This window comes from Photobacterium panuliri (assembly GCF_059920555.1).
In genome coordinates, this window is sequence record NZ_CP197192.1 from 3,108,480 (window position 1) to 3,223,822 (window position 115,343).

The window sequence follows — 115,343 nt, forward strand, 5'->3', positions numbered from 1 at the left end:
GGAACAGTAATCGTTGAGGTCGTTACCCCGCCGGAATCATAAGCCACACCAATAATCGACGGAGGGGCAAACCAGGTCATCGCCATCACCAGCAGGTAACCACAGATAATCATTTTGTGGATAGGCCAGCCTTTGAGGATCCGGATAACCCCTATCATGATTGCCAGCCCCACCGACACCGCAACCGTCAGGCGCAATCCCATGGCATATTCAGCCTTGACCTCAGGCAGAGCTGCAATCACCCCAGCCCCCGCGGCCACCTTGGCGGCCTCTGCCGCCACGGCCGTGAGCGCAGGCTCAGCAATGGTCGTACCGAAACCGAGGCAGAAAGAAAATGCCAATAACCAGGCTACGCTCCCTTTCGCGGCAAATGCCCGCGCCATCGCTTCCCCAAGCGGGAACAAACCAATCTCCAACCCAAGGACAAACAATGTGAGACCCACAACCACAAACAGCAGCCCGACTAAAATGGGAGCTAGCTGGGGCAGCGGCTGCTGCAACACCACCAGCTGAAAAAAAGCGATCACCGCCATGATTGGCAGCAAATCGCGTAGACTTGACAGCAACGCGCGCAACAATGAAATCAATGCCGACATCCACGACCTCCAGCCATATTCCCCATAAAAACTAGGCCTCGCCACTGGAAAACGGCAACTTTTGTTCGCCAAGGCGAGAATCCGACCACATTTTTGCTATCGGGAACGGAAATGCCCTCGCCCTTCAGCAGCAACTATTTGAACTTTTTCCTGATTTGGCCGATATAAGAAAGAGAAGAAAACGACGACGGGACTACCATATGAAGATACTGATCACGGGTGCAACCGGCTTTATCGGTGCCCATCTTGTCAAACAAATGGGCGAACACGACATCACCATACTTAGCCGGGATCCAGCGAGTGCCAGCCAACTGCTCGGCACAGCAGTTACAGCTATCGGCAGCCTCTCCCACTTCGACAATCTTGATGATTTCGATGCCGTGATCAATTTGGCAGGCGAGCCTATTATCAACAAACGTTGGAGCAAGGCTCAGAAAGGACGGATTTGCCGCAGCCGCTGGGACATCACCGCAACCTTGGTGGAAAAAATGGAAGCGGGCAGCCAGCCTCCGGCAACCTTCATCAGCGGCTCCGCAGTCGGCATCTATGGCAACCAGCATGATCTGGAAATTACCGAGGACTTCGATGTCTCCGGCTCTGTCGACCCCGATGATTTTGCCTATCAAGTTTGCCGTCGCTGGGAGCAACTGGCGGTATCGGCCTCATCACCCGCAACCCGGGTTTGCCTGATCCGAACCGGCATCGTACTCGGGCGCAATGGCGGGGCCCTGAAAAAAATGTTGCCACCCTATCAACTTGGAGCAGGCGGCCCTATCGGAAACGGTCGGCAATATTTCCCGTGGATTCACATTGACGACATGGTTGCTGCGATCCTCTTCCTGCTGAATACACCCGAGGCAAAAGGGCCATTCAACCTTACCGCCCCGGAGCCTGTGACCAACAGAACGTTCAGCCGCTCCCTTGCCGCTGCGCTGCATCGCCCACACATTCTGTTCACCCCGGCCTTCGTCCTCAAACTGGCCCTCGGCGAAGCCTCGTCGCTGCTTCTTGAAGGCCAGCGAGCCCTTCCCGAAAAACTCGAGTCCCTCGGATTCATGTTCCGCTTTCGCCAGATTGATGCCGCCCTCGCCGATCTTCTGGCCTAGCTCCTGACGCATACTCACACCATAACAATTCGGGCAGCCTTGTGCTGCCCGAGCTTCCCTACCCCTTCAACGGCTCGAGCAACGAGGCGATCATGGAGCGGACAATCACCACCACCAGCAACAGGGACAATACCGGAACGGCCAACCACAACCCGGGATGCCAGCGCAAAGGCAACTCGAAACCCCATGTAACCAACGCGGCCACCACCGCTTCGGCCACCAGCACAGCCATTCCTCCGGCGATCAGAGCCATCATGCCGTACTCCCCCCACACCGTGGCCGCAATTCGCTTTCGGCTGGCCCCCAATGTCCGGTAGAGCTTGATTTCCTGCCTGCGCTGGGCAAGGCTCAGACGAAGCAACGTCATCACCAACAGCAAGCCACTGGCTACCCCGACACCGGCCAACACCGACAGCGACAGCGAGATTTGCTGCATGATCCCCTGAATACGTGTCGCCATGATCCTCAGATCGAGCAAGCTCACCGTCGGGTAATCCCGCCCCAGTTGGTTAACCAATGCATCCTGCCCGGCATCAACCCGAAAGCTAACCAGCCATGTCGCTGGCAACGCCGCCATCACATCCGGCGTAAAGATAAAATAAAAATTCGGCCGCATATTGCGCCACTCAACCTTGCGGATACTGGTCACGGTTGCGCTAAACGGCTGACTGTTGACGCTAAACGACAGGCTATCGCCCAATCCGATCCCCAGCCGCTCAGCAATACCGGACTCAACCGAGACGCCTTGGCGTCCTCCCCATGTCCCCTCGAGCAGCTCATTATGGATTGGCATCGTATCCCGCCAGGTAAAATTGAGCTCTCGGCGCAGGGACTCATCTTGCTCCCCCGCCTGATCGTCACCCTCCGTGGCTAGCAGTCCCTTTTGGTTAATATGAGTTATCCGCCCGCGGATCACCGGATAACCATCCGACCGCTCAACCCCAGCCGAGTCCAACGCGGCTAGGTAGGCCCCTTGCTGGTCATCGGCGATATTAAGGGCAAACACATTCGGAGCATCTGCTGGCAGGGTCTGCTGCCAATCGGCGAGAAGATCCGTTCTTAACAGCCAAATCACAGCCAATAGCATCAGCGAACTGGTCAGTGCCGCAAGCTGTGCCCCTGTTGCCAGCGGACTCCGGCTTATCCGACTCACCGCCAGCTGCATTGCGGCCCCCCATTTAACTTGCCGGAGCATCGCAACCCACAGCAGGCCCATACCAGCCAGCATCACCAGCAAGCCGGAAATGCCAACCAACGTCAGCCATACCAAGCTATTGCCTCCGGCAAACCACAACGCCATCACGACGGGAAGTACCAACAACCCATAGCGGCGCCGATCAGAACGGGCTGGCAACTCCCGCTGCAACAGCGCCAATGCCGGCGCGTCAACCAACCGCCACAGGGGGATCCCCAGCCCCGGCAAGGCGACCAGTAACGCCACCAGCATACTGATCAGCAAAGGAGTCCAGCCAATGGCTGGCAATGGGGCGGGCAGCACATCCTTGAGCGGCAAGCGCAAAAGAAACTCCAACCCGTATCCCGCAGCCACCCCAACAACGACTGCGACGGTAAACAACATCACCAATTGGCGCGCCAGCCACTGCCAGAGCCATTTCCGCCCGGCACCGAGACTCTTCATCATCGCCACCGTATCGGTTCGGGTATTCACGTAATGGCTACAGGTCAGCACCAAGGTTGCCGAGGCCATCATAATCACCAGTACCAAGGTCAACGACAGGTACTGACGGGCCTTCTCGATAACATCACCGGTACGCCCCTGCGAAGTCTCACTCAGCCAACGTTGGCCTGGAGCCAGATCCGTCGCCGCCTGGAGTTGCTCGAGCTGAGAATCAGAACCGTTGAAATATGCCCGATATTGAACACGGCTTCCGGGCTGGATGGCACCAGTACGACCAAGATCATCGGCATGGATGATCACCCCCGGCATCTGGCTGAAAGGATTAAAAGACAGCTCCGGCTCCTGACGAATCACCCCACTGACGGCCAGCTCGGCATCGCCAATGGCAACCGTGTCACCGGGCTCGACAGACAGCAGCCCCAGCAAGCGCTCGGCAAGCCACAGCTCACCGGGGGCAACGCGAGAGCGCATCCCATCAGGGCCCTCCAGCTGCAACTCACCCCGAAGCGGAAACGCATCACCGACACTTTTCACGCTCACCAGTTGCATCGCCTCGTCGCTAAAAGCCATGGTGCCGAATCGAACCTGCTGCGACTCGGTCAGCCCCAATGCCGCCGCGCGTTCAAGCAATGCCGGCTCAATCGGGTTGGCGGAGCGGAAAACCAGATCGGCAGCGATCATTGACCGCCCCTGCTCGACCATAATCTTCTCGACCCTGACCACCAAAGCCGCAAGGGAGAAAACACAGGCGATAATGATCGTCAAGGCGGCGGCGACCGGCCAAAGCTGACCATGCCACAGTTCACGCCAACTCCAACGGTTGAGCAGGCCGCCTTTAACCTCACCCCGAACCTGCGATGTTTCGCTTAGATCTGTCATACGTCCACCACCATTCCCCCCTCGAGGGTAAATGTCCGATCACAACGGTTGGCCAGTTGGGGATCATGGGTCACCAAAACTAACGTTGTTCCATGGTCACGGTTCAGGGCAAACAGCAAATCGGCAATCGTTGCCGCTGTATGCTGGTCAAGGTTGCCTGTCGGCTCATCGGCGAACAGGATCTGCGGATGGGTCATAAAGGCCCTTGCCAGGGCAACCCGTTGCTGCTCCCCGCCCGATAGCTGGGAGGGAAGATGAGATTCACGCCCGCTCAGCCCCACCTTGCCAAGCAATTCCCGAGCACGGCATTCGTCTGCTGCCGTACCTTTGATGATGGCCGGCAGCATGACATTCTCCAATGCTGTCAAGGAGGGAATAAGCAAAAAACTCTGGAAGACGAAGCCGACGGCATCGCTGCGCAGGGCTGCCCTTGCCTCCTCATCCATCTCGGCAAGCGCCATACCAAGAAGATGGATTTCCCCTTCGCTCGGGACATCCAGACCGGCGAGCAGGGTCATCAGGGTTGATTTCCCGGCCCCCGATACGCCGACCAGTGCCACCGCCTCGCCCGACTCGACCTCAAGCGAAACATCCTGCAAAATGGTCAATGGCGAGGTTGCCGTTGCCACCTGTTTGGACACAGAAACAGCCCTAATCACGGATGTAGACATGATACGATTCCTTTCAGTTGTTCTTTTACTCGTACTTTCGCCCCTGAGTACAGCCGCTACATTGCTGATTCTGGGTGACAGCCTCAGTGCCGGCTACAGAATGCCGATAGAGCAAAGCTGGCCCAGCCTGCTCGACGAGGAGCTTGGAAAACACGGCCATCAGGTCACGGTGGTCAATGCCAGTATCTCCGGCGACACCACCGGCAACGGTATGGCCCGACTGCCTGCCCTGCTCACCAGCCACCAGCCCAATTTCGTGCTGATCGAGCTGGGAGCCAATGACGGCCTGCGCGGATTCCCTCCATCAACTATACGCAAAAACCTCAATAATATGATCACCCAGATCGAGGATGCCGGGGCATATCCGCTCCTGATGCAAATAGTTGTACCGCCTAACTACGGCAAGCGCTACAGCGACCAGTTCACAAAAGTGTTTCAAGATATCAGCAAGCAGCAAGCTATTCCGCTACTGCCTTTTTTCCTTGAGCATATCATCCTCAAGCCAAACTGGATGATGGAGGACGGCTTGCACCCCACCGCCAGCGCCCAGCCCTGGATCGCCGAGTTCATGGCCGACGCCATTGCACCTCACCTAGACAACTAATCATTACCAACAGGAACGCACCTATGCTTTCAATTCTTATCACAGGCTGTAGCAGTGGCATTGGCTACCATTGTGCGCGAGCACTCCATGACGCCGGGCACCTGGTTGTCGCGAGCTGCCGCAACGGCGATGACGTCACCCGCCTGCAACAAGAAGGTCTCCATTGCGTCCAGCTTGATATGAACAGCGAGTCCTCTATTGAATCAGGCCTGGCAGAAGCCCTTGCACTCACCAACGGCAAACTGGATCTCCTGTTTAACAATGCCGCCTACGGCCAGCCCGGCGCGCTAGAGGATCTGCCCACCGAGGCCCTGCGCCGGCAATTCGAGACCAACCTGTTTGGCTGGCACCACCTGACCAGAGCGGTGGTTCCGCTGATGCTCAAGCAAGGGAGCGGCAAGATTGTCCAAAATAGCTCGGTGCTGGGCCTTGTCGCGATGAAATACCGCGGCGCCTACAACGCCAGCAAGTTTGCCCTTGAAGGCTACACGGATACCTTGCGATTAGAATTGTCAGATACCCCGATCCATGTCAGCCTGATCGAACCGGGCCCCATCGAAAGTCAATTCCGAGCCAATGCCAAGGCACAATTCGAAGCCAATATTGATATGCCCGCATCCCGCCATGCACGCGGCTACCAACGCACCCTCGACAGACTTGGCAAACCAGGGCCGAGCAACCGCTTTACCCTCGGTCCAGAAGCTGTACTCAAGCCTCTTCAGGCAATCATCAGCAGCCCGGCACCAGCCCCGCGTTATTATGTCACCCAACCAACCTACATCATGGGGGTCCTACGGCGTATTTTACCCACTCAATGGCTGGATAAAATCGTGTCAAAAAGCGACTGACTTGACTGTAATTTCAACACAAATGGTTGTCTTGGGTGATCTGGAAATACATTAAGTTATTATTTACCAAGATAAATTCACGCTATGGCCGATCATTTATTGGCCATATCAGTAACTATAACTATCAAAAAAAACCATCTCATCCAATGTCATGCCAGTTTCATCAAAAATGACAAGAAACGTCATATTAGTGTCACAAAGAAGCATTATTCTGATTGTGTAAGCTGATGGAAAATCCAAAACCTCACCAGCAGCCTACATTGCATCGGCCCTATTAAAAAAAACAAAGGTGTGGTTATGACATTGCGCCAAATTAATATCCTCTGTGTCTGCGTGACACTGGCACTGCTGCTGACATTTCAATAAAAAAGGAGAGCGAGGCTCTCCTTTTTTCATCATACGCGATGTTCATTCGCGGCTCAGGGCCGAGTATCTACAGGCATCTATCAATTGGTTACTTTTTAACAGGTCGATTAAATATCGTAAGGGTTTTGATGGTAAAATATAGAATTTAAATGTGATAAAACACCATCTCAGCATATATGGCGGTGATACCGTTTATAAATACCACTTATGTCACGCTGACACCCTGCCCCCTGCATTAACAGGCATCAAACCCAAAATCCCTTTCACCGCACAGTTCCGCCAACCTCCTATGCCTAAGACTTGAATTTACGCTAATAGCCCTCACTATATCTTTATGACCACATGATTTGCGGGGCACTGTCCCCCAGCCCAGGGAGTAAAAACTGGCTATGTACGAGCACATCGCAATAGAACTGAACGAGCAAAACCTACAGCAGGTAATAGAGCAATCCATGCAAACACCCGTTGTAATCAGTTTCTGGGCCCCATCGATGCCGGAAACGGCTGAGATCAATCAGATGTTGGAGCAAATCACCCGCCAGTATCAGGGACAGCTCATCCTTGCCACCTTGAATTGTGAAGCCCAGCCGATGGTTGCGGGCCAGTTTGGCGTTCGCAGCCTGCCTACCGTTGCTCTGTTCAAAAACGGCCAGCCGGTTGACGGGGTTGGAGGGCCACAAAACGAGCACAGTCTGCGAGAAATGATTGGCCGACACATGCCAAGCCAAGAAGAGCTGGCTCTAAAAGACGCCCTAACCAAAGTCGACAACCAGCAGTACAATGAAGCACTGCCATTACTGCGCGATCTGGCGGCAAAGTTCAGCCAAAACGGCGTGATCAACCTTGCCATTGCCGAGTGCCTGATCGAGACCGCACAGTTCGACGAAGCCGAAACCCTGCTGGCTACCATTCCAATGCAGGATCAGGATGCCAAATTCAAAGGGCTAATGGCCAAGCTGGAGCTGCACAAGCAGGCCAGCGACTCGCCTGAAATCCGCTTGCTGGAAGAAAGACTGGCCGCTGATCCGGCTGACCGTGACATCGCCTTCGAGCTGGCGGTTCAATATAGCCAAGTTGAACGTGCTGAAGAGGCGCTGGAACTGTTGATTGGCCTATTGCGCAAAGATTTCAACTTCGCTGACGGCGCAGCAAAGAAAACCATGATGGACATCCTTTCCGCCCTCGGGCAAGGCAATGCCATCGCCAGCAAATACCGCCGCCAGCTATATGCCCTGATGTACTAACCGCGCGACGCTAGCGTGTACATTCCAAAAAACAACGGCGGCCTAATGGCCGCCGTTGTTTTTTCGTCATATCCACAATACTCATTTATGGGATTCGCAGCAGAGCCCTTCAATAATCGGGCACTCTGCACCGTCATCACCAGGACACAGGTTCACCAATGTCGCCAACGTCTGCTTCATCTCCACCAACTCGTTAATCTTGGCGTCTATCTCATACAGCTTCTGCTCGGCCTTGGCTTTGACATCGGCACTCCGACGTTGAGGATCGCGCGAAAAAGCCAATAACTCACGGCTTTCATCCAAGGTAAAGCCCACCAGCCGCGAGCGGCGAACCAACAGCAGTTCGTTGACATGGCGATCACCGTACAGGCGATAGCCGTTTGCCGCCCGCTGCGGCGGGGAGATAATTCCCTTGTCTTCGTAAAAACGGATCGTCTTGGCCGTCAGCCCAGTAAGCTGAGCCACTTCACTGATATTCATCATATCCTCCCGGACTATGCCTTATTATAAAATAGCTTGACCTTCCAGTTGATGGAAGCTCTATTATCTGCATACCATCTAAAATGAGCACGAAAAGGCACGCCAATGGCAGAGCTAACTCTTTCCCTCAACAAAGTACGGTGCATGAACTGCGCCGGAAAAATTCAAGCGGCGCTCTCGGCCTTGCCCGAGGTTCAATCAGCCGATGTTGATACGCACCGTGCTGTTATCCAAGGCGATATTTCCGCTGAACACGCCATTGCCACAATCAGCGCATTGGGATATGGCGCAAGTTTCAATTACCACCTGCAACTCTCCGGCCTGAATTGCGGGAAATGCATCGGCAAAGTCAGAGATGCTCTGGAAAAACATGACGGCATGGCGCTCGATATCACCACCACAGAGCTGACCGGACAAGGATCCCTTGCTCCGCAAGCCGTTATTGAAATCATCCGCTCTCTTGGCTATCAGGCCAGCGCTGTCACCCAACAGCCTGCAACCCGCTACCAGCTGAAACTCAGTGGGCTGAACTGCGGCAAATGTGTCGCCAAGGTCGAAGCCGCCCTTGCTGATTGCGACAGTGTCGAAGAATTTACCGTCAGTAAAACCGCAGCCACTGTCGCGACAACATCCAGCAGCGAGCAGCTTGTCGCACTCATCAAAACTGCAGGGTTCGAGGCCAGTTTGGATAGCGAGCAGGAGAATATCACCGCACCACAAACGGCTGAGTCCCTAGAGCCACAGCAACAAGATACGGTGAACGAAGCTACCACTGAGGCAACAGCTCCAATCACCGCCAATGCCCGCCAGTTCATGCTCAGCGGCATGACTTGTGCCAGCTGCGTCGCCTCGGTCGAAAAAGCCATCCGCTCTGTTCCGGGCGTTAGTCATGCATCGGTCAACCTCGCAGAGCGCACCGCTATGGTTGACGGTACGGCCACCCCCGACATGATTGCCAAAGCCGTTGCGGATAGTGGCTATGGTGCCGAGTTGGTTGAGGATGAGCAGTCTCGTCGCGCCCGCCAGCAAGCCCAGAACGAGCAGACCTACCGTACCCATATGCGCAATGCCTATCTGGCTCTAGGTGCAGGGATCCCGATGATGGCGTGGGGTGTGTTCGGTGGCAACATGATGATCAACTCAACTGCCAGCCAATGGGGTTGGGGGCTGGTCGGCCTCATCACCCTCGGCTTACTCGCAACCGTCGGGCGTCATTTCTACGTCAATGCATGGAAAGCCTTCAAGCACCACCGGGCCAGTATGGATACGCTTGTTGCGCTGGGAACTGGTGCAGCCTGGCTCTACTCAATGTTTGTCGTGCTGGCTCCTGAGCTGCTGCCTGATATGGCCCGCCATGTATACTTTGAGGCTTCGGCGATGATCCTTGGCCTGATCACCCTTGGGCACGCCCTTGAGGCTAGAGCCCGGAGCCGCACCTCCAAAGCTCTTGAGCAACTCATGGATCTCCAGCCTCCCACAGCAATTGTTGTCGACAATGGCCGCGAACGCGAAGTGCCGCTGGCAGAAGTAAAGGCGGGCATGTTGCTGCGGCTTCGACCTGGAGCCAAAGTCCCGGTCGACGGCACCATCACTCAAGGCGACAGCTATATCGATGAATCCATGCTGACCGGCGAACCCCTAGCTGCCCACAAGAAAGCGGGCGATACACTCCATGCGGGCACCATCAACCAAAACGGCAGCCTGCTGTTCACGGCCGAAAAAATCGGTCAGGACACCATGCTGGCCAGGATCATCGAGCTGGTTCGTCAAGCTCAGGGGAGCAAACCGGCCTTGGCTAGACTTGCGGATCGGATTTCGGCTGTTTTCGTTCCGGCCGTCATGATTATCGCAATCACAACGGCAATGATCTGGTACTACGTCGGCCCACAACCATCATCGATTTATATGCTGATCACTGCAACAACCGTACTGATCATCGCCTGCCCTTGTGCCCTTGGCTTGGCCACGCCAATGTCGGTCACCGTCGGTGTAGGCCGGGCAGCGGAATTCGGTGTCCTGATCCGTAACGCCGAGGCGATGCAAATCGCAGCCGATATCGATACCGTCGTGCTCGACAAAACAGGCACCCTGACCGAAGGCAAACCGCAGGTCATTGCCATCCACCCCCAACAAGGATTCAACGAAACGCAACTGCTGAGCTGGGCTGCCAGCCTAGAGCAAGGCTCCGAACACCCTCTGGCCAAAGCAGTAATCAGCGCAGCCACGGCTAAAGGGCTCGGGCTGATATCACCCGTCGGTTTCAGCGCCAAGCCAGGCTATGGGATCGAAGGGAAAATCGGCGGACACCAAGTTGCGTTGGGCAACCTGAAATACATGCAGGCCCTTCAAATCGCTGCCGTACACACAGAGAGCACAGCAGAGAAGATCAGCGAACAAGGGGCAACCGCGATCTTCATCGCCGTTGACAACCAACTGGGTGGGATCATTGGGATCAGCGATCCGCTAAGGCATGACTCGCTCGCAGCCGTATCGCGCCTCAAATCAATGGGGCTCAATATTGTCATGCTGACGGGGGATACAGAAACCACCGCCAGGGCTATCGCCAAGCAGGCAGGCATCGACCACGTGATTGCCGGGGTACTGCCCGATGGCAAAGCCGATGAAGTGATTGCCTTGCAACAACAAGGCAAGAAAGTCGCCATGGTTGGTGATGGTATTAACGATGCCCCTGCACTGGCCAAAGCCGAGGTCGGCATCGCAATGGGAAGCGGCAGCGATATTGCAATAGAAAGTGCGCAGTTCACCTTGGTCCGCCACTCGCTTCATGGTGTGGCCGATGCGATTGAGCTATCACGCGCAACCCTGCGCAACATGAAACAAAATCTATTCGGGGCCTTTGTTTACAACACTCTTGGTATCCCTGTCGCCGCGGGAATATTGTTCCCGTTCACCGGGGCACTATTGAGCCCGGTCGTTGCTGGTGCAGCAATGGCCCTATCGTCCATTACCGTGGTCAGCAATGCCAACAGACTCAGACTGTTTACCCCTAAGGGGGCACAGTTACCGACCTCAGATCGTAAGGGGAATTAAGATGGTTGCTTTAATTGGGATCATTTCCATTGCATTTATTATCTGGTGGTTCTGGCTCCACCCGAATAATAAATAACCCTTCATCTCAGCCCGGCTGTATGCCGGGCTCTTCCCCCACCGCAAGCCCCGTCAAAATGCTCGCCGAGGAACAAAATATAAGGTAGGTTGAGAGAATAAATATTTATACCGAGGCGCTATGTTTTTCTATCGATTTTCAAAAAAGCTCTTACGTAAGCTCTTACTGTTAATCCCTTTTTTGGGAACAACAGCCTATGCGGAGCCTGCTGTCTGGCTAGCCAAGTCACCGGATCGCCAATTCATCCTACTCGGCTCTATTCATGCCGGTAATGAGCAGCTCTTCCCTCTACCAAAGGCTTTTCTGCAGCAATGGCCAAATGCCGACGGGCTGGTGGTCGAGGCCAATATTCTTGCCCCAACCCGACCCCACCTCGATCCGACGATTCCGAGTGCTGGCACGATACTAACGGATGTGGAAAAGGCCACCCTTGCTGATATCGCCAACAAAGCTGGACTTTCTTATCCGGCACTTCTCCAAAGCCCACCTTGGCTAGCAGCCATCAGCCTCCAAATGAGCATGGCTCAACAAGCGGGACTCTCCCCTCAACAAGGTATTGATATCAAACTGCTAAAACGGGCATCGCATGACAATATGCCGATTCTTGAGCTGGAAAGTGTCCAGCAGCAGGTAGATCTGATGGAGGCAATGCCAGATCATGGCAAAGATTTGCTTCTTAGCACCCTTACTGAATGGCACTCCGTGAAATCTCAGCTCAACTGCCTAACACGCGCATGGCGCGCTGGCGATCAAGCACAACTCTCTGCATTGTTTGAGCAAAGCCAGTACTCAGATCAAACCAGCGATGCCTTGATTTTCGACCGTAACCATAACTGGGCAGAGTCGCTCAGCAGCAGCCCTGCCTATCACCAAGGCAAATACATGGTCGTCGTCGGCGCCATGCACCTCATCGGCCAGCAGGGACTCCCGACACTACTCAAGCAGAAGGGATTTATCGTCACTCAAATCACCCAGGGAAGCGACGCTAATTGCCCCACCGATTAATATCCTAGCTAAAGATAGTTATTGATAAGGGAGACCCAATAGATAACACCAATTTCAGGACAACAAATGGGGCTTCTACGAATAGTGGTCGGTGAAGAGGCCAGTTCAAGGTGTTGGGGAACCCCCGACCCTCTGATCCACCATTTACGAAGAGCCAGAGATGCGCGACCAAACTGCGCTAGTCTCAGCCAATATAGAAATACAGATATGAAAAAAGCCTCAGTCTTTCGTCGAGTATCTCATCGAAGGGGCTTCTAATCGTGGTCGGTGAAGAGGCCAGTTCAAGGTATTGGGGAACCCCCGACCCTCTGATCCACCATTTACGAAGAGCCAGAGATGCGCGACCAAACTGCGCTAGTCTCAGCCAATATAGAAATACAGAGATGAAAAAAGCCTCAGTCTTTCGTCGAGTATCTCATCGAAGGGGCTTCTAATAGTGGGCGGTGAAGAGGCCAGTTCAAGGTCTTGGGGAACCCCGACCCTCTGGTCCACCATTTACGAAGAGCCAGAGATGCGCGACCAAACTGCGCTAGTCTCAGCCAATATAGAAATACAGATATGAAAAAAGCCTCAGTCTTTCGTCGAGTATCTCATCGAAGGTGCTTCTAATAGTAGTCGGAGAAGAGGCCAGTTCAAGGTCTTGGGAACCCCCGACCCTCTGGTCAACCATTTACGAAGAGCCAGAGATGCGCGACCAAACTGCGCTAGTCCCCAGCCAATATAGAAATACAGATATGAAAAAAGCCTCAGTCTTTCGTCGAGTATCTCATCGAAGGGGCTTCTAATAGTGGACGGTGAAGAGGCCAGTTCAAGGTATTGGGGAACCCCCGACCCTCTGGTCCACCATTTCCGAAGAGCCAAAGATGCTCGACCAAATTGCGCTAGTCTCAGCCAATATAGAAATACAGATATGAAAAAAGCCTCAGTCTTTCGTCGAGTATCTCATCGAAGGTGCTTCTAATAGTAGTCGGAGAAGAGGCCAGTTCAAGGTCTTGGGAACCCCCGACCCTCTGGTCAACCATTTACGAAGAGCCAGAGATGCGCGACCAAACTGCGCTAGTCCCCAGCCAATATAGAAATACAGATATGAAAAAAGCCTCAGTCTTTCGTCGAGTATCTCATCGAAGGGGCTTCTAATAGTGGACGGTGAAGAGGCCAGTTCAAGGTATTGGGGAACCCCCGACCCTCTGGTCCACCATTTCCGAAGAGCCAAAGATGCTCGACCAAATTGCGCTAGTCTCAGCCAATATAGAAATACAGATATGAAAAAAGCCTCAGTCTTTCGACTGAGGCTTCTAATAGTGGTCGGTGAAGAGGCCAGTTCAAGGTATTGGGGAACCCCCGACCCTCTGGTCCACCATTTCTGAAGAGCCAGAGATGCGCGACCAAACTGCGCTAGTCCCCAGCCAATATAAAAATACAGATATGAAAAAAGCCTCAGTCTTTCGACTGAGGCTTCTAATGGTGGTCGGTGAAGAGGGATTCGAACCCCCGACCCTCTGGTCCCAAACCAGATGCGCTACCAAACTGCGCTATTCACCGACATCAACAGCGGTTCTCTACAAACCACCATTTTTAAATAGTGGTCGGTGAAGAGGGATTCGAACCCCCGACCCTCTGGTCCCAAACCAGATGCGCTACCAAACTGCGCTATTCACCGACATCAACAGCGGTTCTTTACAAACCACCATTTTTAATAGTGGTCGGTGAAGAGGGATTCGAACCCCCGACCCTCTGGTCCCAAACCAGATGCGCTACCAAACTGCGCTATTCACCGACATTAACAGCGGTTCTCTACAAACCACTATTTTTAATAGTGGTCGGTGAAGAGGGATTCGAACCCCCGACCCTCTGGTCCCAAACCAGATGCGCTACCAAACTGCGCTATTCACCGACATTAACAGCGGTTCTCTACAAACCACCATTTTTAATAGTGGTCGGTGAAGAGGGATTCGAACCCCCGACCCTCTGGTCCCAAACCAGATGCGCTACCAAACTGCGCTATTCACCGACATTAACAGCGGTTCTCTACAAACCACCATTTTTAATAGTGGTCGGTGAAGAGGCCAATTCAAGGTCTTAGGGAATCCCCCGACCTCTGGTCCGCTATATCTCAAAACCCTGAGATGCGCTACCAAACTACGCTATTCACCGACATCAACAGCGGTTCTTTACAAACCACCATTTTTAAATAGTGGTCGGTGAAGAGGGATTCGAACCCCCGACCCTCTGGTCCCAAACCAGATGCGCTACCAAACTGCGCTATTCACCGACAATTGTAAGGCTTTACCTTACCGCTCAACAGCAGTGTCGCTGCTGAGGTGGCTAATAATACTCCCCAGAACGAATTTCGCAAGGGGTGGAAAAGAATTTTTTTCGTTTCCATAAATAACTGCTCATTGTTGTAGCAACAACGAATAAAAAGTGATCAGGCGCGCACCGAAAGGCACATGTTAACAACAACTTTTACACCATTGATCTAGATCATCATAACAAAGTGCTTTCATTGCGTATCTTGATACCACCCCACTAGCGAAAGGATGCAACTATGGATTTCTGGTTAGACCTCTTATTCGGCAATGCCGTTGGCCTCTCCTCTATCCTTGTCATTTTTGCCGCTTTGGGGTTAATGCTTTTCTTTGGCGGTTACTTTGTCTACAAAGTTCTGTCATCCCCAGCTCCTCACTAAAATGCCATAAGCAAAGCAATTTGCTGTTTTCCAGGGCCATATATCGGTAATGGCCCTGATTTTCTTTGGCCTTAGCGACCAATTTTACGAGATCCCGAAAAAAGAAGGGGCTGACACACTCACCAAGGGCAAGTTGTCTTGAAATTGCTTGGGTATATAATCACACCATCACCTTCAAATTTTCTTGTAACACCATGTCTGAGAATGATGAACTCGACCTATTTCGAGCAATGATGTCCGATGTTGCGCCTATCAAACAGGACAAAATAGAGACCATTCAAAAACACCAAGTCAGCGATGCCCAGTTAGCCCGCCAGCAAGCCGCCCAAAGCTTATCTGACGGCGACCCAGAATATCTATCGCTGGACTATGCAAAAATGGTCAAACCCGACGATATGTTGGAATTCAAACGCAGCGGCGTACAAGACGGGGTCTTCCGTAAGCTCCGGCTGGGCAAATACGATATCCAAGCCCGCCTCGATCTACACAAAAAAAGCCTTCGAGATGCCCGAGATGAAGTGCTGGGCTTCCTTCGCCAATGCCAACGGATGGATCTCCGAGCCGTCATGATTGTCCATGGCAAAGGGGAGAAATCGAATCCGCCCGCATTGATGAAAAGCTATGTCTCCACATGGTTAGAACAAATCGACGATGTTATGTGCTACCACTCAGCCCTGCGCCAGCACGGCGGTAACGGCGCGCTTTATGTTATGTTGAAAAAAAGCCCGGAGAAAAAACTCGAGAACCGTGAGCGCCACAGCCAACGCCGGGGCTAAAACCACACCAAACAAAAAGGAGCCAACGGCTCCTTTTTCATATCGCAACCAAGCAGTAGGCTACACCTGAATAACCACCCGCAATGCCAGTAAAATCAGCACAACACCTGATAGACGGTCAATCATTTTTGCCCGCGAGCGCAATGTCTCCAAGACTTTGGGACTGGATAGAACAACGGCAATCAAGGTATACCACAAACCATCCACGGCCAAAGGGGTCGCCACAATGATCGCCCGGCTGCCGAACTCCGTCCCAACGGCAACATACTGGCTGAACAAGGCGAGAAAGAAGAGTGCCAGTTTGGGGTTCAATATCGATATCATGGCTCCGTCACGAGCCGCTTCCAGCAAGCTAGCCGGTTTGCCCGCCGCCAGTTTCGCTGCCACCCCGCCTTGAGAACGCAGCGCCCTGATCCCTAGATAAGCGAGATAGCCAGCACCGGCATACGTGATCCCCTGAAATAATAGTGGGGACTGTTTTAGCACAACCGCCAACCCCAGCAAGGTGATCAACGCATACACCCCAACCCCGGCAGCATGAGCCCACGACGTGACAATACCATGCAGCCGCCCTCCGGCCAGGCTATGCTTTGCCACTACGGCCAAACTCGGCCCTGGCGACATCGCCCCAAGCAAACAGACTGCCAACAATGACAACCAGATACTCACTGTCATGAAAACCCCTTATTTTTTATAATCCCGGCGAAACAACAACACAGAGACAACGTGAATGGGGAAACAGTAGCAATATGACGCTATGATGAGAAATCAAAAGAAATCATCAGGCTCATGAGCTCTTTTCATAAGCAAGTTTAGATGCAGGCAGGCTGAATAGAGTACATCGACTGGCGCATTACCGACAAAACCTGCTGGCGAAACCAACTATGGGCAGGGTCGATATCAAAACGCGGGTGCCACAATAGCCAGTAACGGTGCTCGGGAACCGGCAGAGGCAAGGAAGTATGGGTAATAGGGAAAAACGAGGCCATATTACGCGCGATGTGTTCTGGCAGTACCATGAGCATATCGGTCCGGCACAGCGACTGGAAAGCCGCATTGAAAAACGGTACCGAGACCTGAATCCGGCGGGCCATGCCCAGTGCCTGCAGTTCGCGGTCAACAAAGCTGTCCTTGTCTCCCCCCGCCGAAACTCTTATGTGGCCGTAAGCCACAAAATCCTCGAGCGACACCGTCCTGCCAGCCAACGGATGGTCCTGGCGCATGACACAAACCGGCGAATCACGGCCTATCGCCGCACCGCACACCCCATCAGGGATAGCAGGTAGCATCGTGGAAAAAAGCTGGATATCCGAGTCAGCCAGTTGCGGCAACAACTCCGGTGACCACAAGCGATATTGCAGCGCCAAGCACGGCGCTTCGCTTTCCATCAGGGCAACGATATCGGGGAAAATATACTGGGCGACATAATCCGACGAGGCCATCACCATCGGCCCCTTCCAATGGGACGGGGAAAACGCGTCCCCAACCAACAATGCCTCACAACCACAGAGCAACTCAGCAAGTCGCGGCATCATGGCCTCAGCCTTGGGGGTTGGCAAGAGGCGGTTACCGTCCCGGACCAGCAGGGGATCGCCAAAAAGCTCCCGCAACTGCATCAACTGCCGGCTGACTGCCGACTGGGTCAGGCACAGGCGCTCGGCCGTACGGCTGACATGGCATTCCTGTAACAAAACATGCAAGGTTGCCAACAGGTTGAGGTTGATTTGATGAAAGGCGACGGCCATCGTAGCAAGATTACAGCTTGGCGACCGCAGCCATCTGGCCACCGGTCAATAGCAACAAGTCAGCCGGGGCAAGCTCAATTTCCAACCCTCGGCGCCCGGCACTGACACAGATCGTATCAAATTGCTGGGCTGACTGATCCAAAAACGTTGGCAGGCGCTTCTTCTGACCTAACGGGCTGATCCCACCAACAATGTAACCCGTCGTCTTCTCGGCAATGGCCGGATCAGCCATATCTGCCTTTTTGCCCCCCGCCGCTTTCGCTGCCGCTTTGAGATCAAGCATTCCGACAACAGGCACAACCGCCACAGCAAGCTTTTTAGGGTCGCCATTCAAGGCGAACAATAGTGTTTTAAAAACCTGCTGTGGATCTTGCCCTAAAGCCTCTGCCGCTTCCAAACCAAAGTTCGTATTCGCAGGATCGTGCTCATATTGGTGAACTTGGTAATTGATCCCTTGTTTCTTCGCTAATTTTATCGCCGGAGTCATACTGATACTTCTCTTTTAACGGTTAATACCAATCTAACGAATCAGATTAGTATTAATCATACGCTTTTCACGCCATAAAAAAACGGCTCCTATAAAGGAGCCGTTCTACTGAAATTAAGCTAAGGCTTATTTGTAAAGAATTTCACCTTTTGGTGCAAATGCGTTTACGTCAATTGGACTGTTGCTTTCAAGAAACTCTTTCAGTACTTCAGCATCAACAAATCCCGTATTCACATAACCGGCATGGCCACTGATTTTAGGGTAACCGTCACCGCCTGCGGCATTGAAGCTAGGTACCGTGAAGCGGTAAGTCTCTGACGGGTTCAGCGCCTTGCCGCCAATCTTCACATTGCTCACCTTGCCGTCTTTAACGGTCATTGAAATACCGTAGAACTGGGCATAGGCCCCAGAATCAACCGGCTTGGTTGCCACCACATTCAAGTAGTCCAAAACCTCAGCGCCGGTCATATCGGTATAGGTCACAATATTGCCAAACGGCTGAACGGTCAGAACGTCCTTGTAGGTAATGTCGCCCCCCGCAATGGAGTCGCGCACGCCGCCAGAGTTCATCACGGCGAAGTCGGCTTTTGCACGCTGCATATGGGAAGCGGCAATTAAGCGCCCCAGGTTGGTCTGCTCGAAACGAACCACACTGCGATCACCCTCAAGCTTGCCGTTCGATTCAGCAATCTTGATATTTAACTGATCTTGGCCGCGTTCCTGATAAGGCTGCAAGAACGCCTTTACATCAGTATTTTCGGCAATTTCATCTTGAATGAACACGCGCTTGCTGCTGCCGTCATCAAGCTTGATTTTCTTCTTCAAGTTCACAGGGATTAGATTGTAGCTCACCATTTTCAGTTCGCCGTTTTTGAATTCAAAATCCGCACGGCCAACATATTTGCCCCACTCATGGGCCTGTACAATCCAAGTACCATTCTGCTGGTCTGGCTTACATTCATCACCAGGTTTGAAGTTCTTGTTGTACATGTTTGGTCCTTCCATGCACACAGGCTCCTGTGAGTGACCGCCCACAATCATATCCAGATCACCTTCGTCCAGATAACGGGCCAGAGCGACATCACCCGGGGCATTCACCCCACGGTTACCATTTTCGTAATGGCCCATGTGGGTTGCAGCAATGATCACATCCGGTTTTTCCGTTTCCTGAAGCTCGGCAATCAGCTTCTTCGCTTCCGCTTTCGGATCACGGAACTCAACCCCGCCGATATACTCCGGGTTGCCGATTTTGGCCGTGTCTTCGGTCGTCAAGCCGATAACGGCAATCTTAAGCCCTTGCTGCTCAAAGATTTCATAGGCTTGGAACATCCGCTTACCGGTTGCCTTGTCGTAAATATTGGCAGAAAGCATCGGGAACTCCGCCCACTCTTCCTGCTTGCGCAGAACCTCTATCGGGTTATCGAACTCGTGGTTACCCAACGCCATCGCATCGTAACCCAGCATGTTCATACCCTTGAAGTCAGGCTCTGCATCCTGCAGATCGGATTCAGGTACACCGGTATTGATATCCCCACCAGAAAGCAACAATGCCGTCCCGCCTTCTGCCGCCACATCAGCGCGCAACTGGTCAAGCAGCGTCTTGCGCGCCGCCATGCCGTATTCGCCATATTGGTTTTGCCAGAAACGACCGTGATGGTCATTAGTATGAAGGATGGTTAGCTTATATGTGGTATCCGCCTGCCAAGAAGGTTGTTGTGTGGTTTCGTTTTGGCTAGCGCAGCCAGAAAGCGTAGCCAGTACCGCAGCCGCCATGGCTGTGTGGGCAAAAAAGCGTTGCTTCATGGGGGTTCCCTTTTACCTGATTATATTAAGATTTTCCGACCAAATCGGTATTACAGGAGCCAGTTTAAATTATTTGCTGATCAGTGTTGTGTAGTTTTCACTAATATGTTGACCAGATCACCATACTGTTAGCAAAAAAATACAATCAACATCGTCAGCGCACAAAAAAGCCCCACCGAAGCGGGGCTTTGAATGCAAAAGCAACTACATGATGATTACGCGGTCACCGCTTGCCGTGATGGATGCTTAACAAAAACAGCGACAACAGCGGCAATCGCCAAGAAGAAGCAATAATAAGAGTGAGTCACCACTTCCAGAGGAGAAAGAGCAAATACCGACCCCAGCAACAGAGCCTGAGCCCCGTACGGCAACACGCCTTGGACCACACACGAAAAGATATCGAGCAAGCTCGCTGAACGACGCGGGGTGACACCATTCTCATCAGCCAGTTCGCGGGCAACACCGCCTGAAACAATAATCGCAACGGTATTGTTTGCCGTGCAGCAGTTAGTCATGCTCACCAAGCCAGCAATACCCAACTCACTGGCACGTAGATTCTGTCCCTGACTATGCCCTTTGCTGAACACACGGATCACTCGGCTGACAAGTTGGGTCAGGTAAGCCAAACCACCCTGCTGACGCATCAGCTCACCAATACCGCCAATCATCATCGACAGCAAGAAAATTTCCTGCATGTTACCAAAGCCCGCATAGATATCTTTGGCGTAACCTGCCAAGCTGTAATCCGCCACGGATACCAGGCCAATCCCCCCCGCCAGCAGAATACCGATACTCAACACAACAAAAACATTCAATCCTGATACCGCCAGCACCAAAATCGTAATATACGGCAGTACCTTCAGCCATTCGATCTCGCCAGTAGCAGGTACTTCACTTGCGGTACTGCTAAAGAGGAAAAGAAGAATGGCGGCTACAGCAGCAGGCAAGGCTATACGGATATTCTCTCGGAACTTGTCCTTCATCTGGCAGCCCTGAGAGCGGGTTGCCGCAATCGTGGTATCAGAAATAATCGACAGGTTGTCACCGAACATCGCACCGCTCAATACCACACCCGCCGTCAATGCCACGTCCATACCGGCTGTCTGGGCAATGCCAAGGGCCACCGGGGCTACTGCCGCAATGGTACCCATCGAGGTCCCCATCGCCGTCGCGATAAACGCCGAAATCACAAAGATACCCGGCAGGATCATGCTAGCTGGCAGTAATGATAGACCTAGGTTCACTGTGGCATCCACTCCGCCCGTTGCCTTGGCAACCGAGGCAAATGCGCCGGCCAGAAGATAAATCATGCACATGGCAACGATATCGCCATGACCAACCCCGCGTAGGAACTGCTCGATAGCCTTATTGAGTTTCTCTTTACTCAACAAGATAGCCACCACAATCGCAGGCAGTGCCGCGACTGGTGCTGGAAGTTGGTAAAACGCAAAGTCAACGCCTTGCAAAGTCAAATAGGTACCCACCCCGATAAACAGGAGAAGGAATATTCCCAGAGGGAGTAGCGCTAATGCGCTCGGTGCCGGCTCGCCAGCGGAAGATTGTGTTGTGTTTGGCATGATGACTACTGGACATCTTATAAAAAATTTTATTTAGACTAAGGGTTCATATTGAGCGAGTCAACATCTAGACGTCTAAACATCCAAAAAACATAACGAGACACAGATATACCATTTCAACAACCCTGTTTCTTTTGGCGTATTTTTATTGCAAAAGACGACGTCAGAAAGTTGGCGAGTCAATTTGGATACTCCGTCCCTATCGTTCCATAAAAAACGGTATAACTGGTTGTTTTCAAAATAGCCTTATCACACCTCCATTCTCACCGAGAAAACTGGCAATTTATTGACACTTTCCCATAGGGAATAATAAGCAAAAACCCTTATTTATCATAAATTTAAGACTAATGATAAATATGTCAATTTACCGTGCAAGCACCAAATTTTGACTATAGAATCCGCTCCTGCAACTTTTCTCCAGCTACCCATAAAGAGCAAGCAATGTCGTTATCACTCAAACAAAAGCTCATTGGTGCCAGCCTGTCTGCCGTCGTGCTCATGGCTGCGACATTAACCTGGATCGCCGCCGATCAGCTGTTCCAACAAAACCGTGCCGGGATCTACGCCCGTGCCGAAAGCCTTGCCAATGCCACCAGCGAAAGTATTGGCGATGGCCTTAATAGCCACAAACAAATTGCCCAGGCCGTTATTGACTACACCAATACACCCGACCCTATTACATACCTGCAACTGGCAAGAGAATCGGCTGGATTTGACGATATCTATTTCGGCACCGTCGACGGTAAGATGATCCGCTCTCATCTTGATCGTCATCGCGATGATTACGATCCACGTACCCGTCCTTGGTACCAAGATGCCAAGCAAGCAGGTAAGCAAATTGTCACTCCAGCCTACCGCGACGCCATCACCAATGCCCTACTGGTCACCGTCGCCGAGCCGGTTTTCCGTAATGGCGCTTTTGCCGGTGTCGCTGGTGCCGACGTGCTGATTGACAACCTTATCAGCAGTATCATCAATATGAATGTGGGCACCAATGCCTATGCCATGCTCATCAACCGGCAGGACAAGACCTTCCTCGCCCACCCCGATCAATCTCTGATCCTGCAGCCAATCACTCAGCTAAGTGATTACCTGGACATGGCACGTATCCAAGAGGCGCTTGATCTTGGGCTGATTAAAACCACCACAATCCACGGTGCCGACAAACTGGTTTACTACAAAAACGTGCCCAATACTGATTGGATCTTCGGTATTGTTATGGATAGAGAGACTGAACAGGCCGCACATAGTGAACTCCTCCGCCAGCTGATCATCACATCTATTGTTATTACCCTGCTGGTCATCGGTGCTGTGACCATGCTGGTCAACTACCTGTTCCGCGATCTTACCCGGGTATCGGATGCGCTGGCCGAAATCGCCACCGGTGAGGGTGATCTCACTCAACACCTAGAACCACGCAGCAATGACGAAGTCGGCATGCTAGCCCATAACTTCAACCGCTTTGTCGGCAATATGCATAGCATGGTCTCCACCCTCAACGAGGTCTCCCACGCATTAAGTCAACAGGCCATTGCCACCGCGTCGCAGGCTGAAGAGCGCAGCACCCGGATCCAACACCAGCAAAACGAAATCAACCTCGTTGCCACGGCCATCAACCAAATGGCCGCCGCAACATTGGAAATCGCCGATAACGCCGATAATACCGCACGTACTGCGGGCGATACCGTCACCGTATCCAATCACGGCGCGACTCAAGTCAGCCAAAGCCAACAATCCATCACTGGACTCGCCAGCGAAGTCGATTCCGCAACAGGCGTAATCGGTGAACTTAACACCCACGCTCAAAGCATCAATACCATCTTGTCGACGATCCAAGGCATTGCAGAGCAAACCAACCTGTTAGCCCTTAATGCCGCTATCGAAGCAGCCCGGGCGGGTGAACAAGGTCGTGGTTTCGCGGTCGTCGCCGATGAGGTTCGGGTACTTAGCCAGCGAACTCATGCTTCAACGCAGGAGATTCAGCAGATGATCGAAACGTTGCAGCAAACAACGGGCCGCGCAGTGGGGATAATGGAAGATAGCCGTCGTTTGGCCGAAACCAGCGTCGATGATGCTAATGCCGCCTCTGCGAGCCTGTCTCAAATCAGCAGTGCCGTCGGCAACATCAGTGACATGGCAACCCAAATCGCCTCTGCCGCTGAGGAGCAATCATCGGTGACAGCGGAGATCACCCGCAATACCGAAGGCATGCGTGATGTCTCCAACGAATTAGCCATCGAAGCGGACGAAGCCGCCAAACAAGCCGCCGAACTGTCGGAACTATCCCATCAGTTGCAGCATGAGATAAACCGCTTCAAATTGTAATAAGAGCATCGAATCAACAAACAGGCAGAATTCTCTTCTGCCTCAAGCCTTGGCCTGCCATGCAAGCCAAGGCTTATTTTTATGCCGCTCAGAACAGCGAGAACAACAAAGCCGACACCGACAACGCACCGGTTATCAAAACGAAGTAGGTACTGAACTTACCGCGATACTGCTTCAGCGCTTCCACCTTGTATACGGCCAGCATTGGCATGATGAACAGAATCATCGCAATCACCGGGCCTGAAAGCGCTTCCATCATCCCCAGAATGCTAGGGTTAATGATTGCCGCAATCCAAATTGCCACGAACAGAAAAGCAATACCCATTCGATCACGCTTCTTATCACAAGGCACTACCGATGATAGCTGCTTGTGCATCATCCCATTTAGGCTTTCGCGAGCCCCCATGAAGTGCCCAAGAAAAGATGACGAGATAGCAATAAACGCAATCAACGGGCCAAGCGCAACAATGAACGGGCTATCATGGATATTGGCCAGATATGACAATACCGAGACATTCTGTGCTTTCGCTTCCTGCAGCTGAGCCGGAGTTAAACTCAATACACATGAGAAAACAAAGAACAGTACAAACACAATCAACATGACCGAAGTGCGCTTGAGGATCTGCTCGCTCTTCACCCCGGCATTATCGCCATAGTGGCGACGCTGAACATGGACAAAGCTAGAGATTGCAGCCGCGTGGCTGAATGCGAAGACCATAACCGGTACCGCCAACCATAGCGACACGGCAAACGTGCCAGCATCCATGCCCAATTCCAAGCTAGGCATCTGCCATGTCGGCATCAAATACAGTGACAAACCAGCCAGAATCGCCGCCAGCGGATACACGATGATTTCAAAGGCGCGCAGCATCACTTTCTCGCCCGCCATCATGACGGCAATCATTGAAAAGACCAGAACCCCAGACAGCACAAAGCGGGGCGGGCTCGCCATCCCAAGCTGGTTGACGATAAAGCTATCTACCGTGTTGGTCAGACCAACGCCGTAGATCAACAAAATAGGGAAAATAGAAAGGAAATAAAGCAGTGAGATCATACGTCCGGCACGAACACCAAAGTGCTCTTCGACCACATCGGTGAAATCGGATTCCGGACGAGATGACGAAAGTACAAAACGAGCAAGTCCACGGTGCGCCAAAAACGTCATCGGCCCAGCAAGCAATGCCATAATCACCAGTGACCAGAAGCCTCCGATCCCCACGTTGATCGGCAAGAAAAGAATACCGGCACCGACCGCCGTACCGAACAGGCTCAGCATCCAACTTGTGTCATGCTTGTTCCAGCCTAGTTTGTGCTGGGTACCCACCATTTCGGTCGGCTGTTGAGATATAGCCACGTAAACTCCTCGTGCTACCAGATTAATGTCGCAAGGAGTATGCATAGGCAGAATTAAATTCTCAAAAATCAAACAAGGCAGTTATGACTTCTGAGAAAGTGTCATTTTAGGGATAAAAACCATGCAATATCACTAATGGCCGGATATCCTACGACATAGCAAAAGTCTGTTAGTGAGATGCACTAAATTTTCACATCGCCGTTTTTTTTGTGATCGGTAGCTTTTTTGCACAAAAAAACAGCGCCCCGGGGGAATATCTCCCCCCGAGGCGCTGCAATAGCAGTCATCGATAATGCCCTTACGGGCCGATGCCTTATTTAATCTCGATAGCCTCGAAGCCCTTGACCAAATCATCAAGCTGCTTCAGTTGTGCTAGGAATGGCTCTAGTTTGTCCAGCGGGAACGCCGATGGGCCGTCACAACGTGCCATGTCAGGATTCGGGTGAGCTTCCATGAACAAACCGGCAATGCGGGTTGCAAGACCTGCACGGGCAAGATCCACCGTTTGCTCACGGCGACCGCCAGACGCGGCACCCAACGGATCGCGACACTGCAGGGCATGGGTCACATCGAAAATGATCGGGCTGCCCTTAGAGGCTTTCTTCATCACATCAAAACCAAGCATATCGACAACCAGGTTATCGTAGCCATGCAGCACACCGCGCTCACATAGGATCACCTGCTCGTTGCCGCATTCAGCAAACTTCTCAACGATATTGCCAACTTGGCCAGGGCTCATGAACTGAGGTTTCTTGACGTTGATAACCGCACCGGTTTTCGCCATTGTCTCAACCAAATCAGTCTGGCGAGCCAAGAAGGCCGGAAGCTGAATCACGTCAACCACATCGGCAACAGGCTGTGCCTGATATTGCTCGTGGATATCGGTAATGATCTTAACGCCGAATGTATCTTTCAGTTCTTGAAAGATCTTCAGCCCTTCATCCATACCAGGACCACGGTAAGAGTGAACCGAAGAGCGGTTCGCCTTGTCGAAAGACGCCTTGAATACATATGGAATGCCAAGCTTGTCGGTCACTTCAACATACTTCTCACAGATCTGCATCGCCAAATCGCGAGATTCAAGCACATTCATACCACCAAACAGGACGAACGGCTTGTCGTTAGCCACTTCAATGTCGCCAACGCGAACAATTTTTTGTTCCATCATCATCTCTCTTATGTTGCCTTTTCAGTGTAAGGTCAAAGGCATCTTGCTTAATTCTTCAACTTGCAACTTAAGCAGTTCCGCCGCCGGATCCTGCGGGCACTGCTCGATAAAGTATTCGAAATCCATCGCGGCAGCATGATCGCATTCCAACTGCTGGTAAATAAAACCACGATCGCGGATCTCATGCGGATCCCCAGGGCGGAATGTATCTAACACCACATCGCTGCAACGCAATGCTTCTGCAAATAACCCTTCGCGCAAAAACGAGCTCTTCATCACCGTCAACCAACGGGCAAGCACGTCACTGTTACTGGCAAGGGTAAAATATTCACTACGCAATTCGCTAAATGGCCCACGATGGCCCTTCAGCCACGCACCCATCGTACGCTTGCTGACAAATTCGCCGTCAAATGGGTTAATGTACTGTGCCTCACGCTCAGGCCAGTCGACCTTGATAACGAATTGCGTGGGGAAGCAGATCCCGGCAACCGGTAATTCCAACCGATCAGCAACATAGAGGAACAGCGCCCCAAGACTAACCGGGATCCCGCGCTTGCGCTCAAGCACCTTGTCGAGATAGATATTCTCTGAAGAGTAGTACTGCTCGTGGTCACCGGCAAACCCCCATTCGCGGTAGAACAGGCGGATTAGGCCCTCAAGCCGCAGATAGGCATTCGGCTCATCGAGCAGGGCATGCTCGGCTTCCTGTGCCATTTTCTCAAGCTGGATCTTGACCCAGCCGGCAGGAAAACCGGGGGCAACCGCTGCTGTGATCTCAAGTGCACCTTCAACCAGCGGCACCAACTCCAATTCTTGCTCAGTAAAACGTAACATGATTAACCTAGGAACGACATTTTGGTCATCGCAATTTTAGCCGCGGCCATCAACCAGCCTAGTGCGCCAAAAAATGCGAAGGTTTTTAATACCTTGTTGCTACCCACTTTCAACGTGAAGTAACCCAGAGCAATATAGGCCAGCACACAACTCAGCTTCTGGGTCATCCAGCCGCCAGCAGGGGTGAAGGGCCAAAAACCCGTGATAAACATCAGCGCCACCCCGCTCAGCAGGAGCACGGTGTCAACAACATGCGGGGTAATTTTGAAAAACTTCTTATCGCTCCAGCTGGAGTTGACCATCATCAGCCCGTAGCGTACCACGAACAGCAGCACACTCAGCGCAATCGCCACAAGATGAAGGTGTTTAACTGCAAAATACATATTTGTGCCTCTCTATCCTTGCCAGCAACCCATGGTTACTCGGTCCAGTCCCGCGTAATCCTGTGCTGTAGCTACTTCTGCATAGCCCAACGAATGTAATATTTCCCTAACCGCCTCGCCTTGCTCGAATCCATGCTCCATCAACAACCAGCCTCCGGCAGACAGGTGCTTACGCCCCTGCTCGCTGATCACCCGAATATCAGCCAACCCATTGTCTTCGGCCACCAGCGCGCTTTTCGGTTCGAAACGCACATCACCTTGGGCAAGATGGGGATCGTGCTCATCGATATAAGGCGGGTTGCTGACAATAACCGCAAATTGTTCATCATCGGCAAGTGGGCTGTACCAACTGCCTGATAAAAAACGGGCATTGGGAATATGGAGGTTAGCCCGGTTCGCTTCGGCCAATGCCGCTGCTTCTGGACGCAGGTCGATTCCGCTAACCATGATATCACGGCGCTCGGAAGCCAGAGCCAATGCAATTGCACCGGTCCCCGTCCCCAAATCCAACACATCACACGCATTCGCGGGGATTTTGTCCAGTGCCAGCTCAACCAATCGCTCGGTATCAGGGCGTGGGATCAAGGTATGCGGCGCGACCTTCAGCGGCAATGACCAGAACTCGCGCTCGCCAATGATATAGGCCACTGGCTCGCCAGTCAGGCGGCGGGCCATCAAGGCATCGAACGCCGTATACTGGGCTGGCTCCAGCGTTTTCTCAGGCCATGTCAGCAAGTAGCTGCGCGGCTTGTCTATCGCATGGCACAGCAGCACGGCCGCGTCGATATGCGGGCTCTCAGAGCCCGCCTCCGCCAACTGCTCAATGGCTTGCTTGAGCAGCGCATCAATCGGCAGCCACATTAGTTCTGCTCGGCCATCGCTGCTAGCTGGTCAGCCTGATGCTCAACCAGTACCGGCTCGATCAGACCGTTCAGCTCACCTTCCATCACCTCGTTCAAACGATAGATAGTCAGGTTGATACGGTGGTCTGATACGCGACCCTGTGGGTAGTTGTAGGTACGAATACGGTCTGAGCGATCGCCCGAGCCCAACAGGTTGCGACGGGTGCTTGCCTCTTCAGCATGACGCTTTTCTTCTTCGGCCTGAATAATACGCGCCGCCAACACAGACATCGCCTTAGCCTTGTTCTTGTGCTGCGAACGTTCGTCCTGACACTCCACAACAATGCCGGTTGGCAAGTGGGTAATACGGATCGCCGAATCGGTGGTGTTAACGTGCTGACCACCCGCGCCCGATGCACGGAAGGTATCGATCTTCAGATCACCGGCATTGATCGCTGGAATTTCAGCCTCTGGAACTTCAGGCAGTACCGCAACGGTACAGGCTGAGGTATGCACTCGGCCCTGCGACTCCGTTGCAGGAACACGCTGAACACGGTGGCCGCCTGACTCAAATTTCAAAATACCGTAAGCGCCTTCGCCATTCACCTTGGCGATCATTTCTTTGTAGCCGCCCTGCTCCGAGTGGTTGGCATTCATAACCTCGATGCGCCAGCCGCGAGATTCAGCAAACTTGCTGTACATGCGGAACAAATCACCGGCGAAAATACCCGCCTCGTCACCACCGGCTCCGGCACGGATTTCCACGAAACAGTTACGCACGTCGTTAGGATCTTTCGGGATCAGCAGAACTTGAAGCTCGTCTTCAAGGCGCTCAATTTCCGCCTTGGCTTCCTTAACTTCCTCCTGCGCCATCTCGCGCATCTCAGGATCGTCTTCGTTGGCCATCTCCTCTGCGGTCGCCAAATCCTCTTTGGCTTGCTGGTAGGCCTGGAAGCACTTGGTCACTTCCTCGAGTTGTGAATACTCACGGGAAAGCGCACGGAACTTGTCCTGATCGCCAATGATGGCAGGATCACTCAACAAATGCTGGACTTCTTCATAACGCTCAACCAGCGTTTCCAATTTCACTAAAATCGAAGGTTTCATATCGGTTTCTATTGGGTTCCATAAGCGGCAGAGATGGCTTCTCTACCTGGTCAATTCTGAGCTATAAACCGACCTGAATAGGTCGGAACAGCATAATGATGGCCATTTTCGGCGGCCAAGATCAGACAGGACTAATCCAGTCCTAAAGTTTCACGGATCACGGCCAATTTATCTGGCTCGCCATTGTGCGCGGCCTGCTGCATAGCCCGTGTCGGGGCATGAATCAACTTGTTGGTCAGGCGATTGGCCAATTCGGTCAGAACCCGCTCAGGATCCGTTCCATTGGCAAGGCCCTGCAGGCTCCGCGCCAGTATTTCAGCTTTGATATCGTCAGCCTGACAACGGTATTCACGAATGCTATCGACCGCCTCAAGCGAACGCAACCAACTCATAAAAGCAGCGCTTTCTTCGCTGACAATTGCCTCAGCCTGGATAGCAGCCACTTTACGTTGCTCACGGTTTCTTTCAACAATACTCTGCAAGTCGTCGACTGAATACAGATAGGCATCATTCAAATCCCCGACTTCCTGCTCTATGTCACGAGGGACAGCAATGTCCACCAACAACATAGGCTGATAGCGGCGAGCCTTGATTGCCTTTTCGACCATCCCCTTACCAATAATAGGTAACGGGCTTGCCGTTGAGCTGATCACAATATCCGCGCGGTGCAAATGTTCGGGGATCTCAGGCAGCGAGATCACATCAGCCCCAAATTCCCGGGCAAGGTTCTCGGCCCGTTCCCGAGTTCGGTTGGCGACAATAAGGCGGTTGCACCCCTGCTCGACCAAATGCCGAGACACCAGTTCAATGGTTTCCCCAGCCCCGACCAGCAACACTGTTGCCTCGGAGAGGGATTCAAAAATTTGTTTGGCCAGGGTACAGGCGGCAAAAGCCACCGATACCGCGTTGCCGCCGATGTCGGTTTCGGTTCGTACCCGCTTGGCTACGGTAAATGTCTTGTGGAACAGCTTCTCAAGCGTTCCGTGGATCACATCGCTCTCGCGAGAATCTGAGTAAGACTGTTTTACCTGCCCCAGAATTTGCGGCTCACCCAATACCAGTGAATCCAGACCGCACGATACCCTCATCAGGTGACGAACCGCTGCCTGCTCCTCATGATAATAGAGGCTGGGCATCAGCTCTTCGGTGCTGATCTGGTGAAAGCGGGTCAACCAATCGATAAGAATACCGGGACCCGCATGAGACACATCGCAATAAAGTTCAGTCCTGTTGCAAGTCGAAACCACCACGGCGCTGTTAACGTCAGGGTGAGCTTTGAGTTGCTCCAGGGCCAGCTTCATTTTTTCAGGCGAAAACGCAACCCGTTCACGTAAGTCTACCGAGGCCGTTTTATGGTTTATTCCTAATGCAAGCAATGTCATGGAGACGCTGTACCACTTCGCCGATGAAAAAAGAATTAGGGCGGGATTTTACTTGATGCCCCAGCGTAATTAAAGAACACAGGTCTAATGAATAGGGTATATCTCAAGAAATCACAGCGCAAAATTCTCACGGCCTTCTGTAAGAATGAGAAAAAATCCCAGAAATTCAACACCAAGAAGTTGGCAAACTGATCGGTTTACCGCTATTGTTTTGCCACAATATTTCACAGGAAATGAATGCTGATGATGCTTTCTATCCGGCCGGCTGTTGTGAAAACCTGCCGTCTAGTCCGTAAAACAGCCCCGATAGCACTCTGTCTGTCACTGCTTGCAGGCTGTGTCAGCCAACCTGAACATACCCGCACAAACTGGGATACCCATCAACAAGCCCTAAGCCAGCTCTCCAGCTATCAGGCCAAGGGGAAAATGGGCTACAAGGGCGACCAACGCTTTGGTGCCAACCTGCTGTGGGAGACCACCTCAAGCCACGACCACCTCCTGCTTACCAACTTCCTCGGCAGTACCCTGCTCAGGCTTGATGCTCGGCCAGGTCAAGTGACCTTAGTTAACAACGAAGGCAAGACCTTCCGCGGCGCTGACGCCACTCAGCTCGTCGGCGAACTAACAGGATTACGTCTGCCAATTGACCAAATGCGGGATTGGCTGATAGGCCTGCCTACTGCCGCCGACACCTTTCAGCTCAACGCCGACGGCAGGCTGAGTTACCTCGCCAAAGATATCAACGGCAAGCTATGGCAGCTAGACTATAACGAATATGACTACACGACGACACCGGCACTACCAAAACGGATGGTGCTTAGCTCGGTGGGCGTGTCGATAACCCTTGTCATCCATAATTGGTCAATCAACTAGAGCGCAGTATGATCACCCGTACCACACAATGGCCGGCTCCGGCAAAACTGAACCTATTCCTTTATATCACCGGCCGACGCCCCGACGGCTACCATGAACTGCAGACCCTGTTTCAGTTCCTCGATTACGGCGACACCCTGACCATCACTGCCAACACCAGCAATGCCATCAACCTGACCCCGACAATCGAAGGCGTCGCCACAGAAGACAATCTGATCTACCGCGCGGCTGTTGCATTGCGTGAACGGGCCGGGATCACCGCCGGTGCCGATATCCATATCGACAAGATCCTGCCGATGGGCGGCGGCCTCGGTGGCGGCTCCTCCAACGCGGCGACGACTCTGGTCGCACTCAACGCACTATGGCAGGCAAACCTGAGCACCGATGAATTGGCTGAGATTGGCTTGGCTCTGGGAGCTGACGTGCCGGTATTCGTACGCGGATTTAGCGCCTTTGCCGAAGGCGTCGGGGAAAAACTCCAACCGGCGGAACCGGAAGAGAAGTGGTATCTGGTGGTAAAACCAGAGGTAAATATCGCAACTGTCGATATTTTCACCCATCCGGAACTGAAACGGGATAGCAAAAAACGGTCACTAGATGCCCTATTGGCGGGGATTTACGGAAACGATTGCGAAAAAATCGTCAGATCGCTTCACCGCGAGGTTGATAACGCTCTTTCGTGGCTGTTAGAATACGCGCCATCGAGATTGACCGGCACTGGCGCTTGTGTCTTCGCTGAATTTAGCACTCAGCAGGCGGCCGATGCAACTCTGAACAAATTACCCGACTGGCTCCACGGATTCGTCGCAAAAGGTGTCAACACATCACCCCTTATGACAGCCTTGACCGCCCTTTCCACGGAATGTCAGTAACTACAACTTGGACGCAACCTGAGGTTTCCACCGTGCCTGATATGAAGCTGTTTGCTGGTAACGCGACACCAGAACTAGCCCAACGCATTGCTGACCGTCTTTACATTTCTCTCGGAGACGCAACAGTTACCCGTTTCTCCGACGGTGAAGTCTGTGTTCAGATTAATGAGAACGTTCGCGGTAGCGACGTATTCATCATTCAATCTACCTGTGCGCCAACTAACGACAACCTAATGGAACTGGTTGTCATGATCGATGCACTTCGCCGTGCCTCTGCTGGCCGTATTACTGCTGTAATCCCTTACTTCGGTTATGCTCGCCAAGACCGCCGCGTCCGTTCTGCTCGTGTGCCAATTACGGCAAAAGTCGTTGCTGACTTCCTATCTAACGTGGGCGTTGACCGCGTTCTGACTGTTGACCTGCACGCTGAGCAGATCCAGGGCTTCTTCGACGTACCTGTTGACAACGTATTCGGTAGCCCAGTGCTGCTAGAAGACATGCTGGCGAAAAAACTGGAAGATCCAGTGGTTGTCTCTCCAGACATCGGTGGCGTTGTACGTGCCCGTGCTATCGCCAAGCTGCTTGACGACACAGATATCGCTATCATCGACAAGCGCCGTCCACGCGCCAACGTTTCTCAGGTTATGCACCTGATCGGCGACGTTGAAGGTCGTGACTGCATCATCGTCGACGACATGATCGACACCGGCGGCACGCTTTGCAAGGCAGCCGAAGCACTGAAAGACCGCGGTGCCAAGCGCGTATTCGCCTATGCGACACACCCTGTGTTCTCTGGCAACGCACCTCAGAACATCCGCGAATCAGTGATCGACGAAGTTATCGTAACTGACTCTATCCCTCTGACTGACGAAATTGTTGCCACTGGCCGTGTTTCTGTACTGACACTGTCTGGCATGCTGGCTGAAGCTATCCGCCGCATCAGCAACGAAGAGTCAATCTCAGCGATGTTCCAGCACTGATAAAAACGCTCGACCCGATTGCCAACGCCCCGCTACAGCGGGGCGTTTTTCGTCTGGTGATGTCAATTTCACCGCAATTGGTATAACATAGCGCGCGATTTAAGCCCCCGATGATTGAGAGAGACGAGCGTGAGCAATACTATTCGCCTTTTAGTCGGCCTGGCCAACCCTGGTGCCGAGTATGCGAAAACCCGCCACAATGCGGGTGCCTGGGTAGTAGAAGAACTTGCCCGAGTGCATAACATCACCTTGCGCGAAGAGTCCAAGTACTTTGGCCTAACCGGCAGGATCCAGGCCAACGGGCAGGATCTGCGCCTGTTGATCCCAACAACGTATATGAACCTCTCCGGCAAATCTGTTGCTGCTCTGGCAAACTTTTTCCAGATCAAGCCTGAAGAGATTCTGGTTGCCCACGATGAGCTGGATCTGCCCCCGGGCGTCGCCAAGTTCAAAAAAGGCGGCGGTCACGGCGGCCACAATGGCCTGCGTGACATCATCAGCAAGATGGGTAACAACAAAGACTTCTATCGTCTTCGGATTGGCATCGGCCACCCGGGCGATAAAAACAAAGTGGCCGGATTTGTATTAGGCAAAGCCCCGGCCAAAGAGCAAGAGAACATCGACGCAGCTGTCGATGAAGCAGTACGCTGCATGGATCTTTTGCTTAAAGACGGCCTGAACAAGGCACAAAATCGACTACATTCATTCAAAGCTGAATAATCTGTCGACAACATAACAATTGTGTCCCGGCAGCTTGCTGCCGGACTGATTTACCGAGTAATTACCAAAAGGGTTTCACACCATGGGTTTTAAATGCGGAATCGTCGGCTTGCCTAACGTCGGCAAGTCAACTCTATTCAATGCGCTAACTAAAGCTGGCATTGAAGCAGCAAACTTCCCGTTCTGTACTATCGAGCCAAACACTGGCGTTGTACCAGTGCCAGATCTACGTCTGGATGCGCTGGCTACAATTGTAAAACCAGAGCGCGTACTGCCTACTACCATGGAATTCGTTGACATTGCCGGTCTAGTAGCGGGTGCGTCAAAAGGTGAAGGCCTAGGCAACAAGTTCCTAGCAAACATCCGTGAAACCGATGCTATCGGCCACGTTGTTCGCTGCTTCGAAAACGACAACATCGTTCACGTTGCTGGTAAGATCAACCCGCTTGACGATATCGAAGTTATCAACCTTGAGCTTGCACTTGCTGACCTAGACACTTGCGAACGCGCTATCCAGCGTCAAGCCAAGCGTGCCAAAGGCGGCGATAACGATGCAAAATTTGAAATCAAAGTCCTAGAAAAGATGCTGCCTACCTTCACTGAAGGCGGTATGGCGCGTTCTATCGACCTAAGCAAAGAAGAGATTGCAGCGATCAGCTACCTGAACTTCCTGACGCTTAAGCCAACCATGTACATCGCTAACGTGAGCGAAGACGGTTTCGAGGACAATGAGTTCCTAGACGCTGTTCGTGAGTACGCAGCCAAAGAAAACGCGGTAGTTGTACCTGTATGTGCTGCTATCGAATCAGAAATCGCCGAGCTTGACGATGCAGACCGCGAAGAGTTCCTGTCTGATCTGGGTATCGAAGAGCCAGGCCTGAACCGTGTTATCCGTTCTGGCTACGAGCTGCTTAGCCTACAGACATACTTCACTGCCGGCGTTAAAGAAGTTCGTGCATGGACTATCCCTGTAGGTGCAACTGCGCCACAGGCAGCGGGTAAGATCCACACTGACTTTGAGAAAGGCTTCATCCGTGCAGAAGTTGTTGGCTACGATAACTTCATCGAGTTCAACGGTGAAAGCGGTGCGAAAGATGCCGGTAAATGGCGTCTAGAAGGTAAGGATTACATCGTCAACGACGGCGACGTAGTGCATTTCCGCTTCAACGTATAATCCCACGCGGGACGTTCAGTACAAAAAGCCAGCATTTACGCTGGCTTTTTTTCTATCTGACTTTCATTTTCCCCTGAAATTCATCGTTGCTTGGCAGCTAACGTCATCAACAGCAGACAATTTTCAACATCCTTTTTCTCCCAAAACACCTTGAATCAGCATGGCATTCGCCCACTTCGTCCAAATAAGCAACGAACAACCATGTTTTTCCAAATTATTCAAAAAAACTGTTGACGGTTTTCGCTGGTATGAGCATAATGCGCCCCGTTCCCAAGACGGCAGCCAACACGGTGAGACGGATGAGGGAATAAAGAAAAATGGCTACGTAGCTCAGTTGGTTAGAGCACATCACTCATAATGATGGGGTCACAGGTTCGAATCCCGTCGTAGCCACCATTCTCCTTTTACGGAAAATGGTTCATAGTGCGGAAGTGGCGAAATTGGTAGACGCACCAGATTTAGGTTCTGGCGCCGCAAGGTGTGAGAGTTCAAGTCTCTCCTTCCGCACCATCTCTCTTTCCTATAATGTGATAGAGAGCGCTTCGAAGAAGCAATCTGCAGGTCTATCGCCAAGCGGTAAGGCAACGGGTTTTGATCCCGTCATCCCCTGGTTCGAATCCAGGTAGACCTGCCACTTTACAAGGTTGTGGATTACGAGTATAGTCGGCAACCCAAGATGGCTACGTAGCTCAGTTGGTTAGAGCACATCACTCATAATGATGGGGTCACAGGTTCGAATCCCGTCGTAGCCACCATCTTCTTTTGAAGATGAAAACAATTTGAATGCGGAAGTGGCGAAATTGGTAGACGCACCAGATTTAGGTTCTGGCGCCGCAAGGTGTGAGAGTTCAAGTCTCTCCTTCCGCACCATTATTAAAGTCTCTGAAAAGAGCAACTGCAGGTCTATCGCCAAGCGGTAAGGCAGCGGGTTTTGATCCCGTCATCCCCTGGTTCGAATCCAGGTAGACCTGCCACTTTACAAGGTTGATGATTAGTAGTATAGTCGGCAACCCAAAATGGCTACGTAGCTCAGTTGGTTAGAGCACATCACTCATAATGATGGGGTCACAGGTTCGAATCCCGTCGTAGCCACCATCTTCTTTTTGAAGATGAAACAATTTGAATGCGGAAGTGGCGAAATTGGTAGACGCACCAGATTTAGGTTCTGGCGCCGCAAGGTGTGAGAGTTCAAGTCTCTCCTTCCGCACCATTATTAAAGTCTCTGAAAAGAGCAACTGCAGGTCTATCGCCAAGCGGTAAGGCAACGGGTTTTGATCCCGTCATTCCCTGGTTCGAATCCAGGTAGACCTGCCATCATTTAGCTTAACGCTTGATTTAATATCATGTCGGTAAGTATGCGGAAGTGGCGAAATTGGTAGACGCACCAGATTTAGGTTCTGGCGCCGCAAGGTGTGAGAGTTCAAGTCTCTCCTTCCGCACCATTATTCTTCGGTTTAGACTTGTCTAAATTGAAAATACAATCAGAAGCATCCGAATGCGGAAGTGGCGAAATTGGTAGACGCACCAGATTTAGGTTCTGGCGCCGCAAGGTGTGAGAGTTCAAGTCTCTCCTTCCGCACCATTCTGCTCTGATTACAAAGTCTCTGAAAAGAGCACCCTGCAGGTCTATCGCCAAGCGGTAAGGCAACGGGTTTTGATCCCGTCATTCCCTGGTTCGAATCCAGGTAGACCTGCCATCATTTAGCTTAACGCTTGATTTAATATCATGTCGGTAAGTATGCGGAAGTGGCGAAATTGGTAGACGCACCAGATTTAGGTTCTGGCGCCGCAAGGTGTGAGAGTTCAAGTCTCTCCTTCCGCACCATTATTCTTCGGTTTAGACTTGTCTAAATTGAAAATACAATCAGAAGCATCCGAATGCGGAAGTGGCGAAATTGGTAGACGCACCAGATTTAGGTTCTGGCGCCGCAAGGTGTGAGAGTTCAAGTCTCTCCTTCCGCACCATTCTGCTCTGATTACAAAGTCTCTGAAAAGAGCATCCTGCAGGTCTATCGCCAAGCGGTAAGGCAACGGGTTTTGATCCCGTCATTCCCTGGTTCGAATCCAGGTAGACCTGCCATCTTTAAGATTGTTGATTATGTCAACACTCTATTGGCTACGTAGCTCAGTTGGTTAGAGCACATCACTCATAATGATGGGGTCACAGGTTCGAATCCCGTCGTAGCCACCATTCTCTTCCTTTACAGGCTGAGAATACCACGTGCGGTGGTGGCGGAATTGGTAGACGCGCTAGCTTCAGGTGCTAGTGTCCGCAAGGACGTGAGGGTTCAAGTCCCTCCCTCCGCACCAACAACTTGATTTAAGCGGAAGTGGCGAAATTGGTAGACGCACCAGATTTAGGTTCTGGCGCCGCAAGGTGTGAGAGTTCAAGTCTCTCCTTCCGCACCATTATTCTTCGGTTTAGACTTATCTAAACTGGAAATACAATCAGAAGCATCCGAATGCGGAAGTGGCGAAATTGGTAGACGCACCAGATTTAGGTTCTGGCGCCGCAAGGTGTGAGAGTTCAAGTCTCTCCTTCCGCACCATTCTGCTCTGATTACAAAGTCTCTGAAAAGAGCACCCTGCAGGTCTATCGCCAAGCGGTAAGGCAACGGGTTTTGATCCCGTCATTCCCTGGTTCGAATCCAGGTAGACCTGCCATATTTAAGATTGTTGATTATGTCGACACTCTATTGGCTACGTAGCTCAGTTGGTTAGAGCACATCACTCATAATGATGGGGTCACAGGTTCGAATCCCGTCGTAGCCACCATCTTCTTTTTGAAGATGACAATTTGAATGCGGAAGTGGCGAAATTGGTAGACGCACCAGATTTAGGTTCTGGCGCCGCAAGGTGTGAGAGTTCAAGTCTCTCCTTCCGCACCATCATTCTTCGGTTTAGACTTGTCTAAATTGAAAATACAATCAGAAGCATCCGAATGCGGAAGTGGCGAAATTGGTAGACGCACCAGATTTAGGTTCTGGCGCCGCAAGGTGTGAGAGTTCAAGTCTCTCCTTCCGCACCATTCTGCTCTGATTACAAAGTCTCTGAAAAGAGCACCCTGCAGGTCTATCGCCAAGCGGTAAGGCAACGGGTTTTGATCCCGTCATTCCCTGGTTCGAATCCAGGTAGACCTGCCATCATTTAGCTTAACGCTTGATTTAATATCATGTCGGTAAGTATGCGGAAGTGGCGAAATTGGTAGACGCACCAGATTTAGGTTCTGGCGCCGCAAGGTGTGAGAGTTCAAGTCTCTCCTTCCGCACCATCATTTAGAAACCCACCTTTGGTGGGTTTTCTTTTGCCTGAATTTTGGCAAAACTCAGAATTCAATCTGTTTTACAACCTACTCAAATGATCGTATCTCTCTGGTTGTGGAGCCGGGTGTTTTAATTACATCCGGCTTTTTCTTTGCCCGCAAAAAAAGCGGGACTCCGCCCGCTTCCTTCCAAATCCATTACAAACGACAGTTACAAAAAACTAAAGTCCCATCGCATACTTCAGTACCTGGTGCTTGATCGGCCCTGCGTGTTCCGCCGCCTTTAGACCGATATTGCGCAATAATTTCACCGGCAGTAAATCGTTGCTAAATGCCGTGTAGAAAAAATCCATCCCGGCCTGCATCAACAAATTATCCGGCCGGCGGCGACGTTCATAATTGGCCAATACAGCCATACCATCCCAATCCTGCTTCGCCTTCTCAATTTCCTCCAGCAGCACGCTGACATCCTTGAAGCCAAGATTCACCCCCTGCCCGGCCAATGGATTGATGGTATGGGCGGCATCACCGACCAAAACCACACCCGGCTTAACATAATGTTGGGCATGACGCCGCGTAAGCGGGAAGCTACCGTGACCTAGGATCTCAAAACCTCCCAGCTCGGCAGGGAAATGATGGCGGATCTGCTCGGCCAGCTGAGCATTGGGCATAGCCGATAATTGTTTAATCCGCTGCGGGCTGTCATACCATACCAGCGATCCCTGATGGCCAGGCAGTGGCAGGAACGAACGCGGGCCATGCGGGGTAAACATCTGCCATGTAATATCTTGCTGGGGTAAATCTGTTCTGACATTGATCAACATGCAGTGCTGGCGGTAATCCCATGCGGTGATCCCAATCCCAGCCTGTTGGCGGATCTGGGAATTGGCACCGTCGGCCCCAACAACCAGCCGGGTCAATAATTGTCGCCCGTCATCAAGCGTAACCTCGGTGCCATTATCGTGGTTGGCCAAGAATCGGATTTTCGCCGGGCACAATAATGTAAGCGTCGGGTACAGCTCGAATTGCTGCCAGAGTGCCAGCTGAATCACCCGGTTTTCTACAATGAAGCCTAACTGGTCAAGCTGCATCTGATCGGCGCTGAAACGCGTCCGGCATTCTGGGTGCTCCCACGTCTCAAGCCGTTTGTAAGGGCACAGGCGCATCGCCAAAACGTCATCCCACGCTCCCAATTGCTGAAGCAAGGCGACAGAATGTGGGGAAATTGCCGATACGCGTAAGTCCATCGGCTGCTCTGAATCAAACGCCTTGGGTTCGATGCCTTCAACCACTGCCACCGCCAGCCCCTGCTGGGCCAAACCAATGGCCGTTGCAGCACCGACCATCCCGCCACCGGCTACAACCACGTCAAACTGTTCCATTTAGGCTCCACTGCTGTGTCTATATTATTAACGCCACTATACCGCAGCTGCTTCCTACCACCTTGGCTAAACTCGAAAAATTCAAGAAAACCCGCAGCGCGATATACCCATTTTACCGAAATTCCCTACACTAGGCAGTGTCAATCATCGGCGGATGATCTGACTCGCTCACCCCATCTACGGAGAATACGCTTGCTACGCCGTCTAAAACACATCCTGCTCGGTACTATCCTATTTATTCTGGCTTTTCCCGTCTTCCTTGTCGCGGCGGGTAAATTTATCGACCCGCCCATATGGGGTTGGCAGATCCACCGCTCCCTGTTCCCGCCAAAGGATTTCCCGCCCTTCACCGCGCATGACTGGGTCGATCTAAAACAGATATCCCCAGCCATGCAATTGGCGGTCATTGCCTCGGAGGACCAGCACTTCCCCAGCCACCACGGCGTCGATATCAATGCGGTACTCACCATCATCAAACAGGCTGGCACCGACAGTCCCTCCCGCGGCGGCAGTACTATCACCCAGCAGACGGCCAAGAACCTGTTTTTGTTTCCCTCACGCACCTTCTTGCGCAAAGGTGTTGAGCTCTATTTCACCCTGTGGATGGAGTGGCTATGGAGCAAGTCTCGGATCCTAGAGGTCTACCTCAACATCGTCGAGTTCGCGCCGGGGGTCTATGGCGGCGAAGCCGCCAGCCAGACCTTCTTCAGCCGCCCGGCTTCCCGGCTGACGCCCCAGCAGGCCGCCCAGCTAGCCGCTGTTCTTCCCAATCCCTACCGGATGAGCCCTGCGCCCGCCAGCTCCTATATTAAAAAGAGGGCGCGCTGGATTCGCCAGCAAATGCGTCAACTCGGGATGCAAACCCTTGACCGCCTTGATCGCTAAACCCACATTTTATTCGGGGTGGTGATGATCTGGTCAGGCAGGACGTAAAGCAGTACAATACGCGGCTTGCTACAGTCACCACCCTACTTGAATGTGCTGACTGAACGATGCAATGTTGAATGCAATGAATAAACACTACGAGTGAAGAGTTAGACATGGCTAAGAAACTGCTTATTAAAACCTGGGGTTGCCAGATGAACGAATACGATTCATCGAAAATGGCCGATCTTCTAAATGCAGCCAATGGCTTCGAGTTAACGGAAGAACCAGAAGAAGCAGATGTTCTGCTGCTCAATACCTGCTCGATCCGTGAAAAGGCTCAGGAGAAAGTTTTCCATCAGCTTGGCCGCTGGAAGACACTTAAAGACAAGAAACCTGGCCTGGTTATCGGTGTCGGTGGTTGTGTGGCAACCCAGGAAGGTGACTCTATCCGTAAACGTGCGCCCTATGTGGATGTGATCTTTGGCCCGCAGACACTGCACCGCCTGCCAGAAATGATCAAGCAGTCACAAAATACCGAAGCGCCGGTTATGGATATTTCTTTCCCGGAAATCGAAAAGTTCGACAGCATGCCAGAACCAAGGGCTGAAGGCCCAACTGCGTTCGTATCAATTATGGAAGGCTGCTCAAAGTACTGTACCTACTGTGTCGTACCATACACCCGTGGTGAAGAAGTTAGCCGCCCGCTTGACGACGTGCTGTTCGAAATTGCCCAGCTAGCCGATCAAGGCGTGCGCGAAGTTAACCTATTGGGTCAGAACGTAAACGCCTACCGTGGCCCAATGCACGATGGTGAGATCGCCACTTTTGCTGAGCTATTGCGCCTGGTCGCAGCGATTGACGGTATTGACCGTATTCGCTACACCACCAGCCACCCAATCGAGTTCACCGATGATATCATCGAGGCCTATGAAGATACGCCAGAGCTTGTTGACTACTTGCACCTGCCGGTTCAAAGTGGCTCAGATCGTATTCTTACCATGATGAAGCGCCCTCATACGGTGCTTGAATACAAATCGAAAATCCGCAAGCTGCGAAAAGTTCGTCCAAACATCACCATGAGCTCCGACTTCATTGTTGCGTTCCCAGGTGAAACGGACCAAGACTTCCAAGATACGATGAAGCTCATTCGCGATATCGATTTCGATATCAGCTTCAGCTTTATTTTCTCCCCTCGCCCGGGTACTCCGGCAGCCGATTATCCGTGTGATATTCCGGAAGAGGTGAAGAAAACACGCCTGTACGAACTGCAGCAGCAGGTGAACAGCCAGGCAATGCGCCATGCCCGCCAAATGCTTGGCACCGAGCAGCGTATTCTGGTTGAAGGTCCATCGAAGAAAAACATCATGGAACTACGCGGCCGCACGGAAAACAACCGCATCGTCAACTTTGAAGGCTCAGCCGATCTCATCGGCCAGTTCGTTGACGTGAAAATCACCGATGTCTTGACCAACTCACTGCGTGGTGAACTGGTACGTACCGAAGCCGAAATGAACCTTCGCGTTGCCATGTCTCCAGCCGAGGTCATGGAAAAGACACGCAAAGAAGATGAATTGGGTGTAGGCGTATATACTCCATAGTAAGACGCCCGTTCGACACAAGTAGGACGAGCCCTGAACCAGAGGCTGCCCATCCGGGCAGCCCTATTGAGAGGCAAATCTTGAGCAAAGTTATTACCATTGAATTTAATCTGGAACCCGCCAATAACCAGCGCCTTTCCAGCCTTTGTGGCCCCTTCGACGATAACATCAAACAACTTGAACGCCGTTTGGGTGTAGAAATCAACCACCGCAGCAGCAGCTTTAGCATTGTCGGCCAGCCGCATACGGCCCAAGCCGCCGCTGACATCATCAAGACGCTCTACGTCGATACCGCACCGGTTCGCAACAACGTGCCAGATATCGAGCCTGAGCAGATCCACCTTGCCATCAAAGAATCTGGGGTTCTCGAGCAAAACATCGAGTCCAGCATTCCCTACGGCAAGGAAGTCGTCATCAAGACCAAGAAAGGCGTTATCAAGCCAAGGACTCCGAACCAGGCCCAGTACATCGCCAACATGGTCCGCCACGATATTACCTTCGGGGTCGGCCCAGCCGGTACCGGTAAAACCTATCTTGCTGTTGCCGCCGCGGTTGATGCCCTCGAGCGTCAGGAAATTCGCCGCATCTTGCTGACCCGCCCTGCAGTCGAGGCCGGCGAGAAGCTCGGTTTCTTGCCGGGGGATCTAAGCCAGAAGGTCGATCCATACCTGCGCCCGCTCTATGATGCCCTGTTCGAAATGCTGGGCTTCGAGCGTGTCGAGAAACTGATTGAACGCAACGTTATCGAAGTCGCCCCGCTGGCCTACATGCGCGGCCGTACCCTTAACGATGCCTTTATCATCCTCGATGAGAGCCAGAACACCACGGTCGAGCAGATGAAGATGTTCCTGACCCGTATCGGCTTCAATTCGCGGGCGGTGATCACCGGTGACGTCACCCAGATCGACCTGCCGCGCGGTGCCCGCTCCGGTCTGCGCCATGCTATCGAGGTGCTATCGGACGTTGACGAGATCAGCTTCAACTTCTTCCAAGCCGATGATGTCGTCCGCCACCCAGTGGTTGCCCGCATCGTACAGGCCTACGAAGTATGGGAAAACGAAGATCAGAAACAACGCAAGCTCAATGAGCAGCGTCGCCGTGACGAACAGGCCGCTAATCAAGCAGCGCTGTTGGCCAATCAAGCCAACCCACATGTAGAAACGGAAAAAACAGAGTAATGGCTATTTACCTTGACCTCCAAGTCGCCACAGAAAATACCGACGGAATGCCAAGCGAAAGCGACTTCCAACAATGGCTCGATGCGGCAATTGCCCCGTTCCAGCCAGATGCCGAAGTGACCATCCGCTTAGTTGACGAGGAAGAGAGCCACGCCCTCAACCACCAATATCGCGGTAAGGACAAACCGACCAATGTTCTGACCTTCCCGTTCGAAACACCGCCTGGTGTCGAGCTCGAACTTTTGGGTGATTTGGTCATTTGTCGCCAAGTTGTCGAAAAAGAAGCAATTGAGCAGGAAAAGCCACTATCGGCACATTGGGCACATATGGTTGTACATGGCAGCCTGCATCTGCTAGGTTATGACCACATCGAAGATGATGAAGCTGAGGAAATGGAAGGCTTGGAAACGGAAATCATGCAAAACATGGGTTTTTCTGATCCGTATGCCGCAGAAAAGCTGTAACCATTGGCTATTTTTGTTGTCTAATAGGTACGGCGGCGAAGCTGCCGTATTTTTCCCTGTGGCACAGCCACTTAACTGATATAGAAGTAATTCCTTACAAGCAATGAACGAAGATAACTCACAGAATTCTGAAGGTCCGAGTAGAAAGTCCTTCTTTGAACGTATTGGCCAACTTTTCCAAGCTGAGCCGCAGAACCGCGAAGATCTTGTCGAAGTGTTCCGCGATTCAGAAGAAAACGCACTGATCGACCACGACACCCGCGATATGCTCGAAGGTGTTATGGAAATCGCCGAGATGCGGGTTCGCGATATCATGATCCCTCGCTCTCAAATGGCCACGGTCGATCGTTCTCAGAAGTTAGAAGATCTGATTAATTTAATTGTTGACGCCCAGCACTCTCGCTACCCGGTGATCAGTGACGACAAAGACCATGTGGAAGGGATCCTCCTTGCCAAAGATCTACTGCGTTACCTGCTGCCAAACAGCGAGCCGTTCGACATGGACAAGGTTTTGCGACCAGCGGTCGTAGTACCTGAAAGCAAGCGTGTAGACCGCCTGCTTAAAGAGTTCCGCGAGGAGCGCTACCATATGGCCATCGTCGTCGATGAATTCGGCGGGGTGTCAGGAGTTATAACCATTGAAGATATCCTCGAGCAGATCGTCGGTGAAATCGAAGACGAATTCGACGACGAGGAAGAGCAGGATATCCGTCAGTTAAGCAAACATACCTATGCGGTAAAAGCTCTGGCGACCATTGAAGATTTCAATGAACTGTTCCAGACTCAATTCAGTGACGAGGAAGTCGATACTGTAGGCGGTCTGGTTATGACCAGTTTCGGCCACTTGCCGACACGAGGCGAAGTTGTTGAGTTGGATGGTTATTCTTTCAAGGTAACGTCGGCAGACAACCGCCGTGTGATTCAGTTGCAAGTGACCGTGCCGCATGAAGCACATCAACCGACAACAACATCATAACGAATGACAAAACAAACCATTATGAAGTTGGGACAGCCTGCGCTGGCTGTCCCAGCAGGTGCGCTAGCCACCCTTTCTTTCGCTCCATACCATCATTGGTACCTCGCTCCCGTCTCCCTGTTTGCCTTATTCATCCTACTGCAAAATCAATCAGCCAAGCGTTCAGCCCTGATCGGTTTCCTGTGGGGATTAGGGTTATTCAGCTCTGGGATCAGCTGGGTCCACGTCAGCATTGCCAATTTCGGCGGAATGCCTTGGCTGGCCGGCTGGACGCTGATGGCGTTGCTTATCTCCTACCTCGCCCTCTACCCGGCTTTGTTCGGCTACCTGTTCAATACCTTCAACCGCGGGCGACCGTTCCACCAGCTGATGCTGAGCGGACCGGTGATCTGGTTGCTCCTTGACTGGGTCCGCGGTTGGCTGATGACCGGCTTCCCTTGGTTGTGGATGGGCTATGGCCAAATAGACAGCCCGTTTGCCCCCCTCGCCCCGATTCTGGGCGTAGAGGGCATTACACTGGCATTGGTACTGTCCAGCGGTGCACTTGCGGCGGCCTGCTATTACCGTCGCTGGCAACCGCTGCTGGTACCCGCTCTCATCGTAGGGATCAGCCTTCTTGCGGGACAAAAAGCCTGGGTTACCCCTGAGCCTAGCAAGGCCGTCGATGTCGCGATGATCCAAGGCAACGTGCCGCAGGAAATCAAGTGGCTGCCAAGCCAACGTTGGCCGACCCTGATGAAATATACGGATCTCACCCGGGAGAACTGGGGGGCAGATCTGATCATCTGGCCGGAAGCCGCCGTCCCCGCACTGGAGAAACAGGTTCCAACCTTCCTCCAGAATCTGGATGCTGCCGCCCGCAACAACCACAGCACGGTGATCACCGGGATCCTTGACCAGAACGACAAGGGCCAGTTCTTCAACAATATCCTGACCCTGGGTGTCAATGCCGTCGGGCCGTACCATTACGATGGTGCCGAGCGCTACAGCAAGTACCATCTGCTGCCGTTTGGCGAGTTCGTGCCGTTCGAGGATATCCTCCGCCCATTGGCTCCGTTCTTCAACCTGCCGATGTCATCGTTCAGCCGAGGAAGCTATATTCAGCCCAACCTCGAAGCCAATGGCCATTCGCTGGCTCCGGCACTGTGCTACGAGGTCGCGTTCAGCGAGCAGGTACGCCGCAATGTCAATGTCGATACCGAGTTCCTCCTGACGCTCTCCAACGACACTTGGTTCGGCCGCTCCATTGGCCCATTCCAGCACATGGAGATCGCCCAGATGCGCTCACTAGAGCTCGGCAAGCCGCTACTGCGCGCAACCAATAGCGGTCTGACCGGCGTGGTTGACCATAACGGCAAGATCATCGCTTCGATCCCACAGTTCGAAAGTGCCGTGTTACGTACCGAGGTCATCCCTACTACCGGCATGACCCCGTACACAACGCTAGGCAGCTGGCCGTTGTACATCTACATGCTATGGTCTATTGCCCTATCGTGGCTTCTCGTCCGCCGTCAGGCCGGGCGCTTCCGCGATCAACAGCCGCAGGTTAACTACCACGACTGAGAACTCGGTGGCAAAAAGGCTGAATCTACCCTGAAAAACCAGCAAAAGGCGAAGGTAACCCCTTCGCCTTTTTATTTGCCTTGCTAATATTGAGGGGACATTTTTACAGCTGCAGGGAATCGCGATATGAAAACAATCTCCAAGCTCTTTACCATGCTCAGCGCCGTCGCCCTGCTGTGCATCGCAACAGGCTCTGTTGCCAAAGATGAGTTAGAGACACAGGCGGCATTGGACAGCTTCCGAGCCGCACCAGAAACCCAGCCCTTTTTCCATTCCGCCTATGGCTATGCTGTCTTCCCATCCGTCGGCAAAGGCGGTTTCTGGATCGGTGGCGCATACGGCACGGGTACCGTCTATCAGAACGAGCATGTCACCGGACACGCCAAACTTTACCAGCTATCACTGGGCCTCCAGTTTGGCGGACAGGCATACAGCGAAATCATCTTCTTCCAAGATCAACGCGCTTTCAAGCGCTTCACCAGCGGTAACTTCGATCTCGACGCACAGGCATCGGCCGTCGCCCTAACGGAAGGCGCGCAAGCCAAAGCCGGTACCGCGGGGCTCAGTGCCAGCTCGGGAGAGCACCATATGGATGCCAGCTACACCAACGGGGTGGCCGTCTTTACCTTCGCCAAGGGCGGGATGATGATAGAAGCATCGATTGCCGGCCAGAAATTCAATTATACGCCTCTTGGCCAGCAGACCACGCCCCCAAACACCTCGGCGCAGGACAATGCAGAACCCACCGTCGTCGTAGTCGGTACCCTGGAACGCCCCTAGATTACGGGATGATTACAAGAGGTCCAGACACCAACAAAAACAGCGGACCAATTGGCCCGCTGTTTTGTCGTTAAATAATGACAGACCGACAACCTCGCACTAAGGCGAGAGGGGCTGACGAGTGAATCGGGTATGGCCGCACTTGAGACACGGCGAAATAGCCTTAACATGGGTGATCAGCTCGCGGTGGCCACATTTCTCACACACTAAATTGCCCAGTCCGACGAGCTCACCGGCTTCATAGACCCCCTGGTGCTGCAAATCGTCCATCACCTCATGCCACTCAATCTGGGTTTTGTCGGTAATTTCAGCCAGCCCTTCCCATATTGTCTCGCGTACCACGTTGTAAAACGGGCTCTCGCTCAACGGCACCGAACTGCTGTCGGCATGCTCCCCGAACTCCTGCAAGTCACGCTTGAGATAGGCAGAAATCAGTGCCAGCTCATCTTTGGTCATATCACTGGCCGCCTGACGGTACTGCTCTGTCACCTCCGCCCAATGCTTGAGTTCATCCGGGCTATGCTTGAGCGTTTCCTTCACCTGCTCCAGAAGCGCTTCGTATTCTGCTTGCCGCTTAGCCATCGTTCTCCTCCTTTATTGCTCCAGGCCGAACTTTGCAGCCTGTTTGGAGTGATAACCTTGTAGGTTACCAACAATTCGCCACCGAAATGATTTCAGCTATTGTTGACACCTTTACCTTTAGTTATTCTATGTCGATTATATTGAATGTGTTTGTACTCAACTCACAAAATCCCGGATGCCATCGATGCAAGAACAATATCGTCCACAGGACATTGAACAGAAAGTTCAGGAACATTGGGACAACAATCAAACGTTTGTTGTGACTGAAGACGCTAATAAAGAGAAATTCTACTGTCTCTCTATGTTCCCGTACCCAAGTGGCCGACTGCACATGGGCCACGTGCGTAACTACACCATCGGTGATGTGGTTTCTCGTTACCAGCGCCTACAGGGCAAGAACGTCATGCAGCCAATCGGCTGGGATGCCTTCGGCCTACCGGCAGAAAACGCCGCAGTGAAAAACAAGACTGCGCCGGCGCCTTGGACATACGAAAACATCGAATACATGAAGAACCAGCTTAAGCTGCTGGGCTTCGGCTACGACTGGAACCGCGAATTCGCGACCTGTACCCCAGAATACTACCGCTGGGAGCAGGAGTTCTTCACTAAGCTGTACAACAAAGGCTTGGTATACAAGAAGACCTCTTCTGTTAACTGGTGTCCAAATGACCAGACAGTACTGGCTAACGAACAGGTTGAAGACGGCTGCTGCTGGCGTTGTGACACGCCTGTAGAGCAAAAGGAAATCCCACAGTGGTTCATCAAGATCACCGAGTACGCACAAGAGCTACTTGACGACCTTGATCAGCTAGATGGCTGGCCTGAGATGGTTAAGACCATGCAGCGCAACTGGATCGGCCGCTCTGAAGGCGTTGAGCTTGAGTTCAACGTTATTGGCCAGGACAAGCCGCTTGAAGTCTACACCACCCGCCCAGACACCCTGATGGGCGTGACTTTCGTAAGCATTGCTGCGGGCCACCCGCTAGCCGCTTTTGCTGCCCAGAACAACCCTGAGCTTGCTGCTTTCATCGACGAATGCCGCAACACCAAGGTTGCCGAAGCAGAACTGGCCACGATGGAGAAGAAAGGCATGGCCACTGGCCTGACTGCTATCCATCCGCTTAACGGCCGCGAAGTACCTGTGTACGTTGCCAACTTTGTCCTGATGGATTACGGCACAGGCGCGGTAATGGCTGTTCCAGCCCACGACCAGCGCGACTACGAGTTCGCGACCAAGTACGGCCTGGACATCATGCCGGTTATCAAACCTGCTGACGACAGCGAGCTGGATATCAGCGAAGCGGCCTACACGGAAAAAGGCATCCTGTTCAACTCTGGCGAGTTCGACGGTTTGGATTTCCAAGGCGCGTTCGATGCAATCGCAGCGAAACTGGAAGCAGAAGGCAAAGGCACCAAGACAGTTAACTTCCGTCTACGTGACTGGGGTGTGTCTCGTCAGCGTTACTGGGGTGCTCCAATCCCAATGGTCACCACTGAAGATGGCGAAGTACATCCAGTGCCAGCTGACCAGCTGCCTGTGATCCTGCCTGAAGACGTGGTAATGGACGGCGTTACCAGCCCAATCAAAGCGGACAAAGAGTGGGCGAAGACCACCTTTAACGGCGAACCGGCTCTACGCGAGACTGACACGTTCGATACGTTCATGGAGTCTTCTTGGTACTACGCACGTTACTGTTCACCACAGGCTGACGACATTCTAGACCCAGAAAAAGCAAACTACTGGCTACCAGTAGATCAGTACATCGGCGGTATCGAGCACGCTTGTATGCACCTGCTGTACTCTCGCTTCTTCCACAAACTGCTACGTGACGCAGGTTACGTAACATCTGACGAGCCGTTCAAGCAGCTGCTATGTCAGGGCATGGTACTGGCGGATGCGTTCTACTTCGAAACCGAGAAAGGCGGTAAAGAGTGGGTGTCTCCAACAGACGTAACGGTTGAGCGTGATGGCAAAGGTCGTATTGTCGCGGCAAAAGACAACGAAGGTCGCAGCGTTGAGCACTCAGGCATGATCAAAATGTCTAAGTCTAAGAACAACGGTATCGACCCGCAGGAAATGGTCGACAAATACGGTGCCGACACCGTTCGTCTGTTCATGATGTTCGCATCACCAGCTGACATGACCCTTGAGTGGCAGGAATCTGGCGTTGAAGGCGCAAACCGCTTCCTGAAGCGTGTATGGAAACTGGTGAAAGAGCACACTGAGAAAGGTGCCGTTGAAGCGCTTGACGTGGCAACACTGTCTGGCGATCAGAAAGCCCTACGCCGTGACGTGCACAAGACTATTGCTAAAGTAAGCGATGACATCGGCCGTCGTCAGACATTCAACACCGCTATCGCAGCAGTGATGGAGCTGATGAACAAGCTGGCGAAAGCGTCTCAGGACAGCGCACAAGACCGTGCTCTACTAGACGAAGCGCTAAAGGCTATCGTACGTATGCTGTACCCAATGACTCCACACATCTGTTTCGAAATGTGGGAAGCACTGGGCGAGAGCAACATCGACAATGCCGAGTGGCCGGTTGCTGACGAGAAGGCGATGGTTGAAGACGAGAAGCTGATTATCGTTCAGGTAAACGGCAAGCTTCGCGCCAAGTTGACTGTTGCAGCCGACGCAACCAAAGAGCAAGTAGAAGCACTTGCCATGGCTGATGAAAGCGTTACCAAGTTCACTAGCGATGTAACCATTCGCAAAGTGATCTACGTACCGGGCAAACTACTGAACATTGTTGCGAACTAACAAGCGTTCCCATTGCCTAACCTGTGGCTCCCTCGCGGAGCCACAGATTTACCGGCTCACACATCCCACATTAGAATTACCTGCGTCAGCCGGTCAGTTTTCACCCTTTATCATGGAGCAGACTCGGTGTTAGCTTTATTTTCTATCAAAAGCACTATCCGATCCCTTACGGTCGTTATGCTGGCATTGCTAACAGCATCCTGCGGCTTCCACCTTCGCGGCAACTACATGCTGCCCGACGACATTGCCAAATTATCCCTGACCAGTTTCGACCCATACGGCCAATTGACGCGCCAAGTCGAATCCCAATTCAAACTGCACGGCATTGAACCTGTGCAACCATCTAGCAATGTCCCTAACCTGCACCTGATCAGCGAATCAACCGGTGAACGCACCTTGTCGCTCTATCAGAATGCCCGCGCCGCTGAGTACGAACTGACTTATACCGTCAACTACAGCATTGTCGTACCAGAAAAAGGCCGCCAAGCCTACACCACCCGTGTTAACCGCACCTTCCTCGACAACCCGCTGACAGCACTGGCTAAATCAGTGGAACGCGACATGATTGAAGATGAGATGCGCCAGCAAGCCGCTCGCCAGATCATGCGCCAGCTAGCCCGCCTGACTGCGGTATTCAACCAAATGGAAGAGGCTGAGCTTAAGGCCAAACTGGAACAGGACAGCAAGACCAGCACCACATTGCAGGTTGAATCTGCACAATGAGGATTTACCCTGAACAACTGGCGCAGCAGCTCGGCAAAGGGCTGCGCCAAGCCTACCTGCTGTTTGGCAACGAACCCTTGCTAAAGCTCGAAGCCAACGACCAGATCCGTCAAGCTGCCACGGCGGCAGGCTTTGACGAGCGCCATGCCTTCACCGTCGATGCCCAGCTCGACTGGAACCAGGTTATCGACTGCTGTCAGGCAATGAGCCTGTTCTCATCGCGCCAGCTCATTGAGCTGGAGCTGCCCGAGGCCGGCCTTACTGTCCCGCAGACAAAATCACTGCAAGAGGTTATCGACTGCCTCAATCCGGATATCCTGCTGGTTTTGCAAGGGCCACGCCTGAACAAGAAGCAAGAAGCAGCCAAGTGGTTCAAGGCGTTGGAGACCAACGGCCTCTACATTCCGTGTAATACCCCAGAGGCCAAATTCCTGCCCCGTTTCATCCAGGGCCGCTGCCAGCAACTCGGGCTCAAGCCAGATCTAGAATCGGTACAGATGCTGGCCCAATGGCACGAAGGCAACCTTCTGGCACTTGCGCAGAGCCTGCAGAAACTGACCCTGCTCTATCCTGACGGGGAGCTGACGATTCTGCGCCTTGAGCAGGCTCTCAGCCGTCATAACCACTACACGCCGTTTCAGTTGCTCGACGCGCTGCTGGCAGGACAAGCCAAGCGCAGCCAACGGGTATTGCGCCAGCTAGAGGGCGAGGGCGTCGAGGCAATCATCCTGCTGCGCACCTTGCAGCGTGAGTTGACCCAGCTTTACAAAATGCAGGAGATGGGCAGCAAAGGCACACCGCTGAGCAAGATTTTTGAGAATTTCCGCATCTGGCAAAGCCGCCGCGAAATCTACATCGGCGCCCTGCACCGTCTGCCGCTACCCGTCATTATCCACTTGCTGCAACAATTGGCGATATTGGAAGTCAAAGTGAAAACAGACTTCGATTTTTCGCCCTGGAGTGCACTGTCGGCGATCTGTGCCCAAATGTGCGGCATCAGGCTGCCAGCCGCCTAAACTGTGTAAAGATATAGCCAAAGACATATCGAACAGGTCGCTGCATGCTATACTGCGCCGCTCCATCGCGGCCAGGCATGCAGCGGTCGCAACGTTACAAACAATACTGATACGAGGGGATCCCTTTGCAGGTTCAAGAACTACACGATTTTATTGTTGATAAAGTAGACGACATCAAAGCCCAGGACATCATTACCCTGGATGTACGTGGCAAATCCAGCATCACCGACTTCATGGTGCTCTGTACTGGTACGTCAAACCGCCACGTAAGCTCAATTGCCGATCACGTTAACAAAGAATCCAAGCTGATTGACTACCCTCCTTTCGGGATCAGTGGCGAAGAAGATAGCGAGTGGGTAATCGTCGATATGGGCAGCGTGATCCTGCACATCATGCAAGAAGATGCCCGCAACCTGTACCAACTCGAGAAGCTTTGGGGCTAATCGATGAAGTTACAGTTAATCGCCGTCGGCACGAAAATGCCGAAGTGGGTAGAGGAAGGTTACAAGGAATACAGCCGCCGCTTCCCTAAAGACATGCCGTTGGAGCTCATCGAAATCTCTGCTGGCAAACGAGGTAAAAATGCCGATATCGCCCGAATCTTGCAAAAAGAAGGCGAAGCGATGCTGGCAGCCGTTCCCAAAGGCAACCGGATTGTCACCCTGGACATTCCGGGCAAGCGTTGGGACACCGAGCAATTAGCCGAGCAGCTCGAGAGCTGGAAGCTCGACGGCCGTGATGTGTCGATTCTGATTGGTGGTCCGGAAGGACTGGCACCGGCATGTAAAGCCGCTGCGGATCAGAGCTGGTCACTGTCACCATTGACACTGCCCCACCCGCTGGTGCGTGTGGTCATGGCAGAAAGCCTGTACCGGGCCTGGAGCATCACTGCCAACCACCCATACCACAGGGAATAACCGACAATGAGACAAAAGCGAACACAGATCCGCGACCATCGGGCTGAGTCGGCGTTGTTTTTCCGCCGGGCTCTTGTCTCATTTGCCGGCATCGTAGTCCTTGTCGCTATTCTGCTCGCCAACCTCTATCACATTCAAATCAGCGAGCACGAAGATTATCAGACCCGTTCCAACGACAACCGGATCAAAATCGTTCCGGTTGCCCCGAACCGCGGCCTGATCTACGACCGAAATGGCATACTGCTGGCAGAGAACCGCCCTGCCTACTCGCTGGAGATCACCTCGGAAAAAGTGCCAGACATGGCCGATACCTTCGCGCGCCTGAAGGTTTTGATGGGGGTGACCGACGACCAAATCGAGCGCTTCGAGCGCGAACGCCGCCGTACCCGCCGGTTCAAGTCCGTGCCGCTGCTCAACCAGATGACCGATGAACAGGTCGCTCTGTTTTCTGTCAACCAGCACCGCTACCCCGGCGTCGAAGTAAAGGCTTACCTCAAGCGCTACTACCCATACGGCGAGGCATTGACCCACGTCATCGGCTATGTCGCCAAAATCAACGACCGCGATATCGAACGCCTTGAGCGCGAAGACAAAATCAACAACTACAAGGCGACCCGAGATATCGGCAAGCTCGGCGTTGAAAAATATTACGAAGATTTGCTGCACGGCACCTCCGGCTACCAAGAAGTCGAGGTCAACAGCCGTGGCCGAATCATTCGCACCCTAAAATACGTCCCGCCGATCCCCGGCAAGGACATCAAACTCAATATCGATATCGAGCTACAGCTCTATGTCCAAGAACTGCTGACCCAGCGCAAAATCGACCCCGATACCGGCCTTGAAGTCATCAAGCACAAACGCGGCTCGGTCGTGGTCATGGATCCCCGAGACTCCTCAGTGCTGGCGATGGTATCAAGCCCAAGCTACGATCCTAACCTGTTCGTCCACGGGATCTCCGGCAAGAAATACCGCGAACTGCTCAACGACAAAGACAGGCCGCTGGTCAACAGGGTCACGCTAGGGATCTACCCGCCTGCGTCGACCGTCAAGCCAATGATTGCCGTTGCCGCCCTGACCGAAGGGGTGATCACAACCCGTACCACCCGGAACGACCCGGGGTACTGGCGGATCCCGAACTCCAACAGCCGACCGTTCCGCGACTGGCTGCGCTGGGGCCATGGCAAGGTCAATATCTACAAGGCCATCGAAGAATCAGTTGATACATTCTTCTATCAAGTGGCCTATGATATGGGCATAGACCGCCTGTCCAGTTGGATGAGCCGCTTTGGCTACGGTGAATACACCGGCATTGATATCCACGAGGAGAGCAAGGCCAACATGCCGACCCGCGAGTGGAAGCAGGCCCGCTTCCGCCAACCGTGGTATCAGGGCGATACCATTCCGGTCGGCATCGGGCAGGGCTACTGGACGGCAACGCCATTGCAAATTGCCAAGGCCACGACCGTACTGGTAAACAATGGCCGAGTGCAGGCGCCTCATCTGCTCAAAGATGTGATTGACGAAAATGTCGAAGTACCTGCCAAGTACGACGATTTCCCGCCAATCGACAATGTTGCGCCAGAGGACTGGGACGTGGCCAAAGAAGGGATGCTGAAAGTGCTGTACGGCAAACGGGGCACCGCTCGCCGCGCCTTCTACGGGGCACAATACAAGGCTGGCGGCAAGTCTGGTTCGGCGCAGGTATTTGGCCTCGCGGAAGATCAGGAATACAACGCCGATGAACTCGAAGAACACCTGCGTGACCACGCCCTGTTCACGGCATTCGCCCCGTTCGAAAAGCCAACCGTCGTGGTCTCGATGGTCTTGGAGAATGCCGGCGGCGGCTCCTCCAACGGTGGTCCGTTGGCCCGTAAGATCTTCGACCATATGCTGGTCAAGCCCGCGACCGCGGATCCGATTGAGCAGCTGGTTGCCCAGAAAATAGCAGAGGTAAGCCGATGAGCATCATGGCCGCAGCAGGCGCCAAACGTACCCTCAGTGACCGTCTTCACTTGGATTTCCCGCTTCTCGCGGGGATCCTTGTCCTGATGGGGTTCGCCCTGATGGTGATGTACAGTGCCAGCGGCCAAAACCTAGAGATGATGGAGCGGCAGGCGGTACGGATGCTGCTCTCGCTCGGGGTGATGTTAGTCCTTGCCCAAATTGCCCCCCGCCACTACGAGACCTGGGCCCCCTATCTGTTCGGGGTCGGCCTGCTGCTCTTGCTCGGGGTGCTGCTGTTCGGCGAGGTATCCAAAGGGGCGCAACGCTGGCTCAACCTCGGGGTGGTCAGGTTCCAGCCCTCGGAGCTGATCAAGCTGGCTGTCCCGTTGATGGTCGCACGGTTTATCGGTAACCGTCCCCTCCCCCCCAGCCTGAAAAACATCACCATCGCCCTCGTGCTCATCTGCGTCCCAACCATCCTGATCGCCAAACAGCCGGATCTCGGCACTTCGATCCTTATCGCCGCCTCGGGTGTCTTTGTCTTGTTCCTCTCCGGCATCAACTGGCGGATCATCGCCCTTGCCGGAAGCTTGCTCGGGGCCTTTATTCCGGTATTGTGGTTTTTCCTGATGCGCGATTACCAACGAACCCGGGTACTGACCTTATTCAACCCTGAATCTGACCCGCTCGGGGCGGGTTATCATATTATCCAGTCTAAAATTGCTATCGGCTCCGGCGGGCTCAATGGCAAGGGATGGCTGCAAGGTACCCAGTCCCAACTCGAATTCCTGCCAGAGCGCCATACCGATTTCATTTTCGCGGTGATTGCCGAGGAATGGGGACTGATTGGAGTATGCAGCCTGCTCGCTATCTACCTGTTCATCATCGCCCGCGGCCTGATCCTATCAAGCCGAGCCCAGACGGCTTTCGGACGCATGATGTCCGGCAGTATCATGCTGAGCTTCTTCGTGTATATCTTTGTCAATATCGGTATGGTCAGCGGGTTACTTCCAGTCGTGGGGGTTCCGCTACCACTTGTCAGCTATGGTGGCACCTCAATGGTTACCTTGATGGCCGGTTTTGGTATCCTGATGTCCATTCATACCCATAGAAACATGTTGTCCAAGGCGACCTAAATGCGCATTACCCCTATTTTCCTTGCCCTGCTGATTGCTGGATGCAGCTCAACCCCGAGTGACGAGCGCTACGAGCTGGCCGATGACGTCGCACCGACATCATCACCAACGCTGGATCACATCGAAGATGCCCAGCCCCGCTACGAGCCTTTCAGCCTCGCGGGCAACAAGGATTACACCCTGCGCGGCAAAGACTACAAAATCGTCCGGGGCGATCAGCCATTCATCGAGGAAGGCTATGCCTCATGGTACGGCCAGAAGTTTCATGGCCATAAAACCTCCAATGGCGAGATCTACGACATGTACTCGATGACAGCGGCCCACAAGACCCTGCCGCTGCCGAGCTATGTCAAAGTCACCAATACCAAGAACGGCAAAACCGCCATTGTCCGAGTCAACGATCGCGGGCCGTTCCACGACGGACGGATCATCGACCTCAGCATGGCAGCAGCGGCTCGACTCGATGTCATCAAGAACGGCACAGCGCCGGTACGTATTGAGCTGATCCGAATAGCAAAGCCCACCAACCCTGATGAGTGGCAATCGGCCAACCCGAATTTCTATTTCGTCCAGCTGGCAGCGGTCACCGATGCAGAGAAGGCCGAGGCGATGACAGCCCAGCTCAAGCAGGAATTTGCCAGCCCGATTGATACTCAAAAATCCGATGCCGGTGAAGTCTACCGGCTCCGCTTGGGACCGTTTATCGACCGCGATGAGGCAGTATCACTGCGCGACAAGGCAAAATCGAGCCATTACCCGCAAGCTTTTATCATCACATCGAAACGTGAATTGGAACCAAAATCGTAATTTGATATCCAATATGCATACAATGTGGCAGCTTTTTGCTGCCCATTGTTGTTTTTTACCCCAACCAAATGTCAAAATTTGGCAATCATCACTCCTCACAGCGTCATATCTGCGGCCAATACTGGCCTGTCATTGACAATCTGATATAGTGTGTGGAGTTTTTTTGCAACTGACAAAATTAAGTTACAACCACCATGAAGAAATCTGCTGCACTTTTCCGCTCGGTCGCTATCTCAGCCACCTTGCTGGCTTCAGCAAGCGCTGCGGCTGCACCAGCGGTTGTCCCTGAAGCACCTCAAATCGCTGCCAAGGGCTACGTCCTGATGGATTACCATTCAGGTAAAATTCTGGCTGGCTATAAAGAGTTCGAACAACTGCCACCAGCAAGTTTGACCAAGATGATGACCAGCTACGTTATCGGTCAGGAAATCAAGCGCGGCAATATCTCGATGGATGATACTGTTGTCGTAAGCAAAAACGCTTGGGCTAAGAACTTCCCAGGCTCTTCGAAGATGTTTATCGAAGTCGGTAGCGAGGTTAAGGTTTCAGATCTCAACCGCGGTATCATCATCCAATCAGGCAACGACGCCTGTGTTGCGATGGCTGAACACGTTGCCGGATCAACCGACTCGTTCGTTGATCTGATGAACGGTTGGGCCAAGAGCCTGAAGATGGATTCAACCCACTTCGCCAACGTTCACGGCCTGGACAATCCGAACCTATACACAACACCATACGACATGGCGTTGCTGGCTCAGGGCCTGATCCGCGATGTACCGGAAGAATTTGCCATCTACAAGGAGAAATCCTTCACTTACAACGACATCACCCAGTACAACCGCAACAGCCTGCTGTGGGACAAGAGCCTGAACGTTGACGGTCTGAAAACAGGCCACACCAACAATGCCGGCTACAGCTTGGTGAGCACGGCAACAGAAGGCAAAATGCGCCTAATCTCTGTCGTGATGGGCACCAAGAACCCGAATGCCCGTAAGGCCGAGAGCAAGAAACTGCTGAACTACGGCTTCCGTTTCTTCGAAACTGTATCACCGCACAAGGCCAACGAGACGTTCGTTACCGAAAAAGTATGGATGGGTGACACCGATGAAGTGGCACTAGGCGTCGCCGAAGATACCTTCGTGACTCTGCCTCGCGGCCAGACCAAAGATCTTGCTGCCAGCTTTGTTCTTGAAAAAGAGCTGAAAGCACCGATCAAAAAAGGCGACGTAGTCGGTAAGCTATACTACCGCGTAGGGAACGAGGATATTGCCGAGTACCCGCTGATTGCCTTGAACAATGTCAACGAAGGCGGCATCTTCAGCCGTTTCATCGATTACATCGTTTTGCTATTCAAAGGCTGGTTGAACTAACCTAGCGATAAGCAACACAAAGAGGCAGCCACGGGCTGCCTCTTTGCTATCGGCCTGCCGCCTGCGGCCAAGATGGCTTGAGAAAAGCGGCCTGAGCCTTTAATATGCACAGCCTAAAACGCAACATCTATGCAAAACCTCGGAGTTCAGCATGCAGCAGCAAGAACAGGCAACACTGAAAGATCTGTTAGAGTTCCCTTGTAAGTTTACTTACAAGGTTATGGGTTACAACAAACCTGAACTGGCCGATCTCGTTGTTGAAGTGATCCAGCGCCACGCGCCGGGCGATTACACCCCTGACGTTAAGCCTAGCGGCAAGGGGACCTACAGTGCCGTATCTATCAGTATCACCGCCACGTCGATTGAGCAGGTTGAAACCCTGTACAAAGAACTGGGCGACATCGATATTGTCCGCGTCGTTCTGTAAGCCTAATCCCCTATAAATTGGCGGCTGTAAATTCAGCCGCCAAGTTTTATAATGTATCACCCAACACCCAGGTGGGGGTGTCTCTAACAGGCTGGGCTTATGGGCCTTACGGATGTGACTTTGAACAATAACATCATCATTCGAAATCTTGGTCGCCGCGACTACGAGCCAACGTGGCAGGCCATGCACCAATTCACCGATCAACGGACAGCTGACAGCACCGACGAAATCTGGCTGGTTGAACACAACCCCGTCTTTACCCAAGGGCAAGCCGGAAAAGCCGAACACCTGCTCAACACTGGTGATATCCCTGTCGTCCAAAGTGATCGTGGCGGCCAAGTGACCTATCATGGTCCGGGCCAACTGGTGGCCTATATCCTGATAGACCTGCGCCGCAAGAAACTTGGCGTTCGCGATCTGGTAACCCATATCGAGAATACGGTCATCAATACCCTGTCCCACTTCGGGATCGAATCTAACGCCCGCCCTGACGCACCGGGTGTGTATGTCAACAACCAAAAGATATGCTCACTGGGGCTGCGGATCAGACGCGGCTGCTCTTTTCACGGTCTGGCACTCAATATCAACATGGATCTGGCCCCATTCCTGCGTATCAACCCTTGTGGTTATGCCGGGATGGAAATGACGCAAACTGCGTTGTTGGATGGGCCTTCAGAATTAGCGGAAGTTCAGCCGGTACTAGTAGAAGAGCTGGTCAAACTGCTCGATTACCAGAGCGTTGAGTGGAAAACGGAAAGCAATTCATGAGTAAACCAATCAAAATTGAACAAGGTGTCAAATACCGTGATGCCGACAAAATGGCCCTTATCCCGGTTCGCAATGTCGCTGAGGAAGAAGCGCCAAAAGAGACCCTGCGCAAACCAGAATGGATGAAGATCAAGCTGCCGTCTGACAGCAAGCGCATCCAGGAAATCAAATCAGCGATGCGCAAGAACAACCTCCATTCGGTATGTGAGGAAGCATCTTGTCCGAATCTGGCAGAATGCTTCAACCACGGTACGGCAACCTTCATGATCCTTGGTGCAATCTGTACCCGCCGCTGCCCGTTCTGTGACGTGGCCCACGGCCGTCCACTGCCACCGAATGCCGAAGAACCGACCCAACTGGCGCAGACCATCGCCGACATGAAGCTTCGCTACGTTGTCGTAACGTCAGTGGACCGTGATGATCTTCGCGACGGCGGTGCCCAGCACTTTGCCGACTGTACCCGCGAGATCCGCGCCAAGAGCCCGGGCATCCAGATCGAAACCCTGGTTCCCGATTTCCGAGGCCGTATGGACCGCGCGCTGGAAGTTTTGCGCGACAACCCGCCAGATGTATTCAACCACAATCTGGAAACCGCCCCACGCCTATATCGCAAGGCCCGTCCGGGAGCTAACTACCAGTGGTCGTTGGATCTGTTGAAGAAATTCAAGGAAATCCACCCTGAGATCCCAACCAAATCAGGCCTGATGATGGGTCTGGGCGAGACCAAAGAAGAGATCATCGAGGTACTGAAGGATCTTCGCGCCCACGGTGTGACAATGCTGACTCTAGGCCAGTATCTGGCACCAAGCCGCCATCACCTGCCGGTAGAGCGTTTCGTGCCGCCTGAAGAGTTTGACGAACTAAAACAAATCGCACTGGATCTGGGCTTCACCCACGCAGCCTGCGGCCCGTTTGTCCGCTCGTCTTACCATGCAGATATGCAAGCTCGCGGCGAAGAGGTCAAGTAAGACCATATTCTCGCGCCATAAAAAAACGCTGCCTAGGCAGCGTTTTTTATTATCCCTAAATCCTTACCGGGCAAATCCGACAGGATCGTATTACTTGCGGTTGTCTCGCTCAATGGCCGCCATCATCACCGGCACCATGCTTTCCAGTGCTTCTTCGGTAATCGGCTTGCCGTCGGCATTAGTGATATTGATCGAGGTACGGTTGCCCAAATCACCCAGCAAGATATTGTAGGTACGGCTATCTAGCATAATTGGCTTGGTACCCAACTCAGTCCAGAATTCATCATCCTGTGACTTGAACTTCACTTCCACTTCACCTTGTGAGCGGTTGCGGCCTTCCACAGAGAATCCAATCTGACCAAGAATTTCAGGGAAACGCTCCCAGAACACGGAGTACGGCGCACGGGCAATAATAACCGGCAGGCCGCTACGATCCTGACCCATTGAGATCGGGATCTGCTTGACCAACTCCTGAGCTCGCAGGCGAGCACGCTCGCGCTCTTCCTGATCATAACGAGAGGTGATCAAATTGGTCATCAGCGTGCTGTAACGCTCTTTGTTGTCCGCGGTTACCGGCTGCTTGACCCCACCTTCACGCCAATCGATCAGCTCAATCTGGTAGCTGTTGCGGTTAGGCTCTGCCGACTTCGTGATCCGGTAGCGACTGCCAACTTCACTGTCTTCGTCAGCATTGGTCCAAGTGACCCAGTCTGTGACCATCTCATTGGCACCTTCGCTAACAAGGGCAATATTTTGCTCAGCCACCACTTTTTGGGTCAGTCCCCAAATGTCGCTTAGCTCTTCTGGCTTGCTCAGCAATAAAACCACGCCCTGCTCGGTTTTTACTGTTCTGGCACCCGGAATCAAAGCCAATACCTGTTGCGGTGGGCGGATATCCACCGCAGCCCCGACACCGCCGTTAAACTGGCGGGCTGGGATGGCATAGTCCGAAACCTGAAAAGGCTGCGCATTCGTTGGCATGTTCCAGGCCTGCAAAGGCTCGGTCTTGAGATAGTTAAAATCCTGGTTGGCTTGGCGGCGCTGCTCGGCTCCACCAGAGCACCCCGCCAATGTTGCTACAGCGACGGCTGCAGCCACCAGCTTATACTTGTAATTCATTCGCTTTCCTACGCTCTAAAGCCGGTTGCCCATTACCTACAGCAGTACGTTCGCATCCTTCAGCGCTGCTTCGACCACTGGTTGGGCATTTTCACTTAGCTTGGTCAGCGGCAGGCGTAAATCGCCATACGTGATCAAGCCCAATTGATGTGCTGCCCATTTTACCGGGATTGGGTTTGATTCAACAAACAATTGCTTGTGCAATGGCATCAGACGTTGATTGATCTCACGAGCCGCGTCCATCTGGCCGCTTAATGCCAGCTTGAACATCAACGCCATGTCTGGTGCAGCAACGTTAGCGGTCACCGAAATAACCCCGTGGCCACCCTCGTCGAGGAAATCCAACCCCGTCGCATCATCACCGCTCAATTGGATAAACTCAGGCCCGCAAAGTTCCCGGGTTTTTCTCACCCGTGACAAATCCGCCGTCGCATCTTTAATACCAACGATATTGTCCAGCTTCGCCAAGCGGGCAACAGTTTCCGGCAGCAAGTCAACACCGGTACGGCCCGGTACATTGTAAAGGAACTGAGGCAGCTCTGTTGATTCCGCGATTGCCTTATAATGTTGGTACAAACCTTCTTGAGTTGGTTTGTTGTAATAAGGTGTGACACTCAGGCAACCGACAATGCCGGTATCGCTCATCAATTTGGTCATGGTGATGGCTTCGTGGGTGGCGTTTGCCCCCGTACCGGCCAATACAGGCACTCGGCCCTGTGCGTATTCCACGGTCTTCTGAACGACCTTGACGTGCTCATCGACGGTCAGGGTCGTCGATTCGCCAGTTGTCCCCACTGAGACAATAGCGTCGGTACCTGCCGCGATGTGATATTCTACCAACGACGCCAAACTGGCGTAGTCTACTTCACCGTTCTCATCAAACGGCGTGATCAGCGCAACCATACTGCCTGAAAACATATCCTTACTCCCCTTGAATAACTATCGACCCGGCATCCTTATCTTCGGGGGCTCCAGGGTCTGGTGATCTCTCAAAAATTACCCGGTAAATCCTGAAAAACGCTCAAATTCCCGTACCGGGATACTATAAGCATTTTTCAGGCGCTACCCAAAGAGCAATGGTGTCATCCAACAGCTCCGTATCATCCAGTATAAGAGCACGTGCCTGTGCTCAGAACGAGGCAAACCGGTTACGGTGCCGCATAAAAATGAAAGGTCAATGATTGAAAGTCCAACAGCCCCTAAATATGCCACAAAAGCGAATAATAAGGCGGCCAAGAGAAACCATACTACTTTTCAGTAACAGTAAACTCAAGCCAGAGTTATGTAAATTGAAGATCCCTAACTCCTTGCCGAAAGCCTAATTTTGCAGCGTTGGCACTTGGCTCGGCAGATGGCTGTGCTACCATGCATCAGGTACTCATAACATGATGTAATCAATATGGAACATTATTTAGTCGTCACTGCTGTCGGAAAAGACCGCCCAGGTATCTCCGATGAGATTATCCGGTTGATCACCCAGTGTGGCTGCAACATCATCGACAGCCGTCTGGCACTGCTTGGCAGTGAGTTTACCCTGTTCATGTTGCTGTCTGGCAATGCCAACGCTATTACCCGGGTCGAGTCGACTTTGCCGCTCACCGCGCTTGAACACGATTTACTGACCGTGATGAAACGCACCAGCAAGCATGAGCAACGCTACTCACCATACAGTGCCGAGTTTCATGTTGAAGCCAATGACAGTCCGGGACTGACCGAACCCTTTACCCGTTTCCTGGCCGCCCGAGGCCTCAGTATCGCTTCGCTCAGTGCGCAAACCCTCGAGAGCAACACCCCGGAAACCGCCAACACGTTTCAGCTGCTTATTGGCACTACCCTGCCTGAAGGCTGCAACCTAATGACACTACAAGAAGAATTTGAAGTGCTTTGCCATACCCTGCAGGTAACAGGCAAAGTCACCTTCGTCGGTCACAACCAATAAGGATACCAATATGAAGACCTTGACCGCCGGCACGGCTGCCCCAAACTTCACATTGAACAACCAGAACGGCGATCCTGTCAGCCTTGCCGATTTCAAAGGAAAAAAAGTTCTGGCCTATTTCTACCCGAAAGCCATGACCCCGGGCTGTACGGTCCAAGCCTGTGGCCTGCGCGATAGCAAGACAGAGCTGGATAGCTTCAATGTCGAGGTTCTGGGGATCAGTATCGATCCGGTTAAGCGCCTGCCGAAGTTCATCGAGCGCGACAACCTCAACTTCACCCTGCTGTCAGACGAAGACCATGCCGTTGCAGAACAATTCGGTGTCTGGGGGGAGAAGAAATTCATGGGCAAGGTTTACGACGGCCTGCACCGCATCAGCTTCCTGATCGACGAGAATGGAGTGATCGAGCATGTATTCGACAAGTTCAAAACCAAAGACCACCACGACGTCGTCCTAAACTACCTCAAAGACGCCCAGTAACAGCGGCTAACCCCGAACCATAAAAAAGGCCGCAATATTGCGGCCTTTTCTGTATATCGTATTCACTACTCGCTCGAAGCGGGCTCTTCGCTAAACTCAGCGGACGACAGCGCATGCCAAACGGCCTTGACTAAGGTTGCCAGCGGAATGGCAAAGAACACGCCCCAGAAGCCCCACAAACCGCCGAACACCAACACCGAGACGATGATCGCCACAGGGTGAAGATTGACGGCCTCGGAAAACAGCACCGGAACCAACACGTTACCATCAAGGGCCTGAATAATGCCGTAGGCTACCAGCAGCCACCAGAAATCAGGGCTGATCCCCCACTGGAACAAGCCGACCATCGCCACCGGCAAGGTCACGGCGGCGGCCCCGATATACGGGATCAGGACCGAAAAGCCCACCAGCACCCCAAGCAAAACCGCATAGCGTAGGCCCATCACCTCGAACGTCACGTAGCTGGCGATGCCGACAATAAAAATCTCGGTAACCTTGCCGCGGATATAATTCGAGATCTGCTCGTTCATCTCGGCACCGACTTCGCTCGCCAGGCGGCGGTTACGGGGCAGGAACCCCTTGAGCATCGCCATCATCTCGTCTTTGCCCTTAAGCAGGAAAAAGACCAGCAGTGGTACTAGGATCAGGTACACCGCGATTGTCGCCAGGCTGACCAGTGATGAAAGCGAGCCTTTGAGGACGCTCTCACCCATCCCCATCACCTTGTCGCGGAAAGTCATCATCACCGAGCTGATCTGGTGGGGCTGGACGAAATCAGGGTAACGCTCCGGCAAGCTCGACACATATTCCTGCAGGCCATTGAACATATTCGGGAGCTCAGCAACAAGATTGGCGACCTGATGCCAGATGGTTGGCATCAGCCCGAATACCGCCATCACCATCAGGCCGGCAAAAACCAGCAGCACCAGCGTCACGGCCGGTGTGCGAGGCAAACCAAGGCGGGTGAGTTGGCTTACCGGCCATTCGAGCAAATAAGCCAAAACAATAGCCACCAACAGCGGTGCGATGAGGTTCCCGAAAAAGTAAATAGTAAGAAATCCCCCTAGCAAAATAGCCACTAGGCTCACGGCATGGGGGTCAGAGAAGCGTCGCTGATACCAGCGGGTCAGCATATCGAGCATAAGTGTTTACAACCTTTTGGTCACAGTGATTAGCAGCCGATGCGGGCTGTCTTCAAGCGTGTTCAACGAAAAATTACGAGTAGAAGTGAAATAACGGGGAATATCCTGCCTTGCCCCCGTATCAATGATGAGGATCGCCAATGCATCGCCCGGACTGAGCGATTCGGCTGCTCGCTTTGCCAGCAGCAGAGCCATCGGGCAACGTTCCTTGGTTAAATCGAGCATTGAAAGATCCCTTTCCTTGTACTGACATCTTGTCTCCATCAGGTTATTGTAAATGACAACGACAAGACAAAAAAGAAACCAGACAAAGGTTTCGTTGTCATACCCCCTTATATGGGCTCCATTCAGGATTGATTTAGCCTCGCAGTATGCGACAGCAAGAAGGCGGTATAATTATTACTATGACTCTATTCGCTAAAGCACCAGCCTATTTTCTTATCGGTGCATTGCTAGGGACCAGCTTGCCCGCGACGGCCAGTGATCCCGCCCAGTTGCCTGAGATAGGTACGGCCGCAGCCTCGACCCTGACCATCGAGAAAGAAATGGAATACGGCGATGCCTACATGCGCATGATCCGCGCCAGTATGCCGGTGATCAGCGACCCTTTACTTTCCGACTATATTCAAGATCTTGGCCATCGCCTCGTTGCCAACGCCAACGGTGTCAAAACCCCTTTTACCTTTTTCATGATCCAAAACCGAGCCTTGAATGCTTTCGCCTTCTTCGGCGGGCATGTTGCCGTGCACTCTGGGCTCTTCCTTTATGCCAAGAGCGAGAGCGAACTGGCCTCGGTGGTCGCGCACGAAATTGCCCACGTTACCCAACGCCACCTAGCTCGGAGCATGGAAGACCAAGCCCGCAAATCACCGGCTACGATGGCTGCTCTTATCGGCTCGCTGATGCTGGCCATTGCCTCGCCGGAAGCAGGGATGGCGGCAATCCATGCCACCACCGCAGCCTCGGCCCAGGGACAGATCAACTATACCCGCAGCAATGAAAAAGAAGCCGACCGGATCGGTATTGCGACCTTGGCCAAGTCCGGCTTCGATGTTCAGGCTATGCCGCGATTCTTCGGCCGCTTGGCCGACGAGTACCGCTATGCCAGCACACCGCCACCGATGCTGCTGACCCACCCATTGCCTGAATCCCGGATTGCCGACAGCCGCAGCCGCGCTAACCAATACCCAAAGACCAACGTCGGTTACTCAGAGCGCTACCATCTCGCCCGCTCGCGGATCATTGCCCGGTTTGCCGGACTAGACAGCGATGCCGCGCTGAATTGGTTCGATCGCCAGCTCAAACGCGCGACCCCGCAGACCCGAGATGCGCTCAACTACGGCAAGGCCATCGTCTACATTGACAGCGGCAAGTACCAGCAAGCTCAGGCGTTATTGTCCCCATTGCTGGCCAAGGAGCCCAACAACCGTTTCTATATCGATACGGCCACGGATCTCGATCTCTACCAAAAACAGTATGGCAGGGCGATAAAGCGGCTGGAGAATGCCCTCAAGTCCGCGCCAAGCAACAATGTCCTGCGGCTCAACCTGGCCCATGCCATGCAGGAGGCAGGGAAGTATAGCCAAAGCATCCCAATCCTGACTCGGTACACCCATGACAACCCCGATGATCCCAATGGTTGGCACATGCTGGCACAAGGTCAGGCTGCCGTTGGTCGACGGGATGCAGAACTGGCAGCAAGGGCGGAATTGTTCGCTCTTAACGGGGCCTGGCCCAAGGCTATCCAGAACTACATTCAGGCCAGCCAGCTGGTCGAAATCAATTCATTGGACCAAGCTCGTTACGATGCTCGAATCGACCAGTTAAGGCTCGATCAGCAGCGGGCAGCCAGCCTGCAACGCTAACCTTTTCGCTCGTCCTGCCAATGCAGGACGGGCAAACGCGATCCCTGCCATTGCGTTGCGTCCACCATCGTATACAATAGTGCAACATACTAAAAACAAACTGCTTTGTTACCTCCCTGCCATTAGCAATGGCAAGAGCCGACAACGCCGAGGAAGATAACCACCATGTCAGTCACTATTTACCACAATCCTCGCTGCTCCAAGAGCCGCGAAACCCTCGCTCTGTTGGAAGAACGCGGGATCTCCCCAACAATCGTCAAGTATTTGGAAGACACGCCATCGGCAGAGCAACTCAAGACCCTACTGAGCCAGCTGGGTTACGGCAGTGCCCGTGAGATGATGCGAACCAAAGAAGATACCTATAAAGAGCTCGCCCTTGGCGATGCATCAGTGTCTGAGCAACAGCTGATCGAGGCGATGGCAGCCAACCCCAAGCTGATCGAGCGCCCGATTGTTGTCAACGGCAACAAGGCCGCAATGGGCCGTCCGCCAGAGCAAGTGCTGGATATCCTTTAATATGGCCTCCCTGCTGGTCCTCTACTACAGCCGCCACGGCAATACACGCCAACTTGCCCGGCATATCGCCAGAGGGATCGAGCAAGTCGACGGCTGTGAAGCGATCTTACGAACTGTCGCAGAGATCGGTGATGACAGACAAGCGCCTCACGGCGATCCTGTTGTGACACGCAACGATCTCGACCAATGTATCGGTCTGGCCATGGGCAGCCCGGTAAGGTTTGGCAACATGGCTGCGCCGCTCAAGCAGTTTTGGGACTCCACCAGCCCAGAATGGCTTAGCGGAGCACTCATCGGCAAGCCGGCTTGCGTCTTCACCTCGTCATCGTCGTTGCATGGCGGGCAGGAGACGACCCTCCAATCGATGATGCTGCCATTGCTTCACCACGGAATGCTGATTGTCGGCATCCCCTATTCAGAGCCGGCACTGCACACCACCCAGAGCGGAGGCACGCCCTATGGCCCCTCCCACCTCAGTGGCGGTGAATTCCGCCAGCTCAGCAGTGAAGAAGCACAACTGGCCCAAGCCTGCGGAAAGCGACTGGCTATCACGGCACTCAAACTACGCTGAATTACAGCCCGTTATGTCACCATGCGGGCTTTATACGTTTGCAAGGATGTGAACTATGACTCCCCCCCACCTCCGCACCCGTTTCGTTCTCATTGCAGCCCAAGCCGCCTATTTCTGCCTTGCTGGCTGGGTCGTACTATGGCAATCATGGCTTTCCCCCCACCCGCATCTCAATGCGCAGATCATGGCGGGTATCTGGGTACTTCCGCTGCTTTTGCCATTGCGCGGGATCATTGCAGGCAAACCCTATACCTTTGCCTGGGCCAACTTCATTCTGATGTTCTATTTTCTTCATGCTTTAACCCTACTATGGGTCGATGAGGGCGAAAGGTGGCTGGCTGGGGTTGAATTGTGCCTCGTGAGTACCGCCTTCGTCGGCAATGCCCTGTATGCCAGACTGCGCGGCCGCGAGTTGGGCTCTCGCCTCAAACGCCTATCACAGGTAGAAAAAGAAGAAAACGAGCGCTATAGAGGTTAATCGCCGGATGCTGATACAAAAAAAACGGTGGCCTCAGCCACCGTCTTCTTTTTGTTACCTTGCTATACCCATCACGGTTAGTACGCGACCGGAAACAGCACCGGAAAATGATCCGCTATTGACTACGATTGGGATTAGATAGCCACTGTCGCCGCCGCGGGTACATGCCATTCAAACTGCATCACCTGCTTGGCTGGCTTAACTGCTGCTGGCGCAACCTGCTGCGGAGCCGCTGATTCATCTGAACTCGAATCAACCGGCGCACTCAACTGAGATGGCTGGATCATGCCACCTTCTACCACGCTATCCGTATCCATGCGCTCTTGTTCATCCAACGGCGCCGTAACTGCCGACAAACGGCTATCTTGGCTCAACTCACGCTGGAAAACATCCTCGGTACTAAGCAGCTGAACCGAAAACTCAACCTGCTCACCTTGAATACGGTAGGCATTCACCGCCGCAACAGAGCTCAAATGAGTGATCATCCGCTCCAAGGTAAAAAAGTCTTCTGCCGAATGGATATTGCCAACCACCACCGAAAGCTGATCATTGGTATCGCCGCCCAGAGGAATGGCATAACGGGCACCAAGCTGATCGGCGATCTGATCTGTCATCTGCTGGATCGCACCGGCCGCCGTGCCGGACAAACGTCCTTCAACCGGAGCTGACTGAGCAGAGTCCATTTGATCGGCAGGCTCAGTAAATAACTGCCAGCTTAAATCATATTGATCCTGTCCCTGCTGGCGAGCTCTGACAATCAATACCGCCCCCGGCTGATAGCGTAAACTTGCCTTCGCAACTGGCTGAACAAAACCACCCCAAAGATCAGGGATACTTATTGCTGTCACATCCTCGAAATCACCGATTGGCATCATAACCGGCAAACCACGGCGGTCGGCATTATCTTCAAGCTGTACCAGCAATGGGTTATCTGATTGATCCCAGATGATATCGCGACTGCGGTTTTGTTCTTGTACCAGCCAAACCAGAATACTCGGGCGTTGCGCGTTCCAGTAGCTCGCCTTAGCTTGGCTGAGCAAACTACGAATACGTGCAGGTTCAAACGCCAATTCCAATGTTTGCTGGCCATTAAGCCTGCCGTAGCCCATCTGGCTGACATACTGGTTACTGCTGCCAAGTGCTTTGCGGATAACTTCATTACCCACAACCGAGCTTTGGCCCGATACTTTTACCAATACCTGCTCAAGGGCCTGTTGACGGGCAGCCTGTTCAGATTGGCGGTCGGTATCCGGCAGGACTACCTGAGCCTGATACAGGTTGGTCACGGTTGCTGCTTTCAAAGGAAGCGCCAACAGTGCCATTAGGAGTAAACTCACACGCAGCATAAAACACTCATTATTACTGAAGTTAGGGGCTGATCATAAATTGAACCTATCTGGCTCGGCAACTGATCATGTCAAAAATACAGTACCTTTTTGAACAGAAATAAAGCAACTTTTTGTTACTTCCATCAATAAGTATCTGCTCTAAATAACAATCTTTCGTCAACGGATTGTAATTTTTCTATTGTACCTGTTAGCCATCTGCGACTATTAATTTTTTTCATATTAAGCACTGGGTAAACGTTTGCGTCTGTGCTAGCATTGCCCGATTTTATTTTTAGCTCGGTGGATATCACAATGATGCAGATTTTACAGGGTGCCCAAATGCTCTTCGTTGCGTTTGGTGCATTGGTTCTGGTCCCGCTCCTGACCGGCCTTGACCCCAACGTTGCCCTCTTCGGTGCTGGTTTCGGTACCCTCCTCTTCCAAGTTATCACCAAACGCTCCGTCCCCATTTTCCTTGCCTCCTCTTTTGCGTTTATTGCTCCTATCATGTTCGGAATCCAAACTTGGGGAATTGCTGCGACCATGGGCGGCCTGATGATGGCCGGTGTGGTGTATATCTGTATGGGGGCACTGATCAAAGTGCGAGGCGTAGGCATCATCCACAAGCTGTTGCCTCCTGTCGTTGTCGGCCCTGTTATTATGGTGATCGGCCTTGGCCTGGCACCTTCGGCTGTCAATATGGCACTGGGCAAGAGCGGTGATGGCGCTATCCAACTGGTCGACGGCAGCGCTGCATTATGGATTTCATCAATCTCACTGCTTGTCACCATTGCCTTCAGTGTGTTCGCCAAAGGCTTTTTCAAACTGGTGCCGATCATGGCGGGCATTGTCGCTGGCTACACGATGAGCTTGGCATTTGGTGTGGTTGACTTTACGCCGGTCGCGCAGGCTGCTTGGCTTGCCATGCCGAACTTCACCTTCCCCGAATTCAACATCAACGCCATCTTGTTTATGATTCCGGTTGCCATTGCCCCTGCCGTCGAGCATGTGGGCGATATGCTCGCTATCTCAAACGTCACCGGCAAGGACTACCTCAAGAAGCCGGGCCTGCACCGCACCATGGCTGGCGACGGTGTCGCGACCATTGCCGCCTCTATGTTCGGCGCTCCGCCTAACACCACTTATTCGGAAGTTACCGGGGCAGTCATGCTCACCAAGGCTTTTAACCCCGTCATCATGACTTGGGCTGCAGTCACCGCACTGGTTCTTGCCTTTGTCGGTAAACTCGGCGCAATGCTCCAGACCATACCGGTTCCGGTAATGGGCGGCATCATGATCTTATTGTTCGGCTCAATTGCCACCGTTGGCCTCAATACCCTGATTAAAAACCAAGTCGACCTCCACAAATCACGAAACTTAGTCATTGTTGCTGTCACTCTAGTATTCGGGATCGGTGGTATGGCCTTCGGTATCGGTGAATTCAGCCTGCAAGGGATCAGCCTGTGCGGTATCGTAGCAATTATCCTCAACCTGATCCTGCCTGATGATCTCGGTGAAAACCACGTCGTGGACAATGCGCAAATCGAAGCAGACGGCAAGTAACCGCTTGCTAAACCAATAAAAACCAACCGGGGCGCCAATGCGCCCCGTTTTTATACCTAACCGATAACACAAGCCAAGCATTGATAACAGACAAAAAAAAGCCGGGCATCTGCCCGGCTCTTGTCAGCGGTTCGGTGTTACTTGGTACCGAAAATTTTGTCGCCCGCATCACCTAGACCAGGAACAATGTAGCCCTTGTCATTTAGCTTCTCGTCGATAGCTGCGGTGTATAGCTCAACATCTGGGTGAGCTTTTTCAAGCGCTTCGATACCCTCAGGCGCAGCAACCAGTACCAATACCTTAAACTGGGTACAACCGTGTTCCTTCAGCAGATCCAATGTTGCGATCATAGAACCGCCAGTCGCCAGCATAGGGTCAACCACCAATGCGATACGCTCATCGATATTCGATGCCAGCTTGTTGAAATAAGGGACCGGCTCCAGTGTTTCTTCATCACGGTAGATACCAACAACACTGATACGTGCGCTTGGCATGTGCTCTAGCACGCCATCCATCATGCCAAGACCGGCACGCAGAATTGGCACTACAGTTACTTTTTTACCTTTGATCTGATCAATTTCGACTTGACCATTCCAACCTTCGATAGTAACCTTTTCCGTTTCGAAGTCTGAAGTCGCTTCATACGTCAGCAAGCTACCAACTTCCGTTGCCAACTCACGGAAACGCTTAGTGCTGATGTCACCTTCGCGCATAAGACCAATCTTATGTTTTACCAGTGGGTGTTTAACCTCAACGACTTTCATCTCTGACTCCTAAGCAAACGAATTTTCAAAAAATCACATTATTATACACTAGACTATCGTGCTACCGATAGGGGTGTTCGTTTCGTTTGCTCAGGAAACAGCCAGTGACATTTATTGACGCAAACGTTTTCCTTTCCGCTCTGACTGCTGTTATCATACCCCCGCTTTTTTACTTTAATACGTTGAGGGATCTCCTGTGAGCGGCAATAACTCTTCTCTTAGTTACAAAGATGCTGGTGTTGATATCGATGCAGGCAACGCATTGGTTGACCGTATTAAAGGGGTGGTAAAACGCACCCATCGTCCGGAAGTGATGGGCAATATTGGTGGTTTTGGCGCCCTTTGTGCCCTGCCAACCAAATACAAAGAGCCGGTACTGGTATCGGGTACCGATGGTGTAGGGACGAAACTTCGCTTGGCAATGGATCTGAACAAGCACGATACTATCGGCATCGATCTGGTTGCCATGTGTGTCAACGATCTTATCGTACAAGGTGCAGAGCCCCTTTTCTTCCTTGACTACTATGCAACCGGCAAGTTGGACGTAGATACAGCAGCAGCAGTGGTAACTGGCATTGGCGAAGGCTGCCTACAGTCAGGCTGTGCCCTGATTGGCGGCGAAACGGCAGAAATGCCAGGCATGTACCACGGCGAGGATTATGATGTTGCCGGTTTTTGTGTTGGCGTCGTAGAAAAAGCCGACATCATTGATGGCAGCAAGGTCAAAGCCGGTGATGCTTTGATTGCTGTTGCGTCCAGCGGCCCACACTCTAATGGCTTCTCGCTGATCCGCAAAATCATCGAGGTATCCCAAGCCGATCTCAACCAAGAGCTGGAAGGCAAAACATTGGCCGACCATTTGCTTGAGCCAACTAAAATTTACGTGCAGTCCACATTGAAGATGATGGAAAGCTGCGACGTCCATGCTATCTCCCATATTACTGGCGGCGGCTTCTGGGAAAATATCCCCCGAGTGTTGCCTGATGGCACCAAGGCTGTTATCGACGGCACCAGCTGGCAATGGCCGGCAGTGTTCAATTGGCTCCAGCAAGCCGGCAATGTTAATACTTACGAAATGTACCGTACCTTCAACTGCGGTGTGGGTCTGGTGATTGCCCTACCCGCTGAACAGGCCGAGCAGGCAATTGCCATTCTGAACGCCGAAGGTGAGAAAGCATGGCTACTCGGTAAGATAGCGGCTGCAGATAAGGGCGAAGAGCAAGTGGAGATATGCTAGGGCATGAAGAGAATTGTCGTCCTACTCTCCGGTAACGGCTCCAACCTTCAAGCTATGATTGATGCCTGCGAGTCAGGCATCATCAACAACGCCGGTGTCGTTGCCGTTCTGTCAAACAAAGCCGATGCCTATGGCCTTGAGCGGGCACGCCTTGCCGGAATCGATGCTCTGCACCTGTCTGCCGAGCACTACCCAGACCGGGACGCATTCGATCAGGCTATGGCTGAGCAAATTGACCGCTACCAACCGGACTTGGTTGTACTTGCCGGATTTATGCGGATCTTAAGCGCAGAGTTTGTCCGCCACTACCAGGGGAGGATGATCAATGTCCATCCGTCATTGCTCCCCAAATACCCGGGGCTCAATACCCACCAGCGGGCCATCGATGCCGGTGATAACGAGCATGGCACCAGCGTCCACTTCGTCACCGAAGAGCTTGACGGCGGGCCGGTTATCCTTCAGGCCAAAGTGCCGATTTTTAGTGATGACAGCGCCGATGACGTTAAGGATCGGGTGCAGCAGCAGGAACATAGGATTTACCCGCTTGTCGCTAACTGGTGCCTGTCCCAGCGGGTAGTCATGGAGGGAAACCGAGCCCGTCTCGACGGTAACGACCTGCCTTCTGGTGGCTATGCATCCGATGATGAATCCTAGCACCTCCCTGCGCCAAGCCGTTCGACAACACATATAAAAAAACGCGACCTCTCGGTCGCGTTTTTATTTTATGAGATATTCTGAGTGCCTAGGTACCGTATCATTTGCCAAACTGGCGCTTAACCTTTACGGCTATATGCCAGCTCACCAAGATGAAACACGCTAAATTCGCCCGGCAGCATTTTATGCCAGCATTCATCATTGGTCAGAGGCTGGGTCGCCACTACCGTCACAACATCATTCGGTGTTGTCTCCTGCTGGAAATCGATAGTCACGTCCTCATCGATCAACGACGCTTTTCCGAACGGTGCCCGACGAGTGATCCAGTGCAAGTTGTTCGTACAGTAGGTAAGTACATACTCACCGTTACTCAACAACATATTGTAGACACCAAGCGAACGCAGGGTATCGCAACATTTTGCTACCCAGTCAAAAACCATGTCGAGCTCTTCTGGTGGCTCTGGAAACCTGCCCTCAACCTGATTCAGCAACCAACAAAAAGCCAATTCACTGTCGGTGTCCCCGACCGGTTTAAACCGTCCGGTTTCAAGGCTTTCATAACCGGTTAACTGACCGTTGTGGGCAAACGTCCAATACTGCCCCCATAACTCCCGAGTGAATGGATGGGTATTTTCCAAACTCACCCCGCCACGGTTGGCCTGCCGAATATGGCTGACCACCGCACGGCTTTTTATCGGGTACTCCTGCACAAGCTCAGCAATCCTCGACTGGCTGCTAGGGTTGGGATCTTTAAAGGTACGAAAACCCTTGCCCTCATAGAAGGTGATCCCCCAACCATCACGGTGTGGCCCAGTATTGCCGCCCCGCTGCATCAAGCCGGTAAAGCTGAAACAAATGTCCGTCGGCACATTGGCACTCATGCCCAATAATTCACACATAGTCCTTTATGCCCTATCTACTTGCAGTATGTTAGCGGTTACTCCGCCATTTCCTTTTCTACCAGCATAATCAAAATATGAATAATTTTGATATGAATTTCCTGGATACGATCAGCGTAGCCAAAATGCGGTACACGGATTTCGACATCGGCCAGTCCAGCCATCTTGCCGCCATCCTTGCCCGTCAACGCAATCACCTTCATGCCTTTGGCCTTGGCTGCATCGATCGCTTTGATGATATTGCCGGAGTTGCCAGAGGTCGACAGGCCAAACAGCACATCGCCCTTTGCGCCTACAGCTTCAAGGTAGCGCGAAAAAACATATTCGTAGCCAAAGTCGTTGCTCACGCAAGACAGGTGGCTAGGATCTGAAATCGCAATACCAGGATAACCAGGACGGTTCTCACGGTAGCGGCCAGTTAGCTCTTCGGCAAAATGCATCGCATCACAGTGCGAGCCGCCATTACCGCAAGAAAGGACTTTGCCACCCTGCTTGAAAGACTCGGCCAGCAGCTTGGCTGCTGCTTCGATGTCCGCCATATTCTTGTCATCGCTCAAAAAGCGGTTAAGTACGTCAGCAGCTTCTGTCAGCTCTGCACGGATAATATCTTGGTACATAGGCTCTACTCAGGTTACGTAATTTATTGTTGTGCGGGAAAGTATGCTTTCCCGCTATTCATTACCTAGCTAGCAGTGTACATAGAAACCGTTAAAGGTGTCGACTCCTGAGACTGGACATTGTGACCCTTTGATGCCAAATGCTCACGTAATGACTCACCAGAAGGATAAACCTCAAGGTTTTCCAGTGCCAGCACCCCAGCAGAAGCCAGCTTCTTCTCGATATGCGGCCCTACGCCGATCAGGCAAACCGGGTAGTCACGAACGCGATCGAGGGCATTTTCAAGGGCATGGATCGCGGTAATGTCTACGGTGGTGACATCAGAGAAATCCAATACCACAGCACGAGTCTGTGGCGCGACACAATCAATCACTGACAACGCCTTCTCGCTAGCCGCAAAGAACAATGGGCCATTGATATCGTAAACCACAACATCGTCACCAAAATTCTGGTGAGGGTGAGTACCCGATACCTTGCTGACCGTTGTTAGCGAAGCAATACGCTGAATAAACAACAGACCAGCCAATAGCAAGCCAACCACAACCGCTACGACCATGTCGAACACCACGGTCAAAGTGAAACATGTCAGCAATACCGCCACATCTCGGCGCGGCGCAACTTTCAGCGTATGAACAAAGTGCGGAGCCTCGGACATATTCCAGGCTACCATAATCAACAGACCAGCCAGTGCACTCATTGGAACATAAGACAGCATAGGAGCAAGAGCAATCATGGCCGCCAATACAAACAAGGCATGAACAATAGCAGACACCGGTGAGAATGCCCCTGCTCGGATATTGGTTGCGGTACGTGCAATCGCAGCCGTTGCCGGGATACCACCGAAAAACGGTACCACGATATTGGCAATACCCTGACCAACCAACTCGCCGTTAGGGTTGTGCTTGGTCCCCGTCATGCCATCTGCCACTACAGCGCACAGCAAAGACTCAATACAGCCTAGCATCGCAATGGTAAAGGCTGCAGGAAGCAGTTCGATCACCAATGACCAGGTCACCGCACCATCTTGCCACGGCAGGCTGAACTGAGGCAGCACCTGAGGGATACCCTGACCCACCAAATCACCGATTTGGTAATGGAACTTCTCGCCCAGCAAACCAACATGACCCGAGCCAAAATGGTTCAGCACTAGGGCCAGCAGCGTACCGGTAACCAGCGCAACAACGTGAGCCGGTACTTTGGTTTTCAGTTTTGCCCAAAGAATGAAAGCAGCAATAGTCACAACCCCAACAATGGTATCGGACAAATTGATGCTAGGCATCGCCGTGGCATACGCGACGACTTTCTCCGGAAAATGGATTGGGTTGGTTGCCACGGTCAGGCCGAGTAGATCCTTGAGCTGCAGGAACGCAATGGTCAGGCCGATACCGGCAGTAAAACCCGTTGTAACAGGATAAGGTACGTATGCCACCAGCTGGCCTAGACGTAAAATACCCATCAACAACAAGATAACACCAGACATCATCGTCGCTAGCATCAAGCCAGTCAGACCATATTGCTGGGTAATAGGCAGCAGGATAACGACGAAGGCCGCAGTCGGCCCGGTAATATTAAAACGAGAGCCGCCCAGCAAAGCTGCCAGCAAACCTGCAACGATCACGGTATATAGGCCGTGCTGCGGAGGAACGCCAACTGCAATGGCAAGCGCCATACCCAGCGGAATGGCAACGACCCCTACGGTAATACCCGCAACAAGATCAGAACGTAAGCGTGACAAAGAAAAACCTTCTTGCCACGCCTGTTTCAAAGCATGAAATATCAACACGGCTCGCCCCTTGCAGACCAAACGGAAACGCAAAAAACCAAACGTCTGTTGGTCTGGATAAAGAATGAAGTAAAGTTTGTTTGAAGCTGTCGACCCGAGAAGGGATCCGGCGGGCATGCGTCAGTCGGAATTCGGGAAAGGCAACGTAGTCACTGGCGCGTCGCGCTGCCAGTTAAAGTCCATTTCCGGCCCATTGCTCTCTGACTTCGCTGTCAGAAGGGTGATTAGCAAATGGACAACACCGACATATGGTAATTACATGAGAATTTTTCGCAAGTCGTTTTTCCGATCTCGCTGATCTTGATCAAAGCCCTTATTTACCAGAAGTGACAAGACATCTTTACGTAACCCCCGCCTTGCAGCAAGGAAAAAGATTTTACATTCCCTTAAAGAACGCATTACACTTATCACAAGTGGTAAGACCTCTTACCTTGCATAAAATGTACCCAAATAATAAAAAAATAATGCCCATATAAGGAGATATACCATGGTTACACTTGTGTACCTGTTAGGGCTTGCTGGTCTGATCGGGGGGCTTGCCTACTACAGGGCTAACCTCAAGACCTTTACCCTCGCCATCGCTGCAGCACTATTGCTCGGTACGGTAATCAATACCGCCGGTCAAATTAGCTGGTTGCTGTTCGCACTCATCGCACTGCCACTCAATATTCCATCCCTACGCCAAAAACTATTCAGCCGCCCTGCCCTCAAGGCTTTCAAGCAAGTTATGCCAGAAATGTCTCGAACTGAAAAAGAAGCCATTGATGCCGGTACGGTTTGGTGGGAAGCGGATTTATTCAAAGGAGCCCCGGATTGGAACAAGCTCCATGATGTCCCGGCCCCTCGCCTGAGTGCGGAAGAAAAGGCCTTCATCGACGGACCCGTCAACGAAGTATGCAGAATGGTCAATGACTTCGAGGTCACCCATGAACTCGCCGACCTCCCCCCTGATGTTTGGCAGTACCTCAAAGACAACAAGTTCTTTGCCATGATCATCAAGAAGGAATACGGCGGGTTAGAGTTTTCAGCCTACGCCCAATCTCTAGTACTGCAGAAACTCACCGGGATCTCCGGCGTCCTGTCATCGACCGTTGGTGTCCCTAACTCCTTGGGGCCGGGTGAACTCCTCCAGCACTATGGTACCAAGGAACAAAAAGACCATTACCTGCCGCGGCTTGCCGAAGGCAAGGAGATCCCTTGTTTTGCCCTGACCAGCCCAGAAGCGGGATCTGATGCCGGATCAATCCCAGATTTCGGGATCGTAAAAACCGGGCAATGGCAAGGGAAAGAGGTTCTGGGGATGGAGCTGACCTGGAACAAGCGTTACATCACCCTCGCACCGGTCGCCACCGTGTTAGGTCTCGCCTTCAAGCTTTATGATCCTGAGCATCTGCTGGGCAATGAAGAAGATCTCGGGATCACCTGCGCCCTGATCCCAACGGATCTCGACGGCGTCAAAATCGGCCGACGCCATTTCCCTCTCAACCTGCCCTTCCAAAACGGACCAACCCAGGGCGACAAGGTCTTTGTGCCCATTGACTTCATTATCGGCGGTCAGGACATGGCCGGGCAAGGCTGGCGCATGTTGGTCGAATGCCTGTCTGTTGGTCGTGGCATCACTTTACCTTCAAACTCAACAGGTGGCTTGAAGACCGCGGCTCTGGCAACCGGTGCCTATGCTCGCATCCGCCGTCAGTTCAAACTGCCGATAGGCAAAATGGAAGGGATCGAAGAGCCGCTGGCCCGCATTGGTGGCAATGCCTATGTGATGGATGCAGCCAGCACCCTGACTGTTGCAGGGATTGATCTTGGCGAAAAACCCTCGGTGATTTCCGCTATCGTCAAATACCATTGTACCCACCGTGGCCAGCGCAGTGTTATCGATGCGATGGATATCGTTGGCGGCAAGGGTATCTGCATGGGGCCGAGCAACTTCCTTGCCCGCAGCTACCAAGGCGCACCGATTGCAGTCACCGTTGAAGGGGCTAATATTCTTACCCGCTCGATGATTATCTTCGGTCAAGGCGCAATCCGCTGTCACCCGTATGTACTGGATGAAATGAACGCCGCGTACCATGACGATGCCGACAAGGCACTGGCGGAGTTCGACAACGCCGTGTTTGGCCATATCGGATTTGTATTTAGCAATATGGTGCGGTCGTTCTGGTTCGGCCTGACTGACGGTCGCGGTTCGAGCTCACCGAGCAAAAATGCCACGCGCCGCTACTATCAGCAACTCAACCGCTACAGTGCCAACCTCGCTCTGCTAGCCGATATCTCGATGGCCGTTCTCGGTGGTTCGCTCAAACGAAAAGAACGCCTATCAGCCCGACTAGGGGATGTGCTGAGCCAGCTCTATCTGGCCTCCGCGACCCTCAAGCGCTACAACGACGAAGGCTGCAAGCAAGAAGATCTGCCGCTGGTACACTGGGGATTGCAAGACGCCCTCTACCAAACTGAAGAGGCGCTGGACAACTTCCTTCGCAACTTCCCGAATCGCCCTGTCGCCGCCTTGCTACGTGTTATGGTCTTCCCGTTAGGGCTTGGCCGCAGTCGTCCTTCGGACAAGCTGGACCACCAGATTGCCAGGATCCTGCAAACACCAAGCGAGACTCGCTCTCGAATTGGCCGCAACCAATTCCTCGAGGCATCACCCCACTACCCGGCAGGCCATCTGGAGGAAACCCTCAAGGATATCCTCGCCGCAGAGCCGCTCTACGACCGAGTTTGCCAAGCTGTCGGTAAGAAGCTCCCGTTCATGCAGCTAGATAAAGTCGCGGAGATCGGACTTGAACTTAAGGTGATTAACCCTGATGAAGCCGAGCTGTTGCGCCGTGCTGAGACAGGCCGACTTCAGGTCATCAATGTCGATGATTTTGAATCGGATGCACTGGCAGCCAAGCCCTATCAATCATCAACCAAGAATATTGCGGCATAACTCACTTGCCACAATCCCGTAAGAAAAAGGGGGGGAAGCAATGCTTCCCCCCCCCCTTTTTTTCAACTCATCATCTAGTCCTTGACACCCGCGATATCCAGTCCCCCGGCTTCTTCGAGAAGCCGTTTTACTTTTCGCTTCCGCCAAAATATAAAACCGGCAATACCCAATATGATCACCAGCACATTGGTCATGATAATGATCTTAGTGGCAGTGTCTCGAGCTTCTTCCCGCTCAGCGGTAATACGCGCAATCTCTTTGTTACGCTTCTTAACCTGTTGCTGAGCTCGGTATTTCGCCAAATCACTATCAAGTTCCAAATCCGCCATTACGGCAAAATGGCTCTCTGGCAACCTAAAGACCAATTCGCGATTATCATAACTGTCCGTCGCATAGAGCCAGCCGGACCACGAATAACTCCCAGGCTTCTGACCATTGGGCAGCAACACCTTCAAGGATTCTTCATCGCCGATCGCCACCTCTTGGCAGATAGTGGTATCGTCATCGAAGCTTTTCTGCTCGATATGAGCAGCCAGCGAACCGGGTTTAATTGAGCCATCTTCAGTATCAATAATCACCTGATTCATTTCATCTGCCGTCTTACCCTGAATGAATATCGCCGTCAGTGGCGGCGGGTATATCAAGACGGTTTGCTCGACGGCACGCTCGAAAATCGCATTGCCGGAATTGATCACAACCTGGTATTTACCCGGTTGCAAATCAACAGCCAATTCAACGGTAAATGTACCATCCCCTGGACGCTCGTCGAAGCCCGTACCGTCATCGGCAAACTCCCCCATGACTATCGGCTTGGGCAGAGCCTCGCTAGATACACCGTCAGCCAGTTCCACGTATTCGTAAAACTCTACAGATAGCTTCATCTTGTCAAGAAAGTCTCTATCTGTCAGTGGCTTACCGTTTTGGGTCAAACGGGCTGAAAATTTCAACGTTTCAGATTGATACAGGCGAGCCGGCAACCTATCGACCGTCAGTTTGAGGTTAGATAATATTTTGACTTCATTATACGGAGACACCTTGCCTACGGCCTGCCAAGGTCCCGGCATCGGGTGGTCTATCGAAATAATATCCATATCTGGCGATTGGTACCACGCCACACTGTCTGGATGACGCCAGTAATAATATTTATGGCCATCTGGGCGCACCAACACCACGGGCTGGCTATTATTCTCCCGCTTAATCACAAACGAGACCTGTTCCACTGTATCATCGACACGGAAACGATTATCCAGCCATGTCATCTCGCTTTTTTCCGTTGCCCACGATAGGACAGGCACCAATAATAAGAGCCAACAAAACCGCTTCATCTTACCCCTACAGACGCCACATCACGTCATTTTTAATCAAATCCAACCGCGCCTCATGCGCTGTCAATTCATCGGCCGTTGCCTTGATAACCTTTAGCGCTTTTCGGCCACTGACCAAGCGGCGAATTTCATTTTCAGCTCCTGCATCACTGCTTTGATTTCCCGAACTCAGCGCCAACGATGTCTGGCCACCTGTCATCATTAGATAGACATCGGCCAATATCTCGGCATCGAGCAAGGCTCCGTGGAGGGTTCGGTGGGAGTTATCAATCCCGTAACGGCCACAAAGCACATCAAGGTTATTCCGCTTGCCCGGGAACAGGCGTTTGGCCATGTCCAGGGTATCGGTTATTTTGCAAAAATCGGCAGTTTTGCCTATCGATGGATCAAGCTTAGAAAACTCGTAATCCATGAAGCCGATATCGAAGGGCGCGTTATGAGCGACCAGCTCGGCACCGCGAATGAAATCCATGAACTCTTGATGGATATCACGGTAGGTCGGCTTATCTTCAAGAAATTCGTCGGTAATACCGTGGACCGCGATCGCCTCGGCATCAATATCCCGGTCCGGCCTGATATAGACATGAAACGTATTGCCAGTGAGTTTGCGGTTGATGATTTCAACTGCGCCGATCTCGACGATTCTGTGTCCCTCATAGTGAGGGCCGGTCATATTCATACCGGTTGTTTCCGTATCGAAAACGATTATGCGTTCATTAGTGGCGTTCATAGTAATGATTGTGTCAGACTTACATTTTTAACTTAGACGAATACTACCAAATATGACCAAGCAGGTAGAAATTTTCACCGACGGTTCTTGCCTCGGCAATCCCGGTCCCGGCGGCTATGGTGCTGTGCTGCGCTACAAGCAGCATGAAAAAGAGCTGAGCGAAGGCTTTTACATGACCACCAACAACCGCATGGAGCTGCTAGCTGCCATTGAAGGCCTTTCCAGCCTCAAACAGCCATGCCACGTTGACCTAACTACCGATAGCCAATATGTCCGCCAAGGGATCACACAATGGATCCATAACTGGAAAAAACGTGGCTGGAAGACCGCCGACAAGAAACCGGTAAAAAATGCCGATCTCTGGAAGCGATTAGATACAGAGGCCCAACGCCACCAAATTACCTGGCATTGGGTAAAGGGACATGCTGGCCACCCAGAAAATGAGCGATGCGATGTACTGGCTCGCACTGCTGCGGAAGCTCCCACCCAGCCAGATAATGGCTATGACGCTGGCTAATTGAATTTGGCCTCATGAATGTCATCCCGCTGGTGCGGGCTGGCTTTTGTTCGGCAGTTTATCCCAAGCGGCGTCAACTGGCGACGTAACTTCCAGGTCGGTTTCACCGGCTTGAGCGGGAAAGTTCGCTTGCGCGCAACAATCAGATACATGCTACCTATCGACGACAACGTCTCAACCAGCATGCTTTCTGCCCAGGCCGAACAGGCCTGGTGGCGGCTGGCGGGCAGAATAGCAAAATTCTCGTGGTAAACCACTTCATAATTGAGCACGCCTAACCAATCTTTGATCCGCATAGGCATAAACATCCGTCCTTTCCAAGGATAGCGCTTCCGGTTCCAAGGCAATAACCCCCTCAATCCCGTCAAGCTAACCGGATTGGTACCGCTGATCATCATATAGCCATCATCGACAGTAACTCGGTCAACCTCCCTCAGCAAACTATGCGGGTCAGAACAATAATCTAGCTGATGAGCAAGCAAACAAGCATCAAATGACTTTTCGATAAATGGCAATGCAAATGGGTCAGCAATGACATTATGCAGTGGATTGAACTTATCGATGCAAATTTGATGTTGGATGTTACAATGACCACTGGCGAGCTCGCAGCTCAGTCCTCCCAGCTTCAGCATATGATAGCCAAATAACTTAGGCCACCATTCATCAAGCTGGGCTTGGAGTAACTCTGCCGCCCAAGTACCATTGTTCACCTGAGACCACGTCGAAGGCGACTCTATCTGTTCCAATATACGCGCTGGCTTCATACTGATACCAAATTTAATTTATGCTCAATGACTTATCGCCGGAGATACTCTATGCTGACAGTAAAAAGCATACCTGCATTCCATGACAATTACATCTGGCTGATTCACAGTCCAGATAACCATTGCGTCGTGGTCGATCCCGGTGACGCGGCCCCGGTACTCAAAGTGCTGGAAGAAGAACAACTGACTCTGGACGCAATCCTTATTACCCACCATCACCACGACCACGTTGGCGGGATCAGCGAACTAAAACGCTACAGCCCCAATGTACAAGTTGTTGCACCGGCTTCTGAGCCTGTTCCCGGTGTCACTCAGTCAGTTGAAGATGGCGATCAGGTTGAAATTTTCGGCGAGCGTTTCATGGTTCTTGGAGTGCCAGGCCATACGGCAGGCCATGTCGCCTATGTCGGTGACGAGAAACTCTTCTGCGGCGACACGTTATTTTCAGCAGGCTGCGGGCGGCTATTTGAAGGCACCGCTGAGCAAATGTTCCATTCATTGCAAAAGCTGACAGCCCTTCCCGATGAAACCCTAATCTACTGCGCCCATGAATATACCAGCAGCAATCTGGCCTTTGCCCTTGTCGCCGAACAAGACAATCCGCACCTCCAACGCTACCGAGAAGATGTCAGCCGACTACGCGCACAGGGTATAAGCACGATTCCTAGCAATTTGAAACAAGAAAAATTGATCAATCCGTTCCTGCGTTGCGATCAACCTAGCATAAAAAAATCAGTTGCAAATAAAGCGGTTAACGATAGCGATGTAGAAACCTTCGCTGCCCTGCGTCGTTGGAAGGATGAATTTTGAAGTGAGTCACTTGTAACTAAGGTAGTTGGACAAGTATTATCACCAACTATTTTGGCTATAGGCTAGACACATGAAATCCCGTTTTTTTTTGGCGAGCGCACTTTTACTAGCTGGTTGCCAACTTACTAATACGACAAATACAGTAGAAGAACCAACAAACACACCACCTTCACAAAAGCCTGCGGCACAAACTGCACAGACAGTTGCAGGCACACATACCCCAAAGCCGCAGGTCATCGCCCCACTCCGACAACCAAGTCCACAGGAGCAAGACGATGTTTGGCAACGCATCAGCATGCAACTAAAGGCGAATGTTCCGGATAACAAGCGTACCAACTACTACCGTGACTGGTACCTGCGCCATCCCGGCCACCTACAAACCGTTGCCAAACGTGCCCAGCCTTTTCTTTACTACATCACCAATGAAATAGAAAAGCGCAATATGCCACTGGAATTGGCATTGTTGCCGATTGTCGAAAGCTCTTTTGACCAATTTGCCTATTCCCACGGTCGAGCCGCTGGATTATGGCAAATCACGCCACCTACAGGCCGCACCTTTGGCCTAGAACAAAACTGGTGGTACGACGGCCGTCGCGATATCGTTGAATCAACCCGCGCCGCATTGGATCTTCTTGAGTACCTCAACCGTAAATTTGACGGTGACTGGCTCCATGCCCTTGCCGCCTACAATACCGGCGAAGGACGGGTATTCCGAGCCATCCGCCACAACAAAGCTGCTGGCAAGCCAACCGATTTCTGGTCATTAGACTTACCCAAGGAAACCAGCGGCTACGTTCCTAAACTGCTGGCCGTAGCCGATGTCATAAAAAACCAAGACAAATACGGTATCGACATTCCAGAGATAGCCAATAAGCCAGCAGTCAAACTTATCAAGCCCGGCACCCAAATGGATCTGGCAATGGCAGCCAAGTTCGCAGGGATCTCCTTGGATGATCTCCAAAGCCTAAACCCTGGCTACAACCATTGGGCAACGGCCCCTGATGGCCCGAGCCACCTGCTGCTGCCTGTTGACCGTATCGATAATTTCAACCGCGCCTTTGCCCAAAACGGCCACCGCGGTATGAAAGTAATACGTTACCAAATCAAGCCAGGCGACAGCCTGAGCATGCTAGCACACAAGTACAAGACGACTACCAAACAGATCCAGCGCGCCAACAATATGGGCAATAGCAATATTCGGGTAGGACGCCACATCCTGATCCCCGTTGCTTCCAAAGATGGCGATACGATTGCAGCCCGTTTGGCCAATGAGACCCAACGTAGCCACGGCAGCGGTTATCGCACCAGCTATACGGTACAATCAGGCGACAGCCTATGGAGCATCGCCCGCAAGCAGAAGGTATCCATTGACGAAATCACAAAATGGAACGGGATCAGCAAGCGCACGCCACTCAAAGTTGGGCAGAGCCTAACCCTTTGGAAAAAGAGTACCGACGGCGGAATTATCCGCACTGTATTCTACAAGGTACGTGCTGGCGATAACCTCAGCGAGATCGCCAAACGCTACCAAGTCAAGGTGTCCGACGTGGTGAAATGGAACCAAATCCGCGGCCAGAAATACCTCAAGCCGGGACAGAAACTCAAACTCTATGTAGATGTCACTAAGGTAAGTGTATGACGCCTTCAAAAAACCCGCTTATTGCGGTTCTCGATACATTCCGCTCCCCTATTGACTGTTTTGCCGCAGTACATGAACGCCCGAAGTGGGCGTTCCTTCCTTATTTGCTGCTCATCGTCGGGCCATTTTTTTTCTGGGGCAGTTATTTCAACCACGTTGATCTCACTTGGCTCCAGCAAACCCTAATGGCTCAATTAGGCAATGTTGACGAGCAGATTCAAGAAGCATGGCTATCGAAAGAGGTATTGCTGGCAGGAGAGGTATTTAGTGATATTGTCGGCCGTACTGCTGCCATTTTCATCCTTGCGCTATGGCTCAACCTAGCAACCAAGAGCAACAGCTATAAGCATGGCTTCGGCAAATGGCTCGCAGCGGCATGCTTTATCATGCTGCCAACCATCATTGGTGATTTCGCCAGCTATCTGAACGCCATGTTCAATACCGGGAATTTCTTGCCCAATGCCGCCGATCTCAATAGCCTGAATGCCTTCCTCAAGCTACCGCTCAACCATCCTTGGTCAGCATTTTCCACCACTGTACCACTACTGGCTCCTTGGTATATCGCTCTGACCTACGCAGCGGTGAGCGCTTGGACAGACTACGACCGTGCAAAATGCATCATCGTGGCCGCATTGCCGTGGGCGATGACCCTATTGATCTGGCCTCTGATGATCATTGCAGCCTGAAGCTGGCAATAATCGGGTTATGATCCGAGGCATCTGTCGTGGGTGCCTCGGCCTTGGTTAAATCTAAGCCTCGGTAGTAAAGGTGATCCAACGGTTTGCCGAACACCTTCACCCGCCGATCCTGAGCCAATACCGCATCTTTTAGACCCAAACTCTTGGCAAATGCGTTTACGATATCTAATCGTCCCTGACGCCAGGTATTAAAGTCCCCGGCCAAAATAATTGGCCCGATATGCTTATCCAGAACTCTTTTCAAGGTTTCAAACTGTTCCTTATATTCTTCGAGCCCTAGGGCAAAGTTCACACCATGCAGGTTAACAACGGCCAATGTCTGCCCATTGGAAAGGTTAAACTCCGACAACAAAGCAGATTTCGGCAAACGCAGCCAAGGCTCCATTGCAAGATAAGCACAGGTAGATTTCGCATTGACCGAGGACAAATTCATCACCCCGGCAGGCGTATTCAAAAATTTGAAAGCATTCGCCATCCGCACTTTCCAGCTGGCAGCATCAAGATAATCTTTCAACCCGCTCGTCAGACTCGCTTCCTGCAGTAGCACCAAACGGCTGGTGTCACTAATGGTTTCCAGCTCTTTACGCCAGTTATCACGCTGTTGTTTGTAGATATTCCACACTGATACGGTGAGATTGCCATCTTGATCCAATGGCATCGCCACATCGCTGTTGATACAGCTATAGGTAAACCTCGGTGCAAGCACATTGGCACTCACTTCCGGGACTTCCGAAACATCAAACGACCAGTTCAATGCACTGATCCCCAACGCTCCTGCGACAACACCGATCCCGGCAACTAACTTTGTATAACGTGCCATCTCACTGACCTACCCGTAAAACACCAAAAACAAAAACAAAAAAGCGGCCTATAGGCCGCTGCGGCTCAATAGTGATTGCCGTTATCGTAATAACCAGAAGGGGGCAATATGGTAAATATCACTGCAACATCCTGTTCAGGTATCTCAATCGCCGCCCTCACTGCTTCGGTAATCGCAGCGGCGACTCTATCCTGTATATCCTGCCCCCGATCAAACCAAAGTACTTCAACAAACGGATAAGCATCGGATACTTCCCCGTCGAATATGAAGGTGGTTGAGATATGTTCAAGGGTAAAATCTTCCCGTGGGCACCCCATTAGGGGCAGCAAGTCATCGACCAACTCCGTCGACAATGATTTAACCAAATCAAATTCAATGGCGCGAAAACGTAAGTGTGGCATGCTCACTCCTACCTCAGTTAGCCGGAAAGGCCACACGATAACACTGATAGCCAATCTATCTCAAGCCAAGACCCTGTGTCTCAGCGCATACCAAAATCCTTTGAAGTTGACAGCGTCAACAATACTCAACACTTTTTCCTGTAATCGGGACTACTCGTCACACCGAGGCTTTGTTACTATAGAACTAAATAAAACAGCATTCAAAATACAACAATGAAAAGACACCTGCAAAAACTTATAACCGCCCTGATCCTACTTCTTCCTGCTGCGGGTTATTCATCAACGTTAAGCGACGAACAACGGATCCGCGAACTCGAATACCAAGTAAGCATTCTTAACAAAAAGGTAGAGCAACTCAGTGCCATTATAGAACAGCGTCCTGATCATCCACTGGCAGGGCGTCACCTCTACCAATGCACACTGAATATATTTGGCCAGCGATACAAAAGCCGTTCTGAACATCGGGGCAAAGCGATAGCTCACATCGTAGACCAATGCAGTCAGGACCATGATGAAATGTTCTGCCGCCCTGATACTGTCGAATGCAAAAAATACTAATGTACCGTTAACTTCATACAGCCCGGCAATCGAAAAAGTCTCGGCATTTCGTCGGGGGGACACCTAGTCTAGAGCCTTGAAGGTGACAGGGGTGGGGTGGACCGGGCTGGCATTCCAGAGATTCGATAAGCTGACTACCAACGCTTGCTTGTCGAAAACACAAATGCAAAAAAGCCCCGACATTTCTGTCGAGGCTTTCGAAAGTGGCAGGGGTGGAGAGATTCGAACTCCCAACACGCGGATTTGGAATCCGCTGCTCTGCCAATTGGAGCTACACCCCTGTAGTTTTTTTAAAGACTTAACTTTGTCTGAATAAGTGGCGGAACGGCCGGGCTTGCGTTCAAGCGGGACTCATTCGACCTAAGGGCGAACCCTTAAAATAAAGTGGCGGAGCGGACGGGACTCGAACCCGCGACCCCCGGCGTGACAGGCCGGTATTCTAACCAACTGAACTACCGCTCCACACGGTGACAGAGATTTCTCTCTATCCGATACCTGTCGTTCAGAACAAGTATCTAAGCTTTTTTGCTTTCAGATTTTTCTTAAAAATCTGAAGACAAGAAGTTAAAGCCTGGCGATGTCCTACTCTCACATGGGGAGGCCCCACACTACCATCGGCGCTGTTACGTTTCACTGCTGAGTTCGGCATGGGATCAGGTGGGTCCATAACGCTATGGTCGCCAAGCAAATTCTGTTGAATATATCCCGCTGGCTATAAAGCCCGCTAGCTATGTTAAGTTGCTCTCTCGCTCAGTCATTTAGCAGGCTAAACTCCTTCACTCGACTCACAACTTGTCTTGCTATCGAACTTTATCCCGGCGCTACCTCTGGTAGGCGGAATATCTTCATAATCTGGGAAAGTTAACTAGTGTCTCAAGCACTGTCATTCAAGTGCTCGTGGAGTCCGATAAAACCCCTTGGGTGTTGTATGGTTAAGCCTCACGGGCAATTAGTACAGGTTAGCTCAACGCCTCACAGCGCTTACACACCCTGCCTATCTACGTCGTAGTCTCCAACAACCCTTCAGGATACTTATAGTATCAGGGATGACTCATCTTGAGGCTCGCTTCCCGCTTAGATGCTTTCAGCGGTTATCGATTCCGAACTTAGCTACCGGGCAATGCGTCTGGCGACACAACCCGAACACCAGAGGTTCGTCCACTCCGGTCCTCTCGTACTAGGAGCAGCCCCTCTCAATCATCCAGCGCCCACGGCAGATAGGGACCGAACTGTCTCACGACGTTCTAAACCCAGCTCGCGTACCACTTTAAATGGCGAACAGCCATACCCTTGGGACCGACTTCAGCCCCAGGATGTGATGAGCCGACATCGAGGTGCCAAACACCGCCGTCGATATGAACTCTTGGGCGGTATCAGCCTGTTATCCCCGGAGTACCTTTTATCCGTTGAGCGATGGCCCTTCCATACAGAACCACCGGATCACTATGACCTGCTTTCGCACCTGCTCGAACCGTCATTCTCGCAGTCAAGCGGGCTTATGCCATTGCACTAACCTCACGATGTCCGACCGTGATTAGCCCACCTTCGTGCTCCTCCGTTACTCTTTGGGAGGAGACCGCCCCAGTCAAACTACCCACCAGGCACTGTCCGTACCCCCGATAAGGGGGCGACGTTAGAACATCAACACTACAAGGGTGGTATTTCAAGGACGGCTCCACAGATACTGGCGTACCTGCTTCGAAGCCTCCCACCTATCCTACACATGTAGGGTCAATGTTCAGTGCCAAGCTGTAGTAAAGGTTCACGGGGTCTTTCCGTCTAGCCGCGGGTACGCAGCATCTTCACTGCGATTTCAATTTCACTGAGTCTCGGGTGGAGACAGCGTGGCCATCATTACGCCATTCGTGCAGGTCGGAACTTACCCGACAAGGAATTTCGCTACCTTAGGACCGTTATAGTTACGGCCGCCGTTTACCGGGGCTTCGATCAAGAGCTTCGCTTGCGCTAACCCCATCAATTAACCTTCCGGCACCGGGCAGGCGTCACACCGTATACGTCATCTTTCGATTTTGCACAGTGCTGTGTTTTTAATAAACAGTTGCAGCCACCTGGTATCTGCGACTTCCGATAGCTCCATCCGCGAGGGACTTCACCGTCAGAAGCGTACCTTCTCCCGAAGTTACGGTACCATTTTGCCTAGTTCCTTCACCCGAGTTCTCTCAAGCGCCTTGGTATTCTCTACCCGACCACCTGTGTCGGTTTGGGGTACGATTCCTTGCTATCTGAAGCTTAGAGGCTTTTCCCGGAAGCATGGCATCAATGACTTCAGCACCGTAGTGCCTCGACGTCGTATCTCAGCCTTGAGATGGTCCGGATTTGCCTAAACCATCAGCCTACATACTTGAACCTGGACAACCGTCGCCAGGCCCACCTAGCCTTCTCCGTCCCCCCATCGCAATAGCAAGAAGTACGGGAATATTAACCCGTTTCCCATCGACTACGCCTTTCGGCCTCGCCTTAGGGGTCGACTCACCCTGCCCCGATTAACGTTGGACAGGAACCCTTGGTCTTCCGGCGAGGAGGTTTTTCACCCCCTTTGTCGTTACTCATGTCAGCATTCGCACTTCTGATACCTCCAGCGCCCCTTACAGGACACCTTCAGCGGCTTACAGAACGCTCCCCTACCCAATACAATAAATTGCATTGCCGCAGCTTCGGTGTATCGCTTAGCCCCGTTAAATCTTCCGCGCAGGCCGACTCGACCAGTGAGCTATTACGCTTTCTTTAAATGATGGCTGCTTCTAAGCCAACATCCTGGCTGTCTGAGCCTTCCCACATCGTTTCCCACTTAGCGATAACTTTGGGACCTTAGCTGGCGGTCTGGGTTGTTTCCCTCTCCACGACGGACGTTAGCACCCGCCGTGTGTCTCCCGGATAGTACTTACTGGTATTCGGAGTTTGCAAAGGGTTGGTAAGTCGGGATGACCCCCTAGCCTTAACAGTGCTCTACCCCCAGTAGTATTCGTCCGAGGCGCTACCTAAATAGCTTTCGGGGAGAACCAGCTATCTCCGAGTTTGATTGGCCTTTCACCCCTAGCCACAAGTCATCCGCTAATTTTTCAACATTAGTCGGTTCGGTCCTCCAGTAAGTGTTACCTCACCTTCAACCTGCCCATGGCTAGATCACTCGGTTTCGGGTCTAATCCTAGCAACTGAACGCCCAGTTAAGACTCGGTTTCCCTACGGCTCCCCTATACGGTTAACCTTGCTACTAAAATTAAGTCGCTGACCCATTATACAAAAGGTACGCAGTCACAGGACGAAGCCTGCTCCTACTGCTTGTACGTACACGGTTTCAGGTTCTATTTCACTCCCCTCACAGGGGTTCTTTTCGCCTTTCCCTCACGGTACTGGTTCACTATCGGTCAGTCAGGAGTATTTAGCCTTGGAGGATGGTCCCCCCATGTTCAGACAGGATAACACGTGTCCCGTCCTACTCGATTTCACTGTAAAGGCACCGTCGGCTACGGGGCTGTCACCCTGTATCGCCACGCTTTCCAGCGTGTTCGCCTAGTGCCAATTCAACTTAAGGGCTAATCCGGTTTCGCTCGCCGCTACTGCCGGAATCTCGGTTGATTTCTTTTCCTCGGGGTACTTAGATGTTTCAGTTCCCCCGGTTCGCCTCACAATGCTATGTATTCACATTGAGATAACTGCTTATGCAGCTGGGTTTCCCCATTCGGAAATCCAAGACTCGAGTGGCTCTTACTGCCTCGTCTTGGCTTATCGCAAGTTAGTACGTCCTTCATCGCCTCTGACTGCCCAGGCATCCACCGTGTACGCTTAGTCACTTAACCATACAACCCCAAGAGGTTTCGTATGTTCAAACAACCAAGGTTGTCTATCTGAGTTGTGATAGACGTTGTTTTGCCGGACTTCTCTTCTTTTATTCCACTTTTGAAAAAGTGGAGACAAAAGCCAAGACACTTGAATGTGTGTTGCTTGAGAACTCGTTCTCGTTCCGAAGAACGAAAACATTTAGTGTGATCTTTCGATCACTTACTAGTCAGCTTTCCAGATTGTTAAAGAGCATGTGTTGCCTTGCGGCATCCACTTTCTAACGACACTTGCCAAGCAAGTATGTTTAGAAAGTGGCGTCCCATAGGGGAGTCGAACCCCTGTTACCGCCGTGAAAGGGCGGTGTCCTAGGCCTCTAGACGAATGGGACACGTCGTCTTTACTTTCAACCAAGCAATCTGTGTGGACACTGCGTCAAAAGCGCAGTCATATCGTTAAGGAGGTGATCCAGCCCCAGGTTCCCCTAGGGCTACCTTGTTACGACTTCACCCCAGTCATGAACCACACCGTGGTAAACGCCCTCCCGAAGGTTAAGCTATCTACTTCTGGTGCAGCCCACTCCCATGGTGTGACGGGCGGTGTGTACAAGGCCCGGGAACGTATTCACCGTGGCATTCTGATCCACGATTACTAGCGATTCCGACTTCATGGAGTCGAGTTGCAGACTCCAATCCGGACTACGACGTACTTTGTGGGATTCGCTCACCATCGCTGGTTGGCCGCCCTCTGTATACGCCATTGTAGCACGTGTGTAGCCCTACTCGTAAGGGCCATGATGACTTGACGTCGTCCCCACCTTCCTCCGGTTTATCACCGGCAGTCTCCCTGGAGTTCCCGCCATTACGCGCTGGCAAACAAGGATAGGGGTTGCGCTCGTTGCGGGACTTAACCCAACATTTCACAACACGAGCTGACGACAGCCATGCAGCACCTGTCTCAGAGTTCCCGAAGGCACCAAAGCATCTCTGCTAAGTTCTCTGGATGTCAAGAGTAGGTAAGGTTCTTCGCGTTGCATCGAATTAAACCACATGCTCCACCGCTTGTGCGGGCCCCCGTCAATTCATTTGAGTTTTAATCTTGCGACCGTACTCCCCAGGCGGTCTACTTAACGCGTTAGCTCCGAAAGCCACTCCTCAAGGGAACAGCCTCCAAGTAGACATCGTTTACGGCGTGGACTACCAGGGTATCTAATCCTGTTTGCTCCCCACGCTTTCGCATCTGAGCGTCAGTCTTTGTCCAGGGGGCCGCCTTCGCCACCGGTATTCCTTCAGATCTCTACGCATTTCACCGCTACACCTGAAATTCTACCCCCCTCTACAAGACTCTAGCCTGCCAGTTCCAAATGCTATTCCGAGGTTGAGCCCCGGGCTTTCACATCTGGCTTAACAAGCCGCCTGCATGCGCTTTACGCCCAGTAATTCCGATTAACGCTCGCACCCTCCGTATTACCGCGGCTGCTGGCACGGAGTTAGCCGGTGCTTCTTCTGTAGGTAACGTCAAACAATGCCGCTATTAACGACACTGCCTTCCTCCCTACTGAAAGTGCTTTACAACCCGAAGGCCTTCTTCACACACGCGGCATGGCTGCATCAGGGTTTCCCCCATTGTGCAATATTCCCCACTGCTGCCTCCCGTAGGAGTCTGGACCGTGTCTCAGTTCCAGTGTGGCTGATCATCCTCTCAGACCAGCTAGGGATCGTCGCCTAGGTGAGCCGTTACCCCACCTACTAGCTAATCCCACCTGGGCCAATCTTGGCGCGAGAGGCCCGAAGGTCCCCCTCTTTGGTCCGTAGACGTTATGCGGTATTAGCCATCGTTTCCAATGGTTATCCCCCACACCAAGGCATGTTCCCAGGCATTACTCACCCGTCCGCCGCTCGTCATCTCCAAAAGCAAGCTTTTGGAATGTTACCGCTCGACTTGCATGTGTTAGGCCTGCCGCCAGCGTTCAATCTGAGCCATGATCAAACTCTTCAATTAAAGTTTTGGTGTTTCCGAAGAAACGGCTCAGTGATTACTGATTTTCTTGTTTCCACTTTTTTATAAAAAAGCAGAACCAAAAAGAATTGACTGTGGATACTAAAAGTATCAATGGTCACTCAGTTCACTGATTTAAATCTTTTGACTAAATCTTTTCACGAGTGCCCACACAGATTGCATGGTCAAATTGTTAAAGAACAAACTGACTTATCGTTACCGGCAATGCCGTTGTCCGTGTCAGTGAGGCGGCATTATAGAGACTTCGAGCGCACTGGCAATACCCAAAATGAAATAAATTCAACGAAACAAACCAAACGAACAATAAACAACCAAAAGTGTTTAATCAGTATAAAAAACAACAGGCGCAGCGATACGCTACACCTGTTGTTTGAACGATATAATAGGATTTACGGCTTGTATCGCTTATCCACCACCGTCACAGGCTCGAACGCTTGCCCCTTCTTAACCGCCTTTAACGTTGCCTTCTTCACATCCTGATCTATCCAATAGACGCCGAAATCATCCAACCGACCGATAGTAAACAGCGCTTCGGTCTTCTTCTGCATCGGATTGGCCGGATATTTCATCCAACGCCAGTAACCCTCTCGAATATACGGAGACATCACACCAGGTACGATTACTGTCGCATCATGAACCTGCTGCTGAATTTCACGAGACAACCTTTCTTTTTCGCTCGTCGAAAAGACACTACGGTATTGCATAATCAACGCATCCAACTCAGGCGTACTATAGTTGGTAAAATTATTGTTTTGAGGCTTGCCTGCATTTGCGCTGTGGAAATACTCCCAATACTGTGGGCGGGGGGCGGTTCCCATGCTGTGATAAGATATCTCATGCTTTTTCTCAAGCACGTACTTAAATGCCGACGAACCATCCACGAGATTCATGGTCAACTCCAAGCCGGCCGCCTTCGCTTGCTCTTTCAAATATGCCAATCGCGGGGTGACAATCTGGTGACTATAGGTCACAGCAAAACTCAAACGCTGACCTTTAGCATTGCTCCTGATCCCATCGCTGCCAACATGAGTAAAACCAGCTAATTCAAACGACTTAATTGCCGACGCAATATCAAAAGGCAGAGGAGATAAATCCGTATTCGTAAATGCCCCCTGACCAATACCTAGCCCATTAGGCTTACGGCTATAATCCCCGCGGAAAATATTTTCATTCAAGCCATCTACATTCAATGACAGCGCAATACCCTTACGCACATTGATATCATCAAGCATCGGCCTGGCGGTATTCAGCCAAAAACTTCCGGCTCCGATCTCCATCTGGTTATATCCCCAAAACTTATGGATATAACCTTTCTTGAAAGGTTCCGACTGACTCTTGTCATACCAAAGCTCTGCACGCCCCAGCCTATAGATATCAAGATCGCCCTTTTCAAAGTGCTTAAATGCAATGTCGTTATCACGGATCACTTTGATACGCACTTTTTCTACATTATAGCGATTCTGGTAATACCGGTTACTGTACCCCCACCAATCCTCGCCGACATGCTGCATGGTAATCGATTTACCTTTCTTGATTTTGCCAACGTAATAAGCCCCCATTGTAGGCTCTGGTTTAAAGTTAAATCGGCGGACAAAATTATCATCGACGCCATCGTTGTTCTTATCTGCTCTCGGCTTGAGAAAATGTTCGGCGCGTGGTTTCAGGTGGTGCGTAAAATATAAAAGCGCATCATGATCCATTTCCTTACTGAATACGATTTCAACGGTATGATCATCAAGCGCATCAATGCGTTCAATTTGCGTGCTGTAATAGGTATTGAACCACGGATCAATAATATCTTTCGAGCGATAGAGCTTAAGCATATAGCTAAAATCTGACGCTTTCAGGGGCTTGCTGTCTGACCATTTCGCCGCTGGATTCAATTTCAGATAAATAGTCTTATTATCGTCCCCAAAAGCCCAGTGAGTAGCAATATCAGGGATGTATTTGAGCGTATCAGGATGGCGCTGCAGCAATTGTGGCTGCTTATCTAACAACCACACCCGAAATGCCCCATTTCCATCAGGACCAACCGTCCGAAATGTTTGGGGGAAACTAGCGATGGAGGTACGCAATGTCCCACCGAACTTCGCCTCTGGAGATGCAAATAACGGCTCATCATTATTGGTCAACCATTCCACATCATCTGGCAAGGCGGACCATGCAACGACGGGGAACAGCAGAGTTGTCGCTAATAACGTCCTTTTCATCTTTTCTCCTTCCTGTTGAAAGCCTGATTTTTATTATTTGCTGTTAAGCGACATTGGGCTTATTTTCCAGACGTCGTTTACGCTTGCGGTTTTTCGGGTGGGTGATCGGTATCGCCGACAACAAGGTCTTGGTGTAATCCGCTTGAGGATTGCTGTAAATCTCCTGAGCAGGTCCCATCTCGACAATTTTGCCAAAATACATAACAGCAACACGATCAGAGATATGCTTCACCACCGACAGATCATGAGAGATAAAGATAATAGCCAGATTCATCTCTTTTTGGAGTTGTAGCAAAAGATTTAGGATTTGCGCTTGCACCGAAACATCCAAGGCCGATACCGACTCATCACAGATCAATAATTTGGGTTTTAATGCAATCGCACGGGCGATACCTATCCGCTGTCGCTGGCCACCGGAGAACTCATGGGGATAACGATTAGCCGCTTCAGCAGGAAGGCCAACCTTGACCAGCAGTTCTTCCACCCACTGCTTGCGCTCTGTCGATGTACCAATTTTATGAATCACAAAAGGCTCTTCAAGAATCATACCTACGGTATGGCGCTGGTTCAGAGACTCCATCGGATCCTGAAAAACGATTTGAAGATCCTTTCGCAAAGGACGCATCTCTTTTGTCGACAAGCCTGTAATATCTTTGCCTTCAAAATAGATCTTGCCCTCCGTCGGTTCATACAATTTGAGGATCGTCCGTCCCAATGTGCTTTTTCCACAGCCTGATTCACCAACCAGCCCTAATGTTTCTCCCTGAGCGACAGAAAACGAAACCCCGTCGACAGCTTTAACTGTATAGCCTTTTTTAAATAATCCTTTACCCGAGACAAAGTGCTGCTTGAGGTTCTCAATCCTTAATAGCTCTGTCATTACATCCTCCCTCTGTCACTAGGCTATCCCTTGAATTCCGGAAACAAGGTGGTATCAATCGGTTTTATTTCTATTGGTTGCTTTGGCTGGCTGTCCAAACTTGGCATCAATCCCATCAACCTCTCGGTATACGGATGCTTGGGGCTATCAAAAAGATCAAAAATATCCGCATATTCCACCACTTTACCGCCATACATCACAGCCACATCATCACAAATCTCGGCAACAACGCCCAAGTCATGGGTAATGAAAATCACCGACATCCCAGTTTCCTCCTGCAACTCATCTATCAGTTCCAAGATAGAAGCCTGAACGGTCACGTCCAGCGCAGTCGTCGGCTCATCACAAATAAGTATGTCAGGTTTGCACGCCAGTGCCATCGCAATCATCACCCGCTGGCGCATCCCCCCGGACAAATTATGCGGATACTCCTTCAGCCTTTTTTCCGGCATAGGAATTTTGACTTTCTTGAGCATATCGAGCGAATACTCGTCACGCTGGGCCTTATCCAAATCAGGGCGATGCAGCTCGAGGACTTCATTAATCTGGCGACCAACCGTATGGACCGGGTTCAGTGCCGTCATCGGATCTTGGAAAATCATCGAAATACGGTCGCCACGCATGGCGTACATTTCCTCGGCGGGCAATGTCACCAGATCTGTTCCTCGATAAAGGATCTGCCCTCCGACAACTCGCCCATAGGGCTTGGGTAGCAACCCCATGATTGACATGGATGTCACGCTCTTACCGCATCCCGACTCACCAACAATCCCAAGAGTACGTCCTTTGCGTACGTCGAAGGTGACTCCATGCAGGATCTTTACCACACCATCATCAGTGGTAAATTCCGTTTCTAAATCCCGCACGCTCAAAATGATATCGTCCTGCATCTTTCCTCTCCTACTCTACGGCTTGTAGGTATCGTCAACGACAACAACCGGCTCAAACGTCTTCCCTTTTTTCATGGCCGACTTCGTTTCTTTTTTTACATCCAGATCAATCCAGTACGTACCCAACGTCAAATACAAAGAATTCGAAAACAGATAGTGGGTCTCCTTTGTCATCGCGGGCGTCGGGAACTTCATCCAGCGCCAATAAGCTTCGCGGGTGAACGGGGCCATATAACCAGGAACGACCAAAAAGGCATCCGCACTCATTTTCTGGATATCATGGGAAATTGCCTGCTTTTTCTTGGTATCAAACTCCGCAAGGTATGCCGCAATCTTCTCGTCCATCTCTGCCGAACGGTAATTGGTATGATTATTGGTTTGAGGCTTGGCATTGGATGAGTGCAAATACTCCCAGTAAGCCGGGATCTTGCCTCCTGACATGGTCAAATATGCCAGCTCATGCTTCTTCTCGAGAATATATTTAAACGCCGACGAACCATCGACCAAGTTGAGGGTCAATTCCAATCCGGCTTGCTTGGCCTGCTCTTTCAAATACGCCACACGCGGGGTGCGGGCAGGGCTGCTATAGGTAACTGAAAATGTCAGGCGTTCGCCTTTACCGTTCAGACGGATTCCGTCAGCACCAATCTGGGTAAATCCCGCCTTTTCAAAATAACGAATTGCTTTTTGCGGCGCGAAAGGCGGCGGTGTCAAATTGCTCAGACCATAGTCACCGTAGCCCGTGCCGAAACCATGCGGTTTACGAAGGTAATCGCCGCGCAATACATTTTTGATCAAACCATCGAAGTCGGTCGCATAGGTGATCCCGCGACGGACGTTGATATCGCCCAGCAGGGGTGTGGCGGTGTTCATCCACAAACCTCCGGCGCCCTGCACCACTTGGTTGTAGCCCCAGACTTTATGGATGTAGCCGTTCTGATAAGGTTCCGTATTGGATTTTTCATGCCACAGATCCGGCAAAACCAACATAAAGCTGTCCAAATCACCTTTTTCAAAGTGCTTGTTAGCTATATCCATATCACGGATAACACGAATTCGGATCTTATCTACGTTGTACCGATGCTGGTAATATTTATTGCTGTACCCCCACCAGTCTTTCCCTACGTGCTTAAACGTAATGCTTTTGCCTTTCTTCACCTTATCGAGATAGTACGGCCCGGTTGTCGGCTCAGCCTTGAAGTTGTATTTTCGAACGAAATTATCATCAATACCGTCGTTATTCTCATCCTTGCCGACCTTAAAGAAATGCTCTGGACGAGGCTGCAAGCCATTGCTCGGCAAGTTGATCATATACATCAACTCATCATGGCTTTTTGCTACCTTGGCGCGGATCACTATGGTGTGATCATCTATTTTCTCAATAGTATCGATATGGTTGGTAAAAAAGTCGTTGTACCAAGGGTCGATGATGTCTTTCGAACGGTAGTACTTGAGCATAAACAGGTAGTCATCGGCCGTTACCCTCTCGCCGTCCGACCACGTCGCATTAGGGTCAAGCTTGAAATATACCGTTTTGTGGTCATCACCAAACGCCCAAGCCAAGGCCAACTGCGGGATCCATTTGCCGGTGATAGGGTGACTATGGGCAAGCTTGGGGACTTCATCCATAAAATAATGGCGCAAGCCCGAGTTGGCATCTGGCCCTACACTGCGAAGCGTCTGGGGAAAACTCCTCATATATGTACGGTAAGTACCGCCACGTTTGGCCTCTGGCGAAGCAAACAAAGGCTCATCAAGGTTCGAGATCCAAGTCAAATCTGACGGTAATGCGGAGGAAAAGACTGACGGACTCAAAGTCACCATTGCGATTGCTAGCGCTGCAACCGTATGTTTATTGTTATTATTCATAATTACATCCTTGTATCGCTGAGCTATTAAACATAGCGGGTAAATTTCTTCGGATCGAAAGCCGCACGAATAGCTTCGCCTATAAAAGTCACCATCACCAAAACCAATACAATCGATGCAACGACCGAAGAAACAATCCACGGCGAATCAAGGTTCGACTTACCCTGCTGAAGCAACTCCCCCCAGCTCGGTGTCGGTGGCATCAACCCCAAACCGAGATAGTCCAATGCCGTTAGCGCGGTAATATTGGCTGCAATAGTGAACGGTGCCAGTGTCACAATCATAACCATGGTATTGGGCAATATATGATTGAACAGAATGCGACCTGTCGATGCCCCCAAAGCCTTGGCTGCCATCACGTACTCACGGGCAGATTCCTTATAGGTCATGGTCCGCATGTACCACGTCATTCCCATCCATCCAAACAAGACATTGATGGCGACAAACAACGTAAATGTCGGCTGGGTAATGGACACCAGAATCATGATCACATACAGGAAAGGCACCATTGACCACACTTCGATAAGACGCTGGACAAAAAGATCAAACTTACCGCCGAAAAAGCCCATCGCACACCCTACCGCCGTACCGATAGCATACGAAATCGCCATGGTGAGCAGGGCAAACCCCATTGCGGTACGAAAGCCATAGACAAGTCGAGCAAGAATATCGCGACCAATAACATCCGTACCCAAATAGTGCTTATCCGCAGCACTCGGCGGGTTAGGCGGATAACTGCCTGACGAAAAATCCTGTTCATACGGATTCCAAGGCACTAACGGCATAATGACGTAGTTATCGCCATCTTCCTTGGCAAAGGTTTGTTGCAGGGCACGATAATCAGCCTCGCTCGCCGACGCCTGGCCGAACTCACTGCCGAAGCGGACCCCAGTAAGAACAGGAAAGCTATACTCACCGTTATACTTCACTACCAATGCCTTGCTGTTGATGAGCAATTCGGCAAAAAGAGACAACACCAGCAACACAGACAAAATCAGGAATGACCAATAGCCGCGTTTGATTTCTTTGAAGCGTTTAATCTTCTTCAGGGTAAGTGGATTAAGATTCAGCATGGCTACGCTCCAAACTTCACTCGTGGATCAACCAAGGCAACACACATGTCCGAAATAATATTGCCCACCAATAGCATCGCGGCATTGATAGCCACTATCCCCATCACAACAGGATAATCACGCTCCATGATCGATTCGTATCCCAACAAACCAATACCGTCGATATTAAAAATAACTTCGATGAGGAAAGATCCAGTCATGAAAAACAGCAAAGAATTGCCAAAATGACTTGCAATAGGGATCAGACTGTTTCGCAATGCATGCTTACGCACCGCTTTTTTAAATGGCAACCCCTTGGCAATCGCCGTGCGAATATAATCCGATGACAAATTCTCCATCAGGTTATTTTTCATCGTCATCGTGAGCGTGGCAAAATCACCAATCAAATAACAAATAAGTGGTAATACCGCATGCCACATTACATCCTTGGCACGTTCAACAAACGTTTCGTAATCATCAAAATCATCACCGACAAAGCCTCCCATCGGGAACCATTCCAAGTGATAACTAAATAAAGTAATAAGAAGGACGCCGACCACATACCCAGGCAAGGCATAGCCGACAAATATCAGGACGGAAGATCCAGAGTCAAACACCGAACCGTGCTTGAGTGCTTTGTAATAACCCAGTGGGATTGAAATGAAATAGCTAATAAAGAAGGTCATCCCGCCATAAAATAAAGAAACAGGCAAACGCTCAGCAATCATTTCTGAAACGGGTTCGTAATAACGGGTTGATTCACCAAGATCCAACACCATTAATTTTCCCAACCACTCGGTATATGCCTCAAATGCAGGTTTATCCAACCCATAAAAGGCATTGAGCTCAGCGATTTGATCTTCAGACAAGGCAGAATTCCCACCCGCAGATGTCATCGCCGCAGCACCATCACCCTGTGCTTGCATGTTTGCAAGCATCCGCTCGACAGGCCCTCCAGGTACAAAACGTGTAATAGTGAAAATTAGAATCGTAATACCAAGAAAGGTGGGGATAACTAACGCCATCCGGCGTAAAAAATATGACAGCATGCCTCAACTAACTCCATGTCTATTCGGCTTTAAATAATAAATACCACACCCAGCAATTAGATGATTAAAGCCACTAGCAGTGTGCAACGAATATTTCTGTTCATCCTGAACAATTCCAGTTTTTCAATGTCTCACAAGAGCATTAATTATTTTTTGTAGAGCCATAATTACAGTGAAATACACCCACCTTCAAGATAGGTTAACGATTTTGACCCAATGATGTCACATTTTTCAACAATGAGCATTCAATTGTAAAAAAATTATAAAAAACCAAAAAAAGCCAAAATCCAACACAGAACAGCATCCTGTAATAAGGATTATATATTCTCTACATTCAAGATAGATGAATAGATTAACAACCCCAAAACATTCCTAAGAGGAATAACTCATTGTTAACCCCTCTCGGTAAAAAGCGCCTCCTCTCCCCAGGAAGAATACCCAAGTGGCATTCGCCGCATAATTTAACATCACACCAACATGAATGATCATAAGCCATATACGGTTTGAATTATGGTTCATATCACTATTTTTACGAAAATACCTGAAATTAACGTCAGTTATGCCGAACGATGTCGAAACAACCCTCCGCACGGGATATAACACCAAACAGAAAACACTTAACAAAATAACAACTAAGTAAGATGTCTATTTTTAGGTTTTTATAATGTTTTGCATTTACTAACACATCAAACGCACTGGTTTGACTTCCTATTTTTGCTTCATGTATACCTTGGCTCGCAACGTTAACGAAAAGTTAATGTTTGTTGAGGCCAAAGATTGGCCGATAGGCAGGAAGAAGAAAAAATGGAGCAGCAAGGATGAATAAGAAGACAACAGCATTATCTGTTGCCATTGGCCTTGCACTGGGCTCAACCCTTTGGGTTCCAGTTGCACAGGCAGAAGAGCAACAAGTAGAACAACTGCAGAAAATGAAAGTAACCGGCTCTCGGATCTCGACAACGGACATGGAAGGTCCGTCACCACTGACCGTGATCAGCAGCAAGGATATCGAGTCAAAAGGCTTCAACAGTGCCCAAGATATCCTTAACAGCTTGACCCAGAATACTGGTGGCGCTCTAGCACAGACTAATTCATTTTCTTTCACGCCAGCTGCACAGTCTGTGAACCTTCGAGGCCTAGGCGCTTCCCGTACCCTAGTATTGATTGACGGACGTCGTCTACCCCAGTATCCACTGGCAGAAAATGGCACATCGAACTTTCAAGATATCGGACAGATCCCGGTAGGGGCGATCGAACGTGTCGAAGTGATGACTGACTCAGGCTCGGCCATCTACGGCTCTGATGCCATTGGTGGCGTCGTCAACTTTATCCTGAAAAAAGACTTCGATGGCGTTTCGGTTAAAACCCGTTACGGTGACGCAACAGACGGTGACTACCAAAACGGTCGTATCGATATTGTTGCAGGCAAGGATTTCGACGATAAGCGCGTATTGTTCATCGGCCAGTTCGCCGGTAATGAAATGCTCCAGCAAACGGATCGAGACTGGGCTGGCGATGACGGTTCGAACCGCTCTCAGCTAAGCGGATACTCAAGCTACGGCGCAAACTTCTACGGTACAGACGGATCTCACCTGCGCCCGGATGACTGTAAAGCCGTTGTCGGTGATGCCGGTATCGAGCGTGCCGACGGCAAGTGTGGTTTCAACCGTTCGGCCTACCGTTCCCTCAAGCCAGAGAACAAGCAGGTAGACCTACTGCTTCGTGGTGAATACGACATCAACGACAACATCACAGCCATGGCCGAAGCGCGCTACGGTTACAAATCTACCGAATCGACGTTCGAACCCAATCCGTACAGTGTCAAGGTTGATGATACCCACTTTCGCGGCGCCGGTGAGTACAATCGCCGGATGGTTGAATTCGGCGGACGCGAGAGCAACACCGAAGCACAATCTTTCGGTCTGACCACGGGATTGACCGGCCTGCTCAACGACGCCTACGACTGGGAAATCTATGCCAGTTACTCAGAGCAGACCGTCGATACCGACAACCCAGCAATCTACACCACTCTTGACCAAGCCGTTCAGGATGGGGATGTCGACCTACTCGGCCCAATCTCTCAATCGGTTGTCGACAAATATTCGGGGACATCCACCAAAGAAGCCTACTCCAAGCTGTACTCGATCAACGGCTCGTTTGCCGGGGATCTGATCGAGCTGCCAGCAGGCACCTCCGGTTTTGCCATCTATGGCGAATGGAACCGCACTGATTACCTTGAAACCATTGATGCCGTCACGGCAGCAGGCGGGTTCTCGGGGCTTGGCGGCACATCCGGTGGCGGTGACCGTGACCAGATCGGTCTGGGTGTCGAAGTGCTGATCCCGATCATCGATGAGCTGGAAATGACCCTTGCTGGCCGCTATGACCACTATTTCGATGATTCGGCCACAGGCGGCGCATTTACACCCAAAGTCGCGCTGGCCTACCGCCCGACGGATACCCTGCTGTTACGAGGTAGCTACGGTCTCGGTTTTCGCGCCCCGGATCTGAAACGCCTGTTCGGTGAGGCGACCAAAGGTTTCGGCTCTGGTTTTGACCCCGTTCTGTGTGAGGCTGCCGGCGGTAATGGCCCTAACCAGTCCATCCCAGAATGTGACACGCAATACTTCGATATTGTGAACGGCCCGAACTCGGAGCTCAAAGAAGAAACCAGTACCAATATCAACCTCGGTATTGTCTGGGAGCCCGTGGACGACCTGGGCATTACCCTTGACTGGTACCACATCGAGATGGAAGACGTGGTCGATGCCCCCACCTATCAAGACGTCATCAACGACCCTGGCAAATACCCAGGTACCGAGGTTAACCGTAACCCGGATGGCACGATTAACTATGTCTCCTACGGTCCTGTCAATCAGGCGATGAAAAAACGTTCCGGGATCGATCTGGCCGTCAGCTACGGCTACGACAGCGATGATTATGGCTCGTTCTCATCACGCTTGGCTCTGACCAAAATCCTGATCGCCGAAGAGCAGGAAAACGACAGCGAGCCGGTGATCGACGAGACTGATTTCGAGCCGGAGTACACCGCGACACTGAACCTTGGCTGGAACTACAACGAGTACGCCGTAAACCTGTTTGGTAAGTACCGTGACAGCATGTGTTCAGAGTATGCAAACCAGTACTACTTCGATACCTGCCAAGATGCCAAGGATGCAGGGTTCAATGCCGACATTTCCAGCATGACCACGTGGAACCTAACGGCAACGTACGAATTCAACGAGAACGGCCGAGTCACACTGGGCGCAATCAACCTGTTTGACAAGACACCACCCGCTGATCCGCTCAGCGATACGTCTCCGTTCTATGCCTACACCTACGATGATCCAGTCGGCCGACAGGTTTATATCGAAGGTTCATACGACTTCTAATAACAAACCCGGCGCGGGTAGAGCCCGCGCCCTTTTTTACAGACTGACTAACACAATGACAAGGATGCAACTATGACCTTAAAGGACTTTGGCGTTAGTGCGATGACTGCCGCCATGCTCACAATGAGTACCGCGGCCTTGGCCACTAACTCAGGCGCTGTGGTTGCGACACAGGCCAAAGCAACCAAAACGGCAGAGGCTTCACAGGCAAAAATCGACAAGTATGCCGACAGTACCGACGCCATGCTCGCCGAATACAAGGGCCTGCTGCGCCAGATTGACAGCATGAAAGTGTACAACGAGCAAATCGGCCGGATGGTGAGCTCACAGCAAGAAGAGCTGGATTCGCTCAACCGCCAGATCGCCCAGATTGACCAGACGGCGATGGAAGTGGTGCCGCTGATGCTCAAAATGATCGATGCCCTCGACGAGTTCGTCGCCCTTGATCTGCCATTCCAAAACGAAGAGCGAATTACCCGCGTAGAAGAACTGCGCGCGCTGATGGATCGTGCTGATGTCACCACATCCGAAAAATTCCGCAAGGTAATGGAGGCCTACCAAATCGAAGAGGGCTTCTCCCGCTCAATTGAATCCTACAAGGCCAGCTTGGAACGCAATGGCGAGACCGTTACGTTCGACTTTCTTCGCATCGGCCGCACCGCCCTGCTCTACCAATCACCTGACGGCGGTGAAACAGGCTTGTGGAACCAGCAGACCCGCCAATGGGAAAAACTGCCGCAAAGCTACCGCATCGCGGTACAGCAAGGACTGCGTATTGCCAAGAAGCAAGCGCCACCAGCTCTGATTAAGCTACCTGTGTTCGCCGGGGAGGAAGGATAATGAAAGGATTTAAATCACTAACCGCAACCCTGCTGACCGGCCTGATGCTTGCGTCGCCGGTTCAGGCTGCAAACCCGGCATCGCTTTCCGAACTGCTGAAAACCGTCAAGTCAGACAGCATCGTAGAATCAAAGGAAAACAAGCAACGCGAGGCTGAGTTCAGGGCCAACCGCAACCAGCAAGCCGCATTGCTCAAGCAGGCCCGTGCCGAATTGGCGGCAGAAACCAACCGTGGCGACGAGCTCAAGGCCACGTTCGATGTCAACGACAAGGAACTGACCGTCCAAACCGAAACCCTGCGCCAGCGCTCCGGTACGCTGGGCGAAATGTTTGGTGTCGTCCGCCAGTATGCGGGCGAATTCAAGGGCCTGTTTGCCGCTTCGCAAAATGCCGTGCAGTTCCCAGAGCGTGATGCGCTACTGACCAAGCTGTCCGAAAGCAAGGAGCTACCTTCTACCGCTGAACTCGAAAACTTCTGGCATACCATTTTGCAGCAAATCGTCGTATCAGGCGAAACCTCAACCCTGCCGGCCACCGTCGTTTATGGCGAAGGCAAAGAGGCCGTACGCGATGTCACATTGATCGGAGAGTTCAACGCCATCGCCGATGGCAAATACGTGACCTACGTTACCCAGACAGGCAAGTTCGAAGAGCTGTCACGCCAGCCAAGCAAGAACATCATGCGTAATGTTCCGGGCTTCGAAGCCGCCAGTGATAGCTATGAACCGCTATTTATCGACCCGTCACGCGGTGTGATCCTGTCGCTGCTGGTACAAAGCCCGACCGTCCAAGAGCGTATCGACCAAGGGGGGATTGTCGGTTATGTGATCCTCGGCATGGGTGCACTCGGTGCGCTAATCGCCCTGTTCTGCTTCCTGCGCCTGACGCTGATCGGCAGCAAGATGCGTAGACAAACCAAGACAGATACGGTTATCCCAGGCAACCCTCTGGGCGAAATCATCGAAGCCTACCAGGGCCACAAAGGCGACAACCTCGAGGATCTGGAAGCCAAAATGGATGAGATCATCCTGCGCAATGCACCAAGCATCGAGCGCTTTGTCGGCGCAATCAAACTATTCGCCTCGGTTGCTCCGCTGCTCGGCCTACTCGGCACCGTGATGGGGATGATCGGTACCTTCCAGGCCATTACCCTATTCGGCACCGGTGATCCTAAGCTAATGGCCGGCGGTATTTCCGAAGCACTGGTCACCACCATGCTGGGTCTGGTCGTTGCTATCCCGCTGCTGTTCTTCTACACCCTGGTACACAGCAAGAGCCGCCGCTTGGTACAAATGCTTGAAGAGCAAAGTGCTGGCTTTATCGCACGCTATCAGGAAAAACTGCACGCTGCCGACAGCTAAGGAGGCACTATGTGGTGGATAATCGAAGAGCTTGAATCAATCAGGCGCTTCCTGGGGATGGGCGGCGATGTACTCATGGCCATCTTTGTACTCAGCTTCATGCTGTGGAGCGTGATGCTCGAGCGCTGGTTCTATTTCGCCGCCGTCCTACCCCGGGCCATAAAAAAAGCCGAGGCCGCATGGACGGCCCGTCACGAACACAAGAGCTGGAATGCCAAGGCAATCCGTCAGGAAATCGTATCGATGCAGGATATCGAGAACAAGCGCGGTCTGCCGATCATCAAAGTGCTGATCGCACTGTGCCCACTACTCGGCCTGCTCGGTACCGTCGTCGGTATGATTCAAGTGTTCGATATTTTGGCGGTAACAGGAACAGGCAGTCCCCGCGCAATGGCGTCGGGCATCTCAAAGGCAACAATACCAACACTGGCAGGCATGGTCGCCTCGCTCTCGGGGCTGTTCTTCAGCTCCCGACTCGACCACCTCGCCAAAGTCTCCACCCAGAAGCTGGAAGACAAGTTGAAGCATATTGCCTGAGTAAACGGAATTAGAGGTATAGGTCATGAAAAGACGTTACAGCAGTGACAGTAGTGACGAAGCAGCTATCGATATGACCCCGATGCTCGACATCGTGTTTATCATGCTGATCTTCTTTATCGTAACAACGTCCTTCGTCAAGGAGGCCGGTATTGATGTCAACCGCCCCAGCGCCAACACGGCGCAAACAGTGAAGAAAGGCAACATCATGGTTGCTGTCGGAGCCGCCGGCGATGTCTGGGTGGACAAGCGACGGGTAGAGGTCGACGCGGTACGCGCCAACATCGAACGCCTACGAGCCGAAAGCCCGGATGGTGCGGTGGTTATCCAGGCCGATGAAGAAGCCAAGTCCGGCGTGGTCGTGAAGGTCATGGATCAGATCAGAATGGCAGGTGTCCAAAGCATCTCCATCGCCGCAACCAATAAGGATTAGGCCTATGCGGTATCTGGTCTCATTAGCACTGGCGCTCGTTGTCTCCCTCAGCCTGTTCTGGGGGATGGACAAGCTGGTAAACAAAGAGCGCCACGAACTGGTGTCGAATGATGACCTACGTATGGTTGATTTCATTCGCGTCAAATCAGAAGAGAAAATACAGGAGAAAAAACGCGAACTGCCAAAACCTCCGCCACCCAAGCGGCCGCCACCGCCACCGGAGATGAAAGTCACCTCGACGGTCAAGCCGGTTATGGAGCAGATCCCGATGGATATGCCCAAACTGGACCTGCCCGTCAACGTCACCGGCGGCTCGGTCCTAGGTCATTACAGCCAAGGGGGGGGAGCCCAAATGGCCGGTAGCGGCGGGCCGGTGCCTCTGGCAACGTTCCAACCGCAAATGCCTCGCAAGGCGGCCAAGAGTGGCTTGGAGAAAGGCATGGTACTGCTTGAGTTCACCGTCAATGCCCGTGGCGGCGTCGAGGATATCAAAATCCTCAAAGAGAACCCGCGTAGGCTGGGGCTCGGACGCGCTGCGAAGAAAACCGTCGCGAAATGGACATTCAAGCCCAAACAAGTGGACGGCAAACCGGTCGATGCTCGCCTTTCACAAGAAATCGAGTTCTCCGTGAACTAAGGATAAGGAGTCAACAATGAACAAATGTTACCAACACTTGCTGGCTTCGTTTTTCCTCGTAACCGGTGCCCTCGCGGCACCGGCTACGGCCAGCACCCCCGAGCTCAGCGATCGTACGTTTCGAACCGTCAACAAGGTTCAGGAACTGATTGCCACCGAACGCTACGGCGATGCCATTGCCAAGCTGAACGGGGCTCTGGAAAACACCCAGTCACGCAAATACGACCGGGCTGTCCTGTTGCAGCAAATGGGGTTCTTGTACTCCCTCAAAGACAATTACCCCAAGGCGGCACAGTATTTCGCCAAAGCGCTTAAACTCGACGCCCTGCCCGTCCCCGTAGCGCAGCAAGTACGCTACAGTTTGGCCCAACTCTACCTCGCCGAAGAGAAGTACAAACAATCAGTCGTGACCATGAAACAGTGGTTCGAGATCGCCAAAACGACAGAGGAAAAGCCGCAGGCCCATGCCTATATCACCCTTGCCAGCGCCTATGTTCAGCTGGGTGATTACAGAAATGCGATTACGCCAACCAAACAAGCCATCGCGATGACCAAAAAGCCCAGTGAGTCTTGGTACTTGTTGCTGGTTGCCTCCCATTACGAATTGAAGCAGTACAAGAGTGTCGCCGGGGTGCTTAAAACCCTAACAACCTTGTACCCGCAGAAAAAACGTTACTGGATGCAACTATCTGGCGTCTATATGGAGCTGAATCAGGAGCGAAACGCGCTGGCAACGCTGGAAGCGGCCTACAAGATGGGGTTACTTGATGACGAGAAGGAGTTCCTGCGCCTGGTCAATTTCCAAGCCTACCGAGGCGTTCCGTTCCGGGCAGCTACTACTCTGAAAAAGGAGATGAGCAACGGCAATATTACCGCTGACAAGAAAAACTATGAACGACTGGGCAGCTTTTGGCAGCAAGCCAAAGAGCTCGACGATGCGATAGTCGCCTATCGCAAGGCATACGATTTGTCACCTAGCTTCAAGAACCAAATCATGATCGCCCGACTGATGATTCAAGCCAAGCAATTCAAATCGGCCACGCAGTTTGCGGCCAAGGCAGCACCGGGGGCATCTGCCGATGACCGTGCCGAATTGGCTTACCTTCGCGGAATGGCATTTTTCGAACTCAACCAGCCAAGCAGTGCCCTGCAGGCCATGCAATTGGCGGCGAAATCCAATGACATGAAGGCGGTTGCCACCCCTTGGATCGCCTTTCTCAAAGAGCAAGGCTGATCCCCGACCCTGCTGGCCGTGACGAATGACGGCTAGCAGTCCCCCCATTAATTCATGTGTGAGTCAGTCACACACTTTGGGAAGCACTTGCTTCCCTTTTTTTCGTCTTATCCCCCTCGTCAGGCCGAGGACGAGAAAAACCGAGCATCACCTATAAACCATGGTTTGCCGTGGCAGAATTATTCTCAAATTAGTCAAACTCACCACATTTATGTTCAATCTTTCACATACAAAAAAAGCCGCATCGGCGGCTTTTCATATTCACACTTTGGCTGAGCGCAATATCAACGTGCAGCAAGCCATGCTGGTACATCAGCAACGCTATCTAGAACAACGTCTGCCAACGTCTCGCCTTCTTCCGTTACCGGTTTGCCGGTGCGCACAAGAATTTTGGTCGCAACCTCCGCCGCGGCAGCCGCTTTCATGTCATCGGTCTTGTCGCCGATCATCACCGACTGGGACATATCGATTTTCAAGAAGTCACGAGCCGAGATAAACATACCCGGTTTAGGCTTACGACAGCTGCAATCTTGCAGGTATTCACCCTTGCCTTCTGTGGCATGATGCGGGCAGTAATAAATGCCGTCGAACTCAACGCCATTGTCTGCGAAATTCCAGTCCATCCACTCAGTCAGGGTCAGGAACTCATCTTCGCTGTACATCCCGCGGGCAATACCGGCCTGGTTAGTGACCAGCACTAGCAGGTAGCCCATATCTTTGAGCTTCTTGCACGCTTCGAACACACCTTCTACATATTCAAAATCATCGACGGTGTGGACATAGCCATGGTCGATATTAATAACGCCATCACGATCGATAAATACTGCTGGTTTGGCCAAGCGAAAGCCCTCTGTTTTATGGAAATTTCAATGATGGCTCAAATTATGGCATGGCTGCCCTTGGGATTCACCTGCTTTGATGGCTTACGTACCATCAAGCCCCTCCCGCCCGACAAATAGCAATAAAGACATTTAGACGTCCAGACGTAAAAATATCTATTGACTTGCTTTATCTTAACCAATAGCATCGAAACAAATAATGCGATTGACAAACAAACTGTTTACATTGCAATAATTATGCAAACACACGCTACAGCACCACAATATATCGGCAGTAGTCAGGATTGACCATACACAAATGACTCGATATAGGATTCAGGACGAACGATGATAGAAATAAGCAGAGTTAACAAGGTGTTCTATCAAGGGGAAAAGGAGATCCACGCGCTGCGTGATATCAACCTGACCATAGAGCAAGGCACCATCTTCGGTGTCATCGGTTCTTCGGGTGCCGGCAAGAGCACCCTGATCCGCTGCGTCAATCTACTTGAGCGGCCCACCAGCGGACAGGTGATCGTCGATGGCATTGATCTAACCCAACTTCCCGGCAACGAGCTGACTCAAGCGCGTCGCAAAATCGGGATGATCTTCCAGCATTTCAACCTGCTGTCATCCCGGACGGTGTTTGACAATGTTGCCCTGCCGCTCGAGCTGGCCTCTTTACCCAAGCCCGCTATCCAAAGCAAGGTTCACGAGTTATTGGATCTTGTTGGCCTTGGCGACAAGCATGACAGCTACCCGTCCAACCTCAGCGGAGGCCAGAAACAGCGCGTTGCGATCGCCCGGGCCTTGGCGTCGGATCCCAAAGTACTGCTGTGCGACGAGGCGACCAGTGCCCTTGATCCAGCCACCACCCAGTCAATCCTCGAGCTGCTCAAAACAATCAACCGTCAGCTTGGCCTAACTATTTTGCTGATCACCCATGAAATGGATGTCGTCAAAGGGATCTGCTCGGAAGTCGCGATTATCGGTGATGGCGAACTGGTCGAAAAAGGGCCGGTCGGCGATATCTTCGCCCACCCTAAAACGGAGCTGGCGCGCAACTTCATCCGCTCGACATTGGATTTGTCTATTCCCGAAGACTACCGCGCCCGGATGATGGCCCAGCGGACAGACAACAGCTACCCGCTCGTCAGGCTGGAATTCACCGGTACCTCCGTGGATGCCCCGTTGATCTCTCAGGTTGCCCGCGAGTTCAATATTGATGTCAACATTCTAAGCGCCGACATGGACTACGCCGGCGGCGTCAAGTTCGGCCTGATGCTGGCCGAGTTCTTCGGCACCGAACAAGCCGCAGAGCAGGCTATCGCCTTCATGCGCGATCATAACGTTAACGTGGAGGTACTTGGCTATGTGGCTTGATTCCCTAACCCTATGGTGGGCCGACAACCAGCGGCTGGTCGAATTGCTCATTGATGCCCTAGGCCAGACCCTGATCATGGTATTTGCCTCTGGCCTGATCGGCTTTGCCATCGGTATCCCGGTCGGGGTTGCGTTGCACCTGACCAAGGCCAACGGCCTGCTTGCCAATCCGGCCGTGAACAAGGTGCTCGGGGCCGTGGTCAATATCGGCCGGTCGATCCCGTTCATTATCCTGCTGGTTGCCATTATCCCGTTTACACGGTTCGTGGTCGGCAGCTCAATCGGCACGGCGGCAGCCATCGTCCCGCTGACTGTCGGCGCGATCCCTTTCATTGCCCGCCTCGTCGAAGGGGCACTGCTCGAAATACCCAGCGGGCTGGTCGAGGCAGCCCAGGCAATGGGGGCAACCCCGCGCCAAATCATTACCAAGGTACTGCTGCCTGAGGCCCTGCCGGGGATTATCAATGCCATCACCATCACGCTGGTTACACTGGTGAGCTATTCGGCAATGGCGGGTACCGTCGGGGGTGGCGGTCTCGGTGACGTCGGTATCCGCTATGGCTACCAACGCTTCGACGGCACGGTCATGATGATTACGGTGATGATGCTGGTGATATTGGTTCAGCTGATCCAATCCATTGGCGATCATCTGGTCAAGCGTTGCGACCATCGCTAAGCACTAACACAACAAAAATCCAACTAGTATTACGGAAACCCCAATTCAAGGAGAAGTATCATGGCGTTTAACCTAAAGAACCTGTTTGCCGTTGCCGGCCTGGCATCGGCCCTTGTCCTGACCGGCTGCGGTGAGAAAGAAGCGGCTGTCGACAACAGCAAAATCAAAGTTGGGGTCATGGCCGGTGCCGAAGAGCAAGTGGCCGAGGTGGCGGCCAAGCAGGCCAAGGACAAATACGGACTGGATGTCGAGCTAATTACGTTTACCGATTATATCTCGCCGAATGCGGCGCTCGAGGAAGGTTCTATTGATATCAATGCGTTCCAGCACAAGCCGTACCTTGAGCAGCAAGTCAAAGATCGCGGCTACAAGTTTGCCGTTGCCGGCAACACCTTTGTCTACCCGATTGCCGCCTATTCCAGCAAGATCAAATCACTCGATGAGCTCAAGGACGGTGCTCTGATCGCTCTGCCAAACGATCCAACCAACCTTGGCCGTTCGCTGCTGCTGCTCCAGCAACAAGGGCTACTAACCCTCAAGGACGGGGCAGGCTTGACCGCGACCGTACTTGATATTGTCGACAACCCGAAAAACCTCAAGATCAAAGAGCTTGAAGCAGCCCAGCTGCCACGCTCGCTGGATGATGTTGATCTGGCAATCATCAACAATACCTATGCCAGCAGTATCAACCTGACCCCTGAGCGCGACGGCGTCTTCGTCGAAGACAAGGAGTCCCCATACGTCAACCTGATCGTTGCCCGCGAAGACAACGTCAACAACGAGAATGTTCAGACCTTCATCAAGGCCTACCAATCCGACGAGGTTTACAACGCCGCGCAGGATATCTTCCAAGGTGGTGTCGTCAAAGGCTGGTAAATCCAGCCATTCCATTTGACCTATCGCGCCCCTCCCTTGCAGAGGGGCGTTTTCATTACTAGGTGCTATTTTTTCTTTTTCGTTCCG

At 52.0% G+C, this 115,343-nt stretch carries 98 protein-coding genes, 34 tRNA genes and 3 rRNA genes (2 of these 135 cut by a window edge); 82 read left to right on the top strand and 53 right to left on the bottom strand.

All coding sequences use genetic code 11. From position 1 onward, the window contains the following. Positions 1-596, bottom strand: the 5' portion of a protein-coding gene (locus ACSF8X_RS14085; RefSeq protein ID WP_047877461.1) for a DUF1538 domain-containing protein. It extends 139 nt beyond the left edge of the window; only the first 596 of its 735 coding nucleotides appear in the window; the start codon lies at positions 594-596; its stop codon lies off the left edge, out of view. A 200-nt stretch (positions 597-796) separates the two neighbouring features. Between ACSF8X_RS14085 and ACSF8X_RS14090 the strand changes: the two genes are divergently transcribed. Continuing rightward, positions 797-1,702, top strand: coding sequence for a TIGR01777 family oxidoreductase (locus tag ACSF8X_RS14090; RefSeq protein WP_500850270.1), 906 nt, complete (start codon positions 797-799; stop codon positions 1,700-1,702). 58 nt (positions 1,703-1,760) lie between these two features. Here ACSF8X_RS14090 and ACSF8X_RS14095 read toward each other — a convergent pair whose 3' ends face one another. Together ACSF8X_RS14095 and ACSF8X_RS14100 are read right to left on the bottom strand one after the other, a co-directional pair. Then, positions 1,761-4,220 carry an ABC transporter permease gene (locus ACSF8X_RS14095; RefSeq protein WP_500850271.1) on the bottom strand — a complete coding sequence of 820 codons (2,460 nt, stop codon included), beginning with the start codon at positions 4,218-4,220 and terminating at the stop codon, positions 1,761-1,763. Next, positions 4,217-4,891, bottom strand: a complete 675-nt coding sequence (locus ACSF8X_RS14100) for an ABC transporter ATP-binding protein (RefSeq protein ID WP_047877464.1) — start codon at positions 4,889-4,891, stop codon at positions 4,217-4,219. The genes ACSF8X_RS14095 and ACSF8X_RS14100 overlap by 4 nt, the downstream gene beginning before the upstream one ends. On the opposite strand from ACSF8X_RS14100, the gene tesA reads away from it, so the two are divergent. The 3 genes from tesA (at position 4,890) to ACSF8X_RS14115 (ending at position 7,953) form a co-directional block, all read left to right on the top strand. Next, positions 4,890-5,495 (top strand): multifunctional acyl-CoA thioesterase I/protease I/lysophospholipase L1, encoded by a 606-nt coding sequence (tesA, locus tag ACSF8X_RS14105; protein WP_047877465.1) that lies wholly within the window; start codon positions 4,890-4,892, stop codon positions 5,493-5,495. The two genes, ACSF8X_RS14100 and tesA, sit on opposite strands and share 2 nt — an antisense overlap. 23 nt (positions 5,496-5,518) lie before the next feature. Beyond that, positions 5,519-6,343 carry an SDR family oxidoreductase gene (locus ACSF8X_RS14110; protein ID WP_047877466.1) on the top strand — a complete coding sequence of 275 codons (825 nt, stop codon included), beginning with the start codon at positions 5,519-5,521 and terminating at the stop codon, positions 6,341-6,343. Positions 6,344-7,098: 755 nt separating this feature from the next. Further along, a complete protein-coding gene (locus ACSF8X_RS14115; RefSeq protein ID WP_500850272.1) occupies positions 7,099-7,953 on the top strand; it encodes a co-chaperone YbbN in 855 nt (284 codons plus the stop codon). Between the two features lie 81 nt (positions 7,954-8,034). Here the strand turns inward: ACSF8X_RS14115 and cueR are convergent, their stop codons facing one another. Further along, positions 8,035-8,433 carry a Cu(I)-responsive transcriptional regulator gene (cueR, locus tag ACSF8X_RS14120; RefSeq protein WP_500851193.1) on the bottom strand — a complete coding sequence of 133 codons (399 nt, stop codon included), beginning with the start codon at positions 8,431-8,433 and terminating at the stop codon, positions 8,035-8,037. Positions 8,434-8,538: 105 nt separating this feature from the next. On the opposite strand from cueR, the gene ACSF8X_RS14125 reads away from it, so the two are divergent. Together ACSF8X_RS14125 and ACSF8X_RS14130 are read left to right on the top strand one after the other, a co-directional pair. After that, complete coding sequence (locus tag ACSF8X_RS14125; RefSeq protein WP_500850273.1) at positions 8,539-11,484, top strand: cation transporter; 2,946 nt, start codon at positions 8,539-8,541, stop codon at positions 11,482-11,484. Positions 11,485-11,740: 256 nt separating this feature from the next. Beyond that, positions 11,741-12,565 carry a TraB/GumN family protein gene (locus tag ACSF8X_RS14130; protein ID WP_500850274.1) on the top strand — a complete coding sequence of 275 codons (825 nt, stop codon included), beginning with the start codon at positions 11,741-11,743 and terminating at the stop codon, positions 12,563-12,565. Between the two features lie 1,465 nt (positions 12,566-14,030). Here the strand turns inward: ACSF8X_RS14130 and ACSF8X_RS14135 are convergent. The 6 genes from ACSF8X_RS14135 to ACSF8X_RS14160 all read right to left on the bottom strand — a co-directional run bounded on the left by ACSF8X_RS14135 (position 14,031) and on the right by ACSF8X_RS14160 (position 14,837). Next, a tRNA-Pro gene (locus ACSF8X_RS14135) sits at positions 14,031-14,107 on the bottom strand. 41 nt (positions 14,108-14,148) lie between these two features. Next, positions 14,149-14,225: transfer RNA gene (locus ACSF8X_RS14140), tRNA-Pro, on the bottom strand. A gap of 40 nt (positions 14,226-14,265) precedes the next feature. Beyond that, positions 14,266-14,342: transfer RNA gene (locus ACSF8X_RS14145), tRNA-Pro, on the bottom strand. A 40-nt stretch (positions 14,343-14,382) separates the two neighbouring features. Beyond that, positions 14,383-14,459, bottom strand: a tRNA-Pro gene (locus ACSF8X_RS14150). A gap of 40 nt (positions 14,460-14,499) precedes the next feature. Then, positions 14,500-14,576, bottom strand: a tRNA-Pro gene (locus ACSF8X_RS14155). A 184-nt stretch (positions 14,577-14,760) separates the two neighbouring features. Beyond that, positions 14,761-14,837, bottom strand: a tRNA-Pro gene (locus tag ACSF8X_RS14160). Between the two features lie 276 nt (positions 14,838-15,113). Here ACSF8X_RS14160 and ACSF8X_RS14165 point away from each other — a divergent pair. Continuing rightward, positions 15,114-15,254 carry a DUF3149 domain-containing protein gene (locus tag ACSF8X_RS14165; RefSeq protein WP_047881122.1) on the top strand — a complete coding sequence of 47 codons (141 nt, stop codon included), beginning with the start codon at positions 15,114-15,116 and terminating at the stop codon, positions 15,252-15,254. A gap of 194 nt (positions 15,255-15,448) precedes the next feature. Next, positions 15,449-16,030 (top strand): DNA endonuclease SmrA, encoded by a 582-nt coding sequence (smrA, locus tag ACSF8X_RS14170; RefSeq protein WP_047881121.1) that lies wholly within the window; start codon positions 15,449-15,451, stop codon positions 16,028-16,030. A 60-nt stretch (positions 16,031-16,090) separates the two neighbouring features. Here smrA and ACSF8X_RS14175 read toward each other — a convergent pair whose 3' ends face one another. From ACSF8X_RS14175 to ACSF8X_RS14195, 5 genes are all read right to left on the bottom strand, one after another. Further along, on the bottom strand, positions 16,091-16,705 hold the full coding sequence (locus ACSF8X_RS14175) for a LysE family translocator (RefSeq protein WP_047881120.1): 615 nt from the start codon (positions 16,703-16,705) through the stop codon (positions 16,091-16,093). 137 nt (positions 16,706-16,842) lie between these two features. Continuing rightward, a complete protein-coding gene (locus ACSF8X_RS14180) occupies positions 16,843-17,775 on the bottom strand; it encodes a LysR family transcriptional regulator (protein ID WP_500850275.1) in 933 nt (310 codons plus the stop codon). A 10-nt stretch (positions 17,776-17,785) separates the two neighbouring features. Then, positions 17,786-18,262, bottom strand: coding sequence for a Cys-tRNA(Pro) deacylase (gene ybaK / locus ACSF8X_RS14185; protein ID WP_047881119.1), 477 nt, complete (start codon positions 18,260-18,262; stop codon positions 17,786-17,788). A gap of 126 nt (positions 18,263-18,388) precedes the next feature. Further along, on the bottom strand, positions 18,389-20,065 hold the full coding sequence (ushA, locus tag ACSF8X_RS14190; protein WP_047881118.1) for a bifunctional UDP-sugar hydrolase/5'-nucleotidase UshA: 1,677 nt from the start codon (positions 20,063-20,065) through the stop codon (positions 18,389-18,391). Between the two features lie 215 nt (positions 20,066-20,280). Next, positions 20,281-21,642, bottom strand: coding sequence for a Na+/H+ antiporter NhaC family protein (locus ACSF8X_RS14195; RefSeq protein WP_047881117.1), 1,362 nt, complete (start codon positions 21,640-21,642; stop codon positions 20,281-20,283). 441 nt (positions 21,643-22,083) lie between these two features. Here ACSF8X_RS14195 and ACSF8X_RS14200 point away from each other — a divergent pair, with 441 nt between their 5' ends. Continuing rightward, on the top strand, positions 22,084-23,967 hold the full coding sequence (locus ACSF8X_RS14200) for a methyl-accepting chemotaxis protein (RefSeq protein ID WP_500850277.1): 1,884 nt from the start codon (positions 22,084-22,086) through the stop codon (positions 23,965-23,967). 88 nt (positions 23,968-24,055) lie between these two features. Here ACSF8X_RS14200 and ACSF8X_RS14205 read toward each other — a convergent pair whose 3' ends face one another. The 7 genes from ACSF8X_RS14205 to hemA form a co-directional block, all read right to left on the bottom strand. After that, on the bottom strand, positions 24,056-25,294 hold the full coding sequence (locus ACSF8X_RS14205; RefSeq protein ID WP_047881125.1) for an SLC5/6 family protein: 1,239 nt from the start codon (positions 25,292-25,294) through the stop codon (positions 24,056-24,058). A 340-nt stretch (positions 25,295-25,634) separates the two neighbouring features. Beyond that, on the bottom strand, positions 25,635-26,489 hold the full coding sequence (gene kdsA / locus ACSF8X_RS14210) for a 3-deoxy-8-phosphooctulonate synthase (protein ID WP_500851194.1): 855 nt from the start codon (positions 26,487-26,489) through the stop codon (positions 25,635-25,637). Between the two features lie 21 nt (positions 26,490-26,510). Then, complete coding sequence (locus tag ACSF8X_RS14215) at positions 26,511-27,323, bottom strand: SirB1 family protein (RefSeq protein ID WP_500850278.1); 813 nt, start codon at positions 27,321-27,323, stop codon at positions 26,511-26,513. A gap of 2 nt (positions 27,324-27,325) precedes the next feature. Then, positions 27,326-27,706, bottom strand: a complete 381-nt coding sequence (locus ACSF8X_RS14220; protein ID WP_500850279.1) for a SirB2 family protein — start codon at positions 27,704-27,706, stop codon at positions 27,326-27,328. 12 nt (positions 27,707-27,718) lie between these two features. Beyond that, positions 27,719-28,567, bottom strand: a complete 849-nt coding sequence (gene prmC / locus ACSF8X_RS14225; RefSeq protein ID WP_500850280.1) for a peptide chain release factor N(5)-glutamine methyltransferase — start codon at positions 28,565-28,567, stop codon at positions 27,719-27,721. Next, on the bottom strand, positions 28,567-29,655 hold the full coding sequence (gene prfA, locus ACSF8X_RS14230) for a peptide chain release factor 1 (protein WP_500850281.1): 1,089 nt from the start codon (positions 29,653-29,655) through the stop codon (positions 28,567-28,569). Before prfA ends, prmC begins: the two co-directional genes overlap by 1 nt. Positions 29,656-29,786: 131 nt before the next feature. Further along, positions 29,787-31,037: a glutamyl-tRNA reductase gene (gene hemA / locus ACSF8X_RS14235; protein ID WP_047881111.1), complete on the bottom strand. Its 1,251-nt coding sequence runs from the start codon at positions 31,035-31,037 to the stop codon at positions 29,787-29,789. Between the two features lie 243 nt (positions 31,038-31,280). Here hemA and lolB point away from each other — a divergent pair, with 243 nt between their 5' ends. The 30 genes from lolB (at position 31,281) to ACSF8X_RS14385 (ending at position 38,927) form a co-directional block, all read left to right on the top strand. Beyond that, a complete protein-coding gene (lolB, locus tag ACSF8X_RS14240) occupies positions 31,281-31,910 on the top strand; it encodes a lipoprotein insertase outer membrane protein LolB (RefSeq protein ID WP_240478379.1) in 630 nt (209 codons plus the stop codon). An 8-nt stretch (positions 31,911-31,918) separates the two neighbouring features. Beyond that, positions 31,919-32,782: a 4-(cytidine 5'-diphospho)-2-C-methyl-D-erythritol kinase gene (gene ispE / locus ACSF8X_RS14245; protein ID WP_047881110.1), complete on the top strand. Its 864-nt coding sequence runs from the start codon at positions 31,919-31,921 to the stop codon at positions 32,780-32,782. A 32-nt stretch (positions 32,783-32,814) separates the two neighbouring features. Further along, positions 32,815-33,762 carry a ribose-phosphate pyrophosphokinase gene (locus ACSF8X_RS14250; RefSeq protein WP_047881109.1) on the top strand — a complete coding sequence of 316 codons (948 nt, stop codon included), beginning with the start codon at positions 32,815-32,817 and terminating at the stop codon, positions 33,760-33,762. Positions 33,763-33,891: 129 nt separating this feature from the next. Beyond that, on the top strand, positions 33,892-34,482 hold the full coding sequence (gene pth, locus ACSF8X_RS14255; protein ID WP_047881108.1) for an aminoacyl-tRNA hydrolase: 591 nt from the start codon (positions 33,892-33,894) through the stop codon (positions 34,480-34,482). An 82-nt stretch (positions 34,483-34,564) separates the two neighbouring features. Then, on the top strand, positions 34,565-35,656 hold the full coding sequence (ychF, locus tag ACSF8X_RS14260; RefSeq protein WP_047881107.1) for a redox-regulated ATPase YchF: 1,092 nt from the start codon (positions 34,565-34,567) through the stop codon (positions 35,654-35,656). A 319-nt stretch (positions 35,657-35,975) separates the two neighbouring features. Beyond that, positions 35,976-36,052 (top strand) — tRNA-Met (locus ACSF8X_RS14265). A 29-nt stretch (positions 36,053-36,081) separates the two neighbouring features. Beyond that, positions 36,082-36,166: transfer RNA gene (locus tag ACSF8X_RS14270), tRNA-Leu, on the top strand. A 49-nt stretch (positions 36,167-36,215) separates the two neighbouring features. Further along, positions 36,216-36,290, top strand: a tRNA-Gln gene (locus tag ACSF8X_RS14275). Between the two features lie 44 nt (positions 36,291-36,334). After that, a tRNA-Met gene (locus tag ACSF8X_RS14280) sits at positions 36,335-36,411 on the top strand. 30 nt (positions 36,412-36,441) lie between these two features. Continuing rightward, a tRNA-Leu gene (locus ACSF8X_RS14285) sits at positions 36,442-36,526 on the top strand. 29 nt (positions 36,527-36,555) lie between these two features. Next, positions 36,556-36,630: transfer RNA gene (locus ACSF8X_RS14290), tRNA-Gln, on the top strand. Between the two features lie 44 nt (positions 36,631-36,674). Beyond that, positions 36,675-36,751, top strand: a tRNA-Met gene (locus ACSF8X_RS14295). Positions 36,752-36,781: 30 nt separating this feature from the next. Continuing rightward, positions 36,782-36,866 (top strand) — tRNA-Leu (locus ACSF8X_RS14300). A gap of 29 nt (positions 36,867-36,895) precedes the next feature. After that, positions 36,896-36,970, top strand: a tRNA-Gln gene (locus ACSF8X_RS14305). A gap of 43 nt (positions 36,971-37,013) precedes the next feature. Further along, positions 37,014-37,098, top strand: a tRNA-Leu gene (locus ACSF8X_RS14310). A gap of 55 nt (positions 37,099-37,153) precedes the next feature. Beyond that, a tRNA-Leu gene (locus ACSF8X_RS14315) sits at positions 37,154-37,238 on the top strand. Between the two features lie 40 nt (positions 37,239-37,278). Further along, a tRNA-Gln gene (locus ACSF8X_RS14320) sits at positions 37,279-37,353 on the top strand. Positions 37,354-37,396: 43 nt separating this feature from the next. Further along, positions 37,397-37,481, top strand: a tRNA-Leu gene (locus ACSF8X_RS14325). Positions 37,482-37,536: 55 nt separating this feature from the next. Beyond that, positions 37,537-37,621: transfer RNA gene (locus tag ACSF8X_RS14330), tRNA-Leu, on the top strand. Between the two features lie 40 nt (positions 37,622-37,661). Further along, positions 37,662-37,736, top strand: a tRNA-Gln gene (locus ACSF8X_RS14335). 34 nt (positions 37,737-37,770) lie between these two features. Continuing rightward, positions 37,771-37,847, top strand: a tRNA-Met gene (locus ACSF8X_RS14340). A 32-nt stretch (positions 37,848-37,879) separates the two neighbouring features. Next, positions 37,880-37,966 (top strand) — tRNA-Leu (locus tag ACSF8X_RS14345). A 14-nt stretch (positions 37,967-37,980) separates the two neighbouring features. Beyond that, positions 37,981-38,065 (top strand) — tRNA-Leu (locus tag ACSF8X_RS14350). A 55-nt stretch (positions 38,066-38,120) separates the two neighbouring features. Beyond that, positions 38,121-38,205 (top strand) — tRNA-Leu (locus ACSF8X_RS14355). Positions 38,206-38,245: 40 nt separating this feature from the next. Continuing rightward, positions 38,246-38,320, top strand: a tRNA-Gln gene (locus ACSF8X_RS14360). A gap of 34 nt (positions 38,321-38,354) precedes the next feature. After that, positions 38,355-38,431 (top strand) — tRNA-Met (locus tag ACSF8X_RS14365). Positions 38,432-38,459: 28 nt separating this feature from the next. Next, a tRNA-Leu gene (locus tag ACSF8X_RS14370) sits at positions 38,460-38,544 on the top strand. A gap of 55 nt (positions 38,545-38,599) precedes the next feature. Further along, a tRNA-Leu gene (locus ACSF8X_RS14375) sits at positions 38,600-38,684 on the top strand. A gap of 40 nt (positions 38,685-38,724) precedes the next feature. Next, a tRNA-Gln gene (locus ACSF8X_RS14380) sits at positions 38,725-38,799 on the top strand. A gap of 43 nt (positions 38,800-38,842) precedes the next feature. Continuing rightward, positions 38,843-38,927 (top strand) — tRNA-Leu (locus tag ACSF8X_RS14385). A gap of 212 nt (positions 38,928-39,139) precedes the next feature. On the opposite strand, the gene ACSF8X_RS14390 is transcribed toward ACSF8X_RS14385, so the two are convergent. Then, positions 39,140-40,300, bottom strand: coding sequence for a 2-octaprenyl-3-methyl-6-methoxy-1,4-benzoquinol hydroxylase (locus ACSF8X_RS14390; RefSeq protein ID WP_500850282.1), 1,161 nt, complete (start codon positions 40,298-40,300; stop codon positions 39,140-39,142). Between the two features lie 192 nt (positions 40,301-40,492). Between ACSF8X_RS14390 and mtgA the strand changes: the two genes are divergently transcribed. The 7 genes from mtgA (at position 40,493) to ACSF8X_RS14425 (ending at position 47,726) form a co-directional block, all read left to right on the top strand. Beyond that, the gene (mtgA, locus tag ACSF8X_RS14395) at positions 40,493-41,185 is read left to right on the top strand and encodes a monofunctional biosynthetic peptidoglycan transglycosylase (RefSeq protein ID WP_500851195.1); all 693 of its coding nucleotides are present in this window, start codon (positions 40,493-40,495) and stop codon (positions 41,183-41,185) included. 155 nt (positions 41,186-41,340) lie between these two features. After that, positions 41,341-42,765, top strand: coding sequence for a tRNA (N6-isopentenyl adenosine(37)-C2)-methylthiotransferase MiaB (gene miaB, locus ACSF8X_RS14400; protein ID WP_047878514.1), 1,425 nt, complete (start codon positions 41,341-41,343; stop codon positions 42,763-42,765). Between the two features lie 80 nt (positions 42,766-42,845). Next, on the top strand, positions 42,846-43,943 hold the full coding sequence (locus tag ACSF8X_RS14405) for a PhoH family protein (RefSeq protein WP_047878513.1): 1,098 nt from the start codon (positions 42,846-42,848) through the stop codon (positions 43,941-43,943). Then, positions 43,943-44,407 (top strand): rRNA maturation RNase YbeY, encoded by a 465-nt coding sequence (ybeY, locus tag ACSF8X_RS14410; RefSeq protein ID WP_047878512.1) that lies wholly within the window; start codon positions 43,943-43,945, stop codon positions 44,405-44,407. Before ACSF8X_RS14405 ends, ybeY begins: the two co-directional genes overlap by 1 nt. Positions 44,408-44,510: 103 nt before the next feature. Continuing rightward, entirely contained in the window at positions 44,511-45,383 is an 873-nt protein-coding gene (gene corC / locus ACSF8X_RS14415) for a CNNM family magnesium/cobalt transport protein CorC (protein WP_047878511.1), read from the top strand. Positions 45,384-45,386: 3 nt separating this feature from the next. Further along, positions 45,387-46,946, top strand: coding sequence for an apolipoprotein N-acyltransferase (gene lnt, locus ACSF8X_RS14420; RefSeq protein ID WP_500850283.1), 1,560 nt, complete (start codon positions 45,387-45,389; stop codon positions 46,944-46,946). A 126-nt stretch (positions 46,947-47,072) separates the two neighbouring features. Then, positions 47,073-47,726 (top strand): lipid-binding SYLF domain-containing protein, encoded by a 654-nt coding sequence (locus ACSF8X_RS14425; RefSeq protein WP_500850284.1) that lies wholly within the window; start codon positions 47,073-47,075, stop codon positions 47,724-47,726. Positions 47,727-47,825: 99 nt separating this feature from the next. On the opposite strand, the gene ACSF8X_RS14430 is transcribed toward ACSF8X_RS14425, so the two are convergent. Beyond that, positions 47,826-48,308, bottom strand: coding sequence for a zinc ribbon-containing protein (locus ACSF8X_RS14430; protein WP_047878508.1), 483 nt, complete (start codon positions 48,306-48,308; stop codon positions 47,826-47,828). 184 nt (positions 48,309-48,492) lie between these two features. On the opposite strand from ACSF8X_RS14430, the gene leuS reads away from it, so the two are divergent. The 12 genes from leuS (at position 48,493) to lipA (ending at position 61,145) form a co-directional block, all read left to right on the top strand. Then, positions 48,493-51,069, top strand: coding sequence for a leucine--tRNA ligase (leuS, locus tag ACSF8X_RS14435; protein ID WP_047878507.1), 2,577 nt, complete (start codon positions 48,493-48,495; stop codon positions 51,067-51,069). 126 nt (positions 51,070-51,195) lie between these two features. After that, the gene (locus ACSF8X_RS14440) at positions 51,196-51,792 is read left to right on the top strand and encodes an LPS-assembly lipoprotein LptE (RefSeq protein WP_047878506.1); all 597 of its coding nucleotides are present in this window, start codon (positions 51,196-51,198) and stop codon (positions 51,790-51,792) included. Then, on the top strand, positions 51,789-52,808 hold the full coding sequence (gene holA / locus ACSF8X_RS14445; protein ID WP_047878505.1) for a DNA polymerase III subunit delta: 1,020 nt from the start codon (positions 51,789-51,791) through the stop codon (positions 52,806-52,808). The genes ACSF8X_RS14440 and holA overlap by 4 nt, the downstream gene beginning before the upstream one ends. Positions 52,809-52,933: 125 nt before the next feature. Then, positions 52,934-53,251 (top strand): ribosome silencing factor, encoded by a 318-nt coding sequence (gene rsfS, locus ACSF8X_RS14450; RefSeq protein WP_047878504.1) that lies wholly within the window; start codon positions 52,934-52,936, stop codon positions 53,249-53,251. A 3-nt stretch (positions 53,252-53,254) separates the two neighbouring features. Then, positions 53,255-53,725 carry a 23S rRNA (pseudouridine(1915)-N(3))-methyltransferase RlmH gene (rlmH, locus tag ACSF8X_RS14455; protein WP_047878503.1) on the top strand — a complete coding sequence of 157 codons (471 nt, stop codon included), beginning with the start codon at positions 53,255-53,257 and terminating at the stop codon, positions 53,723-53,725. A 6-nt stretch (positions 53,726-53,731) separates the two neighbouring features. Continuing rightward, positions 53,732-55,687: a penicillin-binding protein 2 gene (gene mrdA, locus ACSF8X_RS14460; protein ID WP_500850285.1), complete on the top strand. Its 1,956-nt coding sequence runs from the start codon at positions 53,732-53,734 to the stop codon at positions 55,685-55,687. Beyond that, positions 55,684-56,805, top strand: coding sequence for a peptidoglycan glycosyltransferase MrdB (gene mrdB, locus ACSF8X_RS14465; protein WP_500850286.1), 1,122 nt, complete (start codon positions 55,684-55,686; stop codon positions 56,803-56,805). Before mrdA ends, mrdB begins: the two co-directional genes overlap by 4 nt. Beyond that, positions 56,806-57,612 (top strand): septal ring lytic transglycosylase RlpA family protein, encoded by an 807-nt coding sequence (locus tag ACSF8X_RS14470; RefSeq protein WP_500850287.1) that lies wholly within the window; start codon positions 56,806-56,808, stop codon positions 57,610-57,612. Positions 57,613-57,806: 194 nt separating this feature from the next. Continuing rightward, positions 57,807-58,982, top strand: coding sequence for a serine hydrolase (locus ACSF8X_RS14475; protein ID WP_047878499.1), 1,176 nt, complete (start codon positions 57,807-57,809; stop codon positions 58,980-58,982). A 151-nt stretch (positions 58,983-59,133) separates the two neighbouring features. Beyond that, a complete protein-coding gene (gene ybeD, locus ACSF8X_RS14480) occupies positions 59,134-59,409 on the top strand; it encodes a DUF493 family protein YbeD (protein ID WP_047878498.1) in 276 nt (91 codons plus the stop codon). Between the two features lie 99 nt (positions 59,410-59,508). Continuing rightward, complete coding sequence (gene lipB, locus ACSF8X_RS14485; protein WP_500850288.1) at positions 59,509-60,177, top strand: lipoyl(octanoyl) transferase LipB; 669 nt, start codon at positions 59,509-59,511, stop codon at positions 60,175-60,177. After that, positions 60,174-61,145 carry a lipoyl synthase gene (gene lipA / locus ACSF8X_RS14490; RefSeq protein WP_047878496.1) on the top strand — a complete coding sequence of 324 codons (972 nt, stop codon included), beginning with the start codon at positions 60,174-60,176 and terminating at the stop codon, positions 61,143-61,145. Before lipB ends, lipA begins: the two co-directional genes overlap by 4 nt. A gap of 90 nt (positions 61,146-61,235) precedes the next feature. On the opposite strand, the gene bamC is transcribed toward lipA, so the two are convergent. Both bamC and dapA read right to left on the bottom strand, forming a co-directional pair. Continuing rightward, positions 61,236-62,264 carry an outer membrane protein assembly factor BamC gene (gene bamC / locus ACSF8X_RS14495; protein WP_500850289.1) on the bottom strand — a complete coding sequence of 343 codons (1,029 nt, stop codon included), beginning with the start codon at positions 62,262-62,264 and terminating at the stop codon, positions 61,236-61,238. 36 nt (positions 62,265-62,300) lie between these two features. Beyond that, complete coding sequence (gene dapA / locus ACSF8X_RS14500; RefSeq protein ID WP_047878494.1) at positions 62,301-63,182, bottom strand: 4-hydroxy-tetrahydrodipicolinate synthase; 882 nt, start codon at positions 63,180-63,182, stop codon at positions 62,301-62,303. A gap of 481 nt (positions 63,183-63,663) precedes the next feature. On the opposite strand from dapA, the gene ACSF8X_RS14505 reads away from it, so the two are divergent. After that, a complete protein-coding gene (locus tag ACSF8X_RS14505; RefSeq protein WP_047878493.1) occupies positions 63,664-64,203 on the top strand; it encodes a glycine cleavage system transcriptional repressor in 540 nt (179 codons plus the stop codon). 10 nt (positions 64,204-64,213) lie between these two features. After that, positions 64,214-64,684, top strand: coding sequence for a thioredoxin-dependent thiol peroxidase (bcp, locus tag ACSF8X_RS14510; protein ID WP_500850290.1), 471 nt, complete (start codon positions 64,214-64,216; stop codon positions 64,682-64,684). A gap of 65 nt (positions 64,685-64,749) precedes the next feature. Here the strand turns inward: bcp and ACSF8X_RS14515 are convergent, their stop codons facing one another. Further along, a complete protein-coding gene (locus ACSF8X_RS14515) occupies positions 64,750-65,826 on the bottom strand; it encodes an AI-2E family transporter (protein ID WP_500850291.1) in 1,077 nt (358 codons plus the stop codon). A 6-nt stretch (positions 65,827-65,832) separates the two neighbouring features. Further along, positions 65,833-66,051 carry a sulfurtransferase TusA family protein gene (locus tag ACSF8X_RS14520; protein ID WP_500850292.1) on the bottom strand — a complete coding sequence of 73 codons (219 nt, stop codon included), beginning with the start codon at positions 66,049-66,051 and terminating at the stop codon, positions 65,833-65,835. Between the two features lie 179 nt (positions 66,052-66,230). Between ACSF8X_RS14520 and bepA the strand changes: the two genes are divergently transcribed. From bepA to ACSF8X_RS14540, 4 genes are all read left to right on the top strand, one after another. Continuing rightward, the gene (gene bepA / locus ACSF8X_RS14525; protein WP_500850293.1) at positions 66,231-67,691 is read left to right on the top strand and encodes a beta-barrel assembly-enhancing protease; all 1,461 of its coding nucleotides are present in this window, start codon (positions 66,231-66,233) and stop codon (positions 67,689-67,691) included. A 165-nt stretch (positions 67,692-67,856) separates the two neighbouring features. Further along, on the top strand, positions 67,857-68,207 hold the full coding sequence (gene arsC, locus ACSF8X_RS14530; protein ID WP_500850294.1) for an arsenate reductase (glutaredoxin): 351 nt from the start codon (positions 67,857-67,859) through the stop codon (positions 68,205-68,207). A 1-nt stretch (position 68,208) separates the two neighbouring features. Continuing rightward, the gene (wrbA, locus tag ACSF8X_RS14535) at positions 68,209-68,778 is read left to right on the top strand and encodes an NAD(P)H:quinone oxidoreductase (RefSeq protein ID WP_500850295.1); all 570 of its coding nucleotides are present in this window, start codon (positions 68,209-68,211) and stop codon (positions 68,776-68,778) included. 55 nt (positions 68,779-68,833) lie between these two features. Continuing rightward, positions 68,834-69,256 (top strand): DUF2069 domain-containing protein, encoded by a 423-nt coding sequence (locus tag ACSF8X_RS14540; RefSeq protein WP_047878487.1) that lies wholly within the window; start codon positions 68,834-68,836, stop codon positions 69,254-69,256. A gap of 134 nt (positions 69,257-69,390) precedes the next feature. Here ACSF8X_RS14540 and ACSF8X_RS14545 read toward each other — a convergent pair whose 3' ends face one another. Next, on the bottom strand, positions 69,391-70,602 hold the full coding sequence (locus ACSF8X_RS14545) for a DUF2066 domain-containing protein (protein WP_500850296.1): 1,212 nt from the start codon (positions 70,600-70,602) through the stop codon (positions 69,391-69,393). A gap of 294 nt (positions 70,603-70,896) precedes the next feature. Between ACSF8X_RS14545 and ACSF8X_RS14550 the strand changes: the two genes are divergently transcribed. Beyond that, positions 70,897-72,147: a uracil-xanthine permease family protein gene (locus ACSF8X_RS14550; RefSeq protein WP_047878485.1), complete on the top strand. Its 1,251-nt coding sequence runs from the start codon at positions 70,897-70,899 to the stop codon at positions 72,145-72,147. A gap of 137 nt (positions 72,148-72,284) precedes the next feature. On the opposite strand, the gene upp is transcribed toward ACSF8X_RS14550, so the two are convergent. Beyond that, on the bottom strand, positions 72,285-72,911 hold the full coding sequence (gene upp, locus ACSF8X_RS14555; protein WP_047878484.1) for a uracil phosphoribosyltransferase: 627 nt from the start codon (positions 72,909-72,911) through the stop codon (positions 72,285-72,287). A gap of 196 nt (positions 72,912-73,107) precedes the next feature. Here upp and purM point away from each other — a divergent pair, with 196 nt between their 5' ends. Continuing rightward, complete coding sequence (gene purM / locus ACSF8X_RS14560) at positions 73,108-74,148, top strand: phosphoribosylformylglycinamidine cyclo-ligase (RefSeq protein ID WP_500850297.1); 1,041 nt, start codon at positions 73,108-73,110, stop codon at positions 74,146-74,148. Between the two features lie 3 nt (positions 74,149-74,151). Then, complete coding sequence (gene purN, locus ACSF8X_RS14565; protein ID WP_047878482.1) at positions 74,152-74,802, top strand: phosphoribosylglycinamide formyltransferase; 651 nt, start codon at positions 74,152-74,154, stop codon at positions 74,800-74,802. A 119-nt stretch (positions 74,803-74,921) separates the two neighbouring features. Here the strand turns inward: purN and ACSF8X_RS14570 are convergent, their stop codons facing one another. The 3 genes from ACSF8X_RS14570 to dauA all read right to left on the bottom strand — a co-directional run bounded on the left by ACSF8X_RS14570 (position 74,922) and on the right by dauA (position 78,102). Further along, complete coding sequence (locus ACSF8X_RS14570; RefSeq protein ID WP_500850298.1) at positions 74,922-75,701, bottom strand: class II glutamine amidotransferase; 780 nt, start codon at positions 75,699-75,701, stop codon at positions 74,922-74,924. Between the two features lie 38 nt (positions 75,702-75,739). After that, complete coding sequence (gene lpcA, locus ACSF8X_RS14575; protein WP_047878480.1) at positions 75,740-76,318, bottom strand: D-sedoheptulose 7-phosphate isomerase; 579 nt, start codon at positions 76,316-76,318, stop codon at positions 75,740-75,742. 65 nt (positions 76,319-76,383) lie between these two features. Then, positions 76,384-78,102, bottom strand: a complete 1,719-nt coding sequence (gene dauA / locus ACSF8X_RS14580; RefSeq protein ID WP_047878479.1) for a C4-dicarboxylic acid transporter DauA — start codon at positions 78,100-78,102, stop codon at positions 76,384-76,386. A 487-nt stretch (positions 78,103-78,589) separates the two neighbouring features. Between dauA and fadE the strand changes: the two genes are divergently transcribed. Beyond that, positions 78,590-81,040, top strand: a complete 2,451-nt coding sequence (fadE, locus tag ACSF8X_RS14585) for an acyl-CoA dehydrogenase FadE (protein ID WP_047878478.1) — start codon at positions 78,590-78,592, stop codon at positions 81,038-81,040. A gap of 74 nt (positions 81,041-81,114) precedes the next feature. On the opposite strand, the gene ACSF8X_RS14590 is transcribed toward fadE, so the two are convergent. Beyond that, positions 81,115-82,365, bottom strand: coding sequence for a TIGR03503 family protein (locus tag ACSF8X_RS14590; protein ID WP_047878477.1), 1,251 nt, complete (start codon positions 82,363-82,365; stop codon positions 81,115-81,117). Positions 82,366-82,372: 7 nt separating this feature from the next. Then, entirely contained in the window at positions 82,373-83,095 is a 723-nt protein-coding gene (gene dnaQ / locus ACSF8X_RS14595; protein ID WP_047878476.1) for a DNA polymerase III subunit epsilon, read from the bottom strand. Between the two features lie 52 nt (positions 83,096-83,147). Between dnaQ and rnhA the strand changes: the two genes are divergently transcribed. Beyond that, the gene (gene rnhA / locus ACSF8X_RS14600) at positions 83,148-83,612 is read left to right on the top strand and encodes a ribonuclease HI (RefSeq protein ID WP_047878475.1); all 465 of its coding nucleotides are present in this window, start codon (positions 83,148-83,150) and stop codon (positions 83,610-83,612) included. Here rnhA and ACSF8X_RS14605 read toward each other — a convergent pair. After that, the gene (locus ACSF8X_RS14605; RefSeq protein WP_047878474.1) at positions 83,609-84,376 is read right to left on the bottom strand and encodes a methyltransferase domain-containing protein; all 768 of its coding nucleotides are present in this window, start codon (positions 84,374-84,376) and stop codon (positions 83,609-83,611) included. The genes rnhA and ACSF8X_RS14605 overlap by 4 nt on opposite strands. Before the next feature lie 51 nt (positions 84,377-84,427). On the opposite strand from ACSF8X_RS14605, the gene gloB reads away from it, so the two are divergent. The 3 genes from gloB to ACSF8X_RS14620 all read left to right on the top strand — a co-directional run bounded on the left by gloB (position 84,428) and on the right by ACSF8X_RS14620 (position 87,511). Beyond that, positions 84,428-85,186 carry a hydroxyacylglutathione hydrolase gene (gene gloB / locus ACSF8X_RS14610; RefSeq protein ID WP_047878473.1) on the top strand — a complete coding sequence of 253 codons (759 nt, stop codon included), beginning with the start codon at positions 84,428-84,430 and terminating at the stop codon, positions 85,184-85,186. 70 nt (positions 85,187-85,256) lie between these two features. Continuing rightward, entirely contained in the window at positions 85,257-86,825 is a 1,569-nt protein-coding gene (locus ACSF8X_RS14615; protein WP_500850299.1) for a lytic transglycosylase, read from the top strand. Next, the gene (locus tag ACSF8X_RS14620; RefSeq protein ID WP_047878471.1) at positions 86,822-87,511 is read left to right on the top strand and encodes a YIP1 family protein; all 690 of its coding nucleotides are present in this window, start codon (positions 86,822-86,824) and stop codon (positions 87,509-87,511) included. Before ACSF8X_RS14615 ends, ACSF8X_RS14620 begins: the two co-directional genes overlap by 4 nt. Here ACSF8X_RS14620 and ACSF8X_RS14625 read toward each other — a convergent pair. The 15 genes from ACSF8X_RS14625 to ACSF8X_RS14695 form a co-directional block, all read right to left on the bottom strand. Then, positions 87,498-88,343 carry an endonuclease/exonuclease/phosphatase family protein gene (locus ACSF8X_RS14625; protein WP_047878470.1) on the bottom strand — a complete coding sequence of 282 codons (846 nt, stop codon included), beginning with the start codon at positions 88,341-88,343 and terminating at the stop codon, positions 87,498-87,500. The genes ACSF8X_RS14620 and ACSF8X_RS14625 overlap by 14 nt on opposite strands. A 65-nt stretch (positions 88,344-88,408) precedes the next feature. After that, positions 88,409-88,744: a DUF1904 domain-containing protein gene (locus tag ACSF8X_RS14630; RefSeq protein ID WP_500850300.1), complete on the bottom strand. Its 336-nt coding sequence runs from the start codon at positions 88,742-88,744 to the stop codon at positions 88,409-88,411. A gap of 285 nt (positions 88,745-89,029) precedes the next feature. Then, a complete protein-coding gene (locus ACSF8X_RS14635) occupies positions 89,030-89,365 on the bottom strand; it encodes a hypothetical protein (protein ID WP_047878468.1) in 336 nt (111 codons plus the stop codon). Between the two features lie 141 nt (positions 89,366-89,506). Continuing rightward, positions 89,507-89,583 (bottom strand) — tRNA-Trp (locus ACSF8X_RS14640). A gap of 104 nt (positions 89,584-89,687) precedes the next feature. After that, positions 89,688-89,764, bottom strand: a tRNA-Asp gene (locus ACSF8X_RS14645). Positions 89,765-89,871: 107 nt separating this feature from the next. Then, positions 89,872-89,987 (bottom strand): 5S ribosomal RNA (gene rrf, locus ACSF8X_RS14650). A gap of 243 nt (positions 89,988-90,230) precedes the next feature. Further along, positions 90,231-93,120: ribosomal RNA gene (locus tag ACSF8X_RS14655) — 23S ribosomal RNA — on the bottom strand. Between the two features lie 295 nt (positions 93,121-93,415). After that, positions 93,416-93,491 (bottom strand) — tRNA-Glu (locus ACSF8X_RS14660). A gap of 65 nt (positions 93,492-93,556) precedes the next feature. Then, positions 93,557-95,101: ribosomal RNA gene (locus ACSF8X_RS14665) — 16S ribosomal RNA — on the bottom strand. Together the 16S, 23S and 5S rRNA genes with 3 tRNA genes alongside form the textbook arrangement of a ribosomal RNA operon. A gap of 407 nt (positions 95,102-95,508) precedes the next feature. Then, positions 95,509-97,329 carry an extracellular solute-binding protein gene (locus ACSF8X_RS14670; protein ID WP_500850301.1) on the bottom strand — a complete coding sequence of 607 codons (1,821 nt, stop codon included), beginning with the start codon at positions 97,327-97,329 and terminating at the stop codon, positions 95,509-95,511. Positions 97,330-97,372: 43 nt separating this feature from the next. Next, the gene (locus ACSF8X_RS14675) at positions 97,373-98,209 is read right to left on the bottom strand and encodes an ABC transporter ATP-binding protein (RefSeq protein WP_084722149.1); all 837 of its coding nucleotides are present in this window, start codon (positions 98,207-98,209) and stop codon (positions 97,373-97,375) included. Between the two features lie 23 nt (positions 98,210-98,232). Then, complete coding sequence (locus tag ACSF8X_RS14680) at positions 98,233-99,099, bottom strand: ABC transporter ATP-binding protein (RefSeq protein ID WP_084722148.1); 867 nt, start codon at positions 99,097-99,099, stop codon at positions 98,233-98,235. Between the two features lie 15 nt (positions 99,100-99,114). After that, positions 99,115-100,968, bottom strand: a complete 1,854-nt coding sequence (locus tag ACSF8X_RS14685) for an extracellular solute-binding protein (protein WP_047877579.1) — start codon at positions 100,966-100,968, stop codon at positions 99,115-99,117. Positions 100,969-100,994: 26 nt separating this feature from the next. After that, entirely contained in the window at positions 100,995-102,041 is a 1,047-nt protein-coding gene (locus ACSF8X_RS14690; protein WP_047877578.1) for an ABC transporter permease, read from the bottom strand. 2 nt (positions 102,042-102,043) lie between these two features. Continuing rightward, the gene (locus ACSF8X_RS14695) at positions 102,044-103,069 is read right to left on the bottom strand and encodes an ABC transporter permease subunit (RefSeq protein ID WP_047877577.1); all 1,026 of its coding nucleotides are present in this window, start codon (positions 103,067-103,069) and stop codon (positions 102,044-102,046) included. Between the two features lie 818 nt (positions 103,070-103,887). Between ACSF8X_RS14695 and ACSF8X_RS14700 the strand changes: the two genes are divergently transcribed. The 7 genes from ACSF8X_RS14700 (at position 103,888) to ACSF8X_RS14730 (ending at position 111,503) form a co-directional block, all read left to right on the top strand. Further along, complete coding sequence (locus ACSF8X_RS14700) at positions 103,888-106,461, top strand: TonB-dependent receptor (RefSeq protein WP_047877576.1); 2,574 nt, start codon at positions 103,888-103,890, stop codon at positions 106,459-106,461. A 72-nt stretch (positions 106,462-106,533) separates the two neighbouring features. Then, positions 106,534-107,301, top strand: a complete 768-nt coding sequence (locus ACSF8X_RS14705; protein ID WP_047877575.1) for a DUF3450 domain-containing protein — start codon at positions 106,534-106,536, stop codon at positions 107,299-107,301. Next, positions 107,301-108,662, top strand: a complete 1,362-nt coding sequence (locus tag ACSF8X_RS14710) for a MotA/TolQ/ExbB proton channel family protein (RefSeq protein ID WP_500850302.1) — start codon at positions 107,301-107,303, stop codon at positions 108,660-108,662. Before ACSF8X_RS14705 ends, ACSF8X_RS14710 begins: the two co-directional genes overlap by 1 nt. Positions 108,663-108,671: 9 nt before the next feature. Continuing rightward, positions 108,672-109,199: a MotA/TolQ/ExbB proton channel family protein gene (locus ACSF8X_RS14715; protein WP_047877573.1), complete on the top strand. Its 528-nt coding sequence runs from the start codon at positions 108,672-108,674 to the stop codon at positions 109,197-109,199. 25 nt (positions 109,200-109,224) lie between these two features. Beyond that, positions 109,225-109,632, top strand: a complete 408-nt coding sequence (locus ACSF8X_RS14720) for an ExbD/TolR family protein (protein ID WP_047877572.1) — start codon at positions 109,225-109,227, stop codon at positions 109,630-109,632. 4 nt (positions 109,633-109,636) lie between these two features. Beyond that, a complete protein-coding gene (locus tag ACSF8X_RS14725; protein ID WP_047877571.1) occupies positions 109,637-110,269 on the top strand; it encodes an energy transducer TonB in 633 nt (210 codons plus the stop codon). Between the two features lie 16 nt (positions 110,270-110,285). Continuing rightward, the gene (locus ACSF8X_RS14730) at positions 110,286-111,503 is read left to right on the top strand and encodes a tetratricopeptide repeat protein (protein WP_500850303.1); all 1,218 of its coding nucleotides are present in this window, start codon (positions 110,286-110,288) and stop codon (positions 111,501-111,503) included. Between the two features lie 284 nt (positions 111,504-111,787). On the opposite strand, the gene gmhB is transcribed toward ACSF8X_RS14730, so the two are convergent. Continuing rightward, the gene (gene gmhB, locus ACSF8X_RS14735) at positions 111,788-112,342 is read right to left on the bottom strand and encodes a D-glycero-beta-D-manno-heptose 1,7-bisphosphate 7-phosphatase (protein WP_047877569.1); all 555 of its coding nucleotides are present in this window, start codon (positions 112,340-112,342) and stop codon (positions 111,788-111,790) included. A gap of 327 nt (positions 112,343-112,669) precedes the next feature. On the opposite strand from gmhB, the gene metN reads away from it, so the two are divergent. From metN to ACSF8X_RS14750, 3 genes are read left to right on the top strand one after another with little or no spacing between them, the layout of a single operon-like run. After that, entirely contained in the window at positions 112,670-113,704 is a 1,035-nt protein-coding gene (gene metN, locus ACSF8X_RS14740; protein ID WP_047877568.1) for a methionine ABC transporter ATP-binding protein MetN, read from the top strand. After that, positions 113,694-114,380 carry a methionine ABC transporter permease gene (locus tag ACSF8X_RS14745; protein WP_500850304.1) on the top strand — a complete coding sequence of 229 codons (687 nt, stop codon included), beginning with the start codon at positions 113,694-113,696 and terminating at the stop codon, positions 114,378-114,380. The genes metN and ACSF8X_RS14745 overlap by 11 nt, the downstream gene beginning before the upstream one ends. 60 nt (positions 114,381-114,440) lie before the next feature. Continuing rightward, positions 114,441-115,256 (top strand): MetQ/NlpA family lipoprotein, encoded by an 816-nt coding sequence (locus ACSF8X_RS14750; RefSeq protein WP_047877566.1) that lies wholly within the window; start codon positions 114,441-114,443, stop codon positions 115,254-115,256. A 65-nt stretch (positions 115,257-115,321) separates the two neighbouring features. Here the strand turns inward: ACSF8X_RS14750 and ykgO are convergent, their stop codons facing one another. Beyond that, a protein-coding gene (ykgO, locus tag ACSF8X_RS14755) for a type B 50S ribosomal protein L36 (protein WP_047877565.1) crosses the window boundary here: on the bottom strand, positions 115,322-115,343 show its 3' portion. Its footprint extends 122 nt past the window's final position; 22 of the gene's 144 nt are visible here — the last part of the coding sequence; its start codon lies beyond the right edge, outside the window; its stop codon occupies positions 115,322-115,324.

Excerpts from the sequence above, each read along its gene's own strand:
- ACSF8X_RS14095 (WP_500850271.1), bottom strand. The coding sequence starts at position 4,220 with ATGACAGATCTAAGCGAAACATCGCAGGTTCGGGGTGAGGTTAAAGGC.
- ACSF8X_RS14685 (WP_047877579.1), bottom strand. The coding sequence starts at position 100,968 with ATGAATAATAACAATAAACATACGGTTGCAGCGCTAGCAATCGCAATG.
- metN (WP_047877568.1), top strand. The coding sequence starts at position 112,670 with ATGATAGAAATAAGCAGAGTTAACAAGGTGTTCTATCAAGGGGAAAAG.
- wrbA (WP_500850295.1), top strand. The coding sequence starts at position 68,209 with ATGGCCTCCCTGCTGGTCCTCTACTACAGCCGCCACGGCAATACACGC.
- ACSF8X_RS14680 (WP_084722148.1), bottom strand. The coding sequence starts at position 99,099 with ATGCAGGACGATATCATTTTGAGCGTGCGGGATTTAGAAACGGAATTT.
- ACSF8X_RS14745 (WP_500850304.1), top strand. The coding sequence starts at position 113,694 with ATGTGGCTTGATTCCCTAACCCTATGGTGGGCCGACAACCAGCGGCTG.
- ACSF8X_RS14505 (WP_047878493.1), top strand. The coding sequence starts at position 63,664 with ATGGAACATTATTTAGTCGTCACTGCTGTCGGAAAAGACCGCCCAGGT.
- rnhA (WP_047878475.1), top strand. The coding sequence starts at position 83,148 with ATGACCAAGCAGGTAGAAATTTTCACCGACGGTTCTTGCCTCGGCAAT.
- ACSF8X_RS14615 (WP_500850299.1), top strand. The coding sequence starts at position 85,257 with ATGAAATCCCGTTTTTTTTTGGCGAGCGCACTTTTACTAGCTGGTTGC.
- ACSF8X_RS14115 (WP_500850272.1), top strand. The coding sequence starts at position 7,099 with ATGTACGAGCACATCGCAATAGAACTGAACGAGCAAAACCTACAGCAG.
- ACSF8X_RS14545 (WP_500850296.1), bottom strand. The coding sequence starts at position 70,602 with ATGCTGCGTGTGAGTTTACTCCTAATGGCACTGTTGGCGCTTCCTTTG.
- upp (WP_047878484.1), bottom strand. The coding sequence starts at position 72,911 with ATGAAAGTCGTTGAGGTTAAACACCCACTGGTAAAACATAAGATTGGT.
- ACSF8X_RS14520 (WP_500850292.1), bottom strand. The coding sequence starts at position 66,051 with ATGCTCGATTTAACCAAGGAACGTTGCCCGATGGCTCTGCTGCTGGCA.
- ACSF8X_RS14625 (WP_047878470.1), bottom strand. The coding sequence starts at position 88,343 with ATGGCACGTTATACAAAGTTAGTTGCCGGGATCGGTGTTGTCGCAGGA.
- lpcA (WP_047878480.1), bottom strand. The coding sequence starts at position 76,318 with ATGTACCAAGATATTATCCGTGCAGAGCTGACAGAAGCTGCTGACGTA.
- mrdB (WP_500850286.1), top strand. The coding sequence starts at position 55,684 with ATGAGCATCATGGCCGCAGCAGGCGCCAAACGTACCCTCAGTGACCGT.
- arsC (WP_500850294.1), top strand. The coding sequence starts at position 67,857 with ATGTCAGTCACTATTTACCACAATCCTCGCTGCTCCAAGAGCCGCGAA.
- ACSF8X_RS14200 (WP_500850277.1), top strand. The coding sequence starts at position 22,084 with ATGTCGTTATCACTCAAACAAAAGCTCATTGGTGCCAGCCTGTCTGCC.
- dapA (WP_047878494.1), bottom strand. The coding sequence starts at position 63,182 with ATGTTTTCAGGCAGTATGGTTGCGCTGATCACGCCGTTTGATGAGAAC.
- prfA (WP_500850281.1), bottom strand. The coding sequence starts at position 29,655 with ATGAAACCTTCGATTTTAGTGAAATTGGAAACGCTGGTTGAGCGTTAT.
- purN (WP_047878482.1), top strand. The coding sequence starts at position 74,152 with ATGAAGAGAATTGTCGTCCTACTCTCCGGTAACGGCTCCAACCTTCAA.
- bcp (WP_500850290.1), top strand. The coding sequence starts at position 64,214 with ATGAAGACCTTGACCGCCGGCACGGCTGCCCCAAACTTCACATTGAAC.
- prmC (WP_500850280.1), bottom strand. The coding sequence starts at position 28,567 with ATGTGGCTGCCGATTGATGCGCTGCTCAAGCAAGCCATTGAGCAGTTG.
- ACSF8X_RS14725 (WP_047877571.1), top strand. The coding sequence starts at position 109,637 with ATGCGGTATCTGGTCTCATTAGCACTGGCGCTCGTTGTCTCCCTCAGC.
- ACSF8X_RS14100 (WP_047877464.1), bottom strand. The coding sequence starts at position 4,891 with ATGTCTACATCCGTGATTAGGGCTGTTTCTGTGTCCAAACAGGTGGCA.
- ACSF8X_RS14700 (WP_047877576.1), top strand. The coding sequence starts at position 103,888 with ATGAATAAGAAGACAACAGCATTATCTGTTGCCATTGGCCTTGCACTG.
- ACSF8X_RS14125 (WP_500850273.1), top strand. The coding sequence starts at position 8,539 with ATGGCAGAGCTAACTCTTTCCCTCAACAAAGTACGGTGCATGAACTGC.
- ACSF8X_RS14515 (WP_500850291.1), bottom strand. The coding sequence starts at position 65,826 with ATGCTCGATATGCTGACCCGCTGGTATCAGCGACGCTTCTCTGACCCC.
- ybaK (WP_047881119.1), bottom strand. The coding sequence starts at position 18,262 with ATGACTCCGGCGATAAAATTAGCGAAGAAACAAGGGATCAATTACCAA.
- ACSF8X_RS14215 (WP_500850278.1), bottom strand. The coding sequence starts at position 27,323 with ATGTTACGTTTTACTGAGCAAGAATTGGAGTTGGTGCCGCTGGTTGAA.
- ACSF8X_RS14705 (WP_047877575.1), top strand. The coding sequence starts at position 106,534 with ATGACCTTAAAGGACTTTGGCGTTAGTGCGATGACTGCCGCCATGCTC.
- ACSF8X_RS14470 (WP_500850287.1), top strand. The coding sequence starts at position 56,806 with ATGCGCATTACCCCTATTTTCCTTGCCCTGCTGATTGCTGGATGCAGC.
- ACSF8X_RS14670 (WP_500850301.1), bottom strand. The coding sequence starts at position 97,329 with ATGAAAAGGACGTTATTAGCGACAACTCTGCTGTTCCCCGTCGTTGCA.
- lolB (WP_240478379.1), top strand. The coding sequence starts at position 31,281 with ATGATGCTTTCTATCCGGCCGGCTGTTGTGAAAACCTGCCGTCTAGTC.
- ACSF8X_RS14195 (WP_047881117.1), bottom strand. The coding sequence starts at position 21,642 with ATGCCAAACACAACACAATCTTCCGCTGGCGAGCCGGCACCGAGCGCA.
- gloB (WP_047878473.1), top strand. The coding sequence starts at position 84,428 with ATGCTGACAGTAAAAAGCATACCTGCATTCCATGACAATTACATCTGG.
- ACSF8X_RS14675 (WP_084722149.1), bottom strand. The coding sequence starts at position 98,209 with ATGACAGAGCTATTAAGGATTGAGAACCTCAAGCAGCACTTTGTCTCG.
- bepA (WP_500850293.1), top strand. The coding sequence starts at position 66,231 with ATGACTCTATTCGCTAAAGCACCAGCCTATTTTCTTATCGGTGCATTG.
- lnt (WP_500850283.1), top strand. The coding sequence starts at position 45,387 with ATGACAAAACAAACCATTATGAAGTTGGGACAGCCTGCGCTGGCTGTC.
- ACSF8X_RS14570 (WP_500850298.1), bottom strand. The coding sequence starts at position 75,701 with ATGTGTGAATTATTGGGCATGAGTGCCAATGTGCCGACGGACATTTGT.
- kdsA (WP_500851194.1), bottom strand. The coding sequence starts at position 26,489 with ATGATGGAACAAAAAATTGTTCGCGTTGGCGACATTGAAGTGGCTAAC.
- ACSF8X_RS14540 (WP_047878487.1), top strand. The coding sequence starts at position 68,834 with ATGACTCCCCCCCACCTCCGCACCCGTTTCGTTCTCATTGCAGCCCAA.
- ACSF8X_RS14730 (WP_500850303.1), top strand. The coding sequence starts at position 110,286 with ATGAACAAATGTTACCAACACTTGCTGGCTTCGTTTTTCCTCGTAACC.
- leuS (WP_047878507.1), top strand. The coding sequence starts at position 48,493 with ATGCAAGAACAATATCGTCCACAGGACATTGAACAGAAAGTTCAGGAA.
- ACSF8X_RS14720 (WP_047877572.1), top strand. The coding sequence starts at position 109,225 with ATGAAAAGACGTTACAGCAGTGACAGTAGTGACGAAGCAGCTATCGAT.
- ACSF8X_RS14180 (WP_500850275.1), bottom strand. The coding sequence starts at position 17,775 with ATGGCCGTCGCCTTTCATCAAATCAACCTCAACCTGTTGGCAACCTTG.
- ACSF8X_RS14620 (WP_047878471.1), top strand. The coding sequence starts at position 86,822 with ATGACGCCTTCAAAAAACCCGCTTATTGCGGTTCTCGATACATTCCGC.
- smrA (WP_047881121.1), top strand. The coding sequence starts at position 15,449 with ATGTCTGAGAATGATGAACTCGACCTATTTCGAGCAATGATGTCCGAT.
- ybeD (WP_047878498.1), top strand. The coding sequence starts at position 59,134 with ATGCAGCAGCAAGAACAGGCAACACTGAAAGATCTGTTAGAGTTCCCT.
- mrdA (WP_500850285.1), top strand. The coding sequence starts at position 53,732 with ATGAGACAAAAGCGAACACAGATCCGCGACCATCGGGCTGAGTCGGCG.
- ushA (WP_047881118.1), bottom strand. The coding sequence starts at position 20,065 with ATGAAGCAACGCTTTTTTGCCCACACAGCCATGGCGGCTGCGGTACTG.
- ACSF8X_RS14590 (WP_047878477.1), bottom strand. The coding sequence starts at position 82,365 with ATGAAGCGGTTTTGTTGGCTCTTATTATTGGTGCCTGTCCTATCGTGG.
- ACSF8X_RS14690 (WP_047877578.1), bottom strand. The coding sequence starts at position 102,041 with ATGCTGAATCTTAATCCACTTACCCTGAAGAAGATTAAACGCTTCAAA.
- ACSF8X_RS14475 (WP_047878499.1), top strand. The coding sequence starts at position 57,807 with ATGAAGAAATCTGCTGCACTTTTCCGCTCGGTCGCTATCTCAGCCACC.
- ACSF8X_RS14715 (WP_047877573.1), top strand. The coding sequence starts at position 108,672 with ATGTGGTGGATAATCGAAGAGCTTGAATCAATCAGGCGCTTCCTGGGG.
- holA (WP_047878505.1), top strand. The coding sequence starts at position 51,789 with ATGAGGATTTACCCTGAACAACTGGCGCAGCAGCTCGGCAAAGGGCTG.
- ispE (WP_047881110.1), top strand. The coding sequence starts at position 31,919 with ATGATCACCCGTACCACACAATGGCCGGCTCCGGCAAAACTGAACCTA.
- tesA (WP_047877465.1), top strand. The coding sequence starts at position 4,890 with ATGATACGATTCCTTTCAGTTGTTCTTTTACTCGTACTTTCGCCCCTG.
- ACSF8X_RS14550 (WP_047878485.1), top strand. The coding sequence starts at position 70,897 with ATGATGCAGATTTTACAGGGTGCCCAAATGCTCTTCGTTGCGTTTGGT.
- bamC (WP_500850289.1), bottom strand. The coding sequence starts at position 62,264 with ATGAATTACAAGTATAAGCTGGTGGCTGCAGCCGTCGCTGTAGCAACA.
- lipA (WP_047878496.1), top strand. The coding sequence starts at position 60,174 with ATGAGTAAACCAATCAAAATTGAACAAGGTGTCAAATACCGTGATGCC.
- lipB (WP_500850288.1), top strand. The coding sequence starts at position 59,509 with ATGGGCCTTACGGATGTGACTTTGAACAATAACATCATCATTCGAAAT.
- ACSF8X_RS14390 (WP_500850282.1), bottom strand. The coding sequence starts at position 40,300 with ATGGAACAGTTTGACGTGGTTGTAGCCGGTGGCGGGATGGTCGGTGCT.
- fadE (WP_047878478.1), top strand. The coding sequence starts at position 78,590 with ATGGTTACACTTGTGTACCTGTTAGGGCTTGCTGGTCTGATCGGGGGG.
- ACSF8X_RS14175 (WP_047881120.1), bottom strand. The coding sequence starts at position 16,705 with ATGACAGTGAGTATCTGGTTGTCATTGTTGGCAGTCTGTTTGCTTGGG.
- ACSF8X_RS14165 (WP_047881122.1), top strand. The coding sequence starts at position 15,114 with ATGGATTTCTGGTTAGACCTCTTATTCGGCAATGCCGTTGGCCTCTCC.
- ACSF8X_RS14110 (WP_047877466.1), top strand. The coding sequence starts at position 5,519 with ATGCTTTCAATTCTTATCACAGGCTGTAGCAGTGGCATTGGCTACCAT.
- dnaQ (WP_047878476.1), bottom strand. The coding sequence starts at position 83,095 with ATGAACGCCACTAATGAACGCATAATCGTTTTCGATACGGAAACAACC.
- ACSF8X_RS14090 (WP_500850270.1), top strand. The coding sequence starts at position 797 with ATGAAGATACTGATCACGGGTGCAACCGGCTTTATCGGTGCCCATCTT.
- ACSF8X_RS14630 (WP_500850300.1), bottom strand. The coding sequence starts at position 88,744 with ATGCCACACTTACGTTTTCGCGCCATTGAATTTGATTTGGTTAAATCA.
- ACSF8X_RS14710 (WP_500850302.1), top strand. The coding sequence starts at position 107,301 with ATGAAAGGATTTAAATCACTAACCGCAACCCTGCTGACCGGCCTGATG.
- ACSF8X_RS14220 (WP_500850279.1), bottom strand. The coding sequence starts at position 27,706 with ATGTATTTTGCAGTTAAACACCTTCATCTTGTGGCGATTGCGCTGAGT.
- ybeY (WP_047878512.1), top strand. The coding sequence starts at position 43,943 with ATGGCTATTTACCTTGACCTCCAAGTCGCCACAGAAAATACCGACGGA.
- corC (WP_047878511.1), top strand. The coding sequence starts at position 44,511 with ATGAACGAAGATAACTCACAGAATTCTGAAGGTCCGAGTAGAAAGTCC.
- miaB (WP_047878514.1), top strand. The coding sequence starts at position 41,341 with ATGGCTAAGAAACTGCTTATTAAAACCTGGGGTTGCCAGATGAACGAA.
- ACSF8X_RS14695 (WP_047877577.1), bottom strand. The coding sequence starts at position 103,069 with ATGCTGTCATATTTTTTACGCCGGATGGCGTTAGTTATCCCCACCTTT.
- ACSF8X_RS14605 (WP_047878474.1), bottom strand. The coding sequence starts at position 84,376 with ATGAAGCCAGCGCGTATATTGGAACAGATAGAGTCGCCTTCGACGTGG.
- cueR (WP_500851193.1), bottom strand. The coding sequence starts at position 8,433 with ATGAATATCAGTGAAGTGGCTCAGCTTACTGGGCTGACGGCCAAGACG.
- ACSF8X_RS14425 (WP_500850284.1), top strand. The coding sequence starts at position 47,073 with ATGAAAACAATCTCCAAGCTCTTTACCATGCTCAGCGCCGTCGCCCTG.
- ychF (WP_047881107.1), top strand. The coding sequence starts at position 34,565 with ATGGGTTTTAAATGCGGAATCGTCGGCTTGCCTAACGTCGGCAAGTCA.
- hemA (WP_047881111.1), bottom strand. The coding sequence starts at position 31,037 with ATGACATTGCTTGCATTAGGAATAAACCATAAAACGGCCTCGGTAGAC.
- ACSF8X_RS14750 (WP_047877566.1), top strand. The coding sequence starts at position 114,441 with ATGGCGTTTAACCTAAAGAACCTGTTTGCCGTTGCCGGCCTGGCATCG.
- ACSF8X_RS14205 (WP_047881125.1), bottom strand. The coding sequence starts at position 25,294 with ATGGTGGGTACCCAGCACAAACTAGGCTGGAACAAGCATGACACAAGT.
- ACSF8X_RS14430 (WP_047878508.1), bottom strand. The coding sequence starts at position 48,308 with ATGGCTAAGCGGCAAGCAGAATACGAAGCGCTTCTGGAGCAGGTGAAG.
- rlmH (WP_047878503.1), top strand. The coding sequence starts at position 53,255 with ATGAAGTTACAGTTAATCGCCGTCGGCACGAAAATGCCGAAGTGGGTA.